Source organism: Exobacillus caeni, from assembly GCF_005747095.1.
Classification (GTDB): domain Bacteria; phylum Bacillota; class Bacilli; order Bacillales; family Guptibacillaceae; genus Exobacillus; species Exobacillus caeni.
The window spans coordinates 1-114285 of the sequence record NZ_SWLG01000004.1 but is presented as its reverse complement, the minus strand read 5'-3'; the positions used below and the strand labels follow the sequence as shown (position 1 = coordinate 114285).

Annotated in this window: 126 protein-coding genes and 10 tRNA genes (1 of these 136 only partly in view); 40 read left to right on the top strand and 96 right to left on the bottom strand. The window is 41.5% G+C overall.

The genetic code is table 11. The features are described from left to right. Nucleotides 1–73, top strand: partial view of a gamma carbonic anhydrase family protein gene (locus tag FCL54_RS06055; protein ID WP_138124237.1) — the 3' end only. 452 nt of this gene lie to the left of the window's left edge; 73 of the gene's 525 nt are visible here — the last part of the coding sequence; the start codon falls outside the window, past its left edge; the stop codon is at nt 71–73. 33 nt (nt 74–106) lie between these two features. Here the strand turns inward: FCL54_RS06055 and paaX are convergent, their stop codons facing one another. From paaX to FCL54_RS05985, 14 genes are all read right to left on the bottom strand, one after another. Next, complete coding sequence (paaX, locus tag FCL54_RS06050; RefSeq protein WP_246055152.1) at nt 107–1003, bottom strand: phenylacetic acid degradation operon negative regulatory protein PaaX; 897 nt, start codon at nt 1001–1003, stop codon at nt 107–109. 121 nt (nt 1004–1124) lie between these two features. Continuing rightward, nucleotides 1125–1901, bottom strand: coding sequence for an enoyl-CoA hydratase-related protein (locus tag FCL54_RS06045; protein WP_138124235.1), 777 nt, complete (start codon nt 1899–1901; stop codon nt 1125–1127). Nucleotides 1902–2129: 228 nt separating this feature from the next. Beyond that, entirely contained in the window at nt 2130–3332 is a 1203-nt protein-coding gene (locus FCL54_RS06040) for a thiolase family protein (RefSeq protein WP_138124233.1), read from the bottom strand. Beyond that, nucleotides 3329–4198 carry a 3-hydroxyacyl-CoA dehydrogenase gene (locus tag FCL54_RS06035; protein WP_138124231.1) on the bottom strand — a complete coding sequence of 290 codons (870 nt, stop codon included), beginning with the start codon at nt 4196–4198 and terminating at the stop codon, nt 3329–3331. Before FCL54_RS06035 ends, FCL54_RS06040 begins: the two co-directional genes overlap by 4 nt. A gap of 116 nt (nt 4199–4314) precedes the next feature. Next, entirely contained in the window at nt 4315–5832 is a 1518-nt protein-coding gene (locus FCL54_RS06030) for an aldehyde dehydrogenase family protein (protein WP_138124229.1), read from the bottom strand. A 30-nt stretch (nt 5833–5862) separates the two neighbouring features. Continuing rightward, entirely contained in the window at nt 5863–6636 is a 774-nt protein-coding gene (locus FCL54_RS06025; RefSeq protein WP_138124227.1) for an enoyl-CoA hydratase-related protein, read from the bottom strand. A gap of 11 nt (nt 6637–6647) precedes the next feature. Then, nucleotides 6648–7424, bottom strand: coding sequence for an enoyl-CoA hydratase-related protein (locus tag FCL54_RS06020; protein WP_138124870.1), 777 nt, complete (start codon nt 7422–7424; stop codon nt 6648–6650). Further along, nucleotides 7414–7734: an EthD family reductase gene (locus FCL54_RS06015; protein ID WP_138124225.1), complete on the bottom strand. Its 321-nt coding sequence runs from the start codon at nt 7732–7734 to the stop codon at nt 7414–7416. The genes FCL54_RS06020 and FCL54_RS06015 overlap by 11 nt, the downstream gene beginning before the upstream one ends. 241 nt (nt 7735–7975) lie before the next feature. Beyond that, the gene (gene paaD, locus FCL54_RS06010) at nt 7976–8470 is read right to left on the bottom strand and encodes a 1,2-phenylacetyl-CoA epoxidase subunit PaaD (protein WP_138124223.1); all 495 of its coding nucleotides are present in this window, start codon (nt 8468–8470) and stop codon (nt 7976–7978) included. A gap of 32 nt (nt 8471–8502) precedes the next feature. Further along, nucleotides 8503–9327: a 1,2-phenylacetyl-CoA epoxidase subunit PaaC gene (gene paaC, locus FCL54_RS06005; RefSeq protein WP_138124221.1), complete on the bottom strand. Its 825-nt coding sequence runs from the start codon at nt 9325–9327 to the stop codon at nt 8503–8505. Continuing rightward, a complete protein-coding gene (gene paaB, locus FCL54_RS06000) occupies nt 9324–9659 on the bottom strand; it encodes a 1,2-phenylacetyl-CoA epoxidase subunit PaaB (RefSeq protein WP_138124868.1) in 336 nt (111 codons plus the stop codon). Before paaB ends, paaC begins: the two co-directional genes overlap by 4 nt. A 35-nt stretch (nt 9660–9694) precedes the next feature. Next, on the bottom strand, nt 9695–10639 hold the full coding sequence (gene paaA, locus FCL54_RS05995) for a 1,2-phenylacetyl-CoA epoxidase subunit PaaA (protein WP_138124866.1): 945 nt from the start codon (nt 10637–10639) through the stop codon (nt 9695–9697). A 175-nt stretch (nt 10640–10814) separates the two neighbouring features. Then, the gene (locus tag FCL54_RS05990; protein WP_138124219.1) at nt 10815–12350 is read right to left on the bottom strand and encodes a fatty acid--CoA ligase family protein; all 1536 of its coding nucleotides are present in this window, start codon (nt 12348–12350) and stop codon (nt 10815–10817) included. A gap of 242 nt (nt 12351–12592) precedes the next feature. Continuing rightward, the gene (locus FCL54_RS05985; protein ID WP_171016704.1) at nt 12593–13195 is read right to left on the bottom strand and encodes a biotin transporter BioY; all 603 of its coding nucleotides are present in this window, start codon (nt 13193–13195) and stop codon (nt 12593–12595) included. Nucleotides 13196–13362: 167 nt separating this feature from the next. Here FCL54_RS05985 and bioB point away from each other — a divergent pair, with 167 nt between their 5' ends. Continuing rightward, nucleotides 13363–14370, top strand: coding sequence for a biotin synthase BioB (bioB, locus tag FCL54_RS05980; protein WP_138124215.1), 1008 nt, complete (start codon nt 13363–13365; stop codon nt 14368–14370). An 83-nt stretch (nt 14371–14453) separates the two neighbouring features. Here the strand turns inward: bioB and FCL54_RS05975 are convergent, their stop codons facing one another. Together FCL54_RS05975 and lplA are read right to left on the bottom strand one after the other, a co-directional pair. Further along, a complete protein-coding gene (locus tag FCL54_RS05975) occupies nt 14454–14987 on the bottom strand; it encodes a GNAT family N-acetyltransferase (protein ID WP_138124213.1) in 534 nt (177 codons plus the stop codon). Nucleotides 14988–15033: 46 nt separating this feature from the next. After that, nucleotides 15034–16023 (bottom strand): lipoate--protein ligase, encoded by a 990-nt coding sequence (gene lplA / locus FCL54_RS05970; RefSeq protein WP_138124211.1) that lies wholly within the window; start codon nt 16021–16023, stop codon nt 15034–15036. Between the two features lie 177 nt (nt 16024–16200). Here lplA and FCL54_RS05965 point away from each other — a divergent pair, with 177 nt between their 5' ends. Continuing rightward, nucleotides 16201–16398 (top strand): hypothetical protein, encoded by a 198-nt coding sequence (locus tag FCL54_RS05965; protein ID WP_138124209.1) that lies wholly within the window; start codon nt 16201–16203, stop codon nt 16396–16398. Between the two features lie 260 nt (nt 16399–16658). After that, entirely contained in the window at nt 16659–16820 is a 162-nt protein-coding gene (locus FCL54_RS05960; RefSeq protein WP_138124207.1) for a glycosyltransferase family 1 protein, read from the top strand. Between the two features lie 60 nt (nt 16821–16880). Here FCL54_RS05960 and FCL54_RS05955 read toward each other — a convergent pair whose 3' ends face one another. Together FCL54_RS05955 and FCL54_RS05950 are read right to left on the bottom strand one after the other, a co-directional pair. Further along, nucleotides 16881–17612 (bottom strand): MBL fold metallo-hydrolase, encoded by a 732-nt coding sequence (locus FCL54_RS05955; RefSeq protein WP_138124205.1) that lies wholly within the window; start codon nt 17610–17612, stop codon nt 16881–16883. A 167-nt stretch (nt 17613–17779) separates the two neighbouring features. Next, nucleotides 17780–19459 (bottom strand): glycoside hydrolase family 13 protein, encoded by a 1680-nt coding sequence (locus FCL54_RS05950; RefSeq protein WP_138124203.1) that lies wholly within the window; start codon nt 19457–19459, stop codon nt 17780–17782. 274 nt (nt 19460–19733) lie between these two features. Here FCL54_RS05950 and FCL54_RS05945 point away from each other — a divergent pair, with 274 nt between their 5' ends. The 3 genes from FCL54_RS05945 to FCL54_RS05935 all read left to right on the top strand — a co-directional run bounded on the left by FCL54_RS05945 (nt 19734) and on the right by FCL54_RS05935 (nt 21982). After that, nucleotides 19734–20540, top strand: a complete 807-nt coding sequence (locus tag FCL54_RS05945) for a transporter substrate-binding domain-containing protein (protein ID WP_138124201.1) — start codon at nt 19734–19736, stop codon at nt 20538–20540. A gap of 72 nt (nt 20541–20612) precedes the next feature. Then, nucleotides 20613–21257 (top strand): amino acid ABC transporter permease, encoded by a 645-nt coding sequence (locus FCL54_RS05940; RefSeq protein ID WP_138124199.1) that lies wholly within the window; start codon nt 20613–20615, stop codon nt 21255–21257. Continuing rightward, entirely contained in the window at nt 21254–21982 is a 729-nt protein-coding gene (locus tag FCL54_RS05935; RefSeq protein ID WP_138124197.1) for an amino acid ABC transporter ATP-binding protein, read from the top strand. Before FCL54_RS05940 ends, FCL54_RS05935 begins: the two co-directional genes overlap by 4 nt. Before the next feature lie 42 nt (nt 21983–22024). On the opposite strand, the gene FCL54_RS05930 is transcribed toward FCL54_RS05935, so the two are convergent. From FCL54_RS05930 to FCL54_RS05890, 9 genes are all read right to left on the bottom strand, one after another. After that, nucleotides 22025–22936 carry a glycine betaine ABC transporter substrate-binding protein gene (locus FCL54_RS05930; protein WP_138124195.1) on the bottom strand — a complete coding sequence of 304 codons (912 nt, stop codon included), beginning with the start codon at nt 22934–22936 and terminating at the stop codon, nt 22025–22027. 18 nt (nt 22937–22954) lie between these two features. Beyond that, the gene (locus FCL54_RS05925) at nt 22955–23611 is read right to left on the bottom strand and encodes an ABC transporter permease (protein ID WP_138124193.1); all 657 of its coding nucleotides are present in this window, start codon (nt 23609–23611) and stop codon (nt 22955–22957) included. After that, nucleotides 23601–24746, bottom strand: a complete 1146-nt coding sequence (locus FCL54_RS05920; RefSeq protein ID WP_138124191.1) for an ABC transporter ATP-binding protein — start codon at nt 24744–24746, stop codon at nt 23601–23603. Before FCL54_RS05920 ends, FCL54_RS05925 begins: the two co-directional genes overlap by 11 nt. Nucleotides 24747–25119: 373 nt before the next feature. Then, nucleotides 25120–27498: a YhgE/Pip domain-containing protein gene (locus FCL54_RS05915; RefSeq protein WP_138124189.1), complete on the bottom strand. Its 2379-nt coding sequence runs from the start codon at nt 27496–27498 to the stop codon at nt 25120–25122. 665 nt (nt 27499–28163) lie between these two features. After that, nucleotides 28164–28736: a TetR/AcrR family transcriptional regulator gene (locus FCL54_RS05910; RefSeq protein WP_138124187.1), complete on the bottom strand. Its 573-nt coding sequence runs from the start codon at nt 28734–28736 to the stop codon at nt 28164–28166. Between the two features lie 22 nt (nt 28737–28758). Then, the gene (locus tag FCL54_RS05905) at nt 28759–30036 is read right to left on the bottom strand and encodes an ATP-binding protein (RefSeq protein ID WP_138124185.1); all 1278 of its coding nucleotides are present in this window, start codon (nt 30034–30036) and stop codon (nt 28759–28761) included. A gap of 296 nt (nt 30037–30332) precedes the next feature. Further along, entirely contained in the window at nt 30333–31289 is a 957-nt protein-coding gene (gene hemH / locus FCL54_RS05900) for a ferrochelatase (RefSeq protein WP_138124183.1), read from the bottom strand. A gap of 17 nt (nt 31290–31306) precedes the next feature. Next, nucleotides 31307–32347, bottom strand: coding sequence for a uroporphyrinogen decarboxylase (gene hemE, locus FCL54_RS05895; protein WP_138124181.1), 1041 nt, complete (start codon nt 32345–32347; stop codon nt 31307–31309). Nucleotides 32348–32569: 222 nt separating this feature from the next. Next, nucleotides 32570–34774 (bottom strand): transglycosylase domain-containing protein, encoded by a 2205-nt coding sequence (locus tag FCL54_RS05890; RefSeq protein ID WP_138124179.1) that lies wholly within the window; start codon nt 34772–34774, stop codon nt 32570–32572. 201 nt (nt 34775–34975) lie between these two features. On the opposite strand from FCL54_RS05890, the gene FCL54_RS05885 reads away from it, so the two are divergent. The 5 genes from FCL54_RS05885 (at nt 34976) to FCL54_RS05865 (ending at nt 40076) form a co-directional block, all read left to right on the top strand. Beyond that, nucleotides 34976–35488, top strand: a complete 513-nt coding sequence (locus FCL54_RS05885) for an antibiotic biosynthesis monooxygenase family protein (RefSeq protein ID WP_138124177.1) — start codon at nt 34976–34978, stop codon at nt 35486–35488. A 60-nt stretch (nt 35489–35548) separates the two neighbouring features. Continuing rightward, nucleotides 35549–36319 (top strand): PRC-barrel domain-containing protein, encoded by a 771-nt coding sequence (locus FCL54_RS05880; protein WP_138124175.1) that lies wholly within the window; start codon nt 35549–35551, stop codon nt 36317–36319. Between the two features lie 258 nt (nt 36320–36577). Continuing rightward, entirely contained in the window at nt 36578–37459 is an 882-nt protein-coding gene (locus tag FCL54_RS05875; RefSeq protein ID WP_138124173.1) for a formate/nitrite transporter family protein, read from the top strand. A 141-nt stretch (nt 37460–37600) separates the two neighbouring features. Next, nucleotides 37601–38995, top strand: coding sequence for a hypothetical protein (locus FCL54_RS05870; protein ID WP_138124171.1), 1395 nt, complete (start codon nt 37601–37603; stop codon nt 38993–38995). 190 nt (nt 38996–39185) lie between these two features. Continuing rightward, complete coding sequence (locus tag FCL54_RS05865) at nt 39186–40076, top strand: diacylglycerol/lipid kinase family protein (RefSeq protein ID WP_138124169.1); 891 nt, start codon at nt 39186–39188, stop codon at nt 40074–40076. 60 nt (nt 40077–40136) lie between these two features. Here the strand turns inward: FCL54_RS05865 and FCL54_RS05860 are convergent, their stop codons facing one another. Beyond that, nucleotides 40137–40484: a DUF3243 domain-containing protein gene (locus FCL54_RS05860; protein ID WP_138124167.1), complete on the bottom strand. Its 348-nt coding sequence runs from the start codon at nt 40482–40484 to the stop codon at nt 40137–40139. A 14-nt stretch (nt 40485–40498) separates the two neighbouring features. Then, on the bottom strand, nt 40499–41011 hold the full coding sequence (locus FCL54_RS05855; protein WP_138124165.1) for a type 1 glutamine amidotransferase domain-containing protein: 513 nt from the start codon (nt 41009–41011) through the stop codon (nt 40499–40501). Nucleotides 41012–41171: 160 nt separating this feature from the next. Here FCL54_RS05855 and FCL54_RS05850 point away from each other — a divergent pair, with 160 nt between their 5' ends. Further along, nucleotides 41172–41606 (top strand): ferritin-like domain-containing protein, encoded by a 435-nt coding sequence (locus FCL54_RS05850; RefSeq protein WP_138124163.1) that lies wholly within the window; start codon nt 41172–41174, stop codon nt 41604–41606. A gap of 39 nt (nt 41607–41645) precedes the next feature. Here FCL54_RS05850 and FCL54_RS05845 read toward each other — a convergent pair whose 3' ends face one another. The 4 genes from FCL54_RS05845 to FCL54_RS05830 all read right to left on the bottom strand — a co-directional run bounded on the left by FCL54_RS05845 (nt 41646) and on the right by FCL54_RS05830 (nt 45167). Further along, nucleotides 41646–42383, bottom strand: a complete 738-nt coding sequence (locus FCL54_RS05845; protein WP_138124161.1) for an EcsC family protein — start codon at nt 42381–42383, stop codon at nt 41646–41648. Nucleotides 42384–42448: 65 nt separating this feature from the next. Then, nucleotides 42449–43669: an ABC transporter permease gene (locus tag FCL54_RS05840; RefSeq protein ID WP_171016703.1), complete on the bottom strand. Its 1221-nt coding sequence runs from the start codon at nt 43667–43669 to the stop codon at nt 42449–42451. Next, the gene (locus FCL54_RS05835; protein ID WP_138124157.1) at nt 43669–44409 is read right to left on the bottom strand and encodes an ABC transporter ATP-binding protein; all 741 of its coding nucleotides are present in this window, start codon (nt 44407–44409) and stop codon (nt 43669–43671) included. Before FCL54_RS05835 ends, FCL54_RS05840 begins: the two co-directional genes overlap by 1 nt. Nucleotides 44410–44675: 266 nt before the next feature. Then, entirely contained in the window at nt 44676–45167 is a 492-nt protein-coding gene (locus FCL54_RS05830) for a PCYCGC motif-containing (lipo)protein (RefSeq protein WP_138124155.1), read from the bottom strand. A gap of 767 nt (nt 45168–45934) precedes the next feature. Here FCL54_RS05830 and FCL54_RS05825 point away from each other — a divergent pair. Beyond that, nucleotides 45935–46192 (top strand): hypothetical protein, encoded by a 258-nt coding sequence (locus FCL54_RS05825; protein WP_246055151.1) that lies wholly within the window; start codon nt 45935–45937, stop codon nt 46190–46192. A gap of 77 nt (nt 46193–46269) precedes the next feature. Beyond that, a complete protein-coding gene (locus tag FCL54_RS05820; protein ID WP_138124153.1) occupies nt 46270–46701 on the top strand; it encodes an HIT family protein in 432 nt (143 codons plus the stop codon). Between the two features lie 41 nt (nt 46702–46742). Here FCL54_RS05820 and FCL54_RS05815 read toward each other — a convergent pair whose 3' ends face one another. Further along, nucleotides 46743–47633: a hypothetical protein gene (locus FCL54_RS05815; protein ID WP_138124151.1), complete on the bottom strand. Its 891-nt coding sequence runs from the start codon at nt 47631–47633 to the stop codon at nt 46743–46745. Between the two features lie 240 nt (nt 47634–47873). On the opposite strand from FCL54_RS05815, the gene serC reads away from it, so the two are divergent. Then, nucleotides 47874–48962 (top strand): phosphoserine transaminase, encoded by a 1089-nt coding sequence (gene serC / locus FCL54_RS05810; protein WP_138124149.1) that lies wholly within the window; start codon nt 47874–47876, stop codon nt 48960–48962. Between the two features lie 231 nt (nt 48963–49193). Continuing rightward, the gene (locus FCL54_RS05805; RefSeq protein WP_138124147.1) at nt 49194–49706 is read left to right on the top strand and encodes a tryptophan transporter; all 513 of its coding nucleotides are present in this window, start codon (nt 49194–49196) and stop codon (nt 49704–49706) included. Nucleotides 49707–49764: 58 nt separating this feature from the next. Here FCL54_RS05805 and FCL54_RS05800 read toward each other — a convergent pair whose 3' ends face one another. Together FCL54_RS05800 and FCL54_RS05795 are read right to left on the bottom strand one after the other, a co-directional pair. Beyond that, nucleotides 49765–50172: a YkvA family protein gene (locus FCL54_RS05800; protein WP_171016702.1), complete on the bottom strand. Its 408-nt coding sequence runs from the start codon at nt 50170–50172 to the stop codon at nt 49765–49767. 108 nt (nt 50173–50280) lie between these two features. After that, a complete protein-coding gene (locus FCL54_RS05795; RefSeq protein ID WP_138124143.1) occupies nt 50281–50475 on the bottom strand; it encodes a hypothetical protein in 195 nt (64 codons plus the stop codon). A gap of 205 nt (nt 50476–50680) precedes the next feature. Here FCL54_RS05795 and FCL54_RS05790 point away from each other — a divergent pair, with 205 nt between their 5' ends. After that, entirely contained in the window at nt 50681–51049 is a 369-nt protein-coding gene (locus tag FCL54_RS05790) for a YtxH domain-containing protein (RefSeq protein ID WP_171016701.1), read from the top strand. Between the two features lie 62 nt (nt 51050–51111). Here the strand turns inward: FCL54_RS05790 and FCL54_RS05785 are convergent, their stop codons facing one another. Beyond that, a complete protein-coding gene (locus FCL54_RS05785) occupies nt 51112–51474 on the bottom strand; it encodes a DUF1878 family protein (protein ID WP_138124139.1) in 363 nt (120 codons plus the stop codon). A 233-nt stretch (nt 51475–51707) separates the two neighbouring features. Here FCL54_RS05785 and FCL54_RS05780 point away from each other — a divergent pair, with 233 nt between their 5' ends. Continuing rightward, nucleotides 51708–52253: a DUF3267 domain-containing protein gene (locus FCL54_RS05780; RefSeq protein WP_138124137.1), complete on the top strand. Its 546-nt coding sequence runs from the start codon at nt 51708–51710 to the stop codon at nt 52251–52253. A gap of 138 nt (nt 52254–52391) precedes the next feature. Here FCL54_RS05780 and FCL54_RS05775 read toward each other — a convergent pair whose 3' ends face one another. Beyond that, the gene (locus tag FCL54_RS05775) at nt 52392–52985 is read right to left on the bottom strand and encodes a YpmS family protein (protein WP_138124135.1); all 594 of its coding nucleotides are present in this window, start codon (nt 52983–52985) and stop codon (nt 52392–52394) included. A gap of 129 nt (nt 52986–53114) precedes the next feature. On the opposite strand from FCL54_RS05775, the gene FCL54_RS24340 reads away from it, so the two are divergent. Then, nucleotides 53115–53303, top strand: coding sequence for a hypothetical protein (locus FCL54_RS24340; protein ID WP_425467104.1), 189 nt, complete (start codon nt 53115–53117; stop codon nt 53301–53303). A gap of 86 nt (nt 53304–53389) precedes the next feature. Here the strand turns inward: FCL54_RS24340 and FCL54_RS05765 are convergent, their stop codons facing one another. Together FCL54_RS05765 and FCL54_RS05760 are read right to left on the bottom strand one after the other, a co-directional pair. Next, the gene (locus FCL54_RS05765) at nt 53390–53482 is read right to left on the bottom strand and encodes a YjcZ family sporulation protein (protein ID WP_066174249.1); all 93 of its coding nucleotides are present in this window, start codon (nt 53480–53482) and stop codon (nt 53390–53392) included. 84 nt (nt 53483–53566) lie between these two features. Next, nucleotides 53567–53656, bottom strand: a complete 90-nt coding sequence (locus FCL54_RS05760; protein ID WP_138124133.1) for a YjcZ family sporulation protein — start codon at nt 53654–53656, stop codon at nt 53567–53569. A 253-nt stretch (nt 53657–53909) separates the two neighbouring features. On the opposite strand from FCL54_RS05760, the gene FCL54_RS05755 reads away from it, so the two are divergent. Then, nucleotides 53910–54827, top strand: a complete 918-nt coding sequence (locus FCL54_RS05755) for a peptidylprolyl isomerase (RefSeq protein ID WP_138124131.1) — start codon at nt 53910–53912, stop codon at nt 54825–54827. A gap of 50 nt (nt 54828–54877) precedes the next feature. Here FCL54_RS05755 and FCL54_RS24335 read toward each other — a convergent pair whose 3' ends face one another. From FCL54_RS24335 to FCL54_RS05710, 9 genes are all read right to left on the bottom strand, one after another. Next, the gene (locus tag FCL54_RS24335) at nt 54878–55174 is read right to left on the bottom strand and encodes a sporulation YhaL family protein (protein WP_246055150.1); all 297 of its coding nucleotides are present in this window, start codon (nt 55172–55174) and stop codon (nt 54878–54880) included. 70 nt (nt 55175–55244) lie between these two features. Then, on the bottom strand, nt 55245–56543 hold the full coding sequence (locus tag FCL54_RS05745; RefSeq protein ID WP_138124129.1) for an MDR family MFS transporter: 1299 nt from the start codon (nt 56541–56543) through the stop codon (nt 55245–55247). 244 nt (nt 56544–56787) lie between these two features. After that, nucleotides 56788–57750, bottom strand: a complete 963-nt coding sequence (gene yhaM, locus FCL54_RS05740; protein WP_138124127.1) for a 3'-5' exoribonuclease YhaM — start codon at nt 57748–57750, stop codon at nt 56788–56790. A gap of 160 nt (nt 57751–57910) precedes the next feature. Continuing rightward, nucleotides 57911–59275, bottom strand: a complete 1365-nt coding sequence (locus FCL54_RS05735; protein WP_138124125.1) for a sensor histidine kinase — start codon at nt 59273–59275, stop codon at nt 57911–57913. Continuing rightward, a complete protein-coding gene (locus tag FCL54_RS05730; RefSeq protein ID WP_138124123.1) occupies nt 59272–59937 on the bottom strand; it encodes a response regulator transcription factor in 666 nt (221 codons plus the stop codon). Before FCL54_RS05730 ends, FCL54_RS05735 begins: the two co-directional genes overlap by 4 nt. Nucleotides 59938–60014: 77 nt before the next feature. Next, nucleotides 60015–63011 (bottom strand): ATP-binding protein, encoded by a 2997-nt coding sequence (locus FCL54_RS05725; protein ID WP_138124121.1) that lies wholly within the window; start codon nt 63009–63011, stop codon nt 60015–60017. A 13-nt stretch (nt 63012–63024) separates the two neighbouring features. Continuing rightward, nucleotides 63025–64260, bottom strand: coding sequence for a metallophosphoesterase family protein (locus FCL54_RS05720; protein ID WP_171016700.1), 1236 nt, complete (start codon nt 64258–64260; stop codon nt 63025–63027). Nucleotides 64261–64594: 334 nt separating this feature from the next. Then, nucleotides 64595–65851: an ABC transporter permease gene (locus FCL54_RS05715; RefSeq protein WP_138124117.1), complete on the bottom strand. Its 1257-nt coding sequence runs from the start codon at nt 65849–65851 to the stop codon at nt 64595–64597. Next, a complete protein-coding gene (locus FCL54_RS05710) occupies nt 65844–66743 on the bottom strand; it encodes an ABC transporter ATP-binding protein (RefSeq protein WP_138124115.1) in 900 nt (299 codons plus the stop codon). The genes FCL54_RS05715 and FCL54_RS05710 overlap by 8 nt, the downstream gene beginning before the upstream one ends. Before the next feature lie 163 nt (nt 66744–66906). Between FCL54_RS05710 and FCL54_RS05705 the strand changes: the two genes are divergently transcribed. The 4 genes from FCL54_RS05705 (at nt 66907) to FCL54_RS05690 (ending at nt 68463) form a co-directional block, all read left to right on the top strand. Then, nucleotides 66907–67092 carry a YhzD family protein gene (locus tag FCL54_RS05705; protein ID WP_138124113.1) on the top strand — a complete coding sequence of 62 codons (186 nt, stop codon included), beginning with the start codon at nt 66907–66909 and terminating at the stop codon, nt 67090–67092. A gap of 113 nt (nt 67093–67205) precedes the next feature. Further along, the gene (locus FCL54_RS05700; RefSeq protein ID WP_138124111.1) at nt 67206–67538 is read left to right on the top strand and encodes a nucleotidyltransferase domain-containing protein; all 333 of its coding nucleotides are present in this window, start codon (nt 67206–67208) and stop codon (nt 67536–67538) included. A gap of 24 nt (nt 67539–67562) precedes the next feature. After that, a complete protein-coding gene (locus FCL54_RS05695; RefSeq protein WP_138124109.1) occupies nt 67563–68054 on the top strand; it encodes a DUF4111 domain-containing protein in 492 nt (163 codons plus the stop codon). Then, the gene (locus tag FCL54_RS05690; RefSeq protein ID WP_171016699.1) at nt 67996–68463 is read left to right on the top strand and encodes an NUDIX hydrolase; all 468 of its coding nucleotides are present in this window, start codon (nt 67996–67998) and stop codon (nt 68461–68463) included. The genes FCL54_RS05695 and FCL54_RS05690 overlap by 59 nt, the downstream gene beginning before the upstream one ends. Before the next feature lie 37 nt (nt 68464–68500). Here FCL54_RS05690 and FCL54_RS05685 read toward each other — a convergent pair whose 3' ends face one another. Together FCL54_RS05685 and FCL54_RS05680 are read right to left on the bottom strand one after the other, a co-directional pair. Beyond that, nucleotides 68501–69982, bottom strand: a complete 1482-nt coding sequence (locus FCL54_RS05685) for an aldehyde dehydrogenase family protein (RefSeq protein ID WP_425467102.1) — start codon at nt 69980–69982, stop codon at nt 68501–68503. A gap of 209 nt (nt 69983–70191) precedes the next feature. Continuing rightward, on the bottom strand, nt 70192–71046 hold the full coding sequence (locus FCL54_RS05680) for a Cof-type HAD-IIB family hydrolase (RefSeq protein WP_138124104.1): 855 nt from the start codon (nt 71044–71046) through the stop codon (nt 70192–70194). 227 nt (nt 71047–71273) lie between these two features. On the opposite strand from FCL54_RS05680, the gene FCL54_RS05675 reads away from it, so the two are divergent. Next, entirely contained in the window at nt 71274–71501 is a 228-nt protein-coding gene (locus FCL54_RS05675) for a hypothetical protein (protein ID WP_138124102.1), read from the top strand. 63 nt (nt 71502–71564) lie between these two features. On the opposite strand, the gene FCL54_RS05670 is transcribed toward FCL54_RS05675, so the two are convergent. Further along, complete coding sequence (locus tag FCL54_RS05670; RefSeq protein WP_138124100.1) at nt 71565–71915, bottom strand: YlbF/YmcA family competence regulator; 351 nt, start codon at nt 71913–71915, stop codon at nt 71565–71567. A gap of 107 nt (nt 71916–72022) precedes the next feature. Continuing rightward, complete coding sequence (locus FCL54_RS05665) at nt 72023–73162, bottom strand: DUF445 domain-containing protein (protein WP_138124098.1); 1140 nt, start codon at nt 73160–73162, stop codon at nt 72023–72025. A 135-nt stretch (nt 73163–73297) separates the two neighbouring features. Here FCL54_RS05665 and FCL54_RS05660 point away from each other — a divergent pair, with 135 nt between their 5' ends. From FCL54_RS05660 to FCL54_RS05620, 10 genes are all read left to right on the top strand, one after another. Beyond that, nucleotides 73298–74647: a YheC/YheD family endospore coat-associated protein gene (locus FCL54_RS05660; protein ID WP_138124096.1), complete on the top strand. Its 1350-nt coding sequence runs from the start codon at nt 73298–73300 to the stop codon at nt 74645–74647. 14 nt (nt 74648–74661) lie between these two features. Then, nucleotides 74662–75738 carry a YheC/YheD family endospore coat-associated protein gene (locus FCL54_RS05655; protein ID WP_138124094.1) on the top strand — a complete coding sequence of 359 codons (1077 nt, stop codon included), beginning with the start codon at nt 74662–74664 and terminating at the stop codon, nt 75736–75738. Beyond that, entirely contained in the window at nt 75728–77110 is a 1383-nt protein-coding gene (locus FCL54_RS05650; protein ID WP_171016698.1) for a YheC/YheD family endospore coat-associated protein, read from the top strand. Before FCL54_RS05655 ends, FCL54_RS05650 begins: the two co-directional genes overlap by 11 nt. Further along, on the top strand, nt 77107–78282 hold the full coding sequence (locus FCL54_RS05645; protein WP_138124090.1) for a YheC/YheD family endospore coat-associated protein: 1176 nt from the start codon (nt 77107–77109) through the stop codon (nt 78280–78282). Before FCL54_RS05650 ends, FCL54_RS05645 begins: the two co-directional genes overlap by 4 nt. Before the next feature lie 63 nt (nt 78283–78345). Beyond that, nucleotides 78346–78558 (top strand): DUF5342 family protein, encoded by a 213-nt coding sequence (locus FCL54_RS05640; protein ID WP_138124088.1) that lies wholly within the window; start codon nt 78346–78348, stop codon nt 78556–78558. 79 nt (nt 78559–78637) lie between these two features. Next, nucleotides 78638–78814, top strand: a complete 177-nt coding sequence (locus FCL54_RS23830) for a hypothetical protein (RefSeq protein ID WP_171016697.1) — start codon at nt 78638–78640, stop codon at nt 78812–78814. A 111-nt stretch (nt 78815–78925) separates the two neighbouring features. Then, the gene (locus FCL54_RS05635) at nt 78926–79822 is read left to right on the top strand and encodes a PucR family transcriptional regulator (RefSeq protein WP_138124086.1); all 897 of its coding nucleotides are present in this window, start codon (nt 78926–78928) and stop codon (nt 79820–79822) included. A gap of 143 nt (nt 79823–79965) precedes the next feature. Continuing rightward, on the top strand, nt 79966–81063 hold the full coding sequence (locus FCL54_RS05630) for an ABC transporter ATP-binding protein (RefSeq protein WP_138124084.1): 1098 nt from the start codon (nt 79966–79968) through the stop codon (nt 81061–81063). A gap of 181 nt (nt 81064–81244) precedes the next feature. Next, the gene (locus tag FCL54_RS05625) at nt 81245–82039 is read left to right on the top strand and encodes a transporter substrate-binding domain-containing protein (RefSeq protein ID WP_246055149.1); all 795 of its coding nucleotides are present in this window, start codon (nt 81245–81247) and stop codon (nt 82037–82039) included. Next, entirely contained in the window at nt 82032–82682 is a 651-nt protein-coding gene (locus tag FCL54_RS05620; RefSeq protein ID WP_246055148.1) for an amino acid ABC transporter permease, read from the top strand. The genes FCL54_RS05625 and FCL54_RS05620 overlap by 8 nt, the downstream gene beginning before the upstream one ends. Before the next feature lie 51 nt (nt 82683–82733). Here the strand turns inward: FCL54_RS05620 and FCL54_RS05615 are convergent, their stop codons facing one another. The 16 genes from FCL54_RS05615 to FCL54_RS05540 all read right to left on the bottom strand — a co-directional run bounded on the left by FCL54_RS05615 (nt 82734) and on the right by FCL54_RS05540 (nt 94292). After that, nucleotides 82734–83009 carry a hypothetical protein gene (locus tag FCL54_RS05615; RefSeq protein WP_138124082.1) on the bottom strand — a complete coding sequence of 92 codons (276 nt, stop codon included), beginning with the start codon at nt 83007–83009 and terminating at the stop codon, nt 82734–82736. Between the two features lie 185 nt (nt 83010–83194). Beyond that, nucleotides 83195–83413 (bottom strand): alpha/beta-type small acid-soluble spore protein, encoded by a 219-nt coding sequence (locus FCL54_RS05610; protein WP_138124080.1) that lies wholly within the window; start codon nt 83411–83413, stop codon nt 83195–83197. A gap of 152 nt (nt 83414–83565) precedes the next feature. Further along, the gene (locus FCL54_RS05605; protein WP_138124078.1) at nt 83566–84918 is read right to left on the bottom strand and encodes a TrkH family potassium uptake protein; all 1353 of its coding nucleotides are present in this window, start codon (nt 84916–84918) and stop codon (nt 83566–83568) included. A gap of 169 nt (nt 84919–85087) precedes the next feature. Continuing rightward, on the bottom strand, nt 85088–86494 hold the full coding sequence (locus tag FCL54_RS05600; protein ID WP_138124076.1) for a SpoVR family protein: 1407 nt from the start codon (nt 86492–86494) through the stop codon (nt 85088–85090). A gap of 133 nt (nt 86495–86627) precedes the next feature. Further along, the gene (locus tag FCL54_RS05595) at nt 86628–87407 is read right to left on the bottom strand and encodes a sulfite exporter TauE/SafE family protein (RefSeq protein ID WP_138124074.1); all 780 of its coding nucleotides are present in this window, start codon (nt 87405–87407) and stop codon (nt 86628–86630) included. 97 nt (nt 87408–87504) lie between these two features. Then, nucleotides 87505–87732 carry a sulfurtransferase TusA family protein gene (locus FCL54_RS05590; protein WP_138124072.1) on the bottom strand — a complete coding sequence of 76 codons (228 nt, stop codon included), beginning with the start codon at nt 87730–87732 and terminating at the stop codon, nt 87505–87507. A gap of 20 nt (nt 87733–87752) precedes the next feature. Then, a complete protein-coding gene (locus FCL54_RS05585) occupies nt 87753–88886 on the bottom strand; it encodes an MBL fold metallo-hydrolase (protein WP_171016696.1) in 1134 nt (377 codons plus the stop codon). A gap of 13 nt (nt 88887–88899) precedes the next feature. Then, a complete protein-coding gene (locus FCL54_RS05580; RefSeq protein WP_138124068.1) occupies nt 88900–89469 on the bottom strand; it encodes a sulfurtransferase TusA family protein in 570 nt (189 codons plus the stop codon). Between the two features lie 37 nt (nt 89470–89506). Beyond that, the gene (locus tag FCL54_RS05575) at nt 89507–89989 is read right to left on the bottom strand and encodes a DsrE/DsrF/DrsH-like family protein (protein WP_138124066.1); all 483 of its coding nucleotides are present in this window, start codon (nt 89987–89989) and stop codon (nt 89507–89509) included. Between the two features lie 184 nt (nt 89990–90173). Beyond that, the gene (locus tag FCL54_RS05570; RefSeq protein WP_138124064.1) at nt 90174–90434 is read right to left on the bottom strand and encodes a metal-sensitive transcriptional regulator; all 261 of its coding nucleotides are present in this window, start codon (nt 90432–90434) and stop codon (nt 90174–90176) included. 17 nt (nt 90435–90451) lie between these two features. Continuing rightward, entirely contained in the window at nt 90452–90847 is a 396-nt protein-coding gene (locus tag FCL54_RS05565; protein WP_138124062.1) for a rhodanese-like domain-containing protein, read from the bottom strand. A gap of 318 nt (nt 90848–91165) precedes the next feature. Next, nucleotides 91166–91855 (bottom strand): response regulator transcription factor, encoded by a 690-nt coding sequence (locus FCL54_RS05560; RefSeq protein WP_138124060.1) that lies wholly within the window; start codon nt 91853–91855, stop codon nt 91166–91168. Between the two features lie 25 nt (nt 91856–91880). Continuing rightward, entirely contained in the window at nt 91881–92504 is a 624-nt protein-coding gene (locus tag FCL54_RS05555; protein WP_138124058.1) for a redoxin domain-containing protein, read from the bottom strand. Nucleotides 92505–92541: 37 nt separating this feature from the next. Then, nucleotides 92542–93249, bottom strand: coding sequence for a cytochrome c biogenesis CcdA family protein (locus tag FCL54_RS05550; RefSeq protein ID WP_171016695.1), 708 nt, complete (start codon nt 93247–93249; stop codon nt 92542–92544). Between the two features lie 50 nt (nt 93250–93299). Beyond that, nucleotides 93300–93965, bottom strand: coding sequence for a hypothetical protein (locus FCL54_RS05545; protein WP_138124056.1), 666 nt, complete (start codon nt 93963–93965; stop codon nt 93300–93302). A gap of 66 nt (nt 93966–94031) precedes the next feature. Further along, the gene (locus FCL54_RS05540; protein WP_138124054.1) at nt 94032–94292 is read right to left on the bottom strand and encodes a metal-sensitive transcriptional regulator; all 261 of its coding nucleotides are present in this window, start codon (nt 94290–94292) and stop codon (nt 94032–94034) included. Nucleotides 94293–94592: 300 nt separating this feature from the next. Here FCL54_RS05540 and FCL54_RS05535 point away from each other — a divergent pair, with 300 nt between their 5' ends. Then, nucleotides 94593–94781, top strand: a complete 189-nt coding sequence (locus tag FCL54_RS05535; RefSeq protein WP_138124052.1) for a hypothetical protein — start codon at nt 94593–94595, stop codon at nt 94779–94781. 92 nt (nt 94782–94873) lie between these two features. Here the strand turns inward: FCL54_RS05535 and FCL54_RS05530 are convergent, their stop codons facing one another. The 11 genes from FCL54_RS05530 to FCL54_RS05480 form a co-directional block, all read right to left on the bottom strand. Then, entirely contained in the window at nt 94874–96616 is a 1743-nt protein-coding gene (locus tag FCL54_RS05530) for a phospho-sugar mutase (RefSeq protein ID WP_138124050.1), read from the bottom strand. 186 nt (nt 96617–96802) lie between these two features. After that, entirely contained in the window at nt 96803–98338 is a 1536-nt protein-coding gene (locus FCL54_RS05525) for a bifunctional GNAT family N-acetyltransferase/carbon-nitrogen hydrolase family protein (RefSeq protein ID WP_138124048.1), read from the bottom strand. Nucleotides 98339–98403: 65 nt separating this feature from the next. After that, the gene (locus FCL54_RS05520) at nt 98404–98793 is read right to left on the bottom strand and encodes a VOC family protein (protein ID WP_138124046.1); all 390 of its coding nucleotides are present in this window, start codon (nt 98791–98793) and stop codon (nt 98404–98406) included. 3 nt (nt 98794–98796) lie between these two features. Further along, entirely contained in the window at nt 98797–99465 is a 669-nt protein-coding gene (locus FCL54_RS05515; RefSeq protein ID WP_138124044.1) for an HAD family hydrolase, read from the bottom strand. Between the two features lie 128 nt (nt 99466–99593). Then, a complete protein-coding gene (locus FCL54_RS05510) occupies nt 99594–100061 on the bottom strand; it encodes a CBS domain-containing protein (RefSeq protein ID WP_138124042.1) in 468 nt (155 codons plus the stop codon). 101 nt (nt 100062–100162) lie between these two features. Continuing rightward, nucleotides 100163–101014, bottom strand: a complete 852-nt coding sequence (locus FCL54_RS05505; RefSeq protein WP_171016694.1) for a ComEC/Rec2 family competence protein — start codon at nt 101012–101014, stop codon at nt 100163–100165. A gap of 127 nt (nt 101015–101141) precedes the next feature. Beyond that, nucleotides 101142–102314, bottom strand: a complete 1173-nt coding sequence (gene yhbH / locus FCL54_RS05500) for a sporulation protein YhbH (RefSeq protein ID WP_138124038.1) — start codon at nt 102312–102314, stop codon at nt 101142–101144. A 284-nt stretch (nt 102315–102598) separates the two neighbouring features. Continuing rightward, nucleotides 102599–103162, bottom strand: a complete 564-nt coding sequence (gene lepB / locus FCL54_RS05495) for a signal peptidase I (RefSeq protein ID WP_171016693.1) — start codon at nt 103160–103162, stop codon at nt 102599–102601. Between the two features lie 132 nt (nt 103163–103294). Beyond that, the gene (locus FCL54_RS05490) at nt 103295–103531 is read right to left on the bottom strand and encodes a hypothetical protein (protein ID WP_246055147.1); all 237 of its coding nucleotides are present in this window, start codon (nt 103529–103531) and stop codon (nt 103295–103297) included. A gap of 103 nt (nt 103532–103634) precedes the next feature. Then, entirely contained in the window at nt 103635–105530 is a 1896-nt protein-coding gene (locus FCL54_RS05485) for a PrkA family serine protein kinase (RefSeq protein WP_138124034.1), read from the bottom strand. Nucleotides 105531–105707: 177 nt separating this feature from the next. Next, entirely contained in the window at nt 105708–106013 is a 306-nt protein-coding gene (locus tag FCL54_RS05480) for an antibiotic biosynthesis monooxygenase family protein (RefSeq protein WP_138124032.1), read from the bottom strand. 132 nt (nt 106014–106145) lie between these two features. Between FCL54_RS05480 and FCL54_RS23825 the strand changes: the two genes are divergently transcribed. Then, complete coding sequence (locus FCL54_RS23825) at nt 106146–106295, top strand: hypothetical protein (RefSeq protein WP_171016692.1); 150 nt, start codon at nt 106146–106148, stop codon at nt 106293–106295. Between the two features lie 213 nt (nt 106296–106508). On the opposite strand, the gene trmL is transcribed toward FCL54_RS23825, so the two are convergent. The 5 genes from trmL to FCL54_RS05455 form a co-directional block, all read right to left on the bottom strand. Further along, nucleotides 106509–106982 (bottom strand): tRNA (uridine(34)/cytosine(34)/5-carboxymethylaminomethyluridine(34)-2'-O)-methyltransferase TrmL, encoded by a 474-nt coding sequence (trmL, locus tag FCL54_RS05475; RefSeq protein WP_138124030.1) that lies wholly within the window; start codon nt 106980–106982, stop codon nt 106509–106511. 79 nt (nt 106983–107061) lie between these two features. After that, nucleotides 107062–107952: an amidase domain-containing protein gene (locus tag FCL54_RS05470; RefSeq protein WP_138124028.1), complete on the bottom strand. Its 891-nt coding sequence runs from the start codon at nt 107950–107952 to the stop codon at nt 107062–107064. A 151-nt stretch (nt 107953–108103) separates the two neighbouring features. Further along, on the bottom strand, nt 108104–108643 hold the full coding sequence (locus tag FCL54_RS05465; protein WP_138124026.1) for a methylated-DNA--[protein]-cysteine S-methyltransferase: 540 nt from the start codon (nt 108641–108643) through the stop codon (nt 108104–108106). A gap of 66 nt (nt 108644–108709) precedes the next feature. Then, nucleotides 108710–109849, bottom strand: a complete 1140-nt coding sequence (queG, locus tag FCL54_RS05460) for a tRNA epoxyqueuosine(34) reductase QueG (RefSeq protein WP_138124024.1) — start codon at nt 109847–109849, stop codon at nt 108710–108712. A 28-nt stretch (nt 109850–109877) separates the two neighbouring features. After that, nucleotides 109878–111587 (bottom strand): ABC-ATPase domain-containing protein, encoded by a 1710-nt coding sequence (locus tag FCL54_RS05455; RefSeq protein WP_138124022.1) that lies wholly within the window; start codon nt 111585–111587, stop codon nt 109878–109880. Between the two features lie 79 nt (nt 111588–111666). Between FCL54_RS05455 and FCL54_RS05450 the strand changes: the two genes are divergently transcribed. Continuing rightward, nucleotides 111667–112335, top strand: a complete 669-nt coding sequence (locus FCL54_RS05450) for a B3/B4 domain-containing protein (RefSeq protein ID WP_138124020.1) — start codon at nt 111667–111669, stop codon at nt 112333–112335. A gap of 242 nt (nt 112336–112577) precedes the next feature. After that, entirely contained in the window at nt 112578–112799 is a 222-nt protein-coding gene (yvfG, locus tag FCL54_RS05445; RefSeq protein ID WP_138124018.1) for a protein YvfG, read from the top strand. 19 nt (nt 112800–112818) lie between these two features. Here the strand turns inward: yvfG and FCL54_RS05440 are convergent, their stop codons facing one another. The 11 genes from FCL54_RS05440 to FCL54_RS05390 all read right to left on the bottom strand — a co-directional run bounded on the left by FCL54_RS05440 (nt 112819) and on the right by FCL54_RS05390 (nt 114185). Continuing rightward, nucleotides 112819–113067 carry a hypothetical protein gene (locus FCL54_RS05440; RefSeq protein WP_138124016.1) on the bottom strand — a complete coding sequence of 83 codons (249 nt, stop codon included), beginning with the start codon at nt 113065–113067 and terminating at the stop codon, nt 112819–112821. Between the two features lie 98 nt (nt 113068–113165). Next, nucleotides 113166–113250, bottom strand: a tRNA-Leu gene (locus FCL54_RS05435). 26 nt (nt 113251–113276) lie between these two features. After that, nucleotides 113277–113366, bottom strand: a tRNA-Leu gene (locus FCL54_RS05430). Between the two features lie 25 nt (nt 113367–113391). Further along, nucleotides 113392–113466 (bottom strand) — tRNA-Cys (locus FCL54_RS05425). 8 nt (nt 113467–113474) lie between these two features. After that, nucleotides 113475–113549, bottom strand: a tRNA-Gly gene (locus FCL54_RS05420). Between the two features lie 3 nt (nt 113550–113552). Continuing rightward, nucleotides 113553–113627 (bottom strand) — tRNA-Gln (locus tag FCL54_RS05415). 37 nt (nt 113628–113664) lie between these two features. Then, nucleotides 113665–113740 (bottom strand) — tRNA-His (locus tag FCL54_RS05410). A 22-nt stretch (nt 113741–113762) separates the two neighbouring features. Further along, a tRNA-Trp gene (locus FCL54_RS05405) sits at nt 113763–113836 on the bottom strand. A 33-nt stretch (nt 113837–113869) separates the two neighbouring features. After that, nucleotides 113870–113954, bottom strand: a tRNA-Tyr gene (locus FCL54_RS05400). A gap of 74 nt (nt 113955–114028) precedes the next feature. After that, nucleotides 114029–114104: transfer RNA gene (locus FCL54_RS05395), tRNA-Thr, on the bottom strand. A gap of 5 nt (nt 114105–114109) precedes the next feature. Next, nucleotides 114110–114185 (bottom strand) — tRNA-Phe (locus FCL54_RS05390). Nucleotides 114186–114285 lie beyond the last annotated feature (100 nt).

Sequence of the window (114285 nt, the reverse complement as noted above, 5' to 3'; positions counted from 1 at the left end):
TCAACTGACAATCGAAACCTACCAAAAAAAAGGGCAGGAATTCAAAGAACAGTTTAAAGGTATGCAAGAATGAGAAAAGCACCCCCTCAGGGTGCCTTTCTTTCTGTTAACTTTTCTGTTCAATGATCAACGGATGGTGCAGCGCGTCATAACTGACATCCCGTTTCTTTAATTCGTTTCCTTCCTGGAACACTTCTTCGAAAAAGCGAGAAGCAGGTTGTGCGAGAGATTTATAATAGTCGCTGAATAAAGAAGCAGCATGATCTCCAAGCCATTTATCAGGAAGAAGCTGTTCAGGCAAACCTGGATCGACAAACAAAAACTTCCGATATTCATGGATAAGCTTTGTCCTCTCTACAAAGCAGTCCCCGTCTGACATCTCGCCCTTTTCAATCTTGTTTCTGTCAATAATGTACTTTTGGCTGTATTCACTGATGAACTCTTCATACCTGCTGTTTATTTCTTCAAGGTCCCAGCACTCGGAAACCAATTGCTGGTTTGTGTTCGGGCCTTCGTACTTTGCAACAAAAAAGTGAATATAAGGCTCGATCTCATATTTATCGATCATAGACTTAACCTGGTCCTCAAGCTTATTAGGCGAGATCCACGTACTTGTCGACAAACTGCCAAAGCCGCTCCATACCAGTTCTTTACGCAATTCATCCCGGATGTTCCGTTTCTCTTCGGGAATCGTATACATTAACATTCTCCATTGTCCATCCCAGTCATCCTGCTGAAGCTTAAAAATCCTATTCGCCGCTTCTTCGATTCTTCGTATTCCTCGATCCGTTAAATAATAGAAGCTCTTGTTTCCTTTTCGGCGGGCCTTCACCCAGCCTTGCTTGTTCATCCTGGAGATAGCGGCACGGACCGATTGCTCATTATGCCCAAATTCCTTCAATAACCGAATCAAGCTGCCAATCCAAATTTCGTTTCCATAGTGACTTATATAATCCCCGTAAAGGGTGAAAATCATCGATCTAGTATTTAAACCATTCTTCATTCCAGTACCACCTTCATCGATCTGTTAAAACATCTCGTTCTTCTTACCAGCCGCTTTTAAAACGGAAGCAGTATTTTCTGTAATGCTACCAGACCCAGAGATGGTGTGCAAGGGATTGTGATCATTCTCCTTTAAAAACAGGCTTCCTTTTTTCGCTAAACGCTTCTAACGCTTCAATACGGTCTTTTGTTGGGATTGTTACTTCATATGCTTTCGATTCGATCGCCATTCCAGTTTGAAGGTCTACGTTCATCCCTTCACGAACAGCAAACTTCGCCTGTTGAACAGCGATAGGGCCATTTTTCGTGATCTGGGAAGCAAAATCCTCACATGCGTCCATCAGTGAATCTTTTTCCACTACCCGATTTAAAATTCCTACCTCATACGCCTCTTCCGATGTAAGCTTTTTAGCCGTTAATATAAGCTCGAGCGCTTTGGCAGTGCCGATGATCCGCGGCAGACGCTGTGTTCCGCCAGCTCCAGGTATAATAGCAAGACTCGTTTCGGTCAAGCCCATCTTTGTCCCTTCTACTGCAAAGCGAAAATCGCATGCCAGCGCAAGTTCAAATCCTCCTCCAAACGCATAGCCGTTTAATGCAGCGATCGTTGGTTGAGGAAGGGCTTCTATTGCAGAGAAAACTTCTCTGATTTTCTTCACATTCCGGCGCACTTCCTGTTCAGACAATGTTTTTCTTTCTTTCAGGTCTGCTCCTGCACTGAACGCTTTGTCGCCGGCACCTGTGAAGATGACGACACGGACATTTTTATCGGTATGGATTTCTTCAATGATGCCTTCCATTGTTTTCAATGTTTCATAGTTGAAGCAGTTTAGGACATCTGGTCTATTGAGTGTGACGTAGCCTATGTGGTTTTTAACTTCATATTCGATGACTGCCATAACGGGATTCCCTCCTGAGTATAATGGTTATGCTGGCTGATATGTTATAAGACTTTTTCTCTTCTGGTGACTCTTATAGGAAGGTAGCATTATACATACGAGCAGGTCAAAGCTACCTTTATAAGCCGGTCGCTTGCGCTCTATCAAAAAGATTTATTCACTCTTTTTGATAGAGTAAAGATGTGTTGCTTCGTTCTCTTAATAAAAACTTTTTGCCAGCATTCTCTCTTATTCCATATTCTCGATTATTGTCGCAATTCCTTGTCCGACTCCGATACACATTGTCGCGAGGCCATATTTTGTGCCTCTTTTTGACATTTCATGGATCAGGGTTGTCAGGATTCTTGCTCCACTTGCTCCAAGTGGATGGCCATAAGCGATTGCTCCGCCGTTAACGTTTACGATATCTTCGTTTAGCCCAAGTTCATTGATACAGGCTAGGGATTGCGATGCAAATGCTTCGTTTAATTCCACCAGTCCGATATCGTCCGTCGTTAGATTCGCTCTCTTTAATGCCTTCTGGGAAGCATAGATCGGACCGAGCCCCATTACGGCAGGTTCAAGCCCGGCTGTTCCTGAAGCGACATAACGGGCAAGAGGCTTGAAGCCAAGTTCCTTCGCTTTATCAGCACTCATCAATAATAAAGCAGAGGCACCATCGTTTATTCCTGAAGCATTCCCCGCTGTTATTGTTCCATCAGTAAAGAGCGGCCGTAGCTTCGTGAGTTTTTCCATCGACGTGCCTGGACGAGGATGTTCATCCGTATCGACCACAATCTCATTGCCTTTTCTGTCGTAATATGTCACCGGCACTATTTCATCTTTTAAACGCCCAGATTCCATCGCAGAAGCAGCCTTTTCCTGGCTGTTCACTGCGAATTCATCTTGCTCTCCCCTCGAAATTTTGTACCGTTTTGCCACATTTTCTGCCGTTTGCGGCATGCTGTCTGTTCCAAACTTTTCATCGATCAACGGATTTGTAAAACGCCAGCCGATTGTCGTATCGAACATTTCCATATTCCCTCGCGGAAACTCTTGCTCAGGTTTTGCCATCACAAACGGAGCACGCGTCATGCTTTCCGTCCCGCCGGCGATAAAGACATCACCTTCACCGGCCATGATTGCCCTTGCTGCATAGATGACAGCATCCATCCCTGATCCGCACAAACGGTTGATAGTCGTTCCACCTGTTTCGACAGGAAGATCTGCAAGAAGGCCGGCCATACGGGCGACGTTACGGTTCTCTTCTCCGGCACCGTTCGCGTTACCCATCACCACTTCTTCCACATCCTGACCTGAGAGAGCACTGTTGCGCTCCATCAATGCCCGTATAACGACAGCTGCAAGGTCATCCGGTCGAACATTCTTTAAAGCACCTTTATATCTTCCAATCGGAGTTCTTACCGCATCGACGATGACTACTTCCTTCATTTTGACACCTCCTGCTTCCTCGGATACTCATAAACACCTTTGCCTGTTTTCCGTCCAAGCCTTCCAGCCTTAACATATTTCACAAGAAGCGGACATGGGCGATATTTCTCTCCAAGTGTTTCGTATAAATAGGTTAGATTATTTAATCTAGTATCCAATCCGACAAGATCGCCAAGTTCAAACGGTCCCATCGGATAATTCAATCCAAGCTTGATCGCTTTATCGATTTCTTCAGCTGTTCCAACGCCCTCCTGGAGCATATAAAATGCTTCATTGCCGACAAGCGCACTGATCCGGCTTGTCACAAAGCCGGGAAATTCGTTTACTGTAACCGTTTCTTTCCCCATTTTTCCAGCAACAAGTTTTGCCACTTCCACCGTCTCATCAGCCGTTTCGATCCCCCGGATGATTTCGATCAGCGGCATACGATGGACAGGGTTAAAGAAGTGCATCGCAATAACTTTCTCCGGCCTTTTTGTAAAAGAAGCAATTTCTGTCGGACTCATCGTTGAAGTGTTTGTTGCAAAATAACAGTGCTCAGGAGCATTCTCATCAAGGGTTTCAAATATTTTTTGCTTAATTTCAATCTTCTCCGGTACTGCTTCGATAACAAGCTCCGCATCCTTCACGGCTTCCTCAAGGTTACTTTCATAACTCAATCTCGAAGAAGCTGCACTCCGCTGTTCGTTTGTAATCTTTCCTTTTTCAATCCCTTTTTGAAAGATTTTCTCAAGTTCGTCCCTTGCACTTTCAAGGGCATTTCGATTAATATCGACTAGCTTTACTTCCATACCGCCAAGTGCACCGACATAGGCGATCCCGCGTCCCATCACTCCAGAGCCGACAACAACCATGTTATGTACCATTATGGATCCCTCCGTATTAAGAGTTTCTTCATCCGAGCGTATGCTCAGTCAGGAAATAACAGAATGCGAGCACTTCAGCTGGTGAAGTACTCGCGTATAAAGATAGAATGTTACTTTTACAGGCCGAACGGATTTAGCGGTTTGCTTCCGATGTAAGACAATACACTCTTTGTTTCTGTATAGAGATCGAGCGTTTCGATACTTAACTCTCTTCCAAAACCGGATTGTTTATATCCTCCAAACGGAGTTCCAGGGAATGCAGAGAAAGGAGAGTTAACCATGATCGTACCTGCCTGCAACTGAGCTGCTACTTTATTGGCACGCGCATAATCCTTCGTCCAGATTGCTGCTGCGAGTCCATAAACACTGTCATTAGCCAATTTGATAACTTCTTTTTCATCAGAAAACTTCATCACCACAACAACAGGCCCGAAGATCTCTTCACGCACTACTTTCATGTCACTTGTTACATCTGTAATGATCGTTGGTGCATACCAGTAGCCGTTTTCAAAGCCTTCGACTTTTACTGATTCGCCGCCGGTAACAACGTTTGCCCCATCTTCACGTGCAGATTGGACATAACCGTCTATCGTATCAAGCTGCCCCTGGCTGATAACAGCACCCATATGAGTTTGGTCGCTCATCGGATCACCAAGCTGAAGCTTTTTCGCCTTTTCAACAAACTTTTCCATAAATGCATCGTAAATATCTTCATGCACGTACAATCTTGAGCGCGCTTCACAGGATTGGCCTGTGTTATAGAAGATACCGAACAATGAACCATCAACCGCACCATCAAGATCGCAGTCAGGGAAAACAAGGTTAGGCGATTTTCCGCCAAGTTCAAGCGTTACTCTTTTTAATGTTTCAGAGGCTTTCGCCATAATATCTTTACCTGTTTGTGTTTCACCAGTGAATGCTACTTTATCTACCCCTTCATGCTCAACAAGGTAGGATCCGATCGTAGAACCAGGACCGGTCACAACGTTTACTACACCAGCCGGCACTCCTGCTTCATGGCATATTTCTGTAAGAATAATCGCTGTTAATGGTGTCAGGCTCGCAGGCTTTAACACGATCGAACAGCCAGCAGCAATCGCCGGCGCTACTTTCCAGGCGGCCATCATCATCGGGTAGTTCCATGGAATGATCTGTGCACAAACGCCGAGTGGTTCTTTCATCTCAGTGTTCGTAAACGGACCAGGTACATTGTTCACATACCCTCTATGCCCTACAATCGCACCTGCATAAAATTCAAAGTCTTCGATCGCCTGCATCACCTGTCCCTGTGCAGCCGCAATCGTCTTTCCACTGTTCATTACCTCAAGCTCCACGAGTTCCTTGAAACGTGAACGCATGATCGAAGCGATTTTATTCAATACTCTGGAACGCTTCCCTACAGGATAGCGCTTCCATTTTCCGTTATCAAAAGCATTTCTTGCTGCTTCCACAGCTCGGTCTACGTCTTCTTTTCCACCTTTTGCAACTTCAGCGATCGCTTCACCTGTGGCAGGGTTGTATGTAGTAAACGTTTCCCCTGAAGCGCTCTCAACCTGCTCTCCATTAATTATCATACTGTAGCGGTCACGTTTCATTTCCTGGTTTGTCGATTCTTTCACTTGAGCTGTACCCATGTATGATCATCCTTTCAAAGTTTAAATCTATTATTTTCCCTGGAATACAGGCCTTCTCTTTTCAAGAAAAGCCTGGATTCCTTCGTGGTGGTCTGCTGTCAGTCCCGCTGTCTTCTGGGCTCCTGCTTCCATTTCAAGCACTTCATCCAGATCGCTATCCCAGCTTTTTTGAAGGTAGCGCTTGATCAAGCCTATTGCCTTGGTCGGCATGGATGCAAGCCTTTCTGCAAAAGCAGCCACTTTTTCATCCCATTCCTCTTCTGTGTACACTTCTGTCACAAGCCCCAGTTCTTTTGCCTGTGGAGCTTTAATCTTTTCTCCTAAAACAGCAAGCTCGAGTGCCTTTGCATGGCCCACTATCCTTGGCAAGTAATAAAGATTTCCTGAGTCCGGCACAAGGCCGACATGTATGAATGCCTCAACAAAACTAGCATTCTCTTTCGCCAATCTGAAATCACATGCGAGCGCCAGGCTCATTCCGGCTCCGGCTGCTACCCCGTTCACTGCTGCTACGACCGGTTTTTCAATCGAGGCAAGCTTCTTTACCATCGGGTTGTAGCGTTTACGAAGCACTTCGGCATGGTCCATCTGCTCATTGACCCCTGCTAGATCTTCCCCTGAGCAAAACGCTCTTCCCGCACCTGTAATGAGGACACAACGTACGTTTTCGTCACGTTCTGCTTGCTTTGCCGCATCTGTTATCTCTTTATTTAATTGTTCTGTAAAAGCATTAAGCTTTTCCGGCCGATTTAACGTCAGCCATGCAACGTTATTTTTCACTTCATACGTTATTGTTTCGTACATCATCCTGCCCCCTATTTCCCTTTAAAATGAGGCTTTCTTTTTTCTTTAAATGCTGCCATACCTTCTTTTTGATCCTCTGTTGCAAACAGCATGTAAAAGTTTTTCCTTTCGTACTGCATACCTTCATACACGCTGTAATCGACAGCTTTGTTTACGGATTCTTTGATAAGGCGAACCGAAATCGGAGCCTGCTCACTCAATCTGTGGGCAACCTTCATCGTTTCTTCAAATAAAACTTCCGGTGCAAACAACCGGTTGATGACCCCCAGATCATATGCTTCTGACGCCGGCTTCGCATCTCCAAACCAGAGCCATTCCAATGCCTTCGTTTTTCCGACAAGCTTTGTCAACCTCTGGGTTCCACCGGCCCCTGGCATAACACCGAGCTTTACTTCCGGGAAGCCGACCTGTGCATTTTCACTTGCAAAAACCATATCACAGCATAAGACAAGCTCAAACCCTCCGCCAAAAGCGTAACCTGTTACCGCTGCGATCATTGGCTTTTTAACGATTGCAAGACGATCCCAGTCTGTGAACTGGTTACGAAGCTCCATCGTGACCGCGTCCACTTCCGCCATTTCATCGATATCGGCTCCGGCAGCGAACGTCCGCTCATCACCTCGGATCACGATGACCATCACATCATCCTCACGATCAAAGCTTTCTGCTGTTTCAACGATTTCGCGAACCATGCTTGTATTTATCGCGTTCAGTACTTTTGGGCGATCAAGCTGAATGACGCCAACTTTTCCTTCGACCCACGTTTTGATGAATTCTTTATTTTGCATTTGCTTCTTCATGTACTTCTTCTCCGAACATGAGTGTTACAAGGTCGCCTGCGAAGGACATGAGGTCTTTTCCTGATGCTTTTGCTTCGTCTGTTTTCATTGCCTTTTTCATTGCTTCGTGGCTTTCATAGTACATTTCACAAAGCAGGTAGTATTCGCTGTCTCCCATCGGAGAGCCTACGATTTTAGTAACTTCCATTTTTTGAAGGCCCGGGATTTTTTCAGTGATCGGGCCGTGGACGTTGAAGTAGTGCTCGTCGAATTGTTCTTTGTTTTCCGGTTGTTTGTACAGTGCGATCATTTTTACCATTTGTAACACTCCTTGTTTTTTGTTTTAGTTAGCATTCTATAACCTATCTTGCTCCCCGGCGACTTTTATGTGTTCAAGCCTTCTTACAAGCGAGCTTGACGCAGTCTTGATCACATAAAAGTCTATCGCTTACGCTCCTGCTAAATAGATTTGGCAATCTATTTTTTAGGGGAGCAAAGATGCTGGGCTCTGTGGTCTTATAAAACCTTCCTCTGAAAACCTTCTGGTGAAACCAGTAGTTTTATAGGTTTGCGACTGGTTTCATTGCTTCGAATGGGTTTTTGCAGGATTTGCAGTACAGGATGCTTCGGCATGCTGTTGGACCGAAGATGTTTTCCATTGTTGTGTATGTGGAGCCACAGTATGGGCAGTCCACATGCCATGGCTCACCATCAATATGGTCGGAAGGAGGAGGTGCGATCCCAAATTGCTTGAGCTGTTCCCGTCCTTCCTCGGTGATGCGGTCTGTCGTCCATGGCGGATCATACACAAACTGCACGTTAACCGTTTCAACCCCTCCTACCTTTAGTGCTGCTTCTTCAATTCTCTTTTTGATCAAATCGAGTGCAGGACAGCCGGAGAACGTCGGAAGTACTTGGATTACCGCTTCTTTTTCCTGGACGATAACGTCATCGACCATTCCGAGGTCAAGGATGCTGACAGAGGTGATTTCAGGATCTTCGACTTTTTTCAACTCCCTGTAAACGGTTTCTTTTAATCGGTCACTGGTGATCATTTCTTTTCCTCCTTCCTTATATAATTGTTTTCTTACCACCCTTGAGCAGGTGCTTTTCGATAAACTTCAGATAATGTGTCTAAAGCGCTCTCAAGGGTTGGCGTATGCTCGCCGTTTCTTCCGTTTCCACTCTTCATTTGCGGTTTCTCTTTTAGATGCAATCCGCTCTGGGTAAAGACGCTTTCCACTTTGCTTATCCAGCGTTTCTTTATTGTCTCCTCGTCTTCGATGATTCCTGATCGGGCCATAACATCGCCCTTGTCACCAGTAGACAGGACGCCCATAAATTCTTCCCAGACCTGATCGATGGCGTTTTTCATTCTTTTATGTGCTTCTTCTGTGCTCTGGATCAGTTGATTAAACCATGTTTCCCAATGCATCAAATGATAGTTAACTTCCATCAGTACCTTTCTTGCTGTATGCTGCAACGGTACATATGAAGAAGTTTTCAAGGATTCGAGCTTGATCTTCTTAGCCAGTGTATAAAAGTAATTTCTGACTACAGCAAAGGCCCAATCGTAGTTAGGCTTTTCCAGATAGTTACCGGTTCCGTTGGGCAGTTCAAGCAATACGGCGTTCCTGAACTTCTCCGGGCTTCTTAAGTGGCTTAAATCATCCGCTTTTCCCTCGCCAAGTTCTTCAAGCCTCTTATAATAAAGGGTAGCGTGGCCCATCATATCCTGGTTGATCGAAGAGAAAGCGACGTCTTCTTCAATATGCGGTGCAAGACCAAGCCATTCGGAGCCTCTATATGCAAGAAGGAAATCATCGTCAGCAAGTTGAAACAGTAGTTCAGTCAATGCTTCATTGTATTCTGGCGACTCTAGTGCTTCTTCTGCAGTTTCATAGGTTCTCATGATTTCCCTCCTCCCATAATGTCGGCTTCTGTAAATTGTTCCTGCTCATACTGCCGCCATTTTTTCTTCAGGTAACCGTAGCCTTTTGTCTCACGATAATCTTTGTCGAGCTTTTTCAAGCCTTCGCGTTCCGTTTGTGTCAGCTTTCGTATGTCAGAACGCTTCACGACCCAGATATCCGCTACAGGCTCCCTTCTGAAAAAGTTTTCTTTTGCCATTACAAGCGCAAGCTCATGATTTGGGGCTAGCAAGCTGAACTGGTATTGCATCGGTGATGTATCTTTCTTTTTACTAAACACTTCAAATTCCTGGTAAAAGTCGCTTCCTGACATATCGCTCACGTTCATCCTCCTTTATGCCTGTTCCGCTAGATCGCAGCCTTTTTCTGGCTGCTCAGCGCTTCGCGAACCCATCTTGTATTTTCATAAGAATCTCTTCTAAGCTCTAATCTTTCCTTTGATTGCGGCCCGTTACCGGTAACGATCTGCTTAAATTCGTTCCAATCGGGATCCCTGTATTTCCAGAGCTTCTCTTCTTCGTCAAAGTGCAGTGTTTCATCCGGAATCGTTAATCCCAGCGCCCAGATTCGCGGCACATATTTTGTAAGGAATTCCTGTCGAAGCTCTTCGTTCGTTTTTGTCCTAAGCTTATAACGGATATTTTTATCCTGGTGAGAAGAACCTGTGTTTTCCTTTGATTTTGGTCCGAAAAACATCAGTAATGCAGTCCACCAGCGATTTAAAGAGTCCTGCAGCATCTGCCTCTGCTCTTCGTTCCCTTCAGCCATCGCAAGGATAATACTTTCACCATGCTGGGCATGGAACACCTCTTCAGCACAAATTCGTTTTAACGCCCTTCCATACGGTCCATAAGAAGTCGTTAGCATCATCGTTTGCGAGATGATCGCAGCCCCGTCGACAAGCCATGCGATAATACCTGCGTCTCCCCATGTAGGGGCTTTCATATGAAACACATTGTGGAACTTTAGTCTTCCAGAAAATAAGTCTTGCATAATATTTTCACGGTTCTTTCCCAGCGGAGCCATTAAATCTTCCGCTACTCTAAGCAAAAGCTGCCCGTGTCCCATTTCATCCTGAACTTTCGCCATGATCGCAAGCTTTCGGTGCAATGTCGGCGCTTTTGGAACCCACTCTTTTTCTGGAAGAGCCCCCATGATCTCACTAATTCCATGCATTGCAATCAAGCGAATCAACGATTCTCTGTAATCCTCAGGCATCCAGTCATCGGCCTCAATTTTTTCTCCGGCATCGATTCGATCCATGAAATGCTCATACTTTTCTTCTTCGGTCATGTCTTCAAATAATACATCCGCCCTCACAATATCACCACCTAATATATATTACGTTTATTTAACGTTATTATAGAATAATGTAATACTATTTTCAAATGTATTTTATATTTTCTGAAAATATTTTGGGTTTGCAGAAAGAAAAAAGCCCCCACCTTATTAGATAGGGGCAATTTCGTTAATGATTTGTGATTTGCTCTTTAAGTGCTTTACGCAGGATTTTACCCGTCGTGTTCTTTGGCAATTCTTTTAAGAATTCGATTTCAGTAGGGCATTTGTATTTGGCAAGGTGTTTCCGGCAATAAGAAGTTAACTCCTCTGCGGTCAGGGAAGGGTCATTCGAAACTACTGCACTCTTTACCGCTTCCCCGAAATTCGGGTCTGGAACTCCAATGACAGCTGCTTCAACCACATTCGGATGGTTATACAACACTTCTTCGACCTCTCTTGGATAAACGTTATACCCGCCTACAAGAATCATATCTTTCTTACGGTCTACAATGTAAAAGTAGCCATCCTCATCCATTTTCGCAAGATCTCCTGTGTACAACCAGCCGTCCTTAATCGTCACGGCTGTGTCTTCCGGCATCTTGTAATATCCTTTCATAACGTTAGGGCCTCTAACAACAAGTTCCCCAACTTCATTAGGAGGAAGTTCTTCTCCCAGTTCATTCACTACCTTATTTTCTACATTCGTAATACTCTTTCCTATCGAACCTGCCTTTCGCGGGCGATCGAGTGGATTAAAACACGTGACCGGAGCGGCTTCTGAAAGCCCATACCCTTCTGAGACTCTCACATCGAACTTTTCCTCAAAACGATGCAATAACGAAACAGGAAGCGATGCACCGCCTGAAATACAAAGACGGATATCGCTGAAATCTTCTTTATTTCCTTCTGGGAACTGATATAGGAAGTTATACATCGTCGGAACACCCGCGAATATCGTGGCTTTTTGTTCAGATGCAACCTTAAAAACTTCTGCTGGACTGAACTTAGGCATAATCAGCAATGTCCCTCCTGCCATCAAAGGAGCATTCATCGCAACAGTCATACAGAATACATGGAACATTGGAAGGACAGTGATCACCCGGTCGTTAGAATCGATTTTTAAATAGTCAGCGGTATCAGAAGCATTGCTGTACAAATTTTTGTGGGTAAGCATTGCACCCTTCGGCTTACCTGTCGTACCGGAAGTATATAAAATAACTGCAAGATCGTCATCAGCCGTTTCCTCTGCTGCAACATATTCCTTAGAATTTTCATCTACCATTTCTGCAAACGGTTTCAAAAATACTCGTCCGCTTGTTTCATCTTCCGCTTTGCTTCCTGTATAAATAACCTGCTTTACATTTGGAAGCTGTTCTGAAAGTTTCTCCACCAGCGGAAGTGCTTTATCAAGTGTTACCACTGCTTTTACATCTCCATTGTGTAAAAGGTAAGCAATCTCATCTGGTGTATAAATAGGATTGATCGGAATTACAACCGCTCCCATTTTCAATGCGCCGTAATAACTTATTAAGAACTCGGGACAGTTTCCCAGTATTAAAGCAATATGATCGCCTTTCTGAATCCCTGCTTCCTGCAGATTGTTTGCAAACCGACTTATATACCTGCTCAACTGGCTATATGTAACGGTTTCACCCTGGAAAAAATACGCATCTTTCTTCCCATTTTTCATTGCCGTCTGCTCTATCCGACTCGTTAAGTTCATAAGCTCTCCTCCTTGTGGAAAGATGAAGATAAATTTAATGAATGAATAATCATTCACTTTTAAATTTTCTAAATACATTATATTGAATATAAAACAGAAGTACAAGAGATGCAGTAACTTTTCCAGGTTAAAAACCCTCTAAAAGTTCTATAAACTCTTCCTTCTCCCTCTAAATACTTTCTTTTTTCTATTAAAAAAAGACCGCCGTTCAAATTGGCGGTCTGCGTTCTCTGTCATATTGCTTACGCGACGCTTCTTCTGCCATGCCCTCTGCTGGTTTTATTAACGGCACGGTAGATTCTTGGGGAAAGGACAGCAGCAACAATTGTTAACACGATATCTTTTGGCAGTGGAACCATCATCCAGCCCCATGCCATTCCATATGAAAACCCTTCAGGCGCTATACCTAGAAGTTTATAGGCATAAAACATGTAATTGGTTCCAAGGAAATAGTTTAAAAATAATCCTACGAAACAGGCGAATAAAAACGTTTGAACTCCAGGGTTCTTCTTCGCTTCAATCATCTTTCCGATTACGTACGAAACGAGAATATAAGATAAGATAAATCCAAATGTAGGGCTTACTAGTGTTCCAATTCCTCCAGAAAATTTAGCAAATACCGGTGCTCCAGCCAGACCGACCGCCATATAAACAGTCATTGAGATGGCTCCAAGCCTGCTCCCAAGTAAAGCTCCGGCAAGGATGGAGAAAAAGGTTTGCAATGTGATCGGCACTCCTCCGACCATCGGCAAAAACTGGGCAATATTTGCACCGACAGCCATTAAAGCAGCAAACATGGCGGCATATGTAATATCAAGTGCACTTAATTTTTTTCTTTTCGACATAATTGCATCTCTCCTAGTTGATTATTAGTTTAATAGTAAAAATTTTTCTCGTTTATGTCAACCCAATAAGCAAATAGGTTTACTAATATATTGACAGTATTTTCTGGCGGTGATAATTTTATTGTAAACCAAAACGTAGAAAAAGTTAACTTTTATGGAGGGAACAAATGAAAGCAAATTTAAAAGCCCCTGTTAAAGTAGGTTGGGATAATTTGGCCGACCTGGCTCTAAAGGACATTCCCCTTACCAAAGAACAGGCTATTAGCGTATTGACTTGTCCTGATGACGAAATCCTGCCCTTACTTTATGCTGCATATCGGGTCAGGAAACACTATTACGGAAACAAAGTGAAACTCAATATGATCATTAATGCCAAAAGCGGACTATGCCCGGAAGATTGCGGCTATTGTGCACAGTCAGCTTTTGCAAAAACGAACGTAAAAAAATATACGCTTCTAGAAAAAGATACGCTTGTTGCGGGAGCAAGAGAAGCGATGGCAAGGAAAGCCGGTACATACTGTATTGTTACTAGCGGACGCGGGGCAACAGATCGCGAGGTAGATCAAGTTGTGGAGGCCGTAAAAGAAATCAAGCAAGAAATGCCTCTTAAAATTTGCGCCTGTCTCGGTATCATGTCAGAGGAAAAAACAAAAAAGCTGCAGGAGGCGGGAGTTGACCGCTATAACCATAATATAAATACAAGTAAAGGCCACCATGACAGGGTTACAACAACCCATACTTATGACCATCGGGTTGAAACCGTTAAAAATGTTAAAAAAGCAGGAATCTCTCCTTGTTCTGGATGCATAGTCGGGATGGGCGAGTCGTTTGAAGACGTATATGACATGGCGATGGAGTTACGAGAGATTGATGCAGATTCCATTCCAGTTAACTTTTTACATCCTGTTGAAGGAACTAAAATGGCGAAGATGGATGAACTCGACCCTCGTTATTGCCTAAAAGTACTGGCATTGTTCCGTTTTATTAATCCATCCAAGGAAATCCGCATGTCAGGAGGGCGGGAATACAATTTGCGTTCCCTGCAGGTGATGGGGTTATATGCAGCAAATTCTATCTTTGTTGGCGATTATTTAACAACCGACGGAGCGGAATATACAAGTGACCATCAGATGATTGAAGACTTAGGCTTTGAAGTGGAGGAATGCGCGCTTTAATTTAATTAAAAACTAACCTGAATAAGAGCAAGCTCCTTTTCATGAGAGTTTGCTCTTTTATATTTGCACTATTTTTTTCCAGATTACACTTTACCTTTCAAGTATTTCTCCATGCGAATATCTGACCACATTTTATCTTTCCAGAAAGTAAACCTTTCGATCCTTCCGATTTCCTGGTAGCCCAATTTTTGATATAGCTTTTGTGCCTGCAAATTAAATTCAAACACACCGAGTTCAACACGATTAAGGCCTTGCTGCATCATCTGTTCTTCTAAATAATGTATGGCAATGTGACCTATCCCCCTGCCCCGTCCTTCATGCTCACCAATCGTTATCCCCAGCCAGGCGGTTCCTTGCTCCTTCTTAAAAAGATGTTGCGGATCAATCATGTAGTTCATTTCGCCGACCAGCCTGTTTTCCAGAAAAATCAGGTAGATATGGTTATTTTCAAGACGTTGTTTCAGCCGTTCCGCTGTTATGATTTCCTGTCGTTCCAATTCTGCCCTGTTTTGATTGGGACGAGTTAACGGGATTAAGTCAGGATCGTTCTCCCATCGGTTAAAAACGTCCACAACGCCGGGGTTAGGCTCGGTTAACTTTGAAAAATGAATGTTCACTTTGCGCTCCTTTCAATAGCAACACTGAATTGTATATTATCCTCTTCTAATAGACCAGCTGGATAAATTCCTGCTTTGAAACGTTCCCAAAATAATGTGATACATCGATATCCTTTAACGCTTCTTCAATAGAAGAACGTTCATACCGTACACCCAGCAGCCGCTCTTCAATTTCCTTTACATCTCCGACCCCAAAGAAATCGCCAAAGATTGTACAGGCTTCGATCCTTCCTTTTTTAACCTCTAAACGAATATCGATCGATCCGATCGGAAAGCGTTTTGAATGCTGGACATTAAACTTAGGTGACTTACCAAAGTTCCAATCCCAGTTTTTATAACGTTTTTCCGCAATCTCTTTAACCTTTTTCCAGTCACCATCCGAAAGCTTGTAAGTAGGAATTTCATCCGATCCTTCGAATATGTAACGAAGCAGCGTTTCTTTAAATTCCTCACGGCTAATCTTTTCATCCATATGTTCGCTAATATTTGTTACCCTGCTTCGAATCGATTTAATTCCTTTTGACTCAATTTTCTCCTTGTTTACTTTCAATGCTTTCACGACGTTTTCAAGGTTCACATCGAACATAAGGGTGCCGTGGCTGTACATCCGCCCCCTTGTAAAGAACTGGGCATTTCCCGATATCTTTTTTCCGCCGACCAGGATATCGTTTCTCCCGCTTAGCTCAGCTTCTACACCGAGTTTTTTTAACGCCTTTATAACCGGGTCCGTAAACTTTTTATAGTTATTGAAGCTGTTGCCGTCATCCTTTGTAATAAAGCTAAAGCTTAAGTTTCCCGGATCGTTGTATACCGCACCTCCGCCTGAAAGCCTGCGTATAACAGCAACATCGTTCTCTTCGATATAATCGGTGTTAATTTGTTCTATCGTGTTCTGGTTCTTCCCGACAATTACTGTTGGATCCATTGAGTAGAACAAAAGATATGTTTCTTCCGGATCAAATTCTTTTAAGATATATTCCTCGATTGCAAGGTTCAGGCCTGCATCCATCACGTTTTCATTATCAACATATAGCATCAAGTTTCATCCTTCCTTGTTAGCTGCCTATTCTTATTCTAAAAAAACAAAAGCCAATAAGCAAAAAAGATCACCGCTTCATTTAAATTACAATTTTTTCAAATCGCCCTTTCTCCCCCTAATGTTTAAGTCGTGTTGCGAATATTGTAATGGAAATTCATGTAGGAGGGGAAAAGTGTGAAAATCGTATTTTTCGAAAAAGGCGATATAAGTGTAATCGTAGGAGCGTCCCAGTTGAAGGGAAACCTGACCATCGAACAAATCAAAAGCGAAGGCGAAAAAAAATCCAAAGACATCGCCCGTCTTCTTGGCCGTGAAATTGGCTATATGATTGATATGAATGGAAAATTAGATACAGATCTTCCGATGGATTAATATTACGGAGTGTCGATAACGGCACTCTTTTTTTATAGGTTTGATGTACGTTCCTGATGTTCGCCTATTTCCTGTTAGCCTTAATTAAATGCTCCGAAACGCTGAATTACCTCCCCCTATCCTCTGATAACAGGATTTTCATCATTTCAATCGAATCAATTATTAAAAGGAAGTTGGAACTATGGGGATGGTTGGGATTCTTGGTACACGGCTAAAGAAAGAGTGGCAGCGTTCCGTCAACGACAAGAAGGAACCAAATAATGACCGACAGGATAAAAGAAGTGATGACGAACAATCATGGAAAAAGAATCCTTTGCATAGTTGGCGTGGAGCATAATTATTTTTATGAAGAAGCCCTAAAGGAAACAGGTTGGGAACTTGTTTACCCTATCAAGCGGGCAGAAGAAATGAAGAGGATGTAATCTAATGGTAAAGGAGGGCAAAGTTTAACCCGTGCCCTCCTCTTTTTTTACCTCAAGAGGTCATTCCCACTTATACCCGGATTCAGCGAGCATCACGTTTCCATCATATGTTTGCTTTGCATCATTCACTAGATCTTCAAGGTCACCGAAGTGAGGCAGATGAGTCAGCATCAATGTACGCACCCCTGCATCTCTTGCGATTTTCGCTGCATCCGTACTGTTCATATGGCCCATTTTGGAGCCGTCCATGTCACTGTACAGGTTGCATTCGCAAATAAACAAGTCCGCATTATCAGCAAGTCTGTTAAAAGCCTCCAGGTAAGCAGAATCTGCAGTGTAGACTACCGTTTTTTCACCATTCGTAATTCTCATCGCATAGCACTTCACCGGATGCTTCGTTTCTTGAAAAGTAATCGTAAACGGGCCAACATGCAATTCTTTGTTAGGGTCATACGCTTTTCCTTCAGTATAAGAACGATGGGAAAGCTCTCCAAATCCTTTTTGGTCATATGGGTGGCCGTAAATCGGTAAAGGCGGGAGCTTTTCCCCAACTTGGGATTCAATTAACCTTCCATGATACAATACACCGATATCTGCCACATGGTCTGGATGGTAGTGAGATATTATCACCGCATGCAGGTCTTTAACAGCAATATATTTTTGGAGCTGCGAAAGCACCCCGCTTCCGCAATCGACTAAAAGATTAAAACCTTTATCCTGTATTAAATAGCCGGCACTTGCTTCAGAAGCTGCCGGAAATCCGCCCCAGGGGCCTAGTACTGTGACTTCCATGAAATACCTCCTGATCTAAACATTTTTGTCATGTTCCTTATTCTACTATTCTTTCCACTTATCACAAAACTTCCCGGAGCAGAAGGTCACGAATCTTTTTTATTTAATAAAATTAAGCAAACCTAACAGCAACCAAAAGGACACCCGCTTATAGGTGCCCCGCATATTTATGTTAATCTGTACACTCTAGACTCATATGGCTTAAGTTTGAATCCCTTAATATCTTCTTCTCCTACTTCATAATTGCTGATCAAAAGTTCCTTTGAAGAAAACCCAATATCTTCAGGAAGTTCAAAAAGAGGTGTCTTGTCTGAAAAATTGCTGATTACAAGAAGTGTTTCATCATTAAGCGTTCTTGTATAAGCATAAATTTCGCTATGGTCCTCCAGGATTAGTTTATAAGAGCCATATACGATGACATCATGCTTTTTACGCAGTTCAATCAGTTTTTTGTAGTGATAGAAAATAGAAGCCGGATCCTTTAAAGCTTCTTCAGCGTTTATTTCTTTATAGTTTGGATTCACCTTAATCCAGGGATCGCCTGTTGTGAATCCAGCATTTTCGCTCGCATCCCACTGCATTGGAGTCCTGGCATTATCCCTGCCTTTTTTATAGATCTTCTCCATTACGGTTACAGGATCTACTTCCTTTTCCAGCACCTGTTCTTTATACATGTTATGGATCTCAACGTCACGGTAATCCTCAATGGAACCGAAGCGTACGTTCGTCATCCCCAGTTCCTGTCCCTGGTAAATGTAAGGCGTTCCCTGCATCATATGAAGCCAGGTCGCGAGCATTTTTGCCGATTTTACACGGTATTCTTTATCGTTTCCGAATACCGAAACAGAGCGGGGCTGATCGTGGTTTTCCATATACAGGCTATTCCATCCTTTTCCTTCAAGGTCATTTTGCCATTTCGTCATGACTCTTTTCAGGTCAGCGAGCTCCCAGTCCTTTTGGTCCCACTTGCCTCCAGGGCCACTGGTAAGATCCATGTGTTCAAAATGGAACAGCATGTTAACAACGCCATCCTGTTCATTTGTTAATGCAATACCGCGGTCAATGTCAGCACTTGATGTCTCAGCAACCGTCATCAGATCATGTTTGGAAAATACTTCATCATCCAGTTCTTTCAAAAATTCCATCATGCGCGGACCGTTGAAGAAATATTCTCCTCCCCACTGGTACTGATCATCATTTACTACTTTTGCATCCGGCAATCCTTCTGTTTTAGAGATAACATCGATGGCGTCCAGCCGGAACCCATCCACTCCTTTGTCGATCCAAAAGCGTACCACATCATGGATTTCGCTTCTCACTTTAGGATTCTCCCAGTTTAAGTCAGGCTGCTTTTTGCTGAATAAATGCAGATAATACTCTCCTGTTTCTTCATCGTTCTGCCATGCAGAACCACTGAAAAAGGAAGCCCAGTTATTCGGCGCTTTACCATCTTTCCCGGGTCGCCAGATGTAATAGTCCCGATATTCATTGTCCTTTGACTTACGGGATTCTAAAAACCATGTATGTTCATCTGAAGAATGGTTTACTACAAGATCCATCAACAATTTAATTCCGCGCACATGCATGCCGTCCAGCATTTCTTCCCACTCTTCCATTGTGCCAAACTCACTCATGATGTCTCTATAGTCACTGATATCATAGCCATTATCATCATTTGGCGATTGATAAACAGGTGAAAGCCAGACTACATCTATTCCGAGTTCCTGTAAATAATCAAGCTTTTCAGTAATACCTTTTATATCTCCAATCCCATCACCATTGGAGTCGTTAAAGCTTCGCGGGTAAACTTGATAAACAACACTTTCCTTCCACCATTGCTTACTCATTTGAAGGCCTCCCTATTTATTTCATTAAATGATTATAAGATTCTTAATTAGAGCATATCCTATTTTGCCTTACTTGTGCAACCGTTTTCACAAAAGTGCTATAAGTCTTTAGAGCGGGCATTAACGAGAATCGAAATTCTATGTTTTAAATTTCCAAAACAGGGAAATTTATAAGTGACTTTATTACTATGTGGAAATCATATCCTTTGACAGGGTTATGAAACATTTGTAATATTTTAATTAATTGATAACTTAAAAACTAAGGAGTGATTCTTTGAAAAACATTAAATTATTCAGTTTAGTGATGGCTCTAGTTCTTGTACTGGCTGCTTGCGGATCTAATAACAATAGCGCTGGCGGCAATAACGGCGGGGACAGCGAAGGCGGCGGTGATAACGGAGGCGATACATATAAAGTTGGTGTAGATACAACGTACCCTCCGTTCGAATTCCAAGAGGGCGGCGATTATAAAGGGATCGACATCGACTTGATCAATGCGATCGCAGAAGATCAAGGCTTCAACATCGAACTAAAGCCGATGGATTTTGGCGGCATTATCCCGGCCATCCAGGCAGACCAGCTAGATGTTGCTATAGCAGGGATGAGTATCACTGATGACCGTAAAAAGAAAGTTGACTTCTCAGACCCTTATTTTGATGCTGGTTTAACTCTTGTAGTATCAAAAGACAACAATGATATTACGAAACCAGAAGACTTAAAAGGAAAAGTTGTAGCGGTAAAAAATGGGACAACCGGTGCTGATAAGGCACAAGAACTAAAAGATGAAGTTGGAATAAAGGAAATTCGCCAATTCAACGATAGTCCTTCTATGTTCCAGGAAGTCTCGAATGGAAATGCTGATGTTTTGATCGAAGACTATCCTGTTATCGCTTATGCCATTAAGTCAAAGGATCTAGGTTTAAAAACAGTAGGTGATCGCCTAAATGGTGACCAGTATGGTATCGCTGTAAAGAAAGGGGAAAACCAGGAACTGTTAAAAATGATCAATGAAGGATTGCAAAATTTAAGAGACAACGGAAAATACGACGAAATTATTAACACCTATCTAGAAGGAGAATAATAACTATTAATTGCGCGCTATATGCGCGCTTCTTTTCTTACCAACACCTTTACTAAAGAAAGGAGCACTTCCATGGATCTCATTATGGATTCCCTTCCTCTCTTATGGGAAGGACTAAAACTAACAGCCTATATAACTGTGCTCGGTTTATTTTTTGGTTTTATCATCGGCTTAATAACAGCTTTATTTAGGCTTTCTCCAATCGCCCCTTTAAAATGGCTCGCAATCTGGTTTATCAATATTGTTCGAGGGACGCCTTTTCTCGTACAGTTATTTTTCATTTATTTTGGTTTGAACTCTTTGAGCTGGATAAGCTTAAGTCCCATCAACGCAGGTATCCTTGGAATAAGCATCAATGCCGGAGCGTATATAGCTGAAATAATTCGAGCGGGTATCCAATCGATCGATAAAGGGCAGACGGAAGCAGCAAGAACACTTGGATTGAGCAGCGCCCAAACGATGCGATATATTATTTTGCCACAGGCTCTTCGCCGGATGCTGCCAACCTTTGTAAATCAGGCAATCATCAGTTTAAAAGATACTTCACTTCTATCTGTAATCGGAATTGCAGAACTTACCCAGCGCGGACAGATCGTGGTTTCTGCAACCTATGAAGCTTTTAAAATATGGACTGTAGTTGGTATAATGTATTTCATCCTAATTTACCTCCTTACCCAGTTAGGCAACTATGTTGAGAGGAGATATGAACTACGATGAGTATAATCGAAGTAAAAAACCTAAAAAAATCTTTCGGAGATTTAGAAGTATTAAAAGACATCAGCACGGAAGTAAACGAACAAGAAGTTGTTTGTGTAATCGGCCCTTCCGGATCTGGAAAAAGCACATTTCTTCGCTGCCTCAATAAGCTTGAAGAAATCACGGACGGCCATGTAATCGTAAATGGGCACGATATTACGGACCCTAAAATAAACATAAACAAGATACGCCAGGAAGTTGGGATGGTATTCCAGCACTTTAACCTTTTCCCTCATAAGTCCGTTCTTGAAAATATAACGCTTGCTCCAATGAAAGTAAAAAGCGTAAATAAACAGGCGGCAAGGGAAAAAGCACTTGAACTGCTGGATAAGGTAGGTTTAAAAGAAAAAGCAGACAGTTATCCTGGCGAGCTTTCCGGCGGACAAAAGCAACGTGTTGCTATTGCACGTGCACTTGCGATGGAACCCAAAGTAATGCTCTTTGATGAGCCTACTTCCGCCCTTGACCCTGAAATGATCGGCGAGGTGCTCGAAGTAATGAAGCAGCTTGCAAAAGAAGGTATGACGATGGTCGTTGTTACCCATGAGATGGGCTTTGCCAGAGAAGTTGGCGACAGGGTTATCTTCATGGATGGCGGATTTATTGTTGAGGAAAAAGAACCTGAGCAATTGTTTGGCAATCCAGAGAACGAACGAACAAAAGCCTTCCTTGGAAAAGTTCTGTAATTAGTAAAAGAGGCTGACTCATAAGCGTCAGCCTCTTTTTTATTACTTAATCAATCCTTTTTCCTTCAAAAAGTTCTTCGCCACTTCCTGCGGCTCTTCTTTATCCATATCGACCTTTGCATTCATTTCAGACATTTCTTCTTCGCTAATGTTTCCTGCCAATTCGTTCACTACGCCTTCAAGCTCCGGATGTGAATCCAGCACTTCCTGGCGAACGATAGGCGCTGCATAATACGGTGGGAAAAAGCTTTTGTCGTCTTTCGTTGTAGCGAGATCAAACCGTGCAATTCTTCCATCTGTCGTAAAAGCCGGAATAACACCTACTTCACCGTCTTTCACGGCTTTGTACATAATGTTCGGGTCGATGCTCTTTGTGTCTTTAAAATTAAATCCATATGCATCTACCAACGCATCATATCCATCTTCCCTTTCATAAAACTGATGGGGAGCTCCGAACACAAGCTGATCTGAAACCGGAATAAGGTCTGAAAATGTTTTGGCATTTATGTCTTTATTTTCTTCCTGGTTATATGCAAGTGTATACCCATTTTCAAATCCAAGAGGCTCTAACCAGACAATGTCATATTCTTCTTTGTAGCCTTTTTTTACCTGATTATAGATATCATCAGCTGACGCATCTTCTTTCGCTTTTTCCTTTAAAACCGCTTCAAGTCCTGTCCCGGTATATTCGACATACATATCGATGTCGCCTTTTTGAATGGCTGGTGTCAATACTGACACCTCTCCCAGCCCCTCTTTGATTTCAACCTCGTAATCTGTTTTTGCTTTAATATATTCTGCTAAAATATGTGGAAGGATGTATTGCTCCGTCCATTTCTTTCCTGAAATGACGATCGGCTCGGCAGCTCCGTCTTCTCCGCCTCCCTCTTCGTTTGTTCCACAAGCAGATAATGCAAGAATAAGTGTTAAAAGTAATACGATAAGTTTTTTCAACTTTTTTTCTCCCTTCGCCTATTTTCTTAATCCTTTTGGTGTAACCATTTTTTCTACGAACTTTAATATTAAATCAAAAAGTATAGCAAGCAGCGCTGCAGGAATGGCACCTGCTAGAACAAGCTGGTTATTCCAGGTGCTAAGTCCCCTGTATATGATATCTCCCAGGCCTCCAGCTCCTACAAAGGTTGCAAGCGTAGCAACGCCTATTGTAAGAACCGTCGCTGTTCTGATTCCGGCCATAATGACAGGCAGCGAAAGGGGAATTTCAATTTTTTTAAGTATCTGTCCATTCGTCATCCCCATTCCCCTGCCTGCTTCGATCACAGACTGGTTAACCTCTGTGATTCCTGTATATGTATTCCGCAGAATCGGCAGCAGCGCATATACCGTTAAGGCTATTATTGCCGTTGTGCCGCCTATTCCAAACAGAGGGATTAAGAAACCGAACAGGGCCAGGCTTGGTATAGTTTGAAAAATCGCTGTTACGGCGATAAATGGCTCTGCCAGCTTTCTTCTTCGGGAGATAAAAACCCCGAGAGGAACGGAGATAAGTATTGCTACCACGATCGCGATAAAAGATAAAAACAGATGCTCTTGAAGCCCTACTAATATATCATCCCAGCGGCTTGTAACGGTATCGATGAAAACGACAAAAGGATTTTCATTCTCCATTTAGTTCCTCCTCCTTCCCCATCTCTACTTGCTTTAACCCGGCCAGCCCTCTCATCATGCTCGCTTTCGTTATCAAGCCGACTAACTTGTTTTTCTCCACAACCGGGATGGAAGGAACATTGGTTTTCGCAAAAATTTCCGCAACAAACGAATATGGCGCAGAAGGCTGTACAACTGGAGTATCAGATTTGAGAACGTCTTTTACCTTCATATTTTTCTCATTGTAAGAGTTATGAATGTCCTCTAAAAAGGCGACCCCTTTATAATTCCCTGACTCATCTATGACCAGCAGGGTATCTGCAAGATGGTCCTTCAACGTTTTCATTGCCTCTGCAAGTCCTTTTGTTTCTGTGACCACTGCAGTTTTTACGAACATTAACTGAGATGCTTTTGGCCCTTTTCCACTCTCAAGTCGCTCTTCACCAATAAAGTTTTGCACGAAAGCATTCTTGGGTTCCCTTAGCAATGTTTCAGGATCGGAAAGCTGTACGATCTCCCCATCCTTCATCACTGCGATTCGGTCTGCAATTTTAATCGCTTCATCCATGTCATGCGTGACAAACACGATCGTTTTCTTAATTTCCTTTTGCAACTTAACAAGTTCATCCTGAAGCTGTTCCCTGCTTATTGGATCCAGCGCACTGAAGGGCTCGTCCATCAAAACAACAGGAGGCTCAGCGGCAAGGGCCCGAATAACGCCGACTCGCTGTTGCTGTCCGCCGCTCAATTCAAGGGGATATCGGTCACGAAAAACTGAAGGATCGAGTCCTACGAGATCGAGTAATTCATCCACTCGTTTCTGCGTCTTATCTTTCGGCCATTTTTTTAAATTTGGGATCAATGCCACATTTTCTGCAATCGTCATATGGGGAAGAAGGCCAATCTGCTGGATAACATATCCTATATTCCTTCTCAGTTCAACCGGATCGATGGAAGAAATGTCATTGCCATCCACATAAATTTTTCCTTCAGTCGGTTCGATCAAACGGTTGACCATCTTCATTGTCGTTGTTTTGCCGCAACCGCTTGGCCCGATTAATGTAAGGAGCTCCCCTTCTTCAACGGTAAGGGTAATATTTTTCAAAGCCCTGGTACCATCAGGGTATTGCTTACTGACATTTTCGAATGTGATCATATGTAGTCCTTTCCTTTCTCGAAAAACCGGAATTACCGGACATTCCACGCAACGTATTAAGCAATAGTATTTCCTATTGTCAAAAAAGGAAACTATTCCATTTACTACCCCGGTGCTTTCATTGTAAACCTTTTTTACTATTGCTTTCAAAGAATGTTGTGCTTTACGGATTGTTTTCCATTCCCTCTTACCGAGTACAAGGATTATCGTACCTCTTGCAACCCACTACCTTAAATAGGACTGGAATATTTAAAATGGCAATTGACTAGCAGATCACCGGTTGTTATCCCTAAAAACCAGTTAATTTTCCAGATAGAAAAAAAGCAGGTGATGCCGACTGCCATCTCCTGCTTTTTTCAGATTTATCTACTTATTAAGCTGTTTTCGTTTCTTCTTGTATATGCCATTTTCGTCTTCTATATTCAATAATAAAGAATCCTACTGTGCAAGCGATTCCTGCTGCCATAAATACTGCAAGATGGGCTGCACTTTCCCACATAAAGGAATAATCGCCGCTTGATATCACAGCTCTAAACCCTGAAAGTGAGTAAGTCATCGGCAGCCAGGAATGAATATCCTGAAGCACTTGAGGCAGTGTTTCGAGTGGATAAGTCCCTGCACTTGAAGTAAGCTGAAGTATTAATAGTAGTATAGCGATAAATCGTCCTGGATCGCCGAGCGATGTTACTAAAAACTGGACGATCGCCATAAAGGTAAAGCTCGTTAAAATACTGAACATAATAAAATATGGTATGCTCTGCACGTTAACGCCGACCCAGTTTATCAATATAACATCAGCAATAACTGCCTGGAGGATGCCTACAAAACTTAGGATTGCAAACTTACTGGTAAACCAGCTTAACGCCGATTTAGGCTTGCTTGTTGCAGGTTCCCTGAATGGAAAGACGACAGACAGCAATAATGCTCCAACAAATAGGCCGAGCGATAAGAAGTATGGCGCCATACCTGTCCCATAGTTATTTGCTTCACCAAGATATTCAGAATCTACATTTACTGGATCGGCAAACATGTTATAGTTTGAGTTATCGCCGTGTACCTCTCCGGTTTCCTTAGACGCATCTTTCAGTTCCTGAGAGAGTTCTCTGGATCCTTCCGTTAATTCGGATGCTCCATCAACCAATTTCTTGGAACCTTCCGATAGTTTCCCTGTACCATCAGAAAGCTTTTTAGATCCGGATTGAATGTTGCCCAATCCTCCGGCAAGCGATTGTGTTCCGGAAGAAAGCTCTTCTGTTCCGTTTGCCAGAGATTCAACATTGCCGATCAGATTTCCCCATCCTGTAGAGAAATCGGCAGTTCCCTGAGCCAGTTTCTCATTCCCAACTGCAAGGTCTTTCGCTCCGTCACCCGCTTCATTCAGCTTTTGGTTGAATTCTGTCATGCCGTTTACAAGCTTATTTTGGCCTTCCTCAAGCTGGTTAGCACCCGCTAATAATTGTTTTTGGCCTTCTTCTAGTTTAGAGAGATTCTGCTCAATTTGTTCTTCCGTATTTTGTGCAGCTGCCGCAATTTCCGTCTGGATTTCTGCTGCTCCTGCAGACAACCGTCCGGTGCCTTCTTTAAGCTGGCCACTTCCTGATTGCAACTCCTTTAACTTTGCAATCAGAAGCGATTTTTGCTCGGGCGTAAATTGGTCGCTGTTTTGGATTTCGGCAATGAATTCGGTTACCCCCTGGTTAAGCTCTGCAGCTCCTCCGGAAACCTCTGTCGCTTTTTGGGAAAATTGATCTAACCCGCCTGCGATTTCGCCTCCAGGAGATAAAGGCATACCTGATTTTGCTTGCTCGATCGCTTCGATCGATTGTGCCAGGCCATCACCTAATCTAGCAGTTCCCTGCTGAGCTTCCTTTCCACCTGCAAGCAGCCTGTAATCCCCTTCTTTTAATCTGTCTAAGCCTTCCGTAAGCGATGCTGCTCCATCACTTGCTTTTTGTGCTCCATCGGCAAGAGCTGCTACATCCCGCTGTTTGCCTTTTAAGCCCATTAACAGTTCATGTGTGCCCTCATTCACCTTACCGGCTCCTGCATTTAGCTCTTCAGAACCACTCTTTGCATCGCTAAGCGCATTTACCAGCTGGAGAGAACTTGAGTTTAGCTTCTCCAGGTTTTTCTCTAGATTGGAATTGCCGCTGGACAATTTCGAGCTTCCATCAGCAAGTTTTGATGCCCCGTCACTGGCGTCGGAAAACCCTTTGGAAATATCGCCAAACTGTTTTAATAATACTTCTGTATAGTTTTCTGTGATGTTGTTTGCAACTTTCCCCTGTATTTCTTTTATAGCTGAATCGCCTATTTTACCTGCTAAATAATTGTAACCTTCATTTGCCGTATACTTTAACTCAAGCTTCTCTGGTTCCTCTTCAAGAACAGTTGTTGCCTTTTTTGAAAAGTCTTCCGGAATTTCGATTTTCATATAATATTTTTGATTCTTTAACCCTTTATTTGCTGTATCGCTGTCAACAAAATCCCAATTGAAATCTCTTTCTTCCTTCAGCTTATCGGCAAGGTCGTCCCCTATAGTTAAGTTCTCGCCTTCAAAGGTGTCTCCCTTGTCCATGTTAACAACCGCCACCGGAAGTTTCTCAAGATTATCATATGGATTCCAGAACGCCCACAGGAACATTCCGCTATATAGGATTGGTATCATAATTATAGCAAGAACAGGGATAAGTAGTTTTCGATTGGTAAACATCGCTGACATTTCTGCTTTTATCTGTGCCAGACTTTTCATCTTACTACCTCCATTGGATGACTAAATTTTAAAAACAGTCATTTTATCGTAAAAAATACCCTTTTAACCTTTATACCACTTGTTTTGACCATTTTATAAAAACGGTCAAAAATTGCAATGAAATAAATATATCATCTGGCCGAGTTTTTGACAAGTGTGATTTTGAAATCCATTAGTAAGCAAGTGGTTAAAGTCCAGGACTTACTTTTTACGCAGACAGTGGTTGATTTCGCCTGATATTGGCTGATTTTCCGCGGGGGGTAGGCGGTGATCCTCCTCGCCGCAAAGACTCAGGGAGATACTAAAGTGCTGACCCCTTGATGCTTTATTTGAGGTCACCAGATACGTTATTTGTGACAAACGGGCATTATTGAAAAATTATAGGACATTGGTGCCGCTATTTACCGATAAAACACCAGTTTTGATCTGATTTTGAGCAAATAGCGGAACAGATGACCTCATTTTTTCTAAAAGTAGTGTTTTTTCACAAATAAAGGATTCTATGACCTATAATTCAATTCCCGGTTTCTCCAGGCATTCCTGCATTGTCCGAGTTGCCTTACTCTTCAAGCTGGCTACTGATGCCTTTGATACTCCTGAAATCTCGTATTCCCGCTACAATCATAGCCGCAAAAAAACAAGCCCTTTTGAGCTTGTTTACTCCGTTATAATCCGATACCCTTCATCACGTAAAACTCGAAGTGAGCGGCAATCTCTTCTTTTGTTAAAGGCGATTCTTTCTTTTCCCAGTCAAACACCAGAGAAATATAGATTTTCAGCATTAAAAAAGCAGTTAGTTTAGGATCGCATGGCTTTAATTCTTTTTGCTGAACAGCCTTTTTAACTTCTCTTTCAATGAATGAGGTTATCGCGCTTTCCAATTGATTCAACGCTTCCACTGCAGCCGGTGTTCCGATTTCTCGTACTTCCTGGGAAAGCTTTATCGCGAGCTGGTGTTTTTTCCTAAAGTCGAGTACACCATAAAGCGCCCTGTGTAAGTTTTGAAAGAAGGTGTCCCCGGGGTCTATCGCCTGTTCCGCCACCGCTTTTGCTTCAAGGATCATCCCTCTTACGATTTCATTGAAAAGCTCTTCCTTATTTGAAAAGAATGTATAGATGGTCCCCTTTCCTACATTGGCCAGTTTTGCCACCTGATCCATGGTCGTTGCCTTATAACCGTACATCGTAAAAGACCCGGTTGCTGCATTTATAATGCTCTGTTTACGGTCGATGCTCATATCTCTATTCCCCCAATGGCATTTATTGCTTCTTAACAGCAGGAAGCAGGATCCTTGCGATTGTTCCCCTGCCAAATTCACTTTCGTATTGCACTTTTCCTCCCATGTTCCGAACCAGCCTGTTCGTAATCATTGTCCCTAATCCGGTCCCTTTCGTTTTCGTCGTATAAAATGGAAGACCAATCTTTTCGATTTCCTCTTCCGTCATACCACGTCCGTTATCTACAATCGATATAGCTGCAAAACTCTTCTCGTTACCCCTGTCGACGATTATACTTACGAGTCCTTCTTGCTGCTGTACTCCTTCTTCTTTTCCTTGCTCAATCGCTTCGATTCCATTGTTCACAAGGTTGATAATGCACTGCTTTAATTGTTGTTCATCGGCTTCCACCGTAAATGTATCCTCTTCTCTTAATTCGATCTTTACATTATGGTAAGAACCGATCGGCTTGATCAATTCAACTGTATCGTTAACCACTCGATTAAGATCCACTTTCTCGTAGGTCATCTCAGAAGGCTTTACGAGTTTTAAATAATCTGTGATAATTTTGTTCGTCCGGTCAAGTTCTTCAAGTAATAACGGAGAAAACTGCTTCAGCTTCTTGTCCTCTGTATCCGCTTCCATATGTTGAATCAAGCCTCTTACTGTCGTTAAAGGGTTCCGAATCTCGTGTGCAATCGCTGCAGCCATCTTCCCAACAACAGACAATTTTTCAAGATAAACCGTCTCTTCAAGCTGTAAATTGATTCGAATCAGCCTCTCAAACAAGAAGAAAACAAGAAAGTACGTTATATAAAATGAGAAATAGTATATCGGATAAAAATACATCGGAAGGTTCCTGACATAAACATTAATGATCATAATATAAAGCAGGCCAAAAATCAGGCCGATATATGTGATCAGCCCCCATTTGTTAGTGGTCCTTTTAAAAGTAAACGAAAAACCGAAACTGGTTAGAAAAGCGGCAAAGGTGATAATGACTCCTACCCATGCATACTCTCCACCAATAAAAAGCCTGGCTGCCGCAACGGAGACGGTACAAATAAATCCTGCCAGACCTCCTCCGTATAAAGTCACTAACAAGAGCGGGATTGTTCTTAGATCAAACACCGTTTCCCCAAATGTGTCAAGTGGGTTGTACATACATAGAAGTGCAGCAATAGAACTGACTAGTCCATAAAATAGTTTGTGTTTGATCAAAAGGGCTTTGTTGTTTATCGGCGATATCATGTTCCAGATAAAAACCATGGAGAAAATAATAGCAATATTAACAATAAGCGGGTTTAACATGGCAAGCATTCGTTTATAAATCTCCTTTTTATAATGGTGCGGCTTGCTTGGTCTATGATTTTCATAAACTACTATGACATAGTTTCCTGCTGGTTTGTCAAGGAGGTCTCTTTTCTGCAGATAAAAAGGAATGTCAATTCTTTAATACAGAGGGACAACCTGTAACATTCAACTTGTCTTTCTTTAAGGTTACCCTAAAACCATGCTACTTTACAAAGTAACAGCGATTTTGTTTTGTTAAAGCTTTTTCTCCAACAAAAAAAGCGATCCATTTCATTTTATGAACCGCTTCTTTTCTTCAACTGTTAACTGCTGCTGTTTCCTGCATTCGTTTTTTCAAGTTCCTTTGAGACTACAGAAGAAAGCACGTCGATGAATTCATCTTTTGCGTTCGGCATTTCAGGACGATAATAATTTGCCCCAAGCTCATCGGTTACCACTTTACATTCATAATCGTTATCATAAAGGACTTCCAGATGCTCTGCTATAAAGCCAACCGGGCAATAAACAAACGTTTGATAGCCTTCCTGCTCGAATAAATCCCTGGTCAAATCCTGAACATCGGGTCCGATCCACGGCTCAGGTGTATTTCCGGCACTTTGCCAGCCGATCGTGTAATTTTGGATGCCAGCCTGTTTTGCAATCAGGTCGGCAGTTTCTTGCAATTGATCTGGATAAGGATCTCCTGCCTGGATAATTTTTTCAGGCAGGCTATGTGCTGAAAAGATAACGATTGTTTTATCTTTTTCTACAGCCGGAATTTTCTCCATCGTTTTTTCGATCTGTTCCGTCCAGTAGTTGATGAATTCTGGCTCATCATACCAGCTTTCTACAGCATGGATTTCCGGGCCGCCAAGCTTTTCCGCTTCTTCCTTTGCTCTGCCGTTATAGGATTTTACACTGAATGTAGAAAAGTGCGGTGCAAGTACAATACTGATCGCTTCTTCAATTCCATCCCTGTGCATATCTTTAACTGCGTCTTCCACAAACGGATCGATATGCTTTAATCCTAGATAACTCTTGAACTCTATTTCTTCGTAAAGTTCATTCATCCTGTCTTCCAGTTTAGCAGCCTGTTCATCTGTAATTTTAGCCAGTGGAGAAATACCGCCAATCGCTTCGTAACGATCAGTGAGATCTTGCAGCAGTTCTTCGGAAGGTTTTCTTCCTCTTCTAATATGAGTGTAATAAGGCTCGATTTCCTCCTTGCTCCTCGGAGTACCATAAGCCATTACTAGCAATCCTACTTTTTTCTTTGCCATACTGTACCTCCTGAAAATTAACGTTTGGCTGTATATTCATGAACAAATTCTGTTAATCTTTGAAGCGTCTCAACCTTCACCTGCGGGAACACTCCATGCCCCAGATTAAAAATAAAGCCGGGCTGTTCCATCCCTTGATCAAGGATTTCTTTTGTCCGTTCCTGGATAACATCCCATGGTGCAAGTAAAATGGCAGGCTCAAGATTACCCTGCAACGGTTTCTGGATGCCCTTTTCTTCTCTGGCCTTCTTAATCGTCAATCTCCAATCGAGTCCGAGCACATCGACAGGGAGCTTGTTCCATTCTTCAATCAAGTGGCTTGCTCCAACACCGAACATGATCAATGGCACGTTTGTGTCTTTAAGAGAAGTAAAGATCCGGTCCATGACAGGAGCGATGAACAACCGATAATCCGCTTCATTCAATGCACCAACCCAGGAATCAAAAATTTGAATAGCCTGTGCACCAGCATTCACCTGTGCTTTCAAATAAGATATTACCATGTCCCCGAGCTTGTCCATCAGCTTAAACCATGCTTCTGGTTCAGAATACATAAATGCCTTCGTCTTATAATAGTTCTTTGATGGACCGCCTTCAATCATATAGCTTGCTATCGTAAATGGCGCTCCGCTAAATCCGATTAAAGGAACATTCAGCTGTTCTCTTAACATGCCGATTGTTTCCATCAAGTATGGGACATCCTTTTCAGGGTTTAAATCTCCAAGATTGTTAACGTCCTGTACGTTACGAACCGGATTGTTAATCACCGGTCCGACGCCGGATTTAATTTTCACATCCACACCGATTGAAGGAAGCGGTGTCATGATGTCTGCAAACAAGATCGCCGCATCGACACCAAGCTGTTCAACAGCAAAACGCGTCACTTCAGCAGCTACTTCCGGGTTTAAATTCATCTCTTCAAAAGTATATTTTTCACGGATTTTCCTGTACTCAGGCTGGTATCTTCCCGCCTGCCTCATATACCAGACCGGTGTGAATTCCGTTTCTTCCTTTCGACAGGCTTTCAAAAATTGGTCATTAAAAAGGGGCTTGCTCATACTTTTCCACCTTTCCGGTAATAAAAAAAATGATTCTAATCTAGATAATCGCCATTACTACTATAGCGATGGTGCTGCTAAATGTATAGGGAACGAGAAAAACTGTCATAAATTCGACCAGTTTTCCCCATAAAGAAACACGTTTGTGTACGAATGAATTACCATTTACGATAATACCATACTGCGAAGAATCAAGCATGTGATAAAAATCACTCATTACTATTATTCTGCTTTATGCTTTGGTTTGTTTTTCTTGCCCTTTTCCTCTTTCTTCTTCCCGCTTTTGTTAAATTTATCGATAAACCTTGTTCCGATTTCATTTGACGATTCCCCCTCCTGTTCCGTTTGTGGATTATAAGGAACAACATAGTAAGAAATCGTTTCAAAGATCGGCAGGGAATTCACTTCATATTCTCCAGTTCCTGTTACCCGGTCAATTTTTTCAGCTTTTCCGTCTTTTACTTCATATATATCATATTGAAGCCTTTCATCTTCAGACGGCGTCCAGGTCAGCTTAACAGCTGGCAAGCCGTAGTGAAAAGTGAATGCAGATGAAAGGTCATCTATCTTAACTAAATGAATCGGTTTATCAAGGTCCTTTACTCCAGAGGGCTTTTTAAACGCTGCCTGTTTCCTTTCTGGCATCTGATTAAGAATGTCTTTAAACAATTTTGTCGGATAAGAACTTCCTCCGGTTAAATAATGGGAATCATCCGTACGATCGTATCCCATCCATAATGACCCGACAGCATTCGGGGTATACCCGACGAACCACGCATCCCTTGCTCCGCCTTTTACCTTTTCATAAGAAGTGGTGCCTGTTTTGCCGGCAAGAGGACGATCGGTATGGCCCTGTTTACCGGTTCCATCAGTCACAACCGATTCAAGCATTTTGGTCATATACCATGCAGTTTGTTTCGAGAACACTTTCTTCTCTTTCCCTTTCGCTTCTCCTATCAACTTTCCTTCCTGGTTATAGATCCTGGAAATAAAATGTGGTTCAATAACCTTCCCTTCTTCAGCGAACGCACGGTAAGCCTTCATCATTTCCATTGGAGAAACTCCTTCATCAATTCCCCCGAGCGCTACTTTAAGGTCGTTATCTTTAATTTTCAAGCCAGCTTTATCAAGATACTTCTTTGATTCTGAAATCTTGAGCTCATTTAAGAGCCAAACAGCCGGCGCATTCACGGAATGGACCAGAGCATCATACATCGACATTTCACCCTGATACGTTTGATTATAGTTTGAAGGACTGTAACCGTTGTAATCTGTCTTTTCATCTTTTAATAAAGAATATGGATCATATTCCCCTGATTCCAACGCCGGTCCGTATACTGCCAGCGGTTTGAAGGTTGAACCCGGCTGTCTTTTCGTATTCACATGGTTCAGCCCTCTCCTGACATAGTTTCTTCCGCCCTGTACTGCCAGTACGCCTCCGGATTCGGAATCCATAAGTACAAACGCACCCTCAGGAAGTTCTTCGTTGCTGCTTCCAGGAAAATACTGTGCTTCCTGGAATAATTTATATGCGGCCTTTTGAGTTCTTTCTTCCATCGGTATAACGATTTTATAACCGCCTCGCAAAACTTCTTCGTTAGAAAGATGGTATTTTTTTGCCGCTTCTTCCAGCACCATGTCGATATACGTTAAATATGCCGGGTCTTTTCCGATATCCGCCACATTGAGTGCTACTGTCTTGCCCTGAAGACGAACTGTTTCCTCGGCAGATAAATAACCCTGTTTTTCCATTAAAGACAGAACAAGATTTCTTCTTTCCTTGCTTTTGTCCATATGGTCGATCGGTGAATATGACCCGGGGGCTTTAGGAAGCGCCGCAAGCAAAGCTCCTTCTTCCACAGTTAAATCTTCCACATCTTTATTAAAAAACAAATGGGAAGCCGCCTGAATACCATATGCTCCATGGCCAAAATAAATTTGGTTCAAATACATCTCTAAGATTTTCTTTTTGCTGTAGTTACGTTCTAAATTTAATGAGATGATTGCTTCCTTAGTTTTTCGTAAGAATGTTTTGTCATGTGAAAGAAAAACATTTTTTGCAAGTTGCTGCGTAATTGTGCTTCCGCCTTCCACTTTGCTTCCTGCAAGTACATCTTTATAAAGCGCTCTAGTAATCGCCTGGAAATCCAGGCCCGGATGGTTATAAAACCGGCTGTCTTCCGTAGCAATAAAAGCTTGCTGTACCTCTTCCGGAACCTCTTTAATCGAAACGATTTCCCTGTTTTGCGCATATAACTTAGTCACTAATTTTCCATCTGTATCAACAAGTGAAGTCGCTGAATCCATCACTAGTTTTTTTTCATCTATAACATAATCACCTGCGAAAATAATGATAAGATATCCAATCAACCCAATAATAAATGTTGCGACTAACAGGAGTATTCCAATGGAAAGTTTTCGAATCATAGTGTAAACAACTCCTTTTTTGCTCTAATGGGCTTGTCTTATCGTACATCATATATGACATTTTTTATAGTTTTTTTCTGTATTCTCATCGTTTAGCATTTTCCAAAAAAGGGTAAAGTATAAAAGTATTTTTGCCTATCATATATGCCACTATACGAACAAACTATCAATCTAAAAATTCACTAAGAGGAGGCGCGCGAGATGAACGTTTATTTAGCTTTTGGAACAGGTGCTTATTTACAAAAGATGAAAGAACAACATTCCGACCTGAAAAAACTTTTCCTTCTGTTTAGCAGCGGCAGTTCGGTCCTTTTACATGAAACCGAAGCGAAGAGCTTCTTCAGCACCGGCAAAGCCTTTGAAGTGATCGACGCAGCTGGTGGCTATGAGGATGCCGGTTTTGCGGTAATGAACAACATACCGGTACAGCGCGACGAACGAGCAGTGTTTGAAAGCCGTTTCAAAGAAAGAGCCGGTCTGGTTGAAAAGGAACCCGGCTGCAAAGGAATTCGCATACTCAGGCCAAAAGACGACGATACCTATGTTGTTCTCACTCTCTGGAAAAAAAAGAAAGACTTTGAGAACTGGCAAGAGTCAGACTCCTATAAAGAAGCACACAAAAACAGAAATACATCGAATGGACTCCCTTCCACTGTGTTTTCAGGGAAACCATATATCAGAACCTATTTTATCAGTGATGACGAGGAAGTTTAGCAGCAAATTAGCACGGGAACATACTAAATAACTTCTCTTAGAAAAAGGAGGCTATATTAAATGCTACTGAGCGAAAAAGAGCTTCACGGTTTTTCTATCGACACAACGGACGATGAACTTGGAGAGGCAAAAGAATTTTATTTTGATGATAAGGATTGGACTGTCAGATATGCTGTGATCGATACTCACAAGTGGCTTCCTGGAAAGAAAGTACTTATTTCCCCTTATTCAATCGAAAAGATTCGAAGGGAAGAACAAAAGCTACATGTTGATCTTTCAACAGACCAGGTAAAAAACAGCCCTGAAATCGATACAGAGCAGCCCGTTTCCCGCCAGCATGAAGGCGAATTAAATAATTACTATGGCTGGCCATATTACTGGGCGGGCACAGGATTATGGGGCGCTACGGCTTATCCAAGGCCAGCACCTGCTGCAGAAGCATTCGACAGGGACGAGCGTTCTCCAGATGAAGAGGAAGAGATTCGTGAACGCCAGGATACACACCTTCGAAGTACGAAAGAGGTTTCGGAGTATCATATTGAAGCAACCGATGATGAGTTCGGCCATGTCGATGACTTCATTATTGATGATGAATCATGGAAGATCCGCTATCTTGTTATCGACACGAAGAATTGGTGGTTTGGCAAGAAAGTGCTAGTTTCGCCAGAATGGATCACAGATATCAACTGGGATCAAAGAGTCATAAAGGTGGATCTTGATGAAGAAACGATCAAAAATGGCCCTGAATACAATCCAAACCAGCCGTTATCACGCCGTTTTGAAGAAGATGTACATGAGCATTATGGCAAACAAAAATATTGGGAAATTTAATCGAACAAGTTAAGGAGGCGCCATACGCGCCTCCTTTATTTCTGACATCTTTTTAATTGGATTTTTTTAAAGTGACATAATCCTCGGCGATTTCCCAGGAAATAGAACAAATAGACAGCATTGTTGTTCTTCTCTTAGATTATGCGTTTTTCAGTGGATTTCCCTTTGAAGAGAATTTTGGAACGGTTTGGAATATCATTTTGTTTACAGATTCACCAGAGGGGAATAAGCTTATAAACAATCCGAGGAGAAAAAAGCATGAAAAATACGTTTCGTAATAAAAGCAGCAATAATCAAAAACAAAAAGCAAACTATCCAGAAAGAAAATTTTTCCTTCCTGCTCAAATCGTGGAGTCATTTATTGTGAAAGGAGAATCACACGTTAACCGTCCGATGCCAAGGCAGTTCATCCTGTCCATCAATGCAGGAGCCTTTGTTGCGTTCGGTGCGATCTTGTCAGTACTTTTATCAATGGGAGTTTCTTCAACAGGGGTACATAACCTGCTTGCAGGAATAGGCTTTGCAAGCGGGTATGCAATCGTATTTATATCAGGCGCCATTCTTTTTACAGAAGTAAACGTTTTGTTGCCAGCTTATCTTCTTCAAAAGAAGTTTTGGATACCCCGTGGAATACTTCAGTTCTGGGGAGCATGTTATGTTGGCAACGTTCTGGGGGCACTTGCTGTCGCTTTTCTCGTTGTCGCTTCTGGCTCCCTTTCACCTGAATTTTTCCAGGAGTTAAATGTGTTTATCAGACACAAGATGCAATTTATGGAAAATGGGACGATAGGTTGGTTTCAAATCTTACTATCAGGTATCGTTGCGAACTGGTTGATCGGAATGGCCGCTTTTCTGGCAACTGCAGCAAGGGATTTAACCGGAAAAGTATTAGGTACCGCGCTTCCAGTCATTATATTTGTAGCAGGGAACTTTCAACACAGTGTCGCGAACATGGGATACTTCAGTACAGCTTTAGTGGCTGGTGCTGAATATACTTGGTCCGAGTTCTTAATATATAACCTGCTCCCAGCAAGTATCGGAAACCTCTTTGGAGGCGGACTTCTTGTGGCACTGACTTTCTCTTATGCCTATAAGGAAGAGATAAATAAAAACAATGTTCCGAAAGAAGAAGCGGAATAACAGAGAAAAGGCTCCTGAGGGGGCTTTTCTTTTTGCTCCCCCATCCTCATCAAAAACTTCATCCCTGGCTACCTCACCAAAAATCCTTCCATGCATATTCTGTATTACTTACAGACGCCCAAAATAAATGGAGGGATTCACATGGGCATTGAGTTGACTGCAATACACTTTGTCTACCTGCTTTTTATCGTTCTGATCATAGGTGTGATGTTGTTTCGAAGAGATACCACATTAGTATGTATCATCGGTATTTTCATTTTAAGTTTGCTTGCAACCCATTCATTAAGCGGAAGTGTCAGCGGGATATTTAATAGCTTTATTTACGCGATAAAAGAACTTCTAAGTATTATTCTGGTCATTTCTATTATCGTCTCCATGAGTAAAATCCTTACAAGGACCGGAATAAATGATGTCATGGTAAGTCCGTTCACAAGGCTAATACGGTCTCCAGGTCTCGCCTTTTGGACAATCGGGCTCTTGATGATGGTAATATCATTATTCTTCTGGCCATCACCTGCTGTAGCTTTAATGGGCGCAGTTCTTCTCCCTGTTGCCATTAGAGCCGGGTTGCCAGCTTTAGGAGTCGCAATGGCAATGAATCTTTTTGGGCACGGGATCGCCCTATCCGGCGATTATATTATTCAAGGCGCCCCCAAATTAACCGGGGATGCTGCTGGCCTCGCTGTTTCTGAAGTGATGAAAGCAAGCGTTCCTCTTGTCATTGTTATGGGTATCGTTACCACCGTTATCGCCTTCTGGTTTTTAAAGCGTGATATGAAAAAAGGTATTTTAACTGCCGGGAAAGTGGACGTATCTGAAGCTACTGACAAAGAACACAATCCTCGCTTACTTTCAAGGCGTTCAAAAGTTTTCCTTGCCCTTCTTATTCCGCTTCTGTTTGCGATTGATGTAGCAGCAATGTTCTTCTTAAACCTTCAGGGGGGAGATGCAACCGCCTTAATCGGTGGCACGTCAATCTTTATTTTAGTGCTAACCGCCATGATGGGTTACGGAAGCAAGGGGATGGAGAAAACCACCTCCTATTTAATAGAAGGTTTTCAATTTGGCTTTAAAATATTTGGTCCTGTTATCCCGATCGCAGCCTTCTTCTATCTCGGTGATTCCGGGTTTACAAGCGTATTCGGAGAGGTTCTTCCAAAAGGTTCGCTTGGAATCGTAAACGATCTTGGTGTCGGCCTTTCTCAGGTAGTGCCGCTAAACAAAGAAATCAGCGCGGTTACCTTGACCCTGGTTGGTGCAGTAACAGGACTGGACGGATCCGGGTTCTCCGGCATATCACTCGCAGGCTCAATTGCGAAATTGTTCGCAACTGCCATAGGCACAGGCCTCGCAACCTTAACTGCCCTTGGACAGCTTGCAGCAATATGGGTTGGAGGAGGGACACTCGTTCCATGGGCACTGATTCCAGCAGCTGCAATCTGTGGAGTCGATCCCTTTGAACTTGCAAGAAGAAATCTCTTGCCTGTCACGATCGGGTTAATTGTAACGACTATTTTTGCGATGTTTTTGCTCTAAACAGAAATAAAAAAGGACCAGGATTGGCTGAAGGCGGACTTTCCCTACCGTCAAGCCAATCCTGTTTTCATTTTACTTACTTTAGCCGATAGAAACTCTCACCTTCTATTGCAAATAAAAAAACAAATAAAAAAGTGTATGGTTACAGCAAACGGGGAAAATAAAAAAAGATAAGAAAGGAGAAATCCGGGTGAAAAAAACAGCTATTATATTTAATCCACATGCAGGAAATAAAAAGCTCACAGAATATATTGATGTAATCCAACAAATACTGCTTTCTGCCTATTCATCCGTAACCATCTACCGCACTGCCCGGACCGGTGACGGAGCAGCCCTTGTAAGAAAACTCATTTCAGAAGTTGATGTTATTATAGGAGCAGGAGGAGACGGAACAATCTACGAATTGATCAATGAACTTTGCAAACATGATACAAGACCGGTATTTTCCATAATACCAGGCGGAACATGCAATGATTTTTCAAGGGCGATAGGAATGTCACAAGATCCTCTGGAAGCTGCGAAGCAAATCGCGGATGGAAGAGAAGAGATTATTGATGTTGGACAAACAGACCAACAATATTTTTTAAATTTCTGGGGCATCGGCATGATCACCAGGGTCTCTGAAAATATAAACCCGGATACTAAGGACCTTCTCGGCAGGCTTTCCTACTATATCAGTACAGTACAAACGATAAACAACAAGGAATCCTTTCAATTAAAAGTTGAATCGGAAGAAAATTCATATGAAGGCGAAGCCGTGATGATGCTCGTTGGCAACGGTCCTTTTACAGGTGGAGTAAGGGCGTTTTTCCCGAAAATCAGTTTGCAGGACGGCATGTTGGATGTTTTCATCTTAAAAGAAGCTTCTCTAGAAACATTCCTTACCATGCTTCACTCAAAAGTAAGCAAGAAGGCACCTGAATGCAAAGATATTATTTATTTTCAGGCAAAGTCCCTATCAATCGACTGTATACCTGAACAATCAATAGATTGTGACGGTGAACGAGAATATGTTACTCCTTCTTCAGTTAATATTGCACCTTCATACTTAACCTTTATTGTTGGTGATTTCCCTGAATAAGAAGATGATGAAATCATAAAAAGCCGCTGAATTAGCGGCTTTCATCCCTACTTTTCTTCATTACTTTTCTTCATTTAATGCCATTCGAACGAGGAGATGCGCAAGCTGGTGCTGCTGCTCAGCATTACCAGCATTCCAGAGTTCCTGCAAAAGTTTTTCTTCTCTGTTCTTCGGTTCTTCGTTTGCTGCAAGATAGTCAGCTACTTTTTCTGCCACTTTAGCAAGTTTCTCTTCATCAAGCCCAAGCTTTTCGCCAACTTCCACTTTTTCGCTTAGATACTTCTTAAAAGCTTGAAAATTTTCCAGGATCTCATTCTTTCGTTCATCACTCATCCGATCGATTGTATCATCCACTTTATTTTCTTTTATCCCTTTTTCTTTATTGATTAAATGCTTCTCCTCGTTCATAAAGTTTTCCTCCTTTATTTTAAAACGCTTAAGGACTTTTTAATGAATGCAGGTATATCATCAGGGTTACGGCTGCTTATTAACTGATCTCTACAGGAGACCACTTCCCTGTCAAAAACTACTGCCCCGGTGTATTCCAGGTCACGTTGAATCGATTTATATCCCGTTATTCTTCTGCCCGGTAATACCCCTGCTGTTATAAGCAGCTGCGGTCCGTGGCAAATAACAAGCATTTTTTTATTTAAATAATCACTTTCTTTTACGAAAGAAACGAACCTATCGTCTGCCCGAAGCTGGTCTGGAGAAAATCCGCCAGGGATAAATACAGCATCAAATTCTTCTGGTTTCACTTCATCAATTGCTTTATCAGAAGTAACTGTTGCCTGTCCCTGTTTCCCTTTTATTTCTTTATTTGCTTTATCACTTATAACTGTTAGATCATGACCCTCTTCTTTAAATTGCTTTGCTGGATCAGTATATTCTACATCTTCAAACATATCTGTTAATAAAACTGCAATTTTGCTCATTCCCTTTCAACCTCCTTAAAATGGTTTCCACATTTTTCATTCCCCTTTTTCTGTCCCATAAACATATACAATTACATTTGGACGGTTTACGATTCAGTGAAAAGGGAAATGATTTGTTGTGTAGAAAAATAAATTTAGTAGGAAAGGACGGTTTTCCTTAATGGAACAAAATATGAAAGAACTTATCGATGGTTTGAACGAAGACCTTGCAAATGAGTATGCGGCCACAATCATGTACACAAATTATGCTGCAGTCGTATCTGGATTGTATCGCCAGACATTAAAGCCGTTTTTCGAAAGTGAAATCGCAGACGAACAGGGGCATGCTCTGTATCTGGCTGAGAAAATTAAGACACTTGGCGGGACACCTACGACTGCTCCAGCTGAAGTAAAACAGCTTACTGATGTTAAGGAGATGCTCGAAGAAGTACACCGAGCTGAAAAAGACACGATTGAACGTTATGAAAAGCGTAAGAAACAGGCTGATGAGCTTGGTTTAACTGAGCTGGTAGTAACCATTGAAGATATGATCACAGATGAAACAGGACATATGGAAGAAACCGCGCGCATTCTAAGCGATCCGAGATTTCAATAAACAGACGAAAGCAACCCTGGGAGGGTTGCTTTTTTCTGTTTATTTATGATGCTCAATTATTCTCCTTCGGTAGGCATTCATTGCTGTTTCTCCAAGGGCATCAAGGAAATGGTAGTTCACATACGCTCCTACCAGGGCTCCAAAACCGGGGATCATCTGGAGCATTTTAGGAAGATCGATGTAGTCCCGGTATTCCATTTGAAACGCCTTCCAATCGATATCCCGCTCGTAATCTTCTTTTGATGGCAGTTTGTAAGCTTCTTCTTCCCACTTCATCACTTTTTGATATATTTCTATTCTCTTCTCGTCCCTCGAGAAAGTTAATTGAAACAAATGAAGGATGTAGAGCCTCTCTTTAAACTCTTTTACATTAAAGCCATAAACGCTTGCTACATCAAACAAAAACTTCATTTTAATCCCTAACAATAGGGGAAAATCAGCTATGCCCAGCAGAATTCCCCCGGCTCCTGTACCCGCTCCTTCAACCATTGCCAATTTTTTATAGTAGTTTATTTTATCCAGGACAAACCGGTCCCGCTCCTCTAGTGGCATCCCTTCTATCGGCTGTCGTTTTGTCGTATAAGCCGATCCGATAATAGCAGCCTGCACCATATTTTTTATGCTGGTTGTCAAAAATTGATGGACCCGCTCCGGGATCATTTGATTTACTCTTGATTGGACTCCCTTCGCATAACGGTTTAACAAGGGGGATTTTCTAGTCATTTTTTTATTCCAGGCAAGCAGTTCCCGATCCACTTTTTCCATATACGCATCCATCTGCCTCTTCCTCCGCAATAAGATTGGCATTCATACTTATTAAACGAATGAAGGGGAAAAAGGTTTCAATCTTCCATTCTCTCTCTATTGTTAACCAGTAAAAACCCGTAAACATAACTTATAAATAGACCTATGAAAAGTGCAAGGAAAGATGTAACCAGTTCCTTTTGCGAAATCAAGTTTGTGATCGCAAGCACTACTGATTGAATCGCAAGCAACAAAAAGATTACTTTTGAGAAAGCGTTTGATGTGTCTTCTCTTAAAGGATACAGCCTTAGCCAGATATTCCCCCAGTAATGGAGCTTAAGCGTGGAAAGCTGTACACCCGTTAAGTAAACAATAAGCCCAAGGCCTATCAAAATGCCGTACAAGCCGGGAATGACAAGCATCAAAACGATTCCTACTACAGTTAACCGAATATAGATTCCCCAATAATCGTTGGCCCTTGCAAATGCCTTCCAATAAAGAAACTCATGAACAGAACTACTGCCCCTCAACATTACTTCTAGTGCCTTTGAAACAACCGGACGAGGCTTTACACTTTGTTGAAGCTTCGGAACATCTGTAAACAAATTTGCAAAACGGTAGAACTTCATGCTTTGTTCCTGATCCATCTTAATGAGTTGCTGCCACTTCAGCGGGTGGTTTTTTTGAACAGGGTTAAAGTAAAAATACATCAACAAAATCATTCCTATTCCAGGAATCAACAAATACAGAATAGGTGCCTGTTTCAACAAAAGGTATACCATCACAAAGGAAGCCATTATTCTGATGCTCACATACCAGAATGGGGCATTCCAGTCAGGCAGGTGCGTTTCTGACCATTTTCCCCATAAGTTCCAGCCCTTTACTAAAATCAACAAGATGATAATAACCGGATAAGAAAGCCATCCGCCTTCAACCTGATCGTGATATAAAGGCCCAAATACAACCATGAGCAATACGATGATAAACGCCTGAAACAGAATGCTGTAGACCAGGGAATATCGAAAATAAGCATTCATGCGATATTCCATCGGCAGTAAAAACACCAGGTCCGCTTCTTTTAAAAAAGTACGGATCGGGCTTTTGACAAGGAAAAACGTAAGCACAACGCTCATCAGCAAAATGCCAGGAAAGTTTTCAGGTAGCGCTTTTAAGATCTTGCTGTAATAATATGATCCAAAAATAACCGTAAAGATAACTGCGAATAACAGCCCGCTGTTTCCGATTAATCTCAAGTAACGCACCGCTTCATTCCAGAAGGTACTGGCTCGTTGTTTCCAGAGTGTGTTTTCTTCCGTCATCATATTTCTCCTCTGGTTGCCAGAATATAGATTTCATCAAGCGTAGCATCCGGCCTATTTATCCGGCTTCTCATTTCATTCATTGTGCCTTCCAGGACGACTTTTCCATCATGCAAAATAACAAAACGGTCACAATAACGCTCAGCAGTTGAAAGGATATGGGTAGACATCAAGATTCCCGCGCCCTGTTCTTTTAAGTTAACGATCATTTCTAAAAATGATTGAATCCCAATTGGGTCTAATCCCACAAAAGGTTCATCCACAATATAAAGAGGGGGTTCAATTAAGAATGCACACATGATCATTACCTTTTGGCGCATCCCTTTTGAAAACTGGGAAGGGAACCAATCTCTCATCTTCTCCATTCTAAATTCTTTTAACAATAAGCCTGATCTTTTATCAAGGTCCGCTTCTTTCACTCCGTAAGCCATCGCAGTCACTTGCATATGCTCCCATAAAGTTAACTCATCATACAGCATCGGCGTTTCCGGAATGAACGCAAGATTCTTTCGGTAATCTTCCCTGTTCTCATGGAATCCTTTTCCGTCTATTTTCACCTGGCCTTTCATTGGCTCGAGTAAACCAAGGACATGTTTGATCGTCGTACTTTTCCCCGCCCCGTTCAGTCCGATCAAACCCACGATCTCGCCTCTGTTTACGTTAAACGAGACGTCGTGAAGCACCGGACGATTGGGATTATATCCACCTGTAAGTCCTTCTATTTCAAGCAAGTTTTTCATATGTATACCTCGCATCTTCACTTTTTTGGATTACATGCTTTCATTGTAACGAATCCCAGGGATTTTTCAAAAGTACCGACTTTATCCAGCGCTTTAATCGTGATACATCTCTGATCAAATAACGTAATTGGCGGCCGATAGCTCGGTGAAGTTGGCTACATGTCCAAAATGGAGGAATATGCATTATACCAATACAACCATCAAAAAAGGCATGCAAAAACTAGTTTTGCACGCCTGATAGTAAAATTTAGCTCCTGGTTGAGAGACTAAGCTTCCGGCATAGGAGTCGGAGTTGGTTTAGCATAATCACTGTTGTTATACTTGCTGTCTATTGAATCACGGATCTCTTTAAGTGACTTTCCATCCTTAGACATTTGCATGGATGAAGCAGCTATTTCGAGGCAAACGCCACATCTTGTTCCATGGTCGTCCCAGACGATCCCGCCATCTTCTTTGTTTTCATGAACGAAGCAATCATAATTGTCACGGTGGCCAGCAGACTCTCCACACCCACAGTAGCATGGGACAGATTCAAGGACTTGCTTGTAATGAGGGGCAAGCTCATAGATCACTTGAATAGTCTCATCTTTTTCATTCAAAAAATCCGGCGATGTACTGGCATCAGCAGTCAATTCACGAAGATCTCCGTTATCTGCACGATGTGTAACTTGCTCTTCCTGGCTTTCTTCATTCCCGCAGCCACTCGCAAAAGCAACAAGTATCATAACTAAACTCACGATATAAATTTTATATTTCATCGCTTACCTCCAAAGGACGTTATTATGTAGCCATCATACTATGAAATGGTATACAGTTCCATTGCTATGGAGGTTTTTTCACCACCCTCCAAACTATCGTCACAATCCGTTCAAAAAGTTAGCTATGTGTGAATAGAAAGAAAGCAACTTCCCTATACTAATCTTTGAAGAGAGGAGACTTTTGGAATAGGTTACATGGTTATGTCCGGGAGATAATTCTGATGGAAACGTAAGGTTTTGCAGAAACTCTTAATGAAAGAGGTGTCTCCGAAAGAGAATTAACCGAAGTACCCATATAAATTCCGTCCCTTCTCTCCACTCTTCATGGCCCTATCCCCCCGATGGGGCCTTTTTATTTTGCTTTTATAAATTTAGTTCTTTTTTGCATAATTTGTTGCTTTATAAGCTTCATATTTGAGATAGACGGCGACGTAACGGATTGATGACCGCTGCGGAAATACACTACGCTTTCTGCGGGCTCGCGCTGAGCCTCCTCACTCGCCAAAACCGCCTGTCTGGTTACGGCTCACAGAGACTAGTGGATTTCCCTCACCTCCTTGCGATAAGGCAACATCGACTCTCTTTTGTTCGTCGTGTTTTCTTTATCTCCATACGGCTCAGTCCAATCCATACGTCCCTGGGCGTTCGCCTCCACCTTGCTACACTGCGGGGTCTCAACGTCTTCGCTGTCCCGCAGGATAAGGAAGGCTATGGCAGCAAGACATCGCACGAAGAAAATATGATGTTAATTTTCGAGGAATCTGCGTGTGTTTCCTCCGCTAAGCTGTGCTTCGTCGTTCTCTTTCTTGAAAAAACATCAATTGATTGTAGAGGAGGGCAGTCGACTCCTGCGGGAAAAGCAACAGCTGAAGATCCCGCAGGAAGCGGTTTTTGCTGACGAGGAAGCTGAAGCGTTGCCCGCGGAAAGCGAACTGCCCGGAGTGGAAATCAATGCTGCAATTGCGTCGCAGTTTATCGCTTTTAAGCCAACACAACAATCCTTTAGAAAACATCCTTACATATAAACTCTCTCCTTAAAGCTTTCTGTCTTTTTTATGTTACTATGAGAGAAATACCATATAAGCGAAAGGAATGATTAGATTTGACAACACATGCCGATTGTATTTTTTGCAAGATCATTCACGGTGAAATTCCCACAGCAAAGGTTTATGAAAACGAAGATATCCTTGCTTTTCTTGATATTAGCCAGGTCACAGAAGGACATACTCTTGTCATTCCAAAAGAACACCAGAAAGATATTTATGAACTGTCTCCTGAAGTGGCCTCAAAGCTTTTCAGGCATGTTCCGGATATTGCGAATGCTATCAAGAAACAATATAACCCGGAAGGAATGAACCTGCTGAATAACAATGAAGAAATCGCAGGGCAATCTGTATTTCACTACCATGTTCATCTCATTCCACGCTATGGCCAGGACGATGGATACGGGGCAGTGTGGAGAACCCATCAGGACCAGTATTCAAATGAAGATCTAAAAAAAATTGCCGATGGGATACGTTCACACCTTGAATAAGCAAAAAACGAAGGATAGCCTCCGGGCCATCCTTCGTTTTATTAATCACTAAAACTTCTTTTCATTTTCTGTACGGTATCTATCGAAGAAATCACTTCCCAATCCGGATGGTCGAATGTCTCATTGAATTGTTCTAAAAAATTCCCTATCCGCTGATGGAAAGTCGGTTTCCACCTGATGTTATGGATAAACTCCTCCCGGTGCCCTTCAAAAGCAACAAGGCCCTTTAAATCGTTCAACATATCCGCTTGCCATCTGGATGGTAGTGACGAACGGCCGGGAATATCTTTAAAACGGTAATAAGTGCCGTCTTTTTTATAGGCATGTGGATAATAATAGGCATATACCTTTTCGAAAACTTCGCCGTTAGCTAACTTTATTTTCCCTTTATTATGTTCCCTGAGTACATAGCTTCCTTCTGTTCGGTTAAGCAAGTCCAACTGCTCCCGTTCAACGAATGTAACCCACACCTCTGTTTCTGCCCCTTCTATCGGTGCGATCACTGCCGGAAGTGCTCCGTATGGAGAAAGGAACGACCCATACACTACATCCGTGTCCGTGATGGTTGCCCGGTAAAATATTACCAGATCACTCATATCAGGATTCAAACTGAACTTATATTGCAATTGCGCGAGGCAAACATTTGAACCGTATGCGAGCACCGGAATGCGGTCTCCTATCGATTCGACAGATTGCCTTTTCAAAAACTCCCTCACTGAAATTTCATCATGGGAAGCAAACGCAAGCGTACCTAGCATGTCTTCCGCATTCGAATAGTGCAAAATCAGATCTTCAGCCTTCGTTCCTTGCTCTTCAATAATTCTGTGAGCTTTTCCTTTATGGTATATGAACGAAGACGACGGTCTTGGTCCCGGATAAATATCCGGGTGATCATATGGACCCACATCTGCCGGTTTATTCTCCCTGTACATAAGAACCCCCCTGTTCCGCTTCTCTCTGAATAAGGATATCAAAATCAATTATTTTTTCCTACCGAGAAAGTCTTTTACTTATTATTTTTAACAAAAAACGAGTAGCATTCAATCCCTTTCCCTTCTTTTTATGAATTTTGAAAAATATCTAGAAATTATTTGTTCATTAATGATAGGATGGTAAAAAATCAAAAAATATACCTTTACAAACTTTTGGTAAATAAAAGGAGTGCAAGGAACATGGAAAGAAGGCATATTTTTAATGCAGGACCTTCAGCTTTGCCCTTTGAGGTTCTGGACAAAGCACAATCCGAATTGATTAGTTACCAACAGGCAGGAATGTCAGTCATGGAGTTTAGCCACCGGAGCAAAGAATATAAAAGCATTCACACAGAAGCGCAAAATCTACTTCGAGAGCTGCTCGAAATACCCGATGAATATGAAGTCTTGTTTTTGCAGGGCGGGGCAAGTCTTCAATTTTCGATGGTGCCGATGAATTTTCTTGGAAATAAACAGGTCGGAAATTATGTCGTTACCGGAAGCTGGTCTGAAAAAGCATACAAGGAAGCACAAAAGATAGGTGCCGCTTCCATTGCCGCCTCAACAAAGGAAAGTAATTTTGACCATATTCCTGATTTAAGCGAATTACGCTACAGTGACAATGATGCTTACCTGCACCTTACCTCTAACAATACGATTCACGGAACACAATGGCGCAATTTTCCTGCAAATCAAAACCAGACACTTATTGCTGATATGTCTAGCGACATCCTTAGCCGAGTAATACCTGTCCAGAATTTTTCGCTGATTTATGCAGGCGCACAAAAAAACCTCGGACCTGCCGGGGTTACCGTAGTAATTCTAAAAAATGATATTTTAGAGCGGATTCCTGAAGGATTGCCTACAATGCTTGATTATAAGACCCATGTTCAAAAGAAGTCTCTTTATAATACACCTCCCGCGTTTGCCATTTACATGCTGTCACTCGTGTTAAAATGGACAAAAGAAAACGGCGGTATAGAAAACTTTGAAGCAGAGAACAAGAAAAAGTCCACGATGCTTTATGAAACGATTGATAACAGCAATGGCTTTTATAACGGGCACGCCAAAAAAGACAGCCGTTCCAGAATGAATGTTACCTTTACTCTGCCAACGGAAGAACTAACTCAATTATTTTTAGAAGAAGCCACAGAAGAAGGCTTTGTTGGGCTTAAAGGACACCGATCCCTCGGTGGATGCCGTGCCTCGATCTATAATGCAGTGCCGCTTGATTCCGTGGAAGCTTTATGTGAGTTTATGTCCCAGTTTCATCAAAAGCATAACCTGTAAAAATTTGCCTTTATTTTAAAACCGATGCTTCTATTCCTCGGTGCATCGGTTTTAACGCCTCTTATTCTCTTAAATGCTCGCCAACCGGCGAGTTTTTCTTTATGTATTTAATACTTTTCTTTAGGTTCGTTTCCTGTTAAAATAAATTTAATATTTCTTTTGCAGCGGGCATAGAGGGCACCGTTGGAAAGAAATATTAAATTAGCTGAGTTGAGAAGAGGAGAGATTAAGGTGAAAACAAAAAATTTAGTAATGATGGCTATGCTGCTTGGTATCGGAACAGTTTTGCATGCGGTGATTCCTGGTTTTCTTTCAGGAATGAAATTTGATTTGCTGCTTACGATGATGTTTCTTGGCATTATTCTTTTCCCGGATGTAAAAAGCGTTGCTGTTCTTGGTCTTGCTACAGGAGTTATTTCAGCTGCGACAACCTCGTTCCCAGGAGGCCAGCTTGCGAACTTCATTGATAAGCCAGTGACTGCATTTATCTTTTTTGGCCTTTATCTGTTAATGAAAAAGACGAATAAGCCATTGTTGTCCAACAGCATCCTAACCGCGATCGGAACGGTGTGCAGCGGAACAGTGTTTCTAACCGTAGCACTGGTGCTCACTGGCCTTCCAGTACCGTTTACTGTATTGTTCCTGACAATCGTGTTGCCGACAGCAGCTGTAAACGCAATAGCCATGTTTTTGATTTACCCAATCATACAAACAGCATTAAAGCGAACCAGTTTTGCTTATTAAGATGAAAAGCCTCGCCTATAACGGCGGGCTTTTTTGTTGCTCTCTTTTCATCATCATGTTATTCCTTATTGGTCCCCTGTTCCCATTCTAAAAACTTACTTATCTCTTTATGCAACTGACTTGTGACAAAACCGATTACTGCTGCGTCATCAATATAGCCAAAGCCAACCAAAACATCAGGGATAGCATCTGTAGGTATCACGAAGTACAATAATGCGGCAATGATCATGACCACAGATTTTTGGGAAATATCACGATAGGCTCCGGTTCTATATGCTTTTAATAACCTTAAAATTGACTTTGCTTCAAACAATACTCCGCTTATTCCTTTTCTCGGTTCCCTTTTTCTAATTTTCAAATTTGTTTCCTTTAGCAATTGGTCTGTTTTGGCATTGTCTTTTTTCATTTTATCAGCGGTTGGTTTCATTTTTTCAAAAACTTTCATCACTCTATTTTGAAGCGGCAAACATAACACCTCTTTCTGTTATAAAGTCCCTCATAGTTATTAATTACCCTCAAACACAGGATTATTTAACATAAAAAAAACACCCGATCGACACGAGTGTTAAAACAGCTAAAAAAATAACGCCATTCCAATCCCTATAAGCAGGCAAACAAACCCCATCATTCCGAAAAGGTAAGCGCTATTCTTTTTTCTAATAATGGAAGCTGTATGAAACGAGTATTTCTTCACAAGCAACAATCTGCTGACCATGCTTATTACCAATAAAAGCCCGATACATATTATGCCGAATATCACTCCTGCCATTCTGATACCTCCTATCTATATAAACATCCGTCCTCTGGCCATAATAAACAGTGTATCTCCCCTTATTAGAGGGTATGAGTGATATATACAAATCATTCCGACCTTCCTGTGTGGGTAAATTTCTTATAACAGAGAAGGAGTTTCCCAATATAAACGAGAATGTATTTATTAAATTTCAACTTCTTTTCAGAAAGGATGATACATTTTGGCAAAAGCAAAATCTTATCTAGTTGGCTTTGCAATCGGCAGCATCGTAACAGCTGCTTCTGTTTTGCTTACCACTCCTAAGTCAGGAAGAGACCTTCGAACAGATGCGAAGCTGAAAGGGCAAGAATTGAAAGAATCGATCCAAAGGCTGAAACAAGATATCAATGATGTAAAAGAGCAAATTAAAGAAGTGTCTGCTGAAGGAAAGAAAACAATCAAAGAGGTATCCACTGATTTAAAAAATGCCATTGCATCCTACCGAAAAGACATCGAACCAAATGTCGGAAAGCTAGAATCGGATGTAAAAGAAATGCAGCAAACGATTAATTCTGTTAAAAAGGAAATCAAAAGCCCTGCTTCGTCTTGAAGCAAGGCTTTTCTTACGTGTAGGATTAAAAGTAGTATTCAGCAAAAGCACACTCTTCCTCGTTAGTTCATAAACTTCGAGGTAGAAACATCCGCTGGAATTATAGCCGCTAACTTTTTCATTAGCTCCGGGAAGATACCTTGTTCATACAACGATTCAACCGTCTCTTTCGGTGCTAATTTTACGTTTAGCATTCCAACAAAGTGAATAAGTAATGTTGTGTGGGAGACCAATCCTTCTTCGAGCTGTTTTTTAAAGCGCTGATTTACTTCTTCGCATAAATCCAGCACCTCATTCATCTCATCCTCTGTTAATCCTTTCTCTATAACTAATCGATAAAAAGGAACTTTTTCCATGGTATGCATCTTTGCTAACAGTCTTTGATGAAATTCAATCCTTTCTAACCGTTTAGTAATAGAATCCATTCTATTATTCTCCTTAATAGATAACTTGCTTTCTTTATATTGTAACGGAGAATTCCTTTAAAAGGAAATGAATTTTACAAGCTTTAAACATTCAAATTTTGACTATTTTTGTCAAAATTTTTTCTTTGTAAAATTCTCGATAACGTATTGATTTCTCTCTAAAAACACAGTAAAGTATACGAGTGTTCAAAATAAACGTAACAATCATCTTATGAATAAAGCAGGTGAGAATCATGAGTTGTTGGAAATCAATTGACTTATTTAAAGAATACGGTGTTCAACGCATCTTTTTATTTTCGTTCATCGTAACCATGCTATGTTTTATAAGTCTATATCTATTTTTTAGTGTTCTACAGCCTAATACAAAGCATGTTATTGTTCCTTTCTTCCCATTTCTAGGTTCAATAGTCTTGCTGTTATTTGTTCATAAAGTTCTACATTGTTTGCCTTTGTGGCTCAGCGGCATTAAAACTACCGTTCGGATCGAAAATATCACCCGGAAGCTTCCGATTGTCCGTTGTGAAATTGAAAGACCGGTTTCCAGAGCCCTTTACTTGATCGCTGTGTTGTCTCCAGCTATTTCGATTACTGTTACAGCATCCTTGCTATCAGCGCTTTTTCCAGCTTACATGGCGTTCTTTGCAATACTGTCATCGATCAATATCGGATTAAGCTGCATCGATCTCATCTATGCTATACAAGTATTAAGAGCTCCAAGACACGCCTTTGTTGAAGACCATAGTGAAGGATTCCATATCCTTGTTAAACAGGCTTCTTAATATACGTTTGAATATATAATATACTAACTGAAAGATTTCAAATAAAAGTGCACTGGAATTTCCAGTGCACTTTTATTTTTAAGAGAATTGAATTATAACGAAATGTACGTCATAATAACTATAGTATTAATAGATTTATTAATCTAATGGATAGTAAGCATCAAATATAATCTTATTTTTTTTCAGGTTAAATTCTTTTGCCATTAATCGCATGCCGTTTTTTAACTCCAGGTTGCTTACGGCAATATGAATCGTACCTTTATCCGGATCTATCGTGATCTCCTCCGGAAGAGAAGATCTTTTCTTTAAGAATCCTAAAACCTTATCACTTGGCAGTTCCAGAAGCCCGAATTGAAAGGATTCTTCCCTTAGGATAAGATCGCCGTTCGGCAGCACCTCTGGTTCAAATTTTAAGAAAAAATCAATTTTGCGGTTAAAGATGGTGACAAACCCTTGAAAGCTCGCAAGCTCATCTAGCCGAACACGATAATCTATATTTTCCTGCTTATCGCTGTATTTGTCCAGCTCATTATTCAACACACTAGTGAGCTTGTCTTTATCCATCAGGATAGAAAACGTCGGGCTTCCCGTAGCAGGCTGCCTAAGTTCCCGCTGCTTCTCCGGGATGTTACTTTCCGGAAAGTAGTAGTTATACATTCCTACCAAAGATAGTATAACCAGCACATTAATGCCTAGAAGGGCAAAAAAAGCTATTTTCCATTTTTTAGCCATAGTAAGGACCAATCCTTTCTTACAAAGAAGTTCACACTTCTTATCTATTTATACAATGATTTTAAAGTTCAAACAACTAATCATTGTCAAAATTCATCATAAATTGAAATTTTACCGGGAGGTTTTACAATGACATTTATTGGCCTCGTATTTGTCTTATTTGCAAGTTTTAGTTTATTAACCTTTAATTCGATGACAAATGCTTTATGTCTGCAAAAAAATATACCTGAAGAAAAACAGTCAAAAGTTTTTCGTACTATTAATGTGTTAATCACGATTCTGCTAATTTCATCATATGTAGAAATATTGTTCACTTAAATTCTTTCTTATTTTACCATTAAAAGCAAAAAGATAGGAAACAAACAAAGGATGAGGAAAATCCCTCATCCTGTTTTCATTCTATCTTAGTATACCCATGCTGCGCCAACAATGATTAAAAGGATAAACAGCACAACAATTAAGGCAAAACCTCCACCATATCCATATCCTCCACTCACAGTAACACCTCCCCCGGAGTTGTTACCCTATCCTATGCATAACATTTGGGAAAGGACTGGGCGTTCGTCCTGTTTTTTCTTTTATTAATAAACGTAAGCAGCTCCAACAATAATCAGAAGGATAAACAACACGACAATCAAAGTAAATCCACTTCCAAAACCATATGCACTCATTTTTCATCCTCCTTTATGTCGGTTTACTTTATGTTATCCCGCCTGTATGGAAACTGTTTAGACATTTTCCTCATAAAACGGTAAAATAGGCTAATGCATATGACTAAAGTCTTCCATCTATTTGAAAAGAAAAATATGTAATTTTTCTCATATTTTCCCCTAAATTTAACTTTAGCCTACTTTGTGTGCTATAGTAATATTTGTGCGAAGCTCGTACATGAAATGAATTTAATTCACTAGGAGTGTGTACTGGATGAAAAAGTTTGCTCTTGTATTAACAACATCACTTGCTTTATTTTCTGTTACGGCTTGTAGCGATGACAACAACGCTGCTGACAGTAAAGATAAAGAAGTTATTGTAGAAACAGATGCTGGCAATGTAACGAAGGAAGAGTTTTATAACGCTATGAAGGATCAATATGGCGAAGCAGTTCTTCGTGACCTTGTTTCCACTAAAGTACTTGAAGATAAATATGAAGTATCTGATAAAGAAGTAGAAAAAGAGCTCGATAAAATCAAAGAAAACTTCGAATCCGACGAACAGTTGGAACAAGCACTGCAAGCAAACGGATATAAAGACCTCGATCAGTTCAAAAAAGATCTTCGCAAGCAGCTTCTTGGAAAAAAAGCGGCTACAGCGAATGTGGATGTAACGGATAAGAAACTAAAAGAGTACTACGAAAAGAATAAAGACCAATTTACAGAGCTAAAAGCGAGCCATATCCTTGTTGATGATGAAAAAACAGCAAAAGAAGTCAAGGCAAAACTAGATAAAGGCGAAGACTTTGCAGCTCTTGCAAAAGAATATTCAAAAGACGGCACTGCTGAAAAAGGCGGAGACCTTGGAACGTTTAAAAAAGGCGACATGGTTCCTGAATTCGAAGAAGCTGCCTTCAAGCTTAAAGAAGGTGAAGTCAGTGATATAGTCCAATCTCAATTCGGCTATCATATCATTAAGCTAAAAGAAAAGAACGTAAAATCGTTTGATGAAGCAAAAGACGAAGTGAAAGAAGCTTATCTTGCAGAAAACGCTAAACCTGTACAGGAAGTAATCGATGATTTGATCAAAAAAGCTGACATCAAAATTAAAGATGACCAGTTCAAGGACATGTTTAAGAAAGAGGAAACTCCAGCTCCAGCAGAAGAAAATGCTGACCAGGGCGGGCAATAAAGATAAGGAAGTAAATAAGTGAAAAAACCGCGGTTAATCCCGCGGTTTTTCTATTCCCCTGCTGCTTTTGTTTTATGTCTTCGCTTCTTCTCATCTTCCATCCGTTCAATAAAAACTTTTCCTTCTTCTTCTATAAAATTTTGGTCTACCTTTCGATCTTCAATCGTTAAAGTGGCCACCTTATACCCGCTGTAAACGATCCCTGCCAGTACAAAGTAGATCCACCATGGCACAGACGCCAACGTACTTAACATTCCAGAAAGTAAATCTGATAATTGGATAAGACTAAAAATAACCAGTACACTAAGCAATAATATCCAGCGCTTCAACTCTTTCTCCTCCTTCATAGAACGGTCTCCTTACGATAGAAGGCCTGTCTGCTATCAATCTATGAAACAGAAAAGATATTTATGTTACTTATTTTGCCGCTTCGATCGACGGTACTGATGCGGGTGGAGGTTGCTTTCCCCTTAAATAAAACATCAGATAATAACAGAGCGCACCTGCAAGTGAAAGAACCGAGATGACCGTAAACGTCCATGAAAATCCAATCAGTGAAGTTAACGGAATCGCAAGCGGTGCGATTGTTCTGCCGATCGTGAACCTCAAACTCGCTGCTGCAAAGTACTGTCCTCTCATGTTTTCAGGAGCGAGCTTAGAAACAAACCCTTCTTGGATTCCCACTGCCATCAGTTCCGCCATTGTGAAAATAAACATTGCTGCAAACAGAACCCAAACATGCTGTGTAGTTCCAAAAATCAGGATGCCGATTGCATACGTAAAAGCTGACATCATAAATACATTTCTTTCTTTATACTTGTTCATCCAGGTAGTCATCGCTACGGTCAGCAAAGCCACGAGCAAACCATTTTCTGCAATAATCCAACTGAATATGGTTTTCCCGTCTGCTTCTACGACCCAATTAAAAATCGATAGCACCGTTTGCTTTGGGACCATTTCGTTCATATAAACTGCGATCAGCAAATCCAACTGCATAAAAGTCTGGGCAATTAGAACACCCGCTACGATAAACAAAAGAAAAACTTTATCCTTCGCGATAATTCGATAATCCCTCAGCTGGTTCCACAAGAAGGTATGCCACTTCATTTCATCATCCTTAACAAGCGACTTTTCCCTTTTTTCCGGAGCGGTTTCCCTTATATAGTTCGACACCAGCCATGTTAGCAAAAGGCTGGCAAACGCAGCGAAAAGCAAAAGTCCAAAACGATATTGGAAGAAAAAGATCCCTCCAAGTATCGGCCCGATGACCACGGAAATATTGATAGCTGTATAAAAAACCGCAAACACCTTGTTCCTGTCCTTCTCAGGTACGATATCCGCGACCATCGCATGGCTTGCCGGCCAGTAAAAAGAACCAAAGATTCCAAGCACCGAAAAGCAGATGAACGTCAGGACAGGTGAATCTAGCCACGGGGAATTTGCATACGCAAACAATATAAAAGTTATTCCCTGGCCAAACGCTGAGAAAAGCATCATTTTTTTCCTACCATATCGGTCTGCGCAATACCCGCCGATCAAGTTGGCAAAAACCCCTAAAAGCTGGGATAAAACAAGCAAAATTCCGGCTGATTCTTTACCGAACGATTTGGCAAAATAAATTGCCATGAAAGGGAAAAACATCCAGAACAAAACATTCATTAACCCTTCCCCAAACAGCCTGATTTTCAGGTTACGGTCCCAATCTCTAATTTTCATTTGTAATCCCTCTTTTATTAAATTGTCTTGTTGCATTTTGACATAAAGAAAACTCGCCGAACGGCAAGCCTTTAGGTGAAGTCAGGACGTAGTTGCGATCATCTAAATTCTCAAATTTTCCAACGACGTCGAGCATTCTCCTTTGCTAAAAAGTTATCCTTTTCTATACGGTTAGAAAACCTGGCTAAACGCCAGGCTCTTCCAGATCTTTCTCCTCGTTTGTGTACAAGTAAATATATATTTTTCAACTTCTAACTTTAGCATCGTTTGATTGAAATTCAGGTTTATAAAATGAGCGATTATCCAGCGGAAATATCCGCTCTGTAAACTCTCCAGGCTGTACTTTGTTTAACGCCCTCTCCATCATGTTCATTTTAGCATCAATGTTATCGATGAGATGTAGGATTTCCCCTTCTTTAATCAGAGGAGACTTGGGGCTTCCCCACTCGGCCTTGCCGTGATGGGAAAGGATCAAATGCTGCAATATGGTTACTTCTTCTCCTTCGATCTCAAGTTCTTCTGCGGCAGTTCCCACTTCATTAACCATGATGCTTATATGTCCTAACAGTTTACCTTCAAACGTATACTGTGCTGCCACCGATCCTGATAATTCAGTCACTTTTCCCAGATCATGCAAAATAACCCCCGCATAAAGCAAGTCTGTATCAAGAGACGGATATAATGCAGCTATCTCTCTGGCAAGCCTTAGCATCGACACAACATGGTGGGCAAGGCCTGAAACATATTCATGGTGATTTTTCGTTGCTGCAGGATAAGCCATGAAGTCTTTTTGGTGTTTTTTAAATAAGTAACGGGTAATCCGCTGGATTTTAGGATTCCGCATTTCAAAAATATAATTGGTAATCGTTTCGATCACATCTTGTTCATTTATTGGAGCCGATTCGACAAGGTCGCTGACCCTTACCTGATCCATCTCGGTAGCCAGGCGAATCGTTTTAATTTTTAGCTGGTTCCGTCCACGATAACTTGTCACGTCACCTGTGATTTTAATAATATTTTGGGGACAGAGGCTTTCTTCATCTTCAGGTGTAGAATCCCATAGTTTTGCTTCGATTTCTCCGGACTTATCCTGAAGCATAATAGTTAGAAACGGTTTTCCGTTACTTGTTACGCCTTTTGTGACTGACTTTATTAATAAATAATTATCTACTTGTTCTCCAACCTTATAGTGATTGACTTCTTTCATTTTTTATCGTACACCTCCGGCAGATTAGCCTAACTTTTTCAAGTATAGCACATTATATAACAATAGATTGATAGATGGGTTATCCCATTGTCTGGTAACAGGCTAGATTGATTCTGTCATTGGATTCAAACAAAAAGAACAGCAGCATATGTACCGTTCTTTAGTTTGTATCGGTTTCTTTCGGAAGTTTCATTTGAAAACAGACCCCATTTTCCAGGTTCTCAACACTTACTGTTCCTTCGTGTCGCTGAATCACTTTTTTTACAATCGCAAGGCCAAGGCCGAACTGGCCCTTGTCTCCTTTTTGGAAAGGCTCGAACAACTGTTTTTGGTCGATGTTTTCAAAAGAAATCGGCTGGCCGTCATTAAAAACGCTAATTTTTGTTTCATGGCCGTCTTGCTCGGCGGACAAGATAATTTCACTCTCAGCATATCGAAGCGCATTTTGCACAAGATTATCCAGCGCAATTTCCAGCTGTTCCCGGTCCCCAATAAATGCTACTTCATCGCCTTTAATTTTAATATCAATATCTTCCCTGTGGTACATGAACCGCTCTTTAATCTCTTCAGCAAGAGACCCAAATTTCAGTGGTACTTTTTCATCCTCGGGCTCGGTTATCGAGTCGAGCTTGATATAGTACAGCATGTCTTTAACACGGCGTTCCATCCTTCTCGATTCCTTCATGATAACATCCATCGTTTCTTCCGTCGTTTCCTGCGGAAGGACTCCGTCTTTTATTGACTGCGCATAGCTCTGGATAATCATGATCGGCGTCTTTAGTTCATGTGATGCATGCTGGATAAACGTTCTTTGTGCAGAATCATAACGGATCAGGTTTTGCCTCATCTTCTCAAATTGGGCGGAGAGCGTTTGGAATTCTTCATCACCGTTCCAATGAAACGGTTCCTTCCAGTTCCGGTTGGCGATTTGTTCAAAACGGTCGCCTAGCATAACAAGCGGTTGCCGTAAATACCGCTCAAGCCATGCTGCCGGAAATAGACTTAAGAGCAATGCAGCAGCAAGAATCACCACAAGGCTTTCCCATAATCGTTCTACCATACGGTTTCGATAAGTATCCCACATATAGGAAACAAAAAATGCTTCCTGATTATTAAACTGTATTTTTCGAATCACATAAAACAGGGTCGCCTGTTTATAATCCAGCTGATATCTGGCTACATCCTCCCCCTGGATCCTGGCATGGTTTCTCATTTCTATAAAAACAGTAGTCGGAAGAGGGTCTCCCTGCAGAATATCCCCATACAGCTTGCTGATAATCGCATGGCCGACAGACCGCTCTGCTTCTCTTCGCTCGATAAAGTCTTGCTCTGTCTCTGGAGGCAGATTTGGCTCAGCCTGTGGAACTGTATATCTTCTCTGTTCATTTTCAATGATTTGATACGTTTCTTCCGTAAGCGTACCTTCAATAGAAAGTGGATAAATTATAGCAATAACAAGGCCGACCAGAAGAATTAAAATGCCGAACGAAAGCCAGATTCTTTTTCGTAAATTTAAGCGGATCATGAAATCAACCTGTATCCATATCCATAGGAGGTTTCCAGGTTAATCCTTGGCAGCTTCTTCCGAATTCTTCTTACCACATCATCTACCGCCCGATCTGATCCAACATAGTCCCTGCCCCATACATGGGTTAAGATCTCTTCTCTTGGCAGCGTTTCGTTTAAATGTTCAACTAAATACAGGAGAAGCTCCATTTCCTTTGTCGTTAAATCTACCGGCTCTCCTTTTTCAAACACTTTGCGGCTTACAGGATCCATCACATAGCCCGCAAGCTCTATTTTCTGAGGCGTTTTTTGCTGGTAAAAACGGCTTAATATCTTTTTAGCCCTGATCACTAGTTCTCTCGGCAAGAACGGTTTGGCAAGATAGTCATCGCTTCCTAGTTCAAGGCCCACGATCCGATCAAGATCTTCATCCCTGGCTGATATAAATATGACAGGGATATCATCCCTTGCCTTGATTCGATTTAACAATTCATAGCCATCGATCCCTGGCAACATAATATCTAAGACCCACAAGTGGCATTTTTGATCTAGATGATCAAGGGCTTCCTCCCCATCTAAAAATGTGCGAACCTTCCAGCCCTCTTTTTCCATATACGCTTTCAATACTTGAGAAAGACTTTGTTCATCCTCTACTAGATGAACGATATAGCTCTCACTCAATTCCGATCACCTCATTCCAAACGGCTTTTATATAAAGTATGACATAAAATGGCCCATGCCGTGAAATCAAAACACAACTATACAAGATGGAGAAGCTCTTCTTTTTCAAATGAATCCAGATTATAGGGATGGCAGGTAAAAAACAGCACCTGATGTTCCTCTGAGACCTTCTGAATCAATCTTCTCGTTTGGGATGATCTTAACCGGTCAAAGTTCACTAATAAATCATCAAGCAAGATTGGATACTTTTTCGAAAAAGACCCGGCCAATGCAAGCCTTATCGATAAGTAAAGCTGTTCCCTTGTGCCCCTGCTCAGTTCTTTCGGGGAAAATACGATGCCATCCATCCGTTCTATTGTAAATCCCCTATCACCTGCAGGTTGGTAGAGCCTGGTGTACTTCCCTTCTGTAATATAGGAAAAATACTCCTCTGCCTTTTCTAGAACAATCGGGAGGCGCTCTTGCTGATAATTAGATTTTGCCCTGCCAAGCATATCCTTTGCGACCGCATAAACTGCCCACTCGTATGCTCCCTGTTGAAATCGGCTCTGGCTTTGATGGTATTCATGCAAGGCGTCTACATAGTTTTCCCCTTCTAAAAGACTTTCCATCTTATGATTATTTTCAGCGGCAAGCCGGTTCATTTCTTTTTCTCGCTCTGTCAACTGGGTCAATTTTGTTTTCACGTTTGCTACTTGTAAGTCTATCTCCTGTTGGGTCTGGTTTTCGCTGCTTGCGATCGATTTTATAAACTCTCCGCTGTATCCGCTCATCCTCATCTGATGTTTAATTAAAGTTAGCTGTTGCTGGAGCTTTATAGCTCCTTCTCTTGTGTTTCCTTTTAAGCGAAAGGAATCTTCATCTGAACATGCCGCTTCATCCAGTAGTTCTTCGATCGCACTTTGGCAGGTGGAAATCTTTTGTTCTACTGTACCGAGGCTTTCCATTACATCCCTTCTTCGCTCAGAAAGGTATTCAAGCTGTTTTCTTTTATCTAATTCACCCTGGTACTTCTGCCATAGCATTGCAAGTGATACATCCGTCCCTCTATAAACAATAGCAAACTGATCGCATAATTCTTTTAATTCATTCTCCTCTTTGGCCAAATACTCTTCTAGAACTCCTGCCTTTTTAATCATGTGATCCCTTTGTTTGATTTCTTCTTTAGCTCTTTCGATCAATTCAAATCCTTCAATTAACGAAGCCGAAGGAAACGAAACGGGAAATCGGTATGAATGGATCCACGCCATAAGCTTATTCTCGTTAGTATGGTATTCTATTTCCCATTCGTCATACTTTTCGGCTTCTTGATCGTAATTTCGTGCCAGCCGTTTAATCCTTTCCTTTGCATGTCCATACTGAAAGCTTGCCTTTTCATGCAGTTCAAGAAGATATAGGGCATTCCGGGCATCTTGCTCCAGGTTATCTTCATCCTTATGATGAATGCTTTTTAACCTGGTTAATTCTTCCCTCTTTCTGTCCAGCGCTTTTAAGTCCGCACCACTATCAACAGATGGATTCTGCTGGCTGGCTTTATAAAACAAAAGGCTTCCTAACACTAACAGGAACATCGTTACCGCTGCGAATATCCACTCACCGGAGAGAAAAAGAAAAGAGATACTGATTACTCCGAATCCAATCAGGAGATACATGGGAAGAAAAGACGATTCTTTTTTTCCTCCACTACTCCTGTTCAGTTCCTCTAGTTGAATTTCTCTTGTTAATACATGGATGCGTTCTTCCCGATTTTTAACACTATCCCATTTTTGAACCGCCTCTTCTTTTTCAGAGTACTCCTGATCGGACAGGAGATCTTCTCTTAACTGGTTTCCTTCCTGTTCTGCTTCTTCCAGTTCTTCTCTCGCCTTCATCAAAGAATGATCAAGAAACTCCTTTCTCTGCTCGAGCTTTACCTTTGATGATAATAGTTCTTTTAATTGCTCTTTTGCAGCGAAACTTGTGTCTGTCTCAAGCAAATCTTCTTCGGACCACTCTTCTCCAAGCTTTCCAATCGAGCGGTTGATCTTCTCTTCAAGTGTGTTGATTTCCGTTTTGTAGGAACGAAGGGCTTCTTTTTTATTTTGAACCATGGATTCTCTTTCTTTTAAAGCTTCTACTTTCCCACCGTTATTCAATAGATTCTCGTTAAGATCCAGATCCTCGATTTCCCGGTCAATGTTTGAGCAGCGGTTTTTCAGCTCATTCCATTCTCCTTTTAAAAGGACGATTTGAGATTTCCACTTTTCCAACCTCTGGACGCCGTCTTCAGGAAACGGTGCATAAGATGGGAGTTCTTTCAACTGATGTTCCAGGCTCTTTTGTTCATTTACTAATGGCAGGAGCTGCTTCTTCTTCTCCAACAGGTGTTTTTCTGCTTCGTAGTTCTTTTTGTCAGTGTAGAGTTCTTCAAGCTCCAGTTTTATTTTGCCTTTTTGCCCAAGTAGATTGTTATAGGTTTCGTTTTTTTGTTTCCAGTCCTCCAGCCTTTCTTTCACTTTTTCCAGTTCAAAGAGCTGTTGATTCAATGTCGGCTTTCTGCCTGATGGCTTAAAAAGTTCTGAAAGCTTTTTATCCAACTCCTGCTCAACGTGTGAAAGGCCGCTACCGCCTGTTGTACCCGCTTCAAAAAGGTAACGGTTCAACATTTCCTCGTTTATGTTTTCCAGGTTTTGCAGTCCGGTTAAGTCACATGAGAAAATATTCTGGAATGTTTGCCTGTCCAGTCCGCCCAATAATTCGCCGAGCGTTTCTTCACCGCCTATTGTTCCATCACTGAATTGAACAGTGACATCCCCCGTTGCCTTTCCATAGGTCCGTTCAATCTGGATAATTTCGCCGTCTTCAAGCTCTACAATCAGTTTGCCCCCGTACTTGCTGTGTGTTTTCGGAACGTATCGATACTCGCTTTGCCCTTTCGTCGGAAAGCCAAAAAGCATGCACCGTATAAACGACATGATTGTAGATTTTCCAGCTTCATTGTCTCCATAAATAACTTGAAGGTTGGGGGAAAAGTTCTCAAATGTTTTATTTTCAAATTTACCAAACCCGTAAATATGAATCGTTCGTAACTTCAATTGTGTTCCCCCTCTATGTTCTTTCCTTTAAAAGGCTGTTCAATAATAGCTTCTCAGCATCACGGATAAGCTCCTGCTTTTCACTGGTTGATAGCTTCGAGATAAAATGCCTTGCTCTCCGGTGATGAAAAAGGGGATTCAGCGCTTCATCAATATCTTTGTCTTCGTATTGTTCGCTGAGTCTTACGATGTCTCCTGCGAATAGTTCGCTATGCTTCAACTCTTCTCTATCCCAATCTGGATTTGTTTCCACTTTCCATTCTGCAATCCATATAAAATCTTTTTTTCGTTCTTCGCCGTCCCTTAATGAGACGATAAGATCCTCGATTTCCTGATCGTTTTGAAGAAAGTCGTCCATGGTCCCACTGCCTGTGAACATAAGAGTTGCCATTACTCCATAATGGTCTGAGCGGATCCCTTCGATAACCTCTTCGCAACAAGAGTAAAGCTCTGAAAAGGAAGTTAACCCATCGATCGGAACTTCCACCTTTTTCCAGATAATTTCCGCTGTATTTTGAAACGTGAGCCGTGTCCTTTTCTTTTCCAATTCGACTAAATAACAGCCCTTCTCCCCTGTCTCTTTTTTACTCAAGCCCTGAATGTTTCCGGGATATAAAATCGGTGGCTCTGAAGTGAGAACCTGCCGTTTATGAATATGGCCCAGTGCCCAATAATCAAACTGCTTTTCAAGAAGTTGTTCTACTTTGAAAGGGGCATATGCTTCATGGTCAGAAGCTCCCTGTACGTTTCCATGAAGCATTCCGATATGAAAATCCGGACCTTCTTTTTTCACATATTCTTGTGTGCGGTTATCCGTAACCCTTTTCGTTGGATAACTGAACCCATATAAATGGGCCATCAATTTTCCGTTCTTATAGTATGGTTTAAAGCTCGTCTCTTCGCCAAAGATATGGACATTTTCCGGCCATTCAAGATTGACCCAGTACCCATCCAGCGGATCGTGATTACCATGAATAATAAAACAATCGATATGGTGGTCTTTTAAACGGATGAGCTCATTATGAAGCTTTATCTGGGCACGCAAACTTCGCTCTTCACTGTGAAACAAGTCACCTGCAATCAGAACAAAATCTACTTTTTTTTCAACCGCCAGGCTAACAATGTTATGCAGGGAATGAAAAGTGCTTTCTTTCATTCTCTCGTATATAGATGACGGCAATGAATGGAGCCCCTTAAACGGACTATCGAGATGCAGATCTGCCGTATGTATAAATGTAAGTTTGCTCATTGTCATCAGACCTTTCCCATCTTTAACTTATTGCTTTTATTTTATCACAATACGAGCGCACGTTCCCTTCCGTATGAATATTTTTTATCTTTCTGGATATGATGCACAGGAATCGAGTAAAGTTTTGATAGCGGACACTGGTGGCGTTATTTTGGAATCTAGTATCGCTTTTCCATTTTATAGGACATAGGATTCGTTATTAGCCTTAGTAGAGGCATAATTTATAAGAATTTCATCAAATAACGGAACCAGTGTCCTTTTGTCCTCCAAAGCGTAAAAAAGCATGCAACACGTTTGCCGTCCTGCATGCCCTTCTTTCTAAATCTAGAGATTGTTATGATTCTTTTTTTGCCAGTGTCAGTGCTCTTTTAAAATCCTTTAATGACGTTGATTTCCCATACATTAATACACCGCCGCGATACACTTTAGCCCCGACCAGAGCACAAACAACAATGGAACCGATTAAGAGTAATATGCCTAATCCAGCTTCCCACCAGGGTATATTGATCATCCCGATTCTTAAAAACATAACGATCGGAGTGAACAACGGAAAGTAAGAAGCTGCCGTGACAATTCCAGCTTCAGGGTTGCTGAGGCCGTACATCGCAATGAAAAATGCGGCGATGATAAACAACTGAACAGGCATAATCATTTGCTGCACCTCTTCTACCCTGCTTACAAGCGAACCGACCATCGCAAGCAGTGTTGCGTAAAGGAGATATCCCAGCAAAAAGAAAATTACCGCATAACCGATAAGTTCTAAGGATAGGTTGCTAAAATCCAGGAAGCTAACTAACCCTTCGTTGATAGTTGTCGAACCGGATCCCCGCAGGAAAAGAAAACCCGACAGAAGAATCAAGAAATACTGGGTGAGCCCTAACAGTGCCACCCCTAAAATTTTGCCGAACATTTGCTTTACGGGAGAAACACTTGAAATCAAGATTTCCATCACTCTTGAAGCCTTTTCGGTCGCTACTTCTACTGCGATCATGTTTCCGTAAAAAAGAACTGAAAAGTAAATGACAAACAGTAAGATATAAACAAACACCCTGGCCTGATTCAACTCATCCTCTGTTTTTGCGCCTTCCTCCAGGGCAACTTTGTTAAAATCGACAGGTGAATAGACCTCTGCGATCTGTGCTTCGCTTAAGCCGAGCTGCTCGGCGGCAATCCCTCCCTTAATCTGTTGAAGAGCCTGCTCAAGATCAGCGGGTACCCTTTGTTCAGCTACTGTTTTTGCTTTATAGGTAGCCTCCGGGAACCCTTTTGAATTCGTTTTTAGTATAAGATAACTATCCAGTTCGCCTTCCATAACCTGTGTCCTCGCACTGTCTTCCGTTCCTTCATAATGCTCCAGGTCGATCGTTCCATTCATTTGTTCGATTTGCTTTTGAAGAGGTGCAAACAGTACATTGCTTTTATCGATTACTGCGACCTTTTCGATTTTGTCTTTATCAAAATAATCCATAATTGTAGGCAGGTTTACGAGTCCATAAATTAACGCAATCGTTATCGCAGTAGTGATTAGAAATGATTTTGATTTTAACCGTTGAAGGTAAGTGTGAAAAAGGACAACCCAGAACTTATTCATAAGAAGCACCTACCTTCTCTATAAAAATGTCGTTGAGGGAAGGTTCTTCTAATTCAAACTTACGGACAAACCCTTTTCCTGATAGCTGTTGAAACAATCTTTGTGAAACTGATTCATCATTGATCTGGATGATAGCTCCCCTGGCCGTTCGCTTGAATTTTACAACGCCTTCAACCTCGCTAAGAAATGACAGGTCAAATTCTGCATCGATGAAAACATTCTTCTTTCCAAAAGACCTTTTCACTTCTTTTAGAGACCCTGCAACCACCGGCTTCCCTTTGTGTAAAATACAGAGATGTTCGCATAGTTCTTCCACATGCTCCATCCTATGGCTGGAAAAAAGAATCGTAGTTCCTTTCTCTTTTAAATCGACTACAGCTTCCTTCAACAGCTCTACATTGACCGGATCGAGCCCGCTGAACGGTTCATCGAGTATTAATAACTGGGGATTATGTATGACAGCTGCAATGAACTGTATCTTTTGCTGATTCCCTTTTGAAAGCTCTTCCACTTTCTTGTTTTTATATTCCGGTACTTTAAAACGGGTTAGCCAGTTTTCCATCTCTTGAATAATTTCCGTCTTTTTCATTCCTCTTAGGCGTCCCAGGTATAATAACTGATCTTTTACGGTCAATTTAGGATACAGCCCTCTTTCTTCCGGTAAATACCCGATTAAATGGCTAGTATCATAGTTTATTTTTTCGCCCTTCCAGGAGATCTGCCCTTCCGTCTGGTCTATCAGTCCAAGCAGCATTCGAAAAGTTGTCGTCTTTCCTGCGCCATTAGCGCCAAGCAAACCAAAAATCTCTTTTTCAGGAACTGTTAGATTTAAATGATCCACAGCTGTAAAAGCTCCGAATCTCTTTGTTACGTCTTTTATATCTAATGCCATGTCGTTCCTCCTTCCTGCACATCTAGTATAACGATTGAAACACAAAAATGATTCATAATTTTTCCGCCCTTTTTAAAACTTTTTAAGATTTTCCTCTCCTTTAGAAGGGAAAACAATATCCATTTAAGAATATTACATATAGGCAACTCAAGGAGGTTACAAGATGGAAAAATATATCATAACAGTTTTTGAAAAAGACGGCTCTAATGTATTAGATGAAACTTTCGAAGCAAAAGATGACAGGGAAGCCAAAGAAATAGGAAACAATATGCTGAAAGAAAAAGGCTTTTCTGATCATACTGCCCGTGTTGTTTCATCTGCAGGAAAACTTATCATTTTTCAAAGGTAACCATTAATCTGCTATCCTTACGCGTGCAAATCACTGCACGCGTTATTAGTGTTAGCTCTTTTCCCTATGGAGGGGAGCTTCTTCACTTTAAATAGATCGGAGGATCGATCAACATGCAAACGATACATCAAGAGTTCCCGTACTCGGTACAGCAGCAGCTCAATGAGTTAAACAAACGTTTGATTGACATCCTTGGCAATGATTTAACAGGTATTTATTTACATGGGTCACTTGCAATGGGGTGCTTTAATCCTGCAAGGAGCGATATCGATATTCTTGCGGTCAGTAGCTCCTCTTTGTCTTTTAAACAAAAAGAGACATTACTCGATTACTTGCTTGAGATCTCCAACAATCCGCATCCGCTAGAGATCAGCGTTCTTTCAGAAGCAAGCCTCCACCCCTGGAAGCATCCTTCCCCGTTTGAATTTCATTATAGTGAGGCCTGACGCCATCGCAAACGAAGCACGATTTTGGAAACGCCATTTCCTGGTGACCCTGATCTCGCTGCCCATATAACGATTCTTCTAAAAAGGGGCATTACCCTCTCAGGGCAAAAAGCTGCAGACGTATTTCCTGAAGTGCCTCTTGAAGATTATTTGGATGCGATCATGGATGATTTCGAGAGTGCCAGGGAGCAAATCGTTGATACGCCGATTTATAGCATATTAAACCTTTGCAGGGTTTATTCCTTTGTTAAAAGCGGATCTATTCTTTCAAAGAAAGAAGGCGGTAAATGGGGAGCGGGCATGCTGCCTGAACCATTTAATCGAACTGCCGAAAAAGCATATCTTATCTATTCAGGAAAGGTTTATGAAGATTGCTTTTCTGATGACCTTTTGCTTGCGTTTTCAGACTATGTATTCCAGAAAGTAAATGAGCTGCTGTCTGAAAGGGGGATTCGCAGTGATAACCGGGCAAAAAGTATTGGCTTATATTATCAGGAAAACCGAAGAGAGGATTGAATTACTGGTTCATGAGCATAGGGATTTTCCAGAAGCGGGCATTCAGGTCCCGGCAGGAACTGTCGAAGAAAATGAAAGCTTAGAAGAAGCATTGTTAAGGGAAATAAGTGAGGAATCCGGATTAGAAGGACTAACTTTAGTGGCAAAACTTGGGGACTATCACTATGCGGTTAAGGAACGAAACGAACTGCATCATCGCCATTTCTATCTTCTCAAAGCAGAGAAACCTGTTTCCGCTACCTTTGTTCACAGGATAAAAAGCCATGATAGCGATAATGGCCTTGTCTTTCTTTACCGATGGATTCCGCTGGAAAATGTTAAGCTTGCCGGAGAACAGGATTATTTCGTGAATAGAATCAACCGGAGCTGCGAGGGTCGTCTGTTAAACTCTCCTGAACAGTATACATGAACAAAGCGCCTGGATCTCCAGGCGCTTGCTCCTCTTATTAACCTAAGTTAATCCAAACACTCTTTACTTCCGTATAGTTATCCAGCGCATAGGAGCCCATTTCTCTTCCCATACCTGACTGTTTATAACCGCCAAATGGAGATGCTGCATCAAATACGTTGTAGCAGTTCACCCAGACGGTACCTGCTTTTAAGCGGTTTGCAACATAATGCGCATTCTTAACATTTTCTGTCCACAACCCGGCAGCCAGTCCGTAATCGGAATCATTCGCGCGGTCGATCACCTCGTCTAAATCTTCAAATGGCATCGCAGCTACTACAGGGCCGAAAATCTCCTCCTTCGCGATCGTCATTTTATCATCAACGTCCGCAAAGACAGTCGGCTCAACAAAGTAACCGTTTTCAAAAGGAACGTTACCACCTGTTAACAGCTCGGCACCCTCCGACTTACCTTTATTAATATAATCCAGTACGCGGTTATGCTGTTCCTGGGAAACGAGCGGTCCCATTTCTGTATCAGCATCGATTCCTCTTCCCTGTTTGATTTTCTGTGCATGGCTTACAAGGTCTGCCATCACATTATCAAAGGATTTTTTCTGGACGAACAGGCGGGAACCGGCACAACAAACCTGTCCCTGGTTGAACATGATTCCGCTCATCGCTCCAGGTACCGCACGGGACATATCAGCGTCAGGCAGAATAATGTTCGGCGACTTTCCTCCAAGCTCAAGCGTTACGCGCTTCAAGTCTTTTGAAGCCTGGGACATAATATATTTTCCAACCGCAGTCGAGCCAGTGAAGGCAATCTTATCAACCTGTGGATGTTGCACTAAAGCGTCGCCAGCTGTTTCTCCAAATCCTGGAACCACATTGACAACACCTTCTGGGAATCCTGCTTCTTCCATCAGTTCAGCAAGATAAAGTGCAGATAGCGGAGTTTGTTCAGCCGGTTTTAATACAACTGTACAACCTGTCGCCAGCGCCGCTCCTAATTTCCATGCAGCCATCAACAGCGGGAAGTTCCATGGGATGATTTGTCCAACTACACCAAGTGCTTCATGGCGGGTATAGTTAAAGAACTTTCCGGATACAGGAATCGTCTGCCCCATAATCTTGGTTGCCCAACCAGCATAATATCTGAAGTGTTCAATCGCAAGCGGTACATCGGCATTGGCTGTTTCACGTATCGGTTTACCGTTATCAAGCGTATCGAGCTGGGCAAGCTCTTCTTTGTTTTCCTCCATTAGATCTGCCAATTTATAAATGAGTCGGCTTCTGGATGCTGCTGACATCTTAGACCATGGACCTTCATCAAATGCCTTTCTTGCAGCCTTTACAGCTTCGTCAATGTCTTCTTTCAATGCTTCGCTAACTGTTGCAAGCGTTTCACCTGTGGAAGGATTTACAGTTTCAAATGTTTTGCCGGAAAGAGAATCAACCCACTTTCCATTGATATACAATTGTTTGGTGCCTTTCAAAAACTCTGCGACCTTCGGATTGATGTTAAGCGTTTTTTCCAAAACAATCCCTCCTAAATATATTGTTCAAAATTTTCCAAACAATATAACTATTCGAGGATAAATCTAGTTTTCCTTCTTTCCTTTCATTTTTTTTGGGAAAATCGCTCGACGTTTTTCAACAATATTCACAGGGCCAGAGTAAATAAGGGGAGCTTTTGGTCGATAGAACGCTAAAACGGCCGCTTCCAATGAGCAGCCGAATTGTTTTTCTATTTACTTTTTATCTGGACCCTCATTTGTTTTCGAAAGACCTCTTTTACTGTGTAGGATACTCCACGCTGGTCGTTCGATCTTGTTACCCAGTCAGCTATCTTTTTCAATTCTCGCGTCGCATTCCCCATCGCCACTCCGAGTCCGACTCTTGCGATCATCTTTTTATCGCTCTCTGAATCACCGATCGCGACCATTTCATCCAGCCCTATTCCGAGCTTATCACCAAGAATACTCAGACCTCGTGCCTTCGAAACCCCTTTTGGAACAACTTCGAAATTGCATTTAGTGGACTTTGTAACATCGACTTCCGGCATACTTACTGCAAATTCACGATGTGCTGCCGCTCTTTCTTCTTCATCAAAAAAGTGCGCATCGATCTTTGGAGGTGATATAGGATTTTCTTCCACATGGTCACTTAATGTTTCAACAAAACTAACAGGATAGAAAAGCGGATCACCGATGCCGAGTGTCATTTTAGCTGCAAGGTAGTTTTTTTGCTGCACACGATTTCCGACTGCCTGCCTTTCATGAATGATGCGGATATGGCAATCGTATTTTTCAAGTATCTCTACGATTTTTGTCACTTGATCAGAAGAAAATCGCCGTTCATACACCGGCTCTTCTACTGAGGAAGCAATAAATCCGCCGTTATGGGTAATCAGGATAGAATCATCAAGTTTTACCGCCTTTGCAATCTTTTTTGCAGAGGCAAAATTTCTTCCGGTTGTTAACGTCACATACACACCTTTGTTTTTCACATACTCAATCGATTCTTTTGTTTCCCGGTCGATCCGATGATTTGAACGTAAAAGGGTACCATCGATGTCTATCGCTAACAGTCTGTATACCACGGTCATCCCCCTTTTCATAGGCTATGCTCGTTTCTACCATATCAATATGAATATTGGACCTGTCCTAGAACTACAGCCCTCCCTTTCATTCCTTTTTAACCTACTTTTTTACTATTTTATGTTTCAATTGTTTTACATAGAAAGGGCCTGGGTAAAAAGATACTAACTTAAAACAATTCATTAAAGTTGAAGCCATAATAAATTCATTTTTGAAAGGAGTGCTAATGATGACAAAAGGAAAAGAACGTATTCGCTTTGATTGTGTTGGCACGGTAGCAGAACCCCATGTGTACAAATGTCCTGATTGCGACCATGAATTCCGCGATCAAATCCGGGAAGGAAACGCCTCTTCTTTTCAGCAATATAAACTGAGCTGCCCAAGCTGCCAGGCCCATGAGCTTGTAGCACAGCAGCCAGAAACGTTTGAAATTGTTGGCGTTATTGAATGCGCTTAATGAACTCATAATTATACCTAAAGGACGAAAAAAAGAATCCCACCGATGGGATTCTTTTTCTATTTATTCTGGACTGCCATATAAATCTTCAAGCGGCTTTGTCACGATTTTGTTAATGTCTTGTATAAGCTGGCTCATGCGCTGTTCCGCTGCCATTAACTTTGAAATTGTCTCATGTTGTTGAACAAGCTGAACCTGTTGTTGTGCTTTTTGCGCTTCTTCTTCCGTGATTTGTTGTCCGGTCATTTGCTTTTGTTGCAGCTCAAGCTGCATGTTGCGGAAGTTATCGAAAAGCTGTTTTGATGAAGGATCGTTATTAACTTCATCATACATATTTTTCAATTCCACAAAATCAGGGTGATCACGAAGCGCTTTTTCCAGGTCGTACGCGTAATCATAAATATTTTCAGCCATTTTAAAGACCTCCTTAAATTTTACATCTGCTCCTGGTAAGAGCAAACCGTACGTACAAGTTGAGATTATGTACGCTTTTAACCAATACTTTTCCACTATAACAAAGATTAGCCTATAAAGAAAACCAAAACTCCCTGTATCAGTCCGATTAGCCCGCCGAGCAAAGCCCCTAAATAAGTAATCATCTTAAATTCCCTTCTTGAAATGGACAAAACCATCTCCTCAAGGCGACCGACAGAAAAGGACTCGACCTGCTGCTTTACGATGTCAGCAAGATGAAGCTGTTCCATCAATGGTTTTATTTGCCTGGATAAGTAGTCGCCCATAAAAGTAATTGCAGAAGGAACCATTTTATCAATAGCTTGATCCCTTATGCTGGCAGTGACCAACGAAAACGAGGAATCGAGAAGTTCTTCGATCGGAAGTTCATTCGAAATAACCGAGGTTACATGCTGGATAAGCTCTTCTGGATCAATTATGCCTTCCACTGCACTTACCTTGCTCCCTTTGATCCGATCCCATTCTTTATAGATAAGCTTTCTCAAAACTTCCCGTATTTCCTGTTGCTTTAACAGTCTGATTAGTTCAGGCTGGACCCTGTCAACCAGTCTCTCGTTCCCGAGAAACATGTTGATCATATTCCCCAGCATTCCCCTTTCAGCAAGAAACTTATCAATTATCAAACTCAATCGCTGTTTCCCTTCACTGGAAGCTAAATATTCGATTCCTTTTTCAGCCATCATATCAGCTAAGTTTGGAATACTGCTTTCTATTTTTTCATTCCAGCTTTCAGGGACAAGCTTCCTAAGATCCTGTTCACTGATCTCCTCATATTTTTTGCGCAGCTTACTTTCGATAAACAAAATCGATCTTTGCTTTGCAACCAAAGCGGGGTCTTCCATATCCATCCAGGCAGCCGCCATTTCACGAAGGGTTTTATCGCTATCGAGTAGTTTGCCCACTTCCCGCTGGGCGAATTCTGTCATCGTACGCTGAAAGCCCTCTTCTTTCATCTTTTTCTCTATTCCTTCAGGCGTTAATAAATGCTCCACTACCATTCTTCCGAGTTGAACAGCGAGTTCATCCCTGCGTTTTGGTATTAACCCGGGAGTAAAGGGAACTTTCCACTTTCCAAAATAGACAGGATTATATGGACGGAACAGCATCTTAATCGCCAGCGAATTAGTAAATCCACCGATTACTGCACCGACAGCTACCATAAATAATAACGTTAAAATCAGATCCATAAGACCAACCTTCCAGAACTTAATTTAAAAATTCACAATATTATCCTTGCTAACATAGTATACGATATCCGCATACGCCTATCCAGTCATAGCCTATCTACCTTATGACTAATAGAGAATAAAAGAGGATGCCTAATGACCATCAAACGAATATTGCTGCAGCCTTTAAGCGAAGACCATGATCAGGAATGGGATACCATAGATCTTTCCGCCTCTCTCGTGCGTAAATTCAGACTGTCATCCGGGAGCCGCCCGGACCTTGTGTGCGGCCATAGGCGCATCGCAGTTAACGTGGAAGCATCTAAAGAAAAAGGAATCCCGGTTATGAAATGGCACAAAAAGCTATTTGAGCATTTTTCACTACCAATCGAAGATTATCCGCTGCATATATTTTATAACAAATCAAAAAATGAACTGAGCGTAGGGCCCTTCTTTTGTATCCTGACTACTCGGCATAAAGACGATTCACAGCCGTTAGGAAGGCTTGATACATTTTGCCGGGAGATGGCTGAATACGGTAAAAGAAGACACGTTGCATGCTATGTAGCTTTTCTTGAGGATTGGGAGGATAAGAAAACATTATGCGGCTTTTGGCCGGGAGAACAGCAGGAAAGAAAAAAAGTTCCGATTCCTGACCTGGTCTATAATCGCATCCATTCCCGAAAAAAAGAACGATCTACCGAAATGAAAGCATTCAAAAAATACTGCAGTAATCACTCTATCGAAATCTTTAACGATCATTTTTTAAATAAATGGGAAGTGCATGAAATACTTAATAACCAGGATGAACTGGCCCCATTTCTTCCCGCAACAGCACTGTTGGACGATTCGGATACGATTGAAAACCTTCTGGAAGAACACCAGCATGTTTTTTTAAAACCAATACACGGAAGCCAGGGAAAGTCGATCATAAGGATTAGAAGCGAGGAAAGATATTGCCTAGAGTATTCTACTTTCAGCGGCGAAAAAAGATTAGAACAAAAAAATCTGGCTGTTCTAATAAAAGCCATCAAGCACCGGATTGGCAAAATCCCTTATATCGTGCAGCAGGGAATCGATTTGCTACTCGATAAAGATCGTCCTATCGACTTTCGTATTCTATGCATGAAAGTGAGAGATAACTGGGAGATCGCTTCAGCAGTAGCACGCATTTCTAAAAAAGGATTCTTTGTTTCGAACCTCGCTCAGGGCGGGGAACTTAAAAAAATGGATGAAGCGTTAATCTTCTTCGAAAAAAAACAGGCTGAACAAATCAAGAAATGCCTGCTGGAATTAGCAGTGCAAATTGCTGAAATCATTGACCGTGAAGTAGATGGCCATTACGCAGAACTTGGAATAGACCTTACTGTAGATCATAACGGTCATCCATGGTTAATCGAGATCAATACAAAACCATCTAAAACAGAACAAACCAGTGATACCTCCTCCATCCGCCCATCTGTTAAAGCATTGGTTAACTATTCCCTTTATCTCTTCTGCAATTAATTGAGGTGATTCGATTGGCAACCCTGGGTATTTTATACAGCCGTCCTGGCCAGGAAGAAAATTATTTTACTGAACTTGGGAAAAAATCAAAAGACTACGATATCAAAGTAGTTCGGTTCATGCCAGAAAATGTTGAGCCCCATTCCCAAACAATCTTCGGCGAAGAATTCGATCGCCGTACTCAATCCTGGGAAAAGAAACAGTTCCCTCCTCCTGATTATATTTATGACCGTTGTTTTTACAGTTCCCGGCAAAAGCTTTTGCATATGAAACCTTCAATAAATTGGTTAAAAGAATGTACTACTTTTATTGGCAATGGCTTTCGCAACAAGATGGAAGTTTACATGGCCGTTTCTGCTGATGAAAAGCTGGCGTCTTTCGTACCGCACACCACTTTCGTTGAATCGATTGAAACCATCTTTAATAAACTTACTAATAAAACTGCCATCCTTTTAAAACCAAACCAGGGTTCGCAGGGAACTGGAATATGCAAAATCGTTAAGAAAAGCCATACTTTTACCGTATCCTATCAAAAAACCGGCCGGGTGATACACAGGAACTTTCACAGTAAAGCGCAGCTTAAGTCATGGCTAGATAAATACATTTTGACCGTGCCATACCTGATGCAGCCATACTTACGGTTAAACACACCAGAGAACCAACCCTTTGATCTCAGAATTGTTATGCAAAAGAAAGCTTGCGATGAATGGGCAGTGCAGGGAAAAGGACTGAGGATAAGCACTCCCGGCAACCTTGTATCTAATTTACACAGCGGCGGATCGGTTTTTAATTATAAAGAATGGGTTTGGAAGCACCCATACAAAGATCAAATCGAATCTTCCATCAACATTATCGAGCAAGAGCTGCCTGGATTGCTTGATAAAAAGCTGGGCCCTTTGTTTGAAATCGGCATCGATATAGGAATTGAACCAGAGGGCAGGGTCTGGCTGCTTGAAGTAAATTCTAAGCCAGGGCATCAGGTATTGCTTAGCACAAATAGAAAAACATCTACCATCCTGTATGATGCCCCTCTCCAGTATTGTGCATTACTTGAGGATAAACGAAAGGAGCGGCAATCTAATGAAGCTTGAAGAACCGCTAATGCTTAAAAAGGACCTTGATTCATCCAATACACTCTTTGTTCCGGAAACACTGTTTGAAACCTGGACGGAACAACGAACTTTCCCTGATCACCTTTCCTTTGGCTCAAAAACTGCTTTTTGTAAAATCGATACCATCCCTGGGAAAAAAGAAGCGTTGTTATTGTCAGCTGATCTATGGAATATTCTCGGTCTCCCTTATGAATTTCCCGTCCATTTATTTCAAAAAGGCAAATCATTGCATATCGGGCCCCTCATCGGTATCTATACAGCCGGATTCACCTCAGACCTTTTACGGCCTGTCGGTGACAGAAGCCTCTTCTTCGCCAAGCAGGTTTCAGCCAGTAAACACACAGGCGGTTATGCTTTCGTCTTTGGCTCACATCTTATTAACTGGGATTCAGGAACCATCAAAGGATATTTTCATACAAAGAAAGGATGGCAGCAAGCAGAAGTTCCAATGCCAAACGTCATATATGAACGGCTTCCTAACAGAAAAACCGAACAGGCTGATATTACACAGGAAGTACTTCAAAAGCTAAAAAAGGACTACTTTATACCCTTATTTAATCCCGGTTTTTTTGATAAGTGGGATTTATACGAAAAACTAAAAGATGACCAGCATGCCATTCCATATTTGCCTGAAACAAGGACCGCACCTGAGGTGAAGGATATCCGGTCAATGCTCAATATCTATGAGCACGTTTACCTAAAACCTGCTCGGGGAAGCCTTGGAATCGGCATTCAACAAATCATAAAGCCGCAAAACGATTATTACTATTATTGCCGTTTTCGCAAGGATGACGAGAACCGGTTGAGAAAATATAAATCATTGCCACAACTATTGGCTAACCAGTTTCCAGAAGGATTACTTTCTCAGCTTCTTGTTCAACAAGGAATCCACCTGATTCGAAAAGACCATCGCCCGATCGATTTTCGGGTCCATACCAATAAAAACAAATATGGCAACTGGGAAGTCAGTACCATCGCTGCAAAAATCGCGGGTACCGGCAGCCTCACCACCCACCTGAGTTACAGCGGGGAAGTAAAGACAATACCTGAATTGGCAAAAGAAATCGACTTACAAAAAGAGGTATTTGATAACCTGCAATCAGCAGCTCTCACTCTTAGCCATATTATTGAGCGAAAAACAAATGGGATTGTTGGAGAGATCGGATTTGACTTCGGCGTTGATAAAAGTGGAAAGGTCTGGCTCTTTGAAGCAAATTCAAAACCCGGCAGAGCAATATTTAAACACCCGCATCTTCAGAAAGAAGAAGCAAGGACCCGCATCTTGCCATTAGAGTTTGCCCTCTTCCTTTCTGAGGCTTCTATCTTAAAGAAAAGCGCTGCAGTAAGATGACTGAAGTAATTTTTGATGCTGAGAACAATAGCTGGAACCAGACGAGCGAATATAGCCGGCTTGTCTGGGGATTCCAGAAGTCTTCGATCGGTCCACTCTCTCATTATACGCCGGGGCCTTCTTTCTCGGTAAAACCAGAAGTCCAAACCATTTTTCCGCTGGTCGGAATTCTTTCCGCCCCGGCTCCTGGCGGATTTACAGGAAACAAGCCTCTTTTTAAAGCGATTCAGCAATTGCTTCAAAAAGAAGGAGGCATGTCTTTTGTATTCACTCCAACAGAATGCATGGCTAAACAGATAGATGGCTACTTTTATTCCTTTTATGAGAAAAAATGGGTCAGTGCCACTTTTCCTGCCCCTAATATTGTATATAATCGAACTTCTATAAGAGAAAGTGAAAAGACACCATCTTTTTTAAAGACTATCCAATGGCTGAGAGAGAACAGTATTCCGTTTTTTAATCCTTCCTTTTTTACCAAATGGGACTTATATTCGGTTTTAAAAGAGAATACTTTTTTAGCTAAGCACCTGCCTTTTACTATTTTAGTCGATACAGAAGAAGATTTTACAGCATTTCTTAAGCAATACAGAAAGGTTATCGCAAAGCCGATCAACGGCAGTAAAGGAGATGGCATCTTTTCCATTTCTTTATTGGATAATCACTCTTCCTTGATCGAGACTCATGCAAATAAAGCCTCGTGCGGATCGGCAGAAGAGATATGGAAAAAGTTAAATGAACTTTTTCGAGTAACTCCGTACATTTTACAGGAGAAAATCGCACTCAATACGATCGGCAGCCGACCTTACGATTTTCGCATTCTTGTACAGCGCCCGGATAAAAATTGGAATATCACCGGGATAGGCGTGCGTTGCGGTAAACCAGAAAGTATCACCACACATGTTCCCATGGGAGGAAAGATTTTGCCGCTTCACACTGTTAATCCTCCTGTAGATGAAGAAATAGTTAGTTCACTTGCAAAGGCTGTCGGCACCACCCTTGAAGATCACTTCGGGCTGATCGGAGAGTTTTCAATGGATATAGGCAGGGATTCCAGTAATCACTACTGGATTTTTGAGGCAAACGCTAAGCCGATGAGATTCGATGAAAGAACCATTTATAATAGGTCGCTCCAAAATTTAACTGATACCTTTCGTTCATTTGCTGCAACGTAATCTTCCTCCTGTGCTAAACTAAGATTAAACAATCTTTGGTTTAGATGTCAGGAGGCTTTTTAAATGTTTTCGCATTTTCAGATTAAAAAAATTGGGAACTCTCCCGTTAAGCCCCACTGGGAATTTTCTTTTTTTTACCAGGGTGCTTTCTATAAAGGATTATACTCTCATAAAGGAGAGATCGAATGGTATGAGTCCAGTCCAGCTGAAGAAATCGCAAAGAAATTAGAGTCGCAAATCCATGAAATGATGCTGTTCCACGTGTATGAAAAGTAAAAATTGATCTATATCGCCTTCATATTGCTCTATCCTGCCGGTTATACTAAGCATATCCCAACAGAAAGGGGTTCCAGCAATGGATGAAACAAAAGGTTCTCAGTATGAAGGCCGCGATAAATACTTTATGGATATTGACAGAATGACCAATGAAGGGATGGCTGGAGGTTCTGTATTCCAGCGATATGAACATCCCCAGATTAGTGATGTAACTTTAATCGAGGAAGAAGAACCGCCATTAAAGCGAGGTAAATAATTGATCCCTCTCCCCTGGTTTAATATGCCGGGGGTTTTTTATATCCCTTATTGTTAACCGTAAAACTTGATATACTATAAGCATCTTACATTATAAAGGTGAGGAATCACTATGTTAGTTGATAAATTAAAGCATTTATATAGCCAGGATGTTGTACAGGCGCTGCCTAAAAATCCCGAGGATTACCTCTGGATAAAAACAGGCGATGGCGAACCGATCGGGATTCGAAAGTCCAGGCTTACAAACCAGGAGGAAACCCTGCTGCGAACACTTTATCCCGGTGAACCTCCACATGGCGCTCTTGACGAAGAACAGAGTAAGTGGTCGCTATTTTTATACGGGAGAAAAACGGATGGACTACAGATAGAAGAAATAGATGCCGTTCGGTTTATTCATTTTGATATGAAAGAAGCATCACTTGATCACAGTTCTTTTGAAGAAGCTATGCAGGGAGCATTCCCTTTTCCTTTTTTAACGGTCTGGGAAAATGAGAGGAAGGGTGTTATCATCCAACAAGAAGAAGCGGATTATGAAGATGAAACTGACTCGATCATCGCAGCATTAACCGCTGACTTTTACAATGAACTATCTTTATATATCGGGCAAGAGTTAGACGAGATTAAAAGCTTTTCTGAGTTTTTAAGGCAATTTGACCTTGAACAAAAGTGGTTTGAAATCGCCCGCGAATCCCTTCCGAAAAAAGTGGTTTATCACCACTACGACATGCTTCCGTATGTTATCTACCATGACACAAGTGCAGAAACACTGGCATACTTAACCGGGTTGCTGGAATCGGTCAAAACCGAAAAAGAGCTATTATACAGTATCAAAGTTTATCTTGAGAACAATATGAATATATCTGTCGCATCGAAAAAGCTTTTCATCCACCGAAACAGTCTGCAATACCGGGTGGAAAAGTTCATAGAACGAACCGGTATCGATGTAAAAACGTTCAAAGGAGCTTTGCTTGTTTACCTCGCCATTCTAGCAAGAGATATGAGAGCTTGAATTAGCTTTTTTAAACACAATGCACAAAACGGGCTGCCTTTTTTGTGCACGCTACCAATTGTCCCTCCCTGCAGGTAAGGGTAAACTTGAACTACAAAATCGTTAACGAAAAGTTCTGTATAAAAAACTGGGGGGAATAATACATGGCAGAGATTAAACTTGAGCACATTTACAAAAAATACGATAATAAATTTGAAGCGGTAAAGGATTTTAACCTGGACATCAGGGATAAAGAATTTATCGTATTTGTTGGACCTTCAGGCTGTGGAAAGTCAACTACCCTTCGTATGATTGCAGGCCTTGAAGATATTTCTGACGGCGGCCTTTACATAGGTGACCGTAAAGTAAATGACGTAGCGCCAAAAGACCGGGACATCGCGATGGTATTCCAAAACTATGCCCTTTATCCGCACATGAATGTGTATGATAATATGGCGTTTGGACTAAAGCTCCGTAAGTTCGATAAGCAAGAAATCGAAAGAAGAGTAAAAGAAGCTGCAAGAATCCTTGGTCTTGAGCAATTGCTCGATCGTAAACCAAAAGCATTGTCAGGCGGCCAGCGCCAGCGTGTTGCATTGGGAAGAGCAATCGTCCGCGATCCTCAGGTATTCTTAATGGATGAGCCTTTATCAAACCTTGACGCCAAGCTTCGTGTTCAAATGCGCGCAGAGATTTCCAAGCTTCACCAGCGTCTGCAAACAACTACAATTTACGTTACGCATGATCAAACAGAAGCTATGACGATGGCTACAAGGATTGTCGTTATGAAAGACGGCGTCATTCAGCAGGTCGGTTCTCCAAAACAAGTTTACGATACACCGGACAATGTGTTTGTCGGAGGCTTCATCGGCTCTCCTGCAATGAACTTTTTGAACGGGCAACTTGAAGATAGCCATTTTAAGATGGGCAATATTAAAGTAAAAGTACCTGAAGGAAAATTAAAGACCCTTCGTGAAAACGGATATGCTAATAAAGAGGTGGTCCTTGGAATTCGTCCGGAAGACATTCATGATGAGCCTGTGTTTATAGAGTCTTCCCAGGAAACCAAAATCACCGCAAAAATTGATGTTGCCGAGCTAATGGGTGCTGAAACTTACCTTTATTCAAAAGTGGCCGACCAGGACTTCATCGCCCGTGTCGATTCACGCACTGACATTCAAAACGGACAAGACGTAGAATTGGCATTCGATATGCATAAAGCTCATTTCTTTAACCCTGAATCAGAAGAACGAATTAAATAGTTTTTGTAGAGCAGTCTCCCATAGGGAGACTGCTTTTTTATTTTTCCATTAACACAGAAATGAAAAATACTTCTTAAGGGCATAAATTCTTATGATTGACATCCTACCATGATACCCATAAAATAAAGTTTGTAATTCGCATGTGTTTAATCGGAATTAAAAATAAAAGGAGGAATTTCTTTTGAAGTTTAACAAGAAATTTATGATTGCTGCTTTGACCGCTCTATTAATTTCTGCTCTTTCAGCTTGCGGCAGTGGTAATGACGATACGGCAGAAAACAATGGTGGTAATGGAGATACGAAAGAAGTATTGACCATCGGAACAGAAGCAACTTATCCCCCCTTCAGTTTTCGAGGAGATGACAATGAAATAACCGGTTATGACGTAGAGGTTGCAAGAGAAGTTGCCGACCGTATTGGAATGGAAGCAGAGTTCAAACCTACGGAATGGAAAGCAATGCTTGAATCATTAAGAACAGACCGCTTCGACATGGTGGCAAACCAGGTTACCATTACTGAAGAACGTAAAGAAACTTTTGATTTCTCAATCCCATATACTGTTTCCGGTGGACAGGTAATCGTGCATGAAAATAATAAAGAAATTAATGGACTAGACGATTTGAAAGGAAAAGTGGTTGGAACTACCCAGGGAAGCAACTATGCGGATATCGCAAAAGAAGCCGGGGCTGAAGTTAAGTTTTATAAAGGTGCGCAACAGGTCTTATCTGACCTTAACGACAAGCGTATTGACGCTGCTCTTAATGACCGCCTCTTCATTCTTGAAGAGCTTCCAAAAACTGGCTTTGACTTAAAATCAGTTGGAGATGTCTTTAATAAGAACGAGATGGCGTTTGCATTTAACAAAAGCAACGATGATCTTGTTAAAAAAGTAAATGATGCTCTAAAAGAAATGAAAAAAGATGGCACCCTTGCCGATATTTCTAAAAAGTATTTTGGAGAAGATGTAAGTGAATAATTTACATGTCATGCTGGATTCTTTGCCCTTTCTACTTGAAGGGGCAAAGAATACAGTTATTTTAAGCTTCTTTTCGATCATCGGAGCGTTAGTTATGGGGCTTGTAATTGCACTATTGAGAATTTCCAGGGTGAAACTGCTGGATTATTTCGGCAAGCTTTATGTATCATTTTTTAGAGGCACCCCGTTATTAATTCAGCTGTTTATCTTATATTATGGACTGCCATCCATCGAAATCAGGCTTACAGCATGGCAGGCTGCTTTTCTGGGGCTGATTCTGCACTTCGCCGCATATATATCCGAATCCCTGCGAGCTGCAATTGTCTCTATCTCTAAAGGACAGTGGGAAGCAGCGATGTCTCTCGGAATGGATACAAAGTTAATTTTAAAGGAAGTCATCCTTCCACAGGCATGGAGAAGAGCGATACCTCCAGTATGGAATTCATTGATCGATATCGTCAAAGCTTCTTCTCTGGCTTCAGTTGTAACGGTATCGGAATTAACCTACAATGCAGACCAGATGGCAGCTGTAAGTTACAAAGTCATGCTTATTTTAATGGAAGCGGCCCTCATATACTGGGCGTTAACTACGTTCTTAAACGTTCTACAGGGCGTTTTAGAACGCAAATTGCAAATAAAGTGATTCCGGCCATCGAATTTTTTCATGAGCCGGAATTTTTTTCCTTCCCATCCGTTATTCCTTTCGAAGTGCTTCCTCTTCAGACCACTCGCTTATTAGTCTCACTTCTTTTGTATCGCACTCAACACATATGAATAAATGAGGGCATTGATGCGTTTTCGTATTGTCAGGAAACCCATCGGCAAGCTTTATTTCTTCAATGGGCTCATATGGGCTGTAATCATCATAATAGTCATGGATTCTTCCCATATCAGCCATCAACCTGTGGCATTCTGGACAGTGGACTTCTATATTTTTTAAGCCATTGCATAAAGGACATTCATATTCCATCTTCTTTTCCTCCTTATCGGAAGTTACTATGTATGTTCCATCTTTTTTTTGTAGGAAAACATGTTATTGGGGATTCTAGTTCGTGAGGATTTTCCTTTGATTAAGGAATATAGGTCGGTTCAACCACGGTCCAATTTAAAAGAAGGGATGGAAGATTCCATCCCTTCACAGCCATTAGTATTCAATTAGCGATATTGACCGCCACTCATTTGTTGCTGAGCAAGAGATACTAGACGCTTAGTAATTTCTCCTCCAACAGATCCGTTAGCACGAGAAGTAGTGTCAGCACCAAGGTTCACTCCAAATTCTTGAGCGATCTCATATTTCATTTGGTCGATAGCTTGAGCAGCACCTTGTACTAGCAATTCGTTGTTGTTGCTGTTGCGTTCGTTTTGTTGAGCCATGTGTATCACCTCCTCTTGTAATCATAGTGTGTGAAATCGAGCATTTTATATACAGAAATAAGTTGGAAATTGTACCCAATACAAATAACAGCCTATCACCATTCATATAAATCCTGTAAAAAAAGCAAAAGAACAATACAATGTCCTTTTGCTTAGCCGATAATAACCCGTTCAACCGGGTAACGAAATCTTTCTCGTATTAAATTTCCCCTGATCATAAACAAAAATGACAAGATACCAATCCGTCCGATAAACATGAGGATTATAATTAATATCTTTCCAATTTTGCTCAAATCTGGCGTGATCCCCATCGAAAGCCCTGTTGTTCCAAAAGCTGAGGAAACTTCAAAAACAATAGAAGTGGTAGAAAAAGGTTCGACGATCGCAAGGATCAAGATTGACAAGCTCCACAACAAAATAGCCACGGAAAAAACTACAAATGACTTGTGAACATCTTCTTGATGGACTTCTCGTCCAAAAATTTTAATAGTGTCTTTCCCTTTCGCAAAAAAGAAAATGGCTAACAATACAATCGCAAAGGTGGTGGTTCGAACTCCGCCTCCTACACTGCTTGGGGAAGCTCCGATAAACATGAGGGCAGACATCAGCATCTGTGTTGGATTACTGAATTCATTTACATCCATCGTCGCCAATCCGCCGCTTCTGGTTGTGATCGATTGAAAAAAGGAATAAAAGAAAGACTGGTGCCAGGACTTTTCACTAAAAAAGCTGTTCATCTCCATGATCCAGATTGCAAAAGTTCCAAAGGCCACAAGTATTAAAAAAGTCATCGAAGTCAGTTTTGTAAACAATGAAAATTTATAGGGAGTTCCACTTTTCCTTGAAAACAAGAACTCTTTTACCTCGATCAAAACAGGGAAACCTATCGCCCCTGTAACAATCAAAAGAATGTGGATAAACTGTACAAAGTAATCGTCAGCGAACGTTTTCAAGGATTCCCCGGTAATATCGAACCCTCCATTGGTCGTAGCACTTACAGATGCAAAAAAACCATGTAAATAAGCTTCCTGCCAGGAATCATAAAACTGCAGATAATAAGTCCCTAGAACAAGTGCTCCTATAGCTTCTATAATAAAAATCAAACCGATTATATGCCTCATTAATTTCACAAGCCCCGAAAGCGTTGATTGGTTTTGGTCAGTCATAATCATTTGCCGTTCCTTCAGGCCAATTTTTTTCCCGATCAACAACCAAACAAAGGTGCTCAGCGTCATAACTCCTATTCCACCGAATTGGAGCACAAACGCCAATATAAATATACCTACAATATTAAATGTATCAACCGTAGAGACCACCGTTAAACCCGTTACACTAACTGCACTAACAGCAGTGAATAATGCATCTATCAGGGATAGCTCTACTCCCGGTTTATGTGCAATCGGAAGACTTATCAAAAATGTTGATAAGAGTACTGCAATTAAATAAAACAAAACCACTAATTGCACAGAAGATAAGCGGATTTTACGGAATCGATCTTTAAGCAAACCTCTCACAACCCTTAATCAAGTCATACCTCTAATAGTATCGAAAATTGTTTTATTGTCAACAAACGCCTTTATTTAGTTTTAACTAAGAAAACTCGACCATCCTCCTCTGCTAAAAAAGTGATACTTCTATACAATAAAAAAACGCGGAAATTTCCGCGCGACAATTTTATATATACCTTCGATGAATTTTCTTTCCATCATAGCTAAATACTACTTCTTTGTCTTCAATAACAGACTGAAGATGTATCGGCCTTCCCCATAGTTGATAAACATAAGGCATTACTTTCTCAAGATATTTAATATCCAATTCGATCCCCTCATAGGAATGGTTTAGATATAACTCCCCGCTTTTTAAGTAATCCCCATCTGTCACGGTTAAATAAGGAAAGCCTCCGTTAACCCTCATGTTCACTAATTGGTCCCGGACATTTTGCCAATCTTTATCAGTGATACGATAATCTCTTCCTTTCTTCTCAAACAAATACAGATCTTCTTTCTGCACCAAATCTTTTGTTAAGTAATTCCTTATAAAGGAAATATCAGATTCTATTTCCCGCACTTCAAAGATTTTTTCCCTTCCGCTTCCCGGTTTAACTTCACGCATTCGCATTTCTTCAGTTGGTTCGTTATAGATGTCCTCGATATGTTCAAAAATTTTCAGTCCCAGATAGTAAGGGTTAATTCTCGTTCTAGAAGGCTGGACAACGTTCGCATTTAATTTGGCAAATTCTACGGATTCATCTGTGGTAAGGTCCAGTTCCCTTAAAATACGCTGATGCCAAAAGCTCGCCCAGCCTTCGTTCATTACTTTGGTCTCAAGCTGCGGCCAGAAATAAAGCATTTCTTCTCGCATCATCGTTAAAATGTCGCGTTGCCATTCTTCGAGCTCTCTGCTGTACTGCAGGATAAACAGCAACAGATCTTTTTCGGGGTGAGGAGGAAACTTTTTTTTCTTTTTCTTTGTACCTATGTCTTCCTCCTGTTTTCCGTCTAACTTCCAGAGGTCTTCATACGGCGACTCTTCCTTTTTGGATGGAGTTTCTTCTTCTTCCAGGTCGTAATTAAGTTTCGGCCTCATGATCGAAGGATCAATATGTTCCTGAATAGAAAGAACGGCATCAAGAAAACTTTCTACTTCATCTTTCCCATGGACCATTTCATAATAAGCTACTCGCTCAGCGGTTGCGGTCATGCTCTCTACCATATCTCTTCTTGTGTTTGAAAAACGCTGATTATTTTTGAAGAAATCACAGTGGGCAAGAACGTGAGCAATAATGAGCTTATTTTGAATTAAACTGTTGGTATCGAGCAAAAAGGCATAGCAGGGATCGGAATTGATAACAAGTTCATAAATTTTGCTCAATCCCAAATCATATTGAAGCTTCATGCGGTGAAATTGCTTACCAAAGCTCCAGTGTGAAAATCTTGTCGGCATTCCATAAGCTCCGAATGTATAAATAATATCAGCAGGACAAACCTCATACCGCATCGGATAGAAATCCAGTCCGAAACCTTTTGCAATTTCCGTTATTTCTTCTATAGCATGCTCAAGGGTTTTATTATTTGATGTCATGTATAACCCCTCCTTACTTATTGTCCCTTACAACAATGTATGAGGAAAAAACATTGTTCATGATGAGAGGGGGAAGTAATCTCTATTTTTTCACCAAAGAAAAGCCGCTTTCGAAGAGAAAGCGGCTTTTCTATCAACCGAGTATATCCATCCAGATTTTAATCGATGTTCCTAAGATCAATAGAGCCAGAATCCATTGAAGGATTTTAGTATTCACTTTCTTTCCTGCATTTGCCCCAAGAGGAGAAGCAATTAATGAAGCAACAATCATTACAGCTGCCGGGATGAGCAGAACCTGGCCTGTTGCGACCTTACCTACTGTTGCTCCGATTGAGGAAATAAACGTGATAGCCAGTGATGAAGCGATCGTCATACGAGTTGGTATCTTTAATACTACCAGCATGATCGGAACCAAAATAAAGGCTCCTGCCGCTCCAACAATACCCGCTCCGATACCAACGACAAAGGCGAGAACTGCAGAAAGCCATTTGTTAAATTTCACCTGGTCCAGAGGTAGTTCATCGATCCCTTTTTTAGGCACGAACATCATAATAGCAGCGATTGTTGCCAGTATGCCGTATACGAGGTTAATGGCACCCTCGGACAGCATTTTAGAGCCATATCCTCCGATGAAGCTACCTGCAAGAATGCTGACCCCCATATAAAGGATTAGCGATTTATTCAAGTATCCCCCTTTACGATATGCCCAGACACCGCCGATCGTAGCAAAGAAGACCTGCACTGCGCTGATCCCGGATACTTCATGGGCTGAAAACGCTGCAAACCCAAGTAATGGTGGGATATATAATAACATTGGATATTTAATAATCGAACCGCCGATTCCGACCATTCCAGAGACAAATGAACCAATAAAGCCAATTAAGAAAATCGTTATGATAAATGATATATCCATTTGAATTCTTACTCCCCTTTCCTATCCTCACTTTTTTTAAAAAACGTTTTAAACTAAGTAGTAAAAGGGCATCTCAGGATGCCCTTTTACTAAATGGTCAACCTTTTTTGATATAGAAAGAAAATACGCCGTTTTCTTCTTTAGAATCAACTAGCTCATGGCCACCTGACTTTGCCCAGGCTGTCAGGTCGCTCTTTGCTCCCTTGTCTGTAGCAATTACTTCAAGGATTTGACCGGATTCAATTTCGTCGATTGCTTTTTTAGTTCTAACGATCGGCATTGGACATGCCAATCCTTTAGCGTCTACTGTTTTATTAATATTCATTTAGATTACCTCCTTTAGTTTTAACCGTGAACGGCACAACGATTCGGTCCGATTTCCATTTCACGTTGTTCTTCTTCCTCAGGGTCTATTTTCCCCATATTCGTTTGACGGATTTCTTGATAAGCATTTGGTTGAGGCGGCAGGTTTTCAGATACTGTTTTGTTAAAGCGCTCAGCGTCGCTAATATTTAGCCCCTCATTCTTTTTATACAATTCTCCCAATTCCGCTTTAACTTGCCCGTTTTCCCCAAGCTCAGAAACTTGTGAAAAATGAGCCGGTAACACAATAAGATCCATTGAAAGGTTCTTATATTTACTGTAAAGCGTTTCTCTTAAATCATCTGCCCAGTCTCCCGCTTTTCCAGCAAGGTCCGGACGCCCGATCGATTCAACGAATAGAATATCCCCTGTTAGAAGATAACTGCCGTCAACGATCAACGATGTACTTCCAATCGTATGTCCAGGAGAATAGATCGGTTGTACTTCAACTGTTGTATTGCCAACAACAAAGTTATTTCCCTCTATAAGCTCTTCGTGTTCGAAAGTTACTTCACCAGCATCCTTTGGAGGCAAGTAGTATGCCCCTCCAGTGCTTTCAGCAAGTTTTCTTCCGCCTGAAATATGGTCTGCATGTAAATGTGTATCTACTACATATTTGATCGTTAAATTTTGCTCGGATGCAAACTTTTCATAGACATCAGTCATTCTGGCTGTATCTACTACAAGGGCTTCGCCGTTAGATGCAATCATATAAGACAGGCAGCCTTTACCTATACGAACAAACTGGTAGATGGAACCTCCATCTTTTAAATCGCCTATTTTTACTGGCTCAAGATGTTCACTCCACGCTTTCATCCCACCTGAAAGATATGACACTTGACCGAATCCTGCTTCTACAAGTTGCTCTCCTACAAACTTTGATGAGCCCTCTTTTGCACAAACGACTAATATATTTTCGTCTTTTGGCAACTGGTCCACAATGCCCTCTACCCCATCGATAAGGTCAAAATAGGGTACGTTAATGCTCTTAACAGACTCCCCTTCGATTTTCCAATCTGAAAAATCACTTTCATTTCGAACATCAAGAATAAATAAAGGTTCTTTGTTTATCACTTTTGTTGTGACTTCTTTTGCAGTTAGTGGTTTTAAACTCACGATAATCCTCCTTTTAGTTATTTCCGGTAGTTTCTCCGTCCCATTCGGACATTCCAGGGACAACATTCACCACATTGTTATATCCTTTTTCTGATAAAAGATGTGCTGCCATGTCACTGCGATTTCCAGTACGGCAAACAACATAAATTTGATCATCTTTATTTAACTCAGTGTATCTTTCTTCCATTTCACCAAGCGGAATGGAGATCGCGCCCTTGATTCGATTAAAAGCGAATTCAGCAGGTTCCCTTACATCAAGTACAACGATTCCTTCATTATCCTCTAGCTTTTTCTTCAGCTCATCATTGCTGATTACATGAGGGTACTTTGATTCCTCTTTTGTTTCTTCTGGATTTGACTTTCTAAGATAGTGCTTTAAGACATCTCCTTCTTCAACTGTTCCAAGATACTGATGTCCTGTATTTTTAGCCCAGCCGGCGATATCTGCCTTCGAACCTTTATCTGTTGCCTGCACTTCCAGTACCTGCCCAGCACTTAGTTCGGTCATGGCTTTCTTAGTCTTCACGATCGGCATCGGGCAAGCAAGCCCCTTTGCATCTAATACCTTATCTGTTTTAATCATGTAATAATCCTCCCCTTAAACCTATAATGTTTATTTTTTATATAAACAAATTGACGTTAGCATCGTTGGCATCTCCAAGATAAGCTGCTACACCGCCAAGATCAATACCATCAATTAGTTCTTCTTTTTGAAGTCCAAGTAAATCCATTGTCATTGTACATGCCACCAGTTTAACCCCTTGCTCTTTTGCAAGCTCAACTAGCTGAGGTAGTGACATCGCGTTGTGTTTTTTTATAACATGATCAATCATTTTTGGCCCCAGACCGCCAAAGTTCATTTTTGACAGACCCATTTTTGAAGGACCTTTTGGCATCATTTTTGCAAATGCTTTTTCTAGGAATCCTTTGTTCACCGGGACATGCTCTTCTTTACGCAACGCATTTAGACCCCAGAATGTAAAGAAGATCGTCACATCCTGGTCGTAAGCTGCAGCTCCGTTAGCAATGATAAATGCCGCCATTGCCTTATCCATGTCGCCGCTGAACAGGACGATCGTTGTTTTTTCTCTTTGCTCACTCATTTCTACCTCTCCTTTTCATTTATACATATACCTGTACGGGTATTATTTTTTTCGAAAATAAATAGGGCTTTTTATACCCTATGGTGTATTCTATATCAAAGTGGTATTTTTGTCTAGCCCTTTTTTAATTACAATAAATGGTATCGGGAAGGAAGGCGATCAAGGACTGCCTTCCCTGTTCCCTTTATCTGCTTTTAACAAGAAGGTTAACAGCTTCTTTAATCAAGTCGTCTGTTTCCTCTCCATCTTCCAATTGCTGACGGACACAGGTCTCCAGATTAGAACTAACGACAACTCCGATTGTTCGGTCGAGCGCACTTCGAATAGCGGAGAGTTGAGAGACAACATCTTTACAATCTTTGTCTTCATCCATCATCTTAATGATGCCTCTGACCTGGCCTTCTATTCTTTTTAACCTGTTTTTAACTTTAGCATCGTATTCCATCTCTTTCCCTCCCATTCCTAGCATTCCTGGTGGCAGGGACCTGAATAGTCACGAACTTGTCGATCCATTTTGCCACTCGATGGGTCTTTTATTTCATAATACCCTACTATCTTAAATCCATGCTTCTTTAAAAAGCGCGCACAAAGATTTTTGGAAACAAGATCACATGAAGCCAACACGATTGACTTTGCAGGGATTTCCCCGTAGTGCCGTTTCATATAGGCATATGGCAGGTTGTAAGCTCCATCGAGTGGCATGGAAGCAGCAACATTATAATCTCTTATATCGATAACGGTTAAATGTTTATCCGCTATTTCTTGTAAATTCATCGTTTGGACGCCGTGTAAAGGTAAATACCTTTTATATAGGAAGTAACCAATCGCTACGGCTGCAAAGCTAAAAAGGATACTCAAGCTTCTTTCACCTAACCTTCTTAAAATTAATACCCCTAAGGGTATAATACAACGTTCGGAAAGATTTGTCAACATCGTACAAACAATCTTTTACCATTGGCTACCCATAAGAAAATCCCGGTAAACGTCGCAGAAAATACTTATTGAAGAGCAATAGAATTATATCATGCTTTTTCCCCTCAAGAAATTATTCTGGCTTCTTATTATCAAGGAACCAAAAAGCATACGAAAACGATCCAAAAGAAAAATCCGAACTGATTCGAATTCTGATTTAAGAATTTGAATCATAGTTCGGATTTTCCTTCGGCTAAAATACTCTTAATATGCAAGGAAACGATAGCCCATGCTCCGTACTGTTTCGATCAGAGGGGAGGGTTCTTCTATCGGAATCTTTTCCCTTAAGCTTTTAATATGGACATCGATCGTTCGTTCCGAAACAAATTTTTGCTGCTCAGTATATAACGCCTCAAGCATTTGCTCTCTTGATAAAATTTGATTAGGGTGCCTCATCAGAAAATAAAGCAGTTTAAATTCATGTCTCGTTAAGTCGATGACTTTTCCGTTAACTTTTACTTCGCCCTTTAACGGCTTCAATGTAACACCCCGATACGTAATCTTGTTACAGCGATGGGATGTTCGTCTTAAAACAGTTTCTACCCTTGCTACAACCTCAAGCGGGCTAAAAGGCTTTGTCACATAATCATCAGCACCGATACGCAAACCGTTGATCCGATCTTCTTCCCTGTTTCTTTCAGACACGATGATCATCGGTACCTCATTCTTCAGATCCTGTCGAACCCATCTGCAAATGTCTTCCCCGTTCCCGTCAAAAAGAGTTAGTTCCAGAATAATGAAACACGGATCGTATTTTGAAAAAATATCTCTACCCTCTTGTTCACCTTCAGCCTCCCAAACTTCAAAACCTTCCGTTTCTAATGCTTGTTTAATTTCACTTCGGCTTTTGGTACAACTGTCTATGATTAAGATTGATTTTCCCTTTGTATACACGACCCACGCCCCTTTTTACAACCGGTTATTCTATGCTTTCAGCTAATTTGATCATCATATCTTTACTCATCGGTCCAACGACCTTCTTTTGGATCAGTCCGTTTGAATCGATCCAGTAACTGGTAGGAATCGTAAATGCCTGGTAAGTAGCTCCAATCTCTCCGTTTTCATCATAGGGGATTGGAAACGTCAATCCGTAATCTTTTGCAAATTGCTGCACGTTACCTTTATTGCTTTCCGCGCTTGTAAGATTAACGGCAACAACTTCTACCTGTTCCTTGTTTTCTGTATAAAAGTCCTGCATATGAGGCATCTCTGCTTTACATGGCGGACACCAGCTGGCCCAAAAGTTTAAGAGAACCTTCTTTCCTTCTAGATCAGAAAGCTTTAACGTATCTCCCTTTAAAGTGGTAAGTTGAAAATCAGGGGCTTTGTTTCCTTCCTGTATGCCTGTTTCCACTTCTCCCGATCCAGCTGTTTCTTGGGAAGCTTCTTGAGAATCTTCCTCTGGATTCGATTGCTCGTCACTCACTTTTGTTTCATCTTCTGTTTTAATCATACCATCTTCTTTATTACCACCAGTGAAGTCATATACACCATATAATACAAGCGCGGCCAGAACAACTATTCCGATAATATTTTTTTTCATTTCGCTTTCTCCTTTCAAGCAAGAGAATCATTAATCACTAGTATGATAATATTGCGAGCCATGCACTGATTTTTTGCATCGTGCCCGTAAATAAAAGGATTCCCATAATAATAAACAGATACCCGCTTACCTTTGATATCACAGGCATAAAGCGATTTAACTGCTTTGTTATTTTAAGAGAATAGGTGATCAGATAAGCCAGGACTAAAAATGGGACCCCTAATCCGATCGAATAAACAGCAAGCATCAACACTCCGTTGTAGACTGTATCGGAGGAACCTGCTAATAAAAGGATCGATGACAGTGCCAGTCCGACACATGGCGTCCAACCAGTTCCAAATGCCAGCCCTACAACAAACGACCTTAGAGTTCCCTTTGGCTTCTGGTTATTTGTCTTCCACTGCTTTCCCTGGTTAAGCAGCTTTATACTAATGAACCCAGCCATTTGAAGACCGAATACAACAATCAAAAATCCGCTTATCTTCTCGACCAACTCCCTGTAATTAGCAAAAAACTGGCCAAGAAAGCTTGCAGAAGCACCCATCACGACAAAAATTAAGCTGAACCCAAAAATAAAGCTGATCGCCCGTACCATCAGTGTGCTTCGATTGACCTCCATTTTCCCACCTGCAAAAGATGCACCTGTTAAGTTGGCTACATATGCAGGGATCAACGGGAAAATACATGGTGAAAAAAACGATAAAAGCCCTGCTGCGAAGGCAAACCAGATTGATATGTTTTCCAATTCGCTCCCTCCTAATAGTTCCAGTCTATCCAGCCATTGTTAAGAATCGATTAAGAAGGGCCTTTTTTTGAAGAACTGTTACCAAACAAGAACAACAGTGCAACTGCCGCCAACCCTATAAAAGTCCATTGATAGGCGGTAAACAAGCCTTCGTCTGCATGTTTATTTTCTAAATAAGAAAGGAGCACCTGCCAGATACTGAACCATAAAGCATATTGGAATGCAGCCTGCATGTCGATCTTCATCCTTATAAGCCAGAACAAATAAGCAAAAAGCCCAGCTATATTCAAGATATCTACCACATTTGCAGCAGAGAAATAAATGGCCTCAAGGATATGATATACAAGCATTACGCCCGACATGCCAACTAATCCAGCATAAAGGACAGTTACTGATCGAAAATTCTTTCTGCCTTTTAAAATGATATAGCCTATTGAAATAAGAACACCGAGAGCCAATCCCCAATCTCCACCAGTAAAATAAAGCAATGAAAGCGGGCTTTTTATTACGAGTTGGGGTTCAAACACAATCAAGCTTAGCTTCCATATGACAACAAATATAATTGCTCCATTAATATATAAATCCGTGACCTGTTTTTCCTCTGGCACTTTTTTTCTTAAGGTTAAAAACATAATCAAAATACCAGCAAAAATAGCAACAATGCTTTGAATAATCGTAACAGGTAACGTAACACTCCCAATTTGTATAACGTCCATGCTCCACCTCCATACCTTATAGGGTATAAGAAAATCACAAAAAATAGCAACCTCCGGTAAAGGTTTTTAACGACTCTTTACCAGAAGTTGAACGGCTTCTTTGACGACATCATCAGTAGACTCGCCTTTTTCCACCTGATTCCGAATACATTCTTCAAGATTAGTGCCTACGATGAGGCCAATAGTACGGTCAATCGCCGTCCTGGTAGCCGACAACTGCGTGATCACATCTTTACAATCCTTCTCATCCTCCAGCATCTTTAAAATACCTCTTATCTGCCCCTCAACCCTCTTCAACCGATTCTTCATCTGAGGAGTATATTCCATCTCTATCTTCCTTTCTGATATAATTATTTGTTATTTCTAAAATAAGGTACCACATAGCAACACCTCTTTGCTCTCCCTAAAATAATAGATTATCAAATCTATTTTTGCAGGAGCGTAGCGACAAGGCTCTTTATAGGCGCAGCTGCGTCACGCCGTTTGTTCGTAGAATTTTCGAACTTCCTGTCAAATATTCTGTCACAAAAGAAGTATCACTTGCACTATCCTTTTCATATATTGTAAAATAAAATGTAATTTAAAGATAGAAAAAAAGGTTCTAATTATTAAAAGGAGGCAGGCCTTTTGAACTTATCCGAGGATGAGAAGAGGTTGTCCAAGATTTATCGTAAGATCGTTACATCTTCTGAATACAAAGCTGGCCAAATCATCGAAAAGCTAGACCATGAGACAAAAGACAAAGTGATTAAATTAATTCGCTTAAACAAATCAGGCTTCGAAAAAAGTATTACGAAAGAAAGCTATCATCAATGATCTTATAAGAATCAAGCAAAAACCACATATCTTAAATCATTACACCCCGTCCTTTTGGAACGGGGTGTTTTTTGTTCGTTTTTCAGTTTGAGTTATTTGGAAATAACGCTGTTGATTTTCCCCATCACATCTGCCTTCACCTTTTTAAGCAACTCCTGGCTTTCAGACAGGCTGTCCGCATTAACGCCAAAATAAAATTTCACTTTTGGTTCTGTACCCGATGGACGGAGGCAAAACCATGAACCATCTTCAAGAGTATATTTCAACACATTAGAAACTGGAAGCTCGATTTCTTCCGTCTTATTTGTCTTTGGAAATACTCGCTTGCTTGTTTTATAATCTTCATTGACTGTAACCTTTTGTCCTGCTACCTCTTCAGGGGGATCTTCACGGAACTTTCTAAGTAAAGCCTCGATCTGCTCTGCTCCCTGTTTACCCTTTAATGTCAGTGATTCAAGCGTTTCTTGATAAAATCCGTACTTTTCAAATACATCCATTAACCCCTGGTACATCGTCATCCCTTTTGACTTATAATAAGCGGCAACTTCGGCGGCCAGCAAGCATGCTTGAACAGCATCTTTATCCCTGGCAAAGTCACCGATTAAGTAGCCGTAACTTTCTTCATAACCGAAAAGAAACGTATGCTTTCCAGACTCTTCATATTGTTTTATCTTTTCACCGATAAATTTGAAGCCCGTTAGAGTATCAACACAGCTGAGTCCGTTTTGCTCTGCAATGACACGGCCTATTTCCGATGTAACGATTGTTTTTAAAACAACACCATTGGCTGGAAGTGTTCCGTTATCTTTCTTCTGGGTGATTAAATAGTCTAAAAGAAGCGCTCCGGTCTGGTTTCCTGTTAACACTACGTATTCGCCATCATCATTTTTGACGGCTACACCGACTCTGTCTGCATCCGGATCAGTAGCAAGCAAAATATCTGCATCTTGCTTCTGACCGTACTCTATTGCCAGTTTAAAAGCAGCGTGTTCCTCCGGATTAGGTGAGGAAACAGTGGAAAATTCGGGATCTGGCTTTTCCTGTTCCGCAACAACCGTTACATTTTCGAATCCATATGCTGCAAGTCCGTCCCGTACCGGGACATTAGCTGTTCCATGAAGAGGAGTGAAAACAATTTTAAGTTCTTCACCCATCTTTTCGAGAAGTTCCTTATTTACCCGGAGTGATTTTAACTTTTCAAGATATGCTTCATCTAGCTCTTTGCCGATGATTTTAAGCAATCCTGCTTCTTTCGTTTCTTTTTCAGGCGCAACATCTATCGTAAGTTCATTTTGAATTTCGTTTACCATTGAGATCACTTCTCCCGCTTCTTTTGGGGGAAGCTGTCCGCCATCTGAACCATATACCTTATATCCGTTATATTCCGGTGGATTATGGCTTGCTGTAATGACGATTCCGGAAAAAGCTTTTAAATACCTTACAGCAAAAGACAGTTCGGGTGTCGGGCGCAAACCGTCGAATACATAGGTTTGAATTTTATGGTTGGCAAGCGTCAATGCTGCTTCCAGAGCAAACTCGGGTGATTTATGACGGGAATCATAAGCAATAACGACTCCTCTTTTTTTCGCTTCTTCTCCATATTGCTCAATATAACGAGCAAGCCCTTCAGAAGCCTTTCTGATCGTATAACGGTTCATACGGTTGGTGCCGGGGCCTATTTCGCCTCGCATGCCTCCCGTGCCGAATTCAAGGTTCTTGTAAAAGCTATCTTCCATTGCACGTTCGTTCCCCGCAAGATCTTCCAGCTGCTGTCTAAGCTCCTGGTCAAGTTCTTCGGCTTTCATCCATCGTTGATAGTGTTCTCTCCAGTCCATGGGATCCTCCTCAGCTGTTATGTATTTAGTCGTTAACAAATTCTCGCTTTAACAGGAAAATTCCTGTTAGAAATTTGCAAATTGCTTTCATTCATATGTAATGATAGTACGAAACGGTATTGCTGCCAACTTAAAAAGAAAATATGGCCAACAATCTGCATGTTGTTGGCCGAAATACCGAGTATCTTACTTTTTATAGTTAATTTCATAAAGGTCTTTTCTTCGGTCTTTCAACTGTCGAACGGTACCGCCCTGACGCTGTCTTCTAAGGATCTCAAGATCAACATCCCCAACAACGACGGTTTCGATGTTAGGGTTACACTCACCGACGATCCCGTCTCTAGCAAACGCAAAGTCAGAAGGGGCGAAAATCCCGGACTGTGCATATTGGACGTCCATGTTTTCAACCTGTGAGAGGTTACCTACTGTACCTGCGATCACAGTGTAAACTTGATTTTCAACAGCTCTAGCCTGCGCACAGTACCGTACCCTTAAATAACCCTGGCGGTCATCGGTACAAAACGGTGTAAAGATTATATTTGCTCCTTTGTCCGTTGCGATTCTCGCCAGCTCAGGAAATTCGATATCATAACAGATCTGGATTGCGATCTTTCCGCAATCTGTATCGAAAACACCAATTCCTTCTCCTTCATGAATTCCCCACCACTTACGCTCGTTCGGGGTAACGTGGATTTTATACTGCTGTTCAATCGTCCCATCACGTCGGAATAAGTATGCGATGTTATAGATATTTTCATTTTCAAGCACAAAATGGGAGCCGCCGATCACATTGACGTTATACTTAACCGCCAGCTCCGTAAAAAGCTTGATGTAGTCTTCTGTATAATCTGTTAATCTGCGGATTGCCTTGCTTGGAATCTTTTCATCCATAAAAGACATTAGCTGAGTTGTGAAAATTTCCGGAAACACGCAGAAATCAGAGCCAAAGTCCGCCGCCACATCCACATAGTATTCCACCTGGTTCGCAAATTCCTGGAAGGATTCGATCTTCTTCATAGCGTATTGAACAGCGCAAATTCTTACCGGGAAAGATGTTCTGAATCTACGTCTTGTTTTAGCCCTGTAGTCGACGTTGTTCCATTCCATCAGTGTGGCATACTGTTGTGATGCATCATCATCAGGGAGGTAGTTTGGATTTATCCGCATCAACGTGAAACCATTTTTCATCTGGAAGGTAAGGACAGGATCATAGATGTTATGATACTCTACTTCTTCCACATATTCCTTCGGCGACATCTCGTCTGCATGTTTGTGATAGTTCGGTATTCTTCCTCCGATTATAATGCTCTTCAGATTAAGCTGGCGAGCAAGTTCTTTTCTCGCGTTATACAGCCGCCTTCCTATATTCATCCTTCTAAACTCCGGATGGACCATCACTTCGATCCCATACAGATTGTAACCATCCGGGTTGTGATTGGTGATATATCCTTCATCGGTAATGTCATCCCATGTATGATCATCATCATATTCATCAAAGTTAATGATCAAGCTGGAGCATGATCCGATTATCTCCCCTTCATATTCCACACAGAACTGGCCTTCAGGAAAGATTTCAAGGTGGCTCTCCAAATGCTCCCTTTTCCAGGGATCCATATTAGGAAAGCACTTCTTTTGCAATTCTAAAATGGACTCAATATCCTCTTCCTTGATATTGCGCACTTCTATTTTTTTCTCAAATTTTGAAACATCCACTTCTGACATCTAACATACCTCCATCTATGATCGTTGCTTAACTTTACCCTTCCCCCTGATGTTCTATGCCCTTTTCAAACCCACACTTCCATACGTGACTTTAAAGTACCGGTATGGAGCTCCAGCTGAGTGCCATCGGGATCCAAAAAGTTAAACGTCATTCCCTGGCCTCTTTTCACTGGCATTCTGGCAACAGTTACTTTCCTGGCTATCAGCTTATTAACAGCGTCTTCAAAGTTCTCTTCCTCTATATAAAACGCAACATGGTCAACCCCTGCCTGGTTCTCAGTTCTTTTTAAAATATCCGATTCAACCAGGCATATCCATGCCGTTCCCCATTCCAGATATGCATCTCTCCTGCCTTTATGGACAACCTTCATTTCAAGGCAATCCTGGTAAAACTGCAAGGAACGGTTTAAATCGCTGACACGGATCGTAACATGGCTAAAACCTTTGACCTTCACTTTTTATTCCCCTTGCTTTTGAACTTTTTCAATTAAAAGATGCAACTCCAATTCTGCCATCGTTTCCATCCTGTGGTCCACTTCATCAAAGACAAGGTCTTTTGTTACAGAGTTGGGGATAACCACACAATACATACCCGCACGTTTTGCAGCGAGTGCACCATTCGCAGAATCTTCAAATGCGAGAGCCTCTTCTGGACTTACCCCGAGGCACTCTGCCGCTTTTAAATAGAGGGCCGGATCGGGTTTTACATTTTCAACATCATCGGCTGTTTTAATGCACTCAAAATATTCAGCTATCCCAAGAAAATTTAAATGCCTCGATACCCAATCATAATGTGAACTTGAAGCAAGGCCGATCTTTAATCCCGCTTCTCTCGCAGCTTTCAAATAATCTTCTACGCCTGGAAGCGCCTTTTCTTCTTTTAGCAACTCATTAACCCGCTCTGATTTTCTTGATCGTAGTTCTTCTCTATTAACTGTTTGGCCGATTTGTTCTTCAAGATAAGCGAACGGATCAAAAAAAGAAGCATGCGTTCCGATACACTTCCCCCATACCTCGAGAGGAAGCTCTGCTCCGTATTCTTCAAACAGTTCCACCATTGCTTTATATTCCTGAGTCTCCGTATCAAAGATCAAACCGTCAAAGTCAAAGACGAGCGCTTTAATCATTATGTATCATCACCTTTTCAGTTATCTTTTTCTAATTATAAATGTTCTCTTATATTCTAGGTTATATGGTATACATTTGCATAGTGCAAGGAAAAAGCATCCAGAGAGGATGCTTTTCCACTGCTATGTTATTGAAATTGTCCCTGTCCAGGTGTACCATTTTGCCCTTGCTGCGGCTCAGATGGAACAGAGATGCTAGAAAGAGCTTGACCTGCTTCTTGCTGCTGCGGGGTTTTAGTAGCCAGATCTCCAAGTGCCACATAACCGACAAGCTGGTTGTTTTGAACAACTGGAAGGCGGCGGATTTGATTTTGTGCCATAAGTGCTGCAGCCTGGTCAGTGGTCATATCAGGTGTAGCAGAAACAACATTAGAAGTCATACATTGAGATACCGTCGTTTTCCCGTCTCCACCAGATGCTGTTGCGCGAAGGGTGATATCACGGTCAGTAACAATACCTCTCAACTGCCCATTTTCAACAACCGGCAAAGAACCAATGTTATATTGGCTCATTAAAGCGGCTGCTTCCTGGATCGATTGTGTTGGCGAAATGGAAACTACCTGGCTTGCCATAACATTTTGTAAGTTGTTTTGCATCGTATATTCCCCCAAAAAATTATTAGAAAAGCAAGAAATGCCTGCCCTTCATCATTATTTTTGCCTTAACTGCAAATATTATTTTTCCTATTTTTGCGTTCTCATGGTTTTAACTGACTGGTGAATGAAATTGCTTTCCCGTTACTTTTTGCAATAATCGATCCGATCTGGTCTGTGCGATACATCGGGATCCTTCTCTGGTTGACTCTCTGGAGCACTTCATTATCAGGATAATGATATGGATTGTCTTTACCAACTGACACAACTGCATAATCCGGGTTGACCTTTTTCAAAAAACTGCTGGAAGTCGCCGTATTTGCACCGTGGTGTCCAATTTTCAACACATCCGCCTGAATATCTTTATGCTTTCTTAATAACTGCCTCTCGACCGCGAATCCCGCATCTGCCATTAATAAGAATTTATTTTTATGATGGGTAACTTTTATAACCGCACTGTAATCATTTAATAAATGATATTTGCTCTTATCGGGGGACAATATGTGGACGGAAATTCCAGGAGCAAGCGAGAACCGCTTTCCTTCTTTAGCCTGCTCTATGTGAAGCCCTTTTTGGGTTGCTGCTTTTATGAGGTCGCTATAAAACTTTGTGTCGTGTGAGACTTCGGGCATCAATAGCTTTCCTATCGTGAAAGATTTAATAATCGAATCCATTCCTCCGATATGGTCATGGTGGGGATGTGTGGCGATTAAATAATCAAGTCGGGTTATCCCTCTTTTTTTTAAATATGCCGTTACCCTTTTTCCATCCTGGTTATCTCCGGCATCTATTAGCATCGTTCTTCCGTTTAATGTTTGGACCAGTATACTGTCTGCTTGTCCAACATCTATAAAATGGATGAATAACGATTCCTCATGATTTCCATTCACGTTTTCAAAAGGGACTAATAACATAAAAATGAAGGTGCTTAGGAAGATCATTTTATTTAGATTCATTTCTGACACCTCCAACATGAGATTTACTACTAGTATGAAAAGATAGTCCTCTTTTCATTATTGGTTTCATCAAAGGATATGGTTCCAATTTAAGGAAAAGAAAAGAGGCTTCTTCAAAAGAAGCCTCTTAGACGAGCGCTTTTTCTTCCGATTTACGGAAAAAGCTCCTCATCGCATGGTATACGTCTTTCTTTTCCTTCAAAATATAATACCTGAATTTCTCGTCTTTGATGTTTTTATAGGCACTCATTAATGTAGAATGTCTGTTATAAGCATTAACTTCACCGTAACCGAACATGTTAGAGACCGACATGATTTCATTCACTAATTTCACACAGCGCGGATTATCTGATGTTAAATTATCTCCATCTGAGAAATGGAACGGATAGATGTTATACCTTGATGGAGAATACTTCTGTTCGATCAACTCTAATGCCTGCCTGTATGCTGAAGAACAAATGGTTCCTCCGCTTTCACCTTTTGAAAAAAAATCGTCTTCAGAGACGACTTTCGCTTCAGTATGGTGGGCGATAAACTCAATTTCAACCGTTTCGTATTTAGAGCGAAGGAAGCGAGTCATCCAGAAAAAGAAGCTTCGGGCCATATACTTTTCCCATTTTCCCATACTACCGCTCGTATCCATCATGGCAAGAACAACCGCCTTGGATTCTCGCTTTGTTTTTTCATTCCATGTTTTAAATCGTAAGTCATCCTGGTAGATCGGCGAGATTCCAGGTCTTCCTTCGATCGCGTTTCGTTTGATCGCACTGAGTATGGTACGCTTTTTATCAACATTTCCCATCAGTCCGGTTTTACGTATGTCATCAAACTCGATCTTCTTCTGAACAATTTCAGCGGATTCTTTTTCTTTCAAATTAGGTAATGCAAGTTCCCTAAAAAGCACATCCTCAAGTTCTAACAGTGATACTTCTGCTTCATAATAATCTTCACCGGGCTGGTCTCCTGCTCCCTGCCCTTTCCCAGGTCCTGCTTGAGCATCTCCTGAACCGTCGCGAGCAATGACATCCCCCACCTGGCTGTCTCCATCTCCCTGACCGACGTGCTTAGATTTATCATAATTGTATCGTATTTTATATTCATCCAAAGAACGGATTGGAATTTTGATTACATCACGTCCGTTAGATAATATAATGCTTTCTTCGCTTATCAGATCAGGCAGGTTATTTTTAATTGCTTCCTGGACTTTTTCTGCATGTCGTTGTTGATCTTGATAACCTTTTCGATGGAGGGACCAATTCTCCTGAGAGACGACAAAATTGTTCGAGTTTCTGTCTTTCATCCTTTCCCCTCCTTTAAGAAAGTACAATTTTGATTTTTTTCCATAGACGAAGTTGCAAAGAGTATACTTTATCCTATGCAAAAACAAGCGATAATTGACAATTAATTCTGACAAATCAATAGGATCTGTGTTTTGTTATCCTATGCCAGAATAGTAAAAAAAGAACGGCTATAGCTGATTTCCAAACCGCTACTACTGCCCTTTTATAAACATGGACACCCATATTTCTTAAACAATAAAGAAAAAGGGACTGACACTTTGCTTTTAAGTCAGTCCCTTAGATTCTACTGGTTGCTGCGAAAGCTAACATCGATCTCTTCAAGAGGCCAATAGCGAAGGTTAACTTTTCCAACCACTTTATCCATTTCTACAAATCCGATATGCCTGCTGTCATAGCTGTGCAGACGGTTATCACCGAGAAGGAAAAGATGGCCCTCCGGCACTACCTTTCTTCCCGTTTTTTCTTCAAGGGTAAAGTTCTCAGTAAGGTTTCCGTTAAGAACCTGCTTTTTGTAACGTTCTAAATAAGGTTCTTCAACCGCCTTTCCGTTAATATAAAGAACATCATCCCGGTACTCGATGGTATCTCCAGGTAATCCGATCACGCGTTTGATATAATCTTCTTCTTCATTTGCATGAAAAACAATAAGGTCGAAGCGGTCCGGATTTCCAACGTTATAACCGATTTTATTTATAATTAAACGATTGCCGTCTTGAATAGTCGGCATCATAGACTCACCATGAACGATATAATTTGTAAATAAGAACTCACGAATAACAACCGCAAGAATAACTGCAATTGAAAATGCCTTTATCCAATCCCAGACAGGATTACGATTTGTTTCCATTTTTAGCCTCTTTTCCATTTGTATTACTAATAATCTACCATCCCAATCGCATTACGGCAAGATTTTGAGCGGGTTATTGTGTAAAAGTTTTATGAAAAAAGTGATTAAACAAACGTTTGATTAAATTACGTATCAAATAATTTTTGGCTCTTTTCGTATACTTTGTTGCTTTTGAAGCTGCAAAGTTGAGATGAACTGCGACGCAATTGCAGCATTGATTTCCACTCCGGGCAGTTCGCTTTCCGCGGGCAACGCTTCAGTTTCCTCGTCAGCAAAGAACGCTTCCTGCGGGATCTTCAGCTGTTGCTTTTCCCGCAGGACAAGGAAGGCTTCGGCAGCGTTACATCGCAGTTTATGACTTCTATGCAAAAACAATAATCTTCTAGAAATAAGCCTAACTTTTTTATTCATTGTATCCGATTCAGCAAAAAAGCATGCCCGTGAAGGCATGCTTTTTTAAATTTCTTTTTTGTTATCTGTTAAGCAAGCTTCCTACGTACCGTAGCAGTTCGTTGGCGGAGACGGAGTTGTAGCCGTACTCATCGATCAAGCGTGCGATCACTTCATTTATTTTCTTGAGCTGGCTTTCATCAGGTGTCTTGGAAGAGGTTGTTATTTTTACAACATCTTTCAAGTCGGCGAATAGCTTCTTCTGAATCGCTTCTCTTAAGCGCTCATGTGAATTATAGTCAAACTTCTTCCCTTTTCTCGCATAAGCAGAGATACGGATCAAAATTTCTTCGCGGAACGCTTTTTTCGCATTTTCTGATATGCCGATTTGCTCTTCGATAGAGCGCATCAGCTTTTCGTCAGGGCTCATTTCTTCACCGGTGAGCGGGTCGCGCAGCTTATTTTTATTACAATAAGCTTCGACGTTATCCAGGTAGTTATCCATCAGTGTTTTAGCTGATTCCTCATAGGAATAGACGAACGCTTTTTGGACTTCCTTCTTGGCGATGTCATCGTATTCTTTTCTTGCGATCGAAATAAAGTTTAAGTATTTTTCCTTATCTTCTTTAGAGATAGAAGGGTGTGCGTCAAGGCCGTCTTTTAATGACCGTAACACATCGAGTGCATTGATGGACGGCACTTCTTTTCGGATTATCGTGGAGGAAATTCGGTTGATTACATAACGCGGGTCAATTCCGCTCATTCCTTCGTCCGGGAATTCCTTTCTCAACTCATCCACGTCAACCTGATTAAACCCTTCTACGCTTTCACCGTCATAGAGGCGCATCTTTTTCACCGGGTCGATCCCCTGCTTCTTAGACTCCTTCAGCCTCGTTAAGATCGAGAAGATGGCAGCAACCCTTAATGCATGCGGTGCAATATGGACATGGGCCATATCACTCTCACTGATCATCTTCTCGTAAATTCTTTCTTCTTCACTCACTTTCAAGTTATAAGGGATAGGCATCACAATAATTCTGGAGTGAAGAGCTTCATTCTTTTTATTCGATATAAACGAGCGGTATTCCGCTTCGTTCGTATGAGCTACAATAAGTTCATCTGCGGATATCAGCGCAAACCTTCCTGCTTTAAAGTTTCCTTCCTGGGTGAGGGATAAAAGGTGCCAGAGGAACTTCTCATCACACTTCAACATCTCCTGGAACTCCATCATACCTCTGTTAGCTTTGTTTAACTCTCCGTCAAACCGATAAGCTCTGGGATCGGATTCAGAACCGTATTCTGCTATGGTGGAGAAATCGATGCTTCCGGTAAGGTCGGCGATATCCTGAGATTTCGGATCAGAAGGACTGAATGTTCCAATCCCTACACGTTTGTCTTCCTTAAAGAAAATACGCTCAACAATAACATCCTCAATATGGCCGCCGTATTCTTTCTCCAGGCGCATCATGTTTAAAGGTGACAGGCTTCCTTCTACTCTAATTCCGTATTCTTCATAAAAGTCATCCCGCAGATGATGAGGAATTAAATGCAGAGGATCTTCATGCATCGGACATCCCTTAATGGCATATACTGCACCGGCATCTGTATGCGAGTATACTTCCAGTCCACGTTTTAACATTGTCACAAGCGTGGACTTACCGCCGCTGACAGGTCCCATCAACAACAGGATTCTTTTACGAACGTCCAGGCGTTTGGCTGCCGGATGAAAATATTCCTCTACGAGCTTTTCGATTGCATCTTCAAGTCCGAATAGCTGCCTCGAGAAAAACTTATACTCCTTTTTCCCGTTAACTTGTTCGATACCGGCATCTTTAACCATATTATAAACGCGTGAATGAGCTGATTGCGCCACTTCAGGACGTTCTTTTAAGATCTCCAGATAATCCGCGAAAGTACCTTCCCATTTCAACCTGTTCTCGTGCTCACGATTGTACTGGATTTTTCTTAAGATATCCATATGTGCCCCCTCCAAGTTGGATTCATCCATATTAATACATATTATGCCGGGATGTCCTTTATAATTCGGGGTCTGACCCCAAAATTTTTGTGGATAACTCTTAAGCCGGGGTCATGCCCTCTATATTACCTATGAAAAAACCGGAGTGAATATGTTTATTCACTCCGGTTGGATGGCCTATGTATGGTAGACCACTGTGTATTCATTTAGTTCATTTCCTGAAGCTGGGGATTTCTCTTTGGATTCTCTTTTTTCTTTGTGGGCATTTTTAAATGCATCAGAGTTCACCCAATTCTCATATGCTTCTTTTGACTCCCACTTTGTGAAAACGACCAGTTTGCCGTTTTCATCTACGTTATCTAAAAATAAAAATTCAAGGCAACCCTCTACGTTTTTCATATTTTCGGAACTTTTGCCAAAGCGCTCTTTCATAACGCCTTTCGCTTCTTTAGGGACTTTCAGTTCATTCATCACAACATACATTGTACAATAAGCCTCCTTTTATATTCGTTCTACTTCCATATTAAATAATTCAAACGATAATTCCAAGTAAGTTGTGACAAACTATCTTAAAATTGTTGTTTTTCATTCACAGATAATGGGATATAGTTTATAATGAAGGATAGACTTGGACATAATTTACCTGAGGAGGATGAAACGATGGGTTTCCTTGGAATACTAGTTGTAACACTTTCTTTCTTAGCTGCAATTTTCACTGCAGGATATAACGATAGACCCGGCACAACTAAAAAAGGCAACAGATAAAATAGAAAAGCGGAGAGCGCCGCTCAGCGACGTATAGACTGGACTGAACCTCTGGAGATAAAGGAAACACGGTAAGCTTGCGAACCGATGTTGACTTATCGTACAGAGGTGAGGGAAGTCTCACTAGTCGCTGGCGCTCATAGCCAGACATCTCAGCCTTTCATACTTTCTTATAGCACAATAAAAGAACGCCTTCTGGCGTTCTTTTTTACATTATTTCATGCCCGGATAGCCCTGCTGCCTTAACGCTTCATAAACCATGATCGCAGCGGTATTCGATAAGTTTAACGCACGTACTTGATCCGTCATCGGCAGACGCAGGCAGTGGTCTTTATTTGATTCAATCACTTCATCTGGCAGACCGTTCGTTTCTCTTCCGAAGACAAAGAAGTAATCTTTCTCAAGGTCCTCAAAACGAAAGTCTGTATGTGTATTCTCACCAAATTTCGTTATAAAAAAGAACTCTCCGTCCGCAAACTTGCCGAACAATTCATCAAGTGAGTCATAATAATGAACGTCTACATACTGCCAATAGTCCAATCCGGCTCTCTTCAACATTTTATCATCCGTAGAAAATCCCAGTGGACGTATCAAATGCAAACGGGTATTGGTTGCAGCACATGTCCTTGCGATATTGCCAGTGTTTGCCGGAATCTCTGGCTGGAATAAAACAACATTCAATGCCATCTCTTTCACCTCCATTAAAACATTACTTATTATAGCACTTTTTTCCGCGCCCTATAAGATGGAAGTGATCGAGAATAAGTTAACCCTCTATTTGAAAGAATTTATACTTGATTTCCGGAGTCCAGGCCGTAGAATCTTCGTATGCCCAATACCTCATCCTGCTGTTTGTTGTATGAGCGTTCACGAGCGGCATCCCCTTTCCATCATGATCGACGACAATAGTTGAATGCTGCCAGTGCCCATCTCCGTCAAAATCATAGCAAACAACGTCACCCGGCTGCAGTTCTCCCGGCGTTTGTACTTCCTTGCCTTTTAGGCCAACCGTGGAACCGCTCAAGTGCCACCTGAAAGCATGTGCCACACTCCAAGAATAGCTCCAGTTGTTATTCTGGAACCACCACCCTCTTGATCTGCCCGGATATCCCCTCATCGGCGCTCCGCCCGCTCTTAAACACTGCGAAATATAATTCGTACAGTCTACATCGAAACTCTTGTAAGCCGGATTATAATCATTCCACCATCGTTCTGCATATTTTACCGCCGCAAGCCTGTTATATGAAAAACCAAATTCTTTATTAGCTTTTTGCCTCTCTTCATCTTCTATTGTTGGTTTACCAGAATCTCTTTCAATAGAAACACCTTCATCAGAAATAAGCTCATCTTCCCTAAAAACAGCTTTTCGATGTTCTACCCTTTCCTCCTGGTAAATCTTATTGTCTTGCTTTACAAGAAACTTATGCCAGAGCATGTAGTCGATAATATTCCGCTCTTCTATTTGGAAGTGGCTGACCGTTTGGCTGTGAATATTCCCTCTGATAATGGAAGCCTTTCGTTCTCGTAGCTGGTTTTTCAGGCGATGATGCGCTTCTTCCTCGTTTGAATCAAGCAGACCACGAAAATCACCTCGATTTATTAGCCACTTGTACCGTTCCTCCCAATAGGATTGCAGCTTTTGACTATATTCCATCATATGCCTCCCCTTTTTCCTGGTAACATACTTCCCCTATCCATATGTATGATAAAACAAGAAGGCATCATGACGATTTTTCTTATCCCTTTCATGGAATTGAAAACCTGAAACAAAAAAGGGACTGAACTAAATGTCAGTCCCTGTCCTTTATTTAAGATGAAGCAATATTAACGTTCTTTTCCCTTTCCAGGTGCAATAAAAATTCTTTCTTATCAATACCCCCACCATAACCTACTAATGCTCCGTTGCTTCCAATCACCCGATGGCACGGAATAATTAAAGGTACAGGATTTTTGTTGTTAGCACTTCCGATCGCCCGTACTGCTTTAGGTGCGCCTATTTTCTTTGCAATGTCCTTATAGCTGCATGTATCGCCATAATTGATCGATTGCAGGCTCTCCCATACTTTCTTCTGAAAAGGTGTACCATGTAAATCCAGCGGAATACTAAACTCATACCGCTGTCCTGTGAAGTATTCGTTCAATTGTTGTTTAATTGGTTCTAATAGTGCATCGTTTTGTACTAGTTCGTATTTAATGTGCTGTTTTTTTAACCATGCTTCCATACTTGCTGCTACATTTTCTATCGTTCCGAATTCGATCTTGCATACGCCTACTTCGCTGGAGAAAACTGTTATCGGACCAATCGGAGTATCCATCTCCGTGTAATAAATAAACAATCGCTTTTCCATATTACCCCTTCTTTAGTAGACATTTTAATTAAGTTTACTGAACAATAGTGGGTTTGACCATCATCATTAAGCCTCATTTTCAAGCATTTTAAGGCCTTTATCGATCTCAGCTTGAACTTCTTCATCATTTTCTCGCTTTTTCGCCAATTTCAATGCAAATCCTGCTCTTTCTCCACCGATCTTGCCAAGAGCCCATGCAGAAGTCCCCCGAATAACAGGTCTTGGGTCCTGTTCTACCAGATCAATTAAATCATCAACTGCTGATTGGTCCTTATAGTGTGCAAGAGCGAGAATAGCATTTCTCTGTATTGGCTTTTTCCCGCGCCATGACCCTGCGATAGGCCCAAATTTTTCTTTAAACTCCCGGTTGCTTATTTTTAATAACGGAACCAGTTTTGGTTTAACTACTTCTGGATCTGGTTCCATTTCAGGATGATTGTGAAAATCAACGCGTTTATTTTTAGGACATACAAGCTGGCATGTATCACAGCCATAAAGGCGATTGCCAAGCTTTGCCCGATATTCATCCTTTAAAAAGCCCTTTGTTTGCGTCAGGAATGCAATGCATTTGTTTGCATTGAGCTGTCCCCCCTGCTCTAATGCACCGGTCGGGCAAGCATCAACACACAAATTACAGTCCCCGCATCCATCTTCTATCGGTGTATCCGGTTCTATTAAAATATTCGTTATGAGTTCTCCTAAATAAACGTATGATCCAAATTCAGGTGTAATGGTCATCGTGTTCTTTCCACTCCAGCCTATGCCTGCTCTTTCAGCAACAGCACGGTCGGATAACGCTCCTGTGTCTACCATTGAGCTTACTTTCGCTTCGGGTACTTTCGATAAAAGAAAGGCTTCCAGTTTCCTTAGCCGGTCTCTTAAAACATCGTGGTAATCGGTTCCCCAGGAAGCTCTTGCGAATAATCCCCTTCTCTCTTTTTTCGTGCTTTGAGGCGGATTCTTCATTTTGGAAGGATAGGCCAGAGCAACGGCAATAATCGTTTTTGCCCCCGGTAAAAGCAGTTCAGGATTCGTTCTCTTTTCAATATCTGATTCTTCAAATCCGGACTGGTACCCTAACTCTTGCTGAGTTTTAAGCCTTTCCTTTAATTCATCAAAAGGATCGGCGGAAGCAAAACCGATTTTATCAATGCCTATTGATTTACTATATGCAATGATTTCTTGTTTTAATTGTGCTCCTGTCACCTTAAATCCCTCCTTTCTGTTTTCTTCTCTATTTTTCTATTCTTAACGTTCGCAAACGGTTCAGCGCAGCCATAATTTCAAGAAATCTTGGGCGGGCTAAATCACCGGGATGCTGGTTTTTATAAACTGTAAAAGAAGCCAGTCCTTCATCATCGAGTATCTTCTCGACCTTTTGCATCAATTCTTTTAAGGATAACCCATCATTTAATAAATTGTCTCGTTCCATTCCATGCAATATTTCTGCTATTGCTCTCGTCTGGCTCGAATCCACCAGCTGTTCAACATATTGCAATGAAATTTCCGCTTTTCCATATAGGATGGTATCCAACCCTTTAGCTGCAACTTTTGACTTTCTTCCTTTTAAGCTATCAAGGCTCTCGGTTAACGGGACACGCTCTGAGAGGTCTCCAAAGTGCTTTCCGCCTTCCTGTTTCCTGTGTGACTTAGCTTGATGCGAGATTTCCTTAGCTTTTTCGGTCACATTATAAGGAAGGTAGTTCTCCATCATTATCACACAATCCGCCGTCTCAAAATAGTCTCCCGATCCTCCCATAACAAGCACAGTAGAAACGCCTAAGTCGTCATAAAGCTGTCTTACCTTATCAACAAACGGAGTGATCGGTTCCTTTTCTTTTGAGACAAGTGTTTGCATCCGTTCATCTCTAATCATAAAGTTGGTTGCGCTGGTGTCTTCGTCTATTAACAGACAGCTTGTCCCAACTTCAAGGGACTCCAAAATATTTGCAGCCTGGGACGTACTTCCACTTGCATTTTCAGTCGAAAATGCTTTCGTATCTTTACCGTATGGAAGGTTTTGAATAAAGGGTGAAATGTTTACACGGGTGACTTGCCTTCCGTCTTCTGCCCTTATTTTCATCGCGTTACTATCTGTGATAACGTACTCCCGCCCATCCCCCATTATATGATCATAAACTCCATGCTCTATGGCTTTCAATAGTGTACTTTTTCCATGGTAACCTCCACCAACAATCAGGGTGATTCCCCGTCGGATGGCCATCCCTTTTATAGGGTCGGTTTGATGGGGAATACGGATCGATATTTCCAGTTCTTTTGGTGCATTAAAAGGAATCGCTTTATTTGCATCCAACGGCTTAGAACTGATCCCGCTTTCCCTCGGAAGAATCGCGCCATTCGCTATAAAAGCAACCATTCCGTTTTCCTTTAAAAAACTCCGAATATAAGTCTGCTGGTCATTTAACTTCAAAACTTCTTCAGCTCTCTGTTCATTTATAGAAAAAACAGAGTGATTTAAAACATCAGCTAATTGGTCGACAAGCATTTTAGATGCCTGCTTGCCGAGCACCGTCCTTCCTCTAGCGGGCAGTCCAACAGAAAGGCAAACAGTAATACTTTTAAATGTAACTTCTACAGCCGTTCTCTCTAGAACTTCCTGCCCTGGAGTATCAATGGAAACCAACCCGCTTTTCCCTGTTCCGTGAGCTTTTTTCTCATTCTTGGAGATCGCTTCTGCAACAAGACGGGTCAAATGGTCTTCGATGGCTACTTTCCTTCTCTTATTAGAGAAAGAATCCTCATTTACGTTTGTAGATTTTCGAGGGATGATGAGTCTTATCTTTGAGGGAGTTGCAAACGGGTCTCCCTGAACATGGTCTATCGCTAAAGTATAGTCTAGAAACTCATACTTTCCCTTCAGGTCTTTATATGCTTTATATCCTTTTCCATCTATACGATTCAAAATTTCCTTTAATTTCTTCAAAACGGCATTCTCCTTTTATTTACTCTTCTTATGTTAAGATTGTCTCAGTAGATGACTAAATGTATTGGAGGAAACTATTTTGCCTGAAATAACGATTTCTTCTGCCATAAAAAAAGAACTTCCCGACTTTAAGATCGGTGTTGTCCTCTATCATAATATCGCTGTCAGTGAATCTCCGCAAATGTTGAAAGGGAGAACCCGATTTTATCAAGAAAACTTAAAGATCGACCTTGAAAAAGTATCTTTTAATACGATTAATGAAATCAAGGAAACAAGGGATTTATTCAAAAGGCTTGGCGTCGATCCTTCAAAGTATCGCCCTTCATCAGAAGCGTTATTTCGAAGGATTAAAAAAGGAAACAATATTCCTTCCGTTCATTCCGCCGCTGATTTAAATAACCTTTTTTCTCTGCAATATCGAATTCCTGTTGGTATTTATGATTTAGATAAAATTGTGGGTCCTGTAACAATTCGAATGGGTGAGGAAAACGAGGTATACGATGCTATAAACGGCCGGTCCACGAACCTTAAAGGAAAGCTTATCTCAGCAGACCAAAACGGCCCTTTCGGTAGCCCGATCGTTGATTCCAGACAAACTGCTGTTACGGAGCAAACCAAAAATGCCCTGCAAATCTTTTACCTGACCCCCTCCTTAAAGGAAGCGGATGGGGTGAAACTTATTCAATCGGCAGCCAGCATGTTTCACCAAATTCATGGCGGTGAAAACAAAACATTACTCATCACATGAATTCATTAAAAAACGCAATGCTTCGTTAGCTTAACGAAACACTGCGTTGGGTAACAGAGTTATGAATTTCGAGGAAATTCTACAAAATTCATGTTGTTGATAGAATAACACATGCTTTAACAAAACTTCAACCCTTTTTTACATTTTTAAAAGAACTTTTTAACATATTTTCCTTCAAGCCTTTTTCCCTTATACTAATGATTGGAAAGCATGAACAAGTAAACTTGAGAGGAGCATTTTCTATGCAGCAATTTTCAGTCCCTTTTTTTGAAGAGAATTTTCGCCAGTTCATCAACAAAAATAACGATGTCTTTTCAAAAATCGAAGCAATGAACAGTTATTACAGATCAGTCGTATCTTCACTGATCTATGATAACTTAAACAAAAACTCTGAAGTGGTAAGGCGTCTTCGTAATCTTGATACCGCCTATCAAAACGTTAAGAATGATTCGGATAATGAATAAACCCTTCTTTCTTTGGGGTTTATTTTTTATTTTCCTTAATAGAAAAGAGTATATCTGACAAGTCTTTATGCAATTTATATGTTAATTCATTCTGAGTATGCAATATTTTTAGATTTTCTCCAAATCCGATAAATAGCAAACCGGAGATAAATCCTCCAGCAAGGACAATCCCAGGAAACGGCAAAATGAAGGCTCCTATAATCCCTCCGATTAATTGCAGGACACCAGCTAAATATAGAATTACTGCAACCGGGTTTTTTCTCAACAAGGATCACGCTCCTCTTTACGGTACCTTTGTCGTATAGTTCCCATATAAACAAAAAGAAAAACGGCTTCCGCATCTGCAGAAGCCGTTGGTGTTATGTATGGTACCGGTGGCCGGGGTCGAACCGGCACTCCGTGAGGAACACGATTTTGAGTCGTGCGCGTCTGCCAATTCCGCCACACCGGCATAACACAAGAGTCTATGAAATTAGATGGTGCCGGAGGCCGGACTCGAACCGGCACGGAGGTACACCCTCCGCAGGATTTTAAGTCCTGTGCGTCTGCCAATTCCGCCACTCCGGCAGGACTTATAATTAAATTATATTATTGGAGGCGGCACCCGGATTTGAACCGGGGAATAAGGGTTTTGCAGACCCGTGCCTTACCACTTGGCTATGCCGCCAATAAAAATGGAGCGGAAGACGGGATTCGAACCCGCGACCCCCACCTTGGCAAGGTGGTGTTCTACCACTGAACTACTTCCGCAAATGGCTGGGCTAGCTGGATTCGAACCAACGCATGACGGAGTCAAAGTCCGTTGCCTTACCGCTTGGCTATAGCCCAATAGATTTAGTAATTTTTTAATTCGACATATATTAAATGGGGCGGCTGATGGGAATCGAACCCACGAATGCCGGAACCACAATCCGGTGCGTTAACCACTTCGCCACAACCGCCATCATATCATTATATAAAAATTGGCAGGGGCAGTAGGAATCGAACCCACACTGGAGGTTTTGGAGACCTCTGTTCTACCGTTAAACTATGCCCCTACATGTAAAATTGTGATTGATCTTTAATTTAAATGGTGGAGGGGGACGGATTCGAACCGCCGAACCCTGAGGGAGCGGATTTACAGTCCGCCGCGTTTAGCCACTTCGCTACCCCTCCAAACTGACAATTACCATTGTAATATAGAATCTTATACAAAGCAATGGAAAGTTATATCCTTAAAAACAATAAAATGGTGCCGGCCAGAGGACTTGAACCCCCAACCTACTGATTACAAGTCAGTTGCTCTACCAATTGAGCTAGACCGGCATAAGTGGTGGCTCGAGACGGAATCGAACCGCCGACACGAGGATTTTCAGTCCTCTGCTCTACCGACTGAGCTATCGAGCCATGTTTATATAGGTGACCATCATTTTATGCTGTGCTGATACCCTCTGTGCCTTCCTCTACTAGCTTATGCTATCGAAGCAGGCTGTGTCGGAACAACTCA

What these genes read in the sequence shown, in the direction of transcription:
- paaX (WP_246055152.1), bottom strand. Translation starts at nt 1,003, where the DNA reads ATGAAGAATGGTTTAAATACTAGATCGATGATTTTCACCCTTTACGGG.
- FCL54_RS06045 (WP_138124235.1), bottom strand. Translation starts at nt 1,901, where the DNA reads ATGGCAGTCATCGAATATGAAGTTAAAAACCACATAGGCTACGTCACA.
- FCL54_RS06040 (WP_138124233.1), bottom strand. Translation starts at nt 3,332, where the DNA reads ATGAAGGAAGTAGTCATCGTCGATGCGGTAAGAACTCCGATTGGAAGA.
- FCL54_RS06035 (WP_138124231.1), bottom strand. Translation starts at nt 4,198, where the DNA reads ATGGTACATAACATGGTTGTTGTCGGCTCTGGAGTGATGGGACGCGGG.
- FCL54_RS06030 (WP_138124229.1), bottom strand. Translation starts at nt 5,832, where the DNA reads ATGGGTACAGCTCAAGTGAAAGAATCGACAAACCAGGAAATGAAACGT.
- FCL54_RS06025 (WP_138124227.1), bottom strand. Translation starts at nt 6,636, where the DNA reads ATGTACGAAACAATAACGTATGAAGTGAAAAATAACGTTGCATGGCTG.
- FCL54_RS06020 (WP_138124870.1), bottom strand. Translation starts at nt 7,424, where the DNA reads ATGCAAAATAAAGAATTCATCAAAACGTGGGTCGAAGGAAAAGTTGGC.
- FCL54_RS06015 (WP_138124225.1), bottom strand. Translation starts at nt 7,734, where the DNA reads ATGGTAAAAATGATCGCACTGTACAAACAACCGGAAAACAAAGAACAA.
- paaD (WP_138124223.1), bottom strand. Translation starts at nt 8,470, where the DNA reads ATGATCACCAGTGACCGATTAAAAGAAACCGTTTACAGGGAGTTGAAA.
- paaC (WP_138124221.1), bottom strand. Translation starts at nt 9,327, where the DNA reads ATGAGAACCTATGAAACTGCAGAAGAAGCACTAGAGTCGCCAGAATAC.
- paaB (WP_138124868.1), bottom strand. Translation starts at nt 9,659, where the DNA reads ATGTCAGGAAGCGACTTTTACCAGGAATTTGAAGTGTTTAGTAAAAAG.
- paaA (WP_138124866.1), bottom strand. Translation starts at nt 10,639, where the DNA reads ATGACCGAAGAAGAAAAGTATGAGCATTTCATGGATCGAATCGATGCC.
- FCL54_RS05990 (WP_138124219.1), bottom strand. Translation starts at nt 12,350, where the DNA reads ATGAACTTAACGAGTCGGATAGAGCAGACGGCAATGAAAAATGGGAAG.
- FCL54_RS05985 (WP_171016704.1), bottom strand. Translation starts at nt 13,195, where the DNA reads ATGTCGAAAAGAAAAAAATTAAGTGCACTTGATATTACATATGCCGCC.
- bioB (WP_138124215.1), top strand. Translation starts at nt 13,363, where the DNA reads ATGAAAGCAAATTTAAAAGCCCCTGTTAAAGTAGGTTGGGATAATTTG.
- lplA (WP_138124211.1), bottom strand. Translation starts at nt 16,023, where the DNA reads ATGCTATATGTTGATAATGAAAACGTGATGGATGCAGGCCTGAACCTT.
- FCL54_RS05960 (WP_138124207.1), top strand. Translation starts at nt 16,659, where the DNA reads ATGACCGACAGGATAAAAGAAGTGATGACGAACAATCATGGAAAAAGA.
- FCL54_RS05955 (WP_138124205.1), bottom strand. Translation starts at nt 17,612, where the DNA reads ATGGAAGTCACAGTACTAGGCCCCTGGGGCGGATTTCCGGCAGCTTCT.
- FCL54_RS05950 (WP_138124203.1), bottom strand. Translation starts at nt 19,459, where the DNA reads ATGAGTAAGCAATGGTGGAAGGAAAGTGTTGTTTATCAAGTTTACCCG.
- FCL54_RS05940 (WP_138124199.1), top strand. Translation starts at nt 20,613, where the DNA reads ATGGATCTCATTATGGATTCCCTTCCTCTCTTATGGGAAGGACTAAAA.
- FCL54_RS05935 (WP_138124197.1), top strand. Translation starts at nt 21,254, where the DNA reads ATGAGTATAATCGAAGTAAAAAACCTAAAAAAATCTTTCGGAGATTTA.
- FCL54_RS05925 (WP_138124193.1), bottom strand. Translation starts at nt 23,611, where the DNA reads ATGGAGAATGAAAATCCTTTTGTCGTTTTCATCGATACCGTTACAAGC.
- FCL54_RS05920 (WP_138124191.1), bottom strand. Translation starts at nt 24,746, where the DNA reads ATGATCACATTCGAAAATGTCAGTAAGCAATACCCTGATGGTACCAGG.
- FCL54_RS05915 (WP_138124189.1), bottom strand. Translation starts at nt 27,498, where the DNA reads ATGAAAAGTCTGGCACAGATAAAAGCAGAAATGTCAGCGATGTTTACC.
- FCL54_RS05910 (WP_138124187.1), bottom strand. Translation starts at nt 28,736, where the DNA reads ATGAGCATCGACCGTAAACAGAGCATTATAAATGCAGCAACCGGGTCT.
- FCL54_RS05905 (WP_138124185.1), bottom strand. Translation starts at nt 30,036, where the DNA reads ATGCTTGCCATGTTAAACCCGCTTATTGTTAATATTGCTATTATTTTC.
- hemH (WP_138124183.1), bottom strand. Translation starts at nt 31,289, where the DNA reads ATGGCAAAGAAAAAAGTAGGATTGCTAGTAATGGCTTATGGTACTCCG.
- hemE (WP_138124181.1), bottom strand. Translation starts at nt 32,347, where the DNA reads ATGAGCAAGCCCCTTTTTAATGACCAATTTTTGAAAGCCTGTCGAAAG.
- FCL54_RS05890 (WP_138124179.1), bottom strand. Translation starts at nt 34,774, where the DNA reads ATGATTCGAAAACTTTCCATTGGAATACTCCTGTTAGTCGCAACATTT.
- FCL54_RS05885 (WP_138124177.1), top strand. Translation starts at nt 34,976, where the DNA reads ATGAACGTTTATTTAGCTTTTGGAACAGGTGCTTATTTACAAAAGATG.
- FCL54_RS05880 (WP_138124175.1), top strand. Translation starts at nt 35,549, where the DNA reads ATGCTACTGAGCGAAAAAGAGCTTCACGGTTTTTCTATCGACACAACG.
- FCL54_RS05875 (WP_138124173.1), top strand. Translation starts at nt 36,578, where the DNA reads ATGAAAAATACGTTTCGTAATAAAAGCAGCAATAATCAAAAACAAAAA.
- FCL54_RS05870 (WP_138124171.1), top strand. Translation starts at nt 37,601, where the DNA reads ATGGGCATTGAGTTGACTGCAATACACTTTGTCTACCTGCTTTTTATC.
- FCL54_RS05860 (WP_138124167.1), bottom strand. Translation starts at nt 40,484, where the DNA reads ATGAACGAGGAGAAGCATTTAATCAATAAAGAAAAAGGGATAAAAGAA.
- FCL54_RS05855 (WP_138124165.1), bottom strand. Translation starts at nt 41,011, where the DNA reads ATGAGCAAAATTGCAGTTTTATTAACAGATATGTTTGAAGATGTAGAA.
- FCL54_RS05850 (WP_138124163.1), top strand. Translation starts at nt 41,172, where the DNA reads ATGGAACAAAATATGAAAGAACTTATCGATGGTTTGAACGAAGACCTT.
- FCL54_RS05845 (WP_138124161.1), bottom strand. Translation starts at nt 42,383, where the DNA reads ATGGATGCGTATATGGAAAAAGTGGATCGGGAACTGCTTGCCTGGAAT.
- FCL54_RS05840 (WP_171016703.1), bottom strand. Translation starts at nt 43,669, where the DNA reads ATGACGGAAGAAAACACACTCTGGAAACAACGAGCCAGTACCTTCTGG.
- FCL54_RS05835 (WP_138124157.1), bottom strand. Translation starts at nt 44,409, where the DNA reads ATGAAAAACTTGCTTGAAATAGAAGGACTTACAGGTGGATATAATCCC.
- FCL54_RS05830 (WP_138124155.1), bottom strand. Translation starts at nt 45,167, where the DNA reads ATGAAATATAAAATTTATATCGTGAGTTTAGTTATGATACTTGTTGCT.
- FCL54_RS05815 (WP_138124151.1), bottom strand. Translation starts at nt 47,633, where the DNA reads ATGTACAGGGAGAATAAACCGGCAGATGTGGGTCCATATGATCACCCG.
- serC (WP_138124149.1), top strand. Translation starts at nt 47,874, where the DNA reads ATGGAAAGAAGGCATATTTTTAATGCAGGACCTTCAGCTTTGCCCTTT.
- FCL54_RS05795 (WP_138124143.1), bottom strand. Translation starts at nt 50,475, where the DNA reads ATGGCAGGAGTGATATTCGGCATAATATGTATCGGGCTTTTATTGGTA.
- FCL54_RS05785 (WP_138124139.1), bottom strand. Translation starts at nt 51,474, where the DNA reads ATGGATTCTATTACTAAACGGTTAGAAAGGATTGAATTTCATCAAAGA.
- FCL54_RS05780 (WP_138124137.1), top strand. Translation starts at nt 51,708, where the DNA reads ATGAGTTGTTGGAAATCAATTGACTTATTTAAAGAATACGGTGTTCAA.
- FCL54_RS05775 (WP_138124135.1), bottom strand. Translation starts at nt 52,985, where the DNA reads ATGGCTAAAAAATGGAAAATAGCTTTTTTTGCCCTTCTAGGCATTAAT.
- FCL54_RS24340 (WP_425467104.1), top strand. Translation starts at nt 53,115, where the DNA reads ATGACATTTATTGGCCTCGTATTTGTCTTATTTGCAAGTTTTAGTTTA.
- FCL54_RS05760 (WP_138124133.1), bottom strand. Translation starts at nt 53,656, where the DNA reads ATGAGTGCATATGGTTTTGGAAGTGGATTTACTTTGATTGTCGTGTTG.
- FCL54_RS05755 (WP_138124131.1), top strand. Translation starts at nt 53,910, where the DNA reads ATGAAAAAGTTTGCTCTTGTATTAACAACATCACTTGCTTTATTTTCT.
- FCL54_RS24335 (WP_246055150.1), bottom strand. Translation starts at nt 55,174, where the DNA reads ATGAAGGAGGAGAAAGAGTTGAAGCGCTGGATATTATTGCTTAGTGTA.
- FCL54_RS05745 (WP_138124129.1), bottom strand. Translation starts at nt 56,543, where the DNA reads ATGAAAATTAGAGATTGGGACCGTAACCTGAAAATCAGGCTGTTTGGG.
- yhaM (WP_138124127.1), bottom strand. Translation starts at nt 57,750, where the DNA reads ATGAAAGAAGTCAATCACTATAAGGTTGGAGAACAAGTAGATAATTAT.
- FCL54_RS05735 (WP_138124125.1), bottom strand. Translation starts at nt 59,275, where the DNA reads ATGATCCGCTTAAATTTACGAAAAAGAATCTGGCTTTCGTTCGGCATT.
- FCL54_RS05720 (WP_171016700.1), bottom strand. Translation starts at nt 64,260, where the DNA reads ATGAGCAAACTTACATTTATACATACGGCAGATCTGCATCTCGATAGT.
- FCL54_RS05715 (WP_138124117.1), bottom strand. Translation starts at nt 65,851, where the DNA reads ATGAATAAGTTCTGGGTTGTCCTTTTTCACACTTACCTTCAACGGTTA.
- FCL54_RS05710 (WP_138124115.1), bottom strand. Translation starts at nt 66,743, where the DNA reads ATGGCATTAGATATAAAAGACGTAACAAAGAGATTCGGAGCTTTTACA.
- FCL54_RS05705 (WP_138124113.1), top strand. Translation starts at nt 66,907, where the DNA reads ATGGAAAAATATATCATAACAGTTTTTGAAAAAGACGGCTCTAATGTA.
- FCL54_RS05700 (WP_138124111.1), top strand. Translation starts at nt 67,206, where the DNA reads ATGCAAACGATACATCAAGAGTTCCCGTACTCGGTACAGCAGCAGCTC.
- FCL54_RS05675 (WP_138124102.1), top strand. Translation starts at nt 71,274, where the DNA reads ATGACAAAAGGAAAAGAACGTATTCGCTTTGATTGTGTTGGCACGGTA.
- FCL54_RS05670 (WP_138124100.1), bottom strand. Translation starts at nt 71,915, where the DNA reads ATGGCTGAAAATATTTATGATTACGCGTACGACCTGGAAAAAGCGCTT.
- FCL54_RS05665 (WP_138124098.1), bottom strand. Translation starts at nt 73,162, where the DNA reads ATGGATCTGATTTTAACGTTATTATTTATGGTAGCTGTCGGTGCAGTA.
- FCL54_RS05660 (WP_138124096.1), top strand. Translation starts at nt 73,298, where the DNA reads ATGACCATCAAACGAATATTGCTGCAGCCTTTAAGCGAAGACCATGAT.
- FCL54_RS05650 (WP_171016698.1), top strand. Translation starts at nt 75,728, where the DNA reads ATGAAGCTTGAAGAACCGCTAATGCTTAAAAAGGACCTTGATTCATCC.
- FCL54_RS05645 (WP_138124090.1), top strand. Translation starts at nt 77,107, where the DNA reads ATGACTGAAGTAATTTTTGATGCTGAGAACAATAGCTGGAACCAGACG.
- FCL54_RS05640 (WP_138124088.1), top strand. Translation starts at nt 78,346, where the DNA reads ATGTTTTCGCATTTTCAGATTAAAAAAATTGGGAACTCTCCCGTTAAG.
- FCL54_RS23830 (WP_171016697.1), top strand. Translation starts at nt 78,638, where the DNA reads ATGGATGAAACAAAAGGTTCTCAGTATGAAGGCCGCGATAAATACTTT.
- FCL54_RS05635 (WP_138124086.1), top strand. Translation starts at nt 78,926, where the DNA reads ATGTTAGTTGATAAATTAAAGCATTTATATAGCCAGGATGTTGTACAG.
- FCL54_RS05630 (WP_138124084.1), top strand. Translation starts at nt 79,966, where the DNA reads ATGGCAGAGATTAAACTTGAGCACATTTACAAAAAATACGATAATAAA.
- FCL54_RS05615 (WP_138124082.1), bottom strand. Translation starts at nt 83,009, where the DNA reads ATGGAATATGAATGTCCTTTATGCAATGGCTTAAAAAATATAGAAGTC.
- FCL54_RS05610 (WP_138124080.1), bottom strand. Translation starts at nt 83,413, where the DNA reads ATGGCTCAACAAAACGAACGCAACAGCAACAACAACGAATTGCTAGTA.
- FCL54_RS05600 (WP_138124076.1), bottom strand. Translation starts at nt 86,494, where the DNA reads ATGACATCAAATAATAAAACCCTTGAGCATGCTATAGAAGAAATAACG.
- FCL54_RS05595 (WP_138124074.1), bottom strand. Translation starts at nt 87,407, where the DNA reads ATGGATATATCATTTATCATAACGATTTTCTTAATTGGCTTTATTGGT.
- FCL54_RS05590 (WP_138124072.1), bottom strand. Translation starts at nt 87,732, where the DNA reads ATGAATATTAATAAAACAGTAGACGCTAAAGGATTGGCATGTCCAATG.
- FCL54_RS05580 (WP_138124068.1), bottom strand. Translation starts at nt 89,469, where the DNA reads ATGATTAAAACAGATAAGGTATTAGATGCAAAGGGGCTTGCTTGCCCG.
- FCL54_RS05575 (WP_138124066.1), bottom strand. Translation starts at nt 89,989, where the DNA reads ATGAGTGAGCAAAGAGAAAAAACAACGATCGTCCTGTTCAGCGGCGAC.
- FCL54_RS05570 (WP_138124064.1), bottom strand. Translation starts at nt 90,434, where the DNA reads ATGGAATACGATGCTAAAGTTAAAAACAGGTTAAAAAGAATAGAAGGC.
- FCL54_RS05555 (WP_138124058.1), bottom strand. Translation starts at nt 92,504, where the DNA reads ATGAAAAAAAATATTATCGGAATAGTTGTTCTGGCCGCGCTTGTATTA.
- FCL54_RS05545 (WP_138124056.1), bottom strand. Translation starts at nt 93,965, where the DNA reads ATGGACGTTATACAAATTGGGAGTGTTACGTTACCTGTTACGATTATT.
- FCL54_RS05540 (WP_138124054.1), bottom strand. Translation starts at nt 94,292, where the DNA reads ATGGAATATACTCCTCAGATGAAGAATCGGTTGAAGAGGGTTGAGGGG.
- FCL54_RS05530 (WP_138124050.1), bottom strand. Translation starts at nt 96,616, where the DNA reads ATGGACTGGAGAGAACACTATCAACGATGGATGAAAGCCGAAGAACTT.
- FCL54_RS05525 (WP_138124048.1), bottom strand. Translation starts at nt 98,338, where the DNA reads ATGTCAGAAGTGGATGTTTCAAAATTTGAGAAAAAAATAGAAGTGCGC.
- FCL54_RS05515 (WP_138124044.1), bottom strand. Translation starts at nt 99,465, where the DNA reads ATGATTAAAGCGCTCGTCTTTGACTTTGACGGTTTGATCTTTGATACG.
- FCL54_RS05510 (WP_138124042.1), bottom strand. Translation starts at nt 100,061, where the DNA reads ATGCAAAACAACTTACAAAATGTTATGGCAAGCCAGGTAGTTTCCATT.
- FCL54_RS05505 (WP_171016694.1), bottom strand. Translation starts at nt 101,014, where the DNA reads ATGAATCTAAATAAAATGATCTTCCTAAGCACCTTCATTTTTATGTTA.
- yhbH (WP_138124038.1), bottom strand. Translation starts at nt 102,314, where the DNA reads ATGAAAGACAGAAACTCGAACAATTTTGTCGTCTCTCAGGAGAATTGG.
- lepB (WP_171016693.1), bottom strand. Translation starts at nt 103,162, where the DNA reads ATGGAAACAAATCGTAATCCTGTCTGGGATTGGATAAAGGCATTTTCA.
- FCL54_RS05485 (WP_138124034.1), bottom strand. Translation starts at nt 105,530, where the DNA reads ATGGATATCTTAAGAAAAATCCAGTACAATCGTGAGCACGAGAACAGG.
- FCL54_RS05480 (WP_138124032.1), bottom strand. Translation starts at nt 106,013, where the DNA reads ATGTATGTTGTGATGAATGAACTGAAAGTCCCTAAAGAAGCGAAAGGC.
- FCL54_RS23825 (WP_171016692.1), top strand. Translation starts at nt 106,146, where the DNA reads ATGAAGGATAGACTTGGACATAATTTACCTGAGGAGGATGAAACGATG.
- trmL (WP_138124030.1), bottom strand. Translation starts at nt 106,982, where the DNA reads ATGGCATTGAATGTTGTTTTATTCCAGCCAGAGATTCCGGCAAACACT.
- FCL54_RS05470 (WP_138124028.1), bottom strand. Translation starts at nt 107,952, where the DNA reads ATGATGGAATATAGTCAAAAGCTGCAATCCTATTGGGAGGAACGGTAC.
- FCL54_RS05465 (WP_138124026.1), bottom strand. Translation starts at nt 108,643, where the DNA reads ATGGAAAAGCGATTGTTTATTTATTACACGGAGATGGATACTCCGATT.
- yvfG (WP_138124018.1), top strand. Translation starts at nt 112,578, where the DNA reads ATGCAGCAATTTTCAGTCCCTTTTTTTGAAGAGAATTTTCGCCAGTTC.